Consider the following 109,955-nt stretch of genomic DNA (forward strand, 5'->3'; position numbering starts at 1 on the left):
CAGGTGCGCGTGGTCGTGCCCTTCGCGCCGGCCGGCACCACCGATCTGCTGGGCCGCATCGCCGCGGCGCATCTCCAGGAGGTCTGGGGACAGACCTTTGTGGTCGACAACAAGAGCGGCGCCGGCGGCAACGTGGGTGCGGAGATCGTCGCCAAGGCGCCCGCCGACGGTTACACGCTGCTGCTGGGCACGGTGGGCACGGCCGTCACCAACCAGTTCCTCTACAAGAGCATGCCCTACGACAGCGTGAAGAGCTTCGCGCCGGTCGCGCTGTTCGGCGAAGTCGCCAACGTGCTCGCGGTGCATCCCGACATGCCGGTGAAGACGGCCAAGGAGTATGTCGAGTATTGCAAGAAGCAGGGTCCCAACAAGGTGAGCTTCGGCTCGCCGGCGGTCGGCGGCACCGGCCATCTCGCCATGGAGTATTTCCAGTCGCTAGCCGGCTTCAAGGTCGAGCATGTCGTCTATCGCGGCAGCTCGCTGGTGCTGAAGGATCTGCTCGCGAACCACATTCCCAGCACCATGGACAATCTCCCGCCCTACCTGCCGCACATCCAGTCCGGCGCGCTCAGGGCGCTGGGCGTCAGCTCGGGCAAGCGCTGGTTCTCGCTGCCGGACGTGCCGACGATCGCCGAGCAGGGCTATCCCGGCTTCGACGCGGCGCCGTGGTGGTACGTCGCCGCGCCGGCCGGCACGCCGCCGGAGATCGTGAAGAAGCTCTCTGATGAGCTGGTGAAGGCCTCCAAGTCGCCCGACGTGATCAAGAAGATCCGCGACGCCGGCGCGGCCGAGCTCGGCGGCTCCTCGGAAGACCTCGCCAAGCACATGCAGAGCGAATACGTGAAGTGGAAGAGGGTCGTCGAGGCCGCCAAGCTGGAGCCGCAATGAGCCGGCCTGAACTGAAGGGAAAGATCCAGACCGTTCTCGGGCCGATCGAGCCCGAGAGACTGGGCCGTACGCTGATGCACGAACACGTGCTCTGCGACATCCGCCCGCCCGGCACGCGCTCCGACAACGATCTCGGTCCCGAGATCACCCTGGAGAACGTCTGGCAGATCAACTACGGCCGCGGCATCAAGCGTGCCGGCCGCAAGTACATGCTCGACCTCGAGGATATCGCCACCCGCGAAGTGGCGATGATGAAGCACGAGGGCGGCGACGCCATCGTCGAGCTGTCCTGCGGCGGCCTCTCGCCCGACCCGAACGGGCTACGCCGCATCGCCGCCGGGACGGGCGTGCATCTCGTGATGGGCTGCGGCTACTACGTCAACGACTACCAGGATCCGAGGAACCACGATCGGACGGTGGAGGATTTCGCCGCCGAAATGATCGGCCAGATCCACGACGGGGCGTGGGGCACCGACGTCTGCGCCGGCATGATCGGCGAGATCGGCTGCCAGGCGCCATGGACCGACACCGAAAAGCGCGTGATGCGGGGGGCGTTCATCGCCGCCACCGAGACCGGCGCGTCGATCAACGTCCATCCCGGCCGCGATCCCGACCAGCCGCAGGAGATTGCCGACTTCGCCATGGCCGCCGGCTTCCCGACCGAGCGCATCGTCATCAGCCACATCGACCGCACCATCTTCGACGAGCCGCGCCTGCTGAAGCTGGCCGATTCGGGCGTGACGGTGGAGTTCGACCTGTTCGGCCAGGAATCGAGCTACTACGGCCTCTCCGACATCGACATGCCCAACGACGCGACGCGGCTCCGGCTGATCCGCGCGCTGATCGAGGCCGGCCATCTCGAGCGCGTCGTGATCAGCCACGACATCTGCTACCGCACCCGCCTCGCGAGCTTCGGCGGCCACGGCTATGGCCACATCTTCCGCAACGTCGTGCCGATGATGAAGAAGCGCGGTTACAGCGAGGCCGAGATCGACGCGATCCTGGTGGGCAATCCGCGGCGGTTGCTGACGTTCGTGTGACGTCAGTTGAAGAAGAAAATTCCGTCGTCTCGACCGCAGCGCTGCAGGCGCGTGGTGGAGACGACGCAACCCCCTCCTGGACTAAAACGTCAACGGATACTCGGCCTCGGCCGTGTAGATCGGGCCACTACGGCCGGAGCGACTTGAATAGAGCGTGAAATGCTCGGCCACCCACGGCTCCAGCCGGAAGGTGCCGTGGCTCGCCATGAACTGCGCGAAGTGGTGGCCCGTCTCGGCGCCTACCGGGAAGCGGGCCAGGGTGACGTGCGGCCGGTACTTGCGGCGTTCGACCTCGATGCCGCAGTTGCGCGCGACCGCCGTCACCTTCTGCTGCAGCCAGTCGAGCCGGTCGCTGCGTTCGACCAGAGCGACCAGGGCGCGCGGCTGCTTGCCGCTGCTGAACTGCTCGACGCCGGCGATCGTCACGGAGAAGGGCGGGCCGGCGATGTCGGCCAGTTCCTCCTCGAAGTCGCGCATCGTGCCGCCCTGCACCTCGCCCGCGAAGCACAGAGTCACGTGCAGGTTCTCCTGCGGCACCCAGCGTGCGTCGGGAACGCCGGACTGCAGAGCCGACAATGCGTCGGCGATTTCGTCAGGGACGGGCAGGGCGACGAACAGACGCGGCATCGTCGAGGTTCTTCGTCACGAAGGGCAGGATGCGCTCGACAATGACGTCGACGCCCTTTGCGTTTGGATGAATGCCGTCAGGCTGGTTGAGCGCGGGGTCCTGCGCCACCCCGTCGAGGAAGAAGGGATAGAGCGGCACGCCGTGCTTGTCGGCCAGCGTCTTGAAGAGGCCGTCGAACTGCTTGACGTATTCCGGACCGAAGTTGCGCGGGGCCAGCATGCCGACCAGCCAGACGGTGGCGCCCGCTTCCTTCAGCTTGCCGATGATGGCGTCGAGATTCTTCTCCGTGCTGGCCGGATCGAGGGCGCGCAGCATGTCGTTGCCGCCCAGTTCGACCATCACGATGTCGGGCTTGTCGCCCATCATCCAGTCGATGCGCTCCAGCCCGCCCGCCGTGGTGTCGCCCGAGACGCCGTGATTGATGACGGTGACGTTGCGGCCCTTCTCCTTGAGCGCCGCCTGAAGGCGTGTCGGAAAAGCCTGCGCCGGGGCGAGGCCATAGCCCGCGGCCAGGCTGTCCCCCAGGATCGCGAGTTTCACCGGCTCGGACGCCGTTTGCCCGGATTGTGCATGGGCCGTCGCGATGCCCGTCGCGACCGCCACGCAGAGGACAAGAGCCAGGATGGCCGCGATCCGTGAATTGACCGCCGCCGTAAAACCACCATATCGAGTTTGCAGTTTCATTCCTTGCCTGTCCCAGGAGCCCGCTTGGCCGAGCCGCTTCCCATCGTTCGCTTGACCGACGTGCATCTCGACATGGCGAGTGACGCCGGCACGGTCAATATCCTGCGTGGCATCACCCTCGACATCCCGGCCGGCGAGATTGCGGCGGTGGTGGGGCCTTCGGGTGCCGGCAAGTCCAGCCTGATGATGGTGGCCGGCGGGCTGGAGCGCGCCACTTCCGGCCGGGTCGAGGTCGTGGGCAGGGACATGGGCCCGATGAACGACGACGACCGGGCCCGGCTGCGGCGCGACCATATCGGCATCGTCTTCCAGGGATTCCATCTCATTCCGACCATGACGGCGCACGAGAACGTGGCGCTGCCGCTGGAGTTCGCCGGACGCTCCGACGCGTTCGACCTTGCCGAAGCCGCGCTGAAGCGCGTCGGCCTCGGCCATCGCATCGGTCACTATCCGGCGCAGCTTTCGGGCGGCGAGCAGCAGCGTGTCGCCGTCGCCCGCGCCTTCGTCGGGCGGCCGAAACTCATGCTGGCCGACGAGCCGACCGGCAATCTCGACGGCGCCACCGGCCGGCAGGTGATGGATCTGCTGTTCGAGGTCGCACGCGCCGACAATACGACGCTGATCCTGATCACGCACGACATGGGCCTGGCCGAACGCTGCGACCGCGTGCTGCGCATCGCCGACGGCCTGCTGGTCGCCGACGATCGCCTGCGCGCGCTCGCCGCGCAGTGACGGTCTCGCGATGAACCTTGCCTTCCGCCTCGCCCGGCGCGAGATGCGCAGCGGCCTCGGCGGGTTCCGCCTGTTCATCGCCTGCCTGGCGCTGGGCGTCGGGGCGATCGCGGCGATCCTCTCGTTCAGCCGCGCCGTCGAAGAGGGGTTGCGCGCCGACGCCCGCGAGATCCTGGGCGGCGACGTGGCGATCTCGCTGCTCTATCGCGAGGCGACGCCGGAGCAGATGGCCTTCATGCGCGAGCAGGGCCAGATGGTCCGCTGGCTCGACAGCCGCGCCATGGCGCGGCCCACCAAGGCCGACGGCCGGCCGACGCTGGTCCAGCTCAAGGCGGTCGAACCGGCCTATCCGCTCTACGGCAAGGTCGAGATGGCCGATGGCGGCACGCTCGCCAACGCGATGGGCAGGCGCGACGGCATCTGGGGCGCCGCGGTCGAGGAATCCGCGCTGCGCCGCATGAACATGGCGCCGGGTGACATGCTGCGGATCGGCGACGTGGCCGTCGAGGTGCGCGGCATCATCGCCCGCGAGCCCGACCGTGGCCTCAATGCCTTCGCCAGCCTCGGTCCGCGGCTGATGATCCCGCTGGATGCCGCCGTCGAATCGGGGCTGGTACAGCCCGGTAGCCTGCTCAACTGGGAGTACCGCCTGCGCCTGCCGCCGGGCCGGTCCGACCGCGCCGTCATCGACGCTCTTAAGGCGCGCTTTCCCGACGCCGGCTGGCGGCTGCGCGGCCTCGACGATGCCGGCGGCGGCATCCGTTTCTGGCTCGATCGCCTGACGCAGTTCATCGGCCTGATCGGTCTCGCCTCGCTGCTGGTCGGCGGCGTTGGCGTGGGCAATGCCGTGTCGAGCTTCCTCGCCGCGCGACTGCGGACCATCGCCACCCTGAAATGCATGGGCGCGCCGGAGCGGCTGGTCTTCGCCACCTACTTCATCCAGCTCGCCGCCCTGACGGCGCTGGGCGTCGGGATCGGCCTCGTGATCGGCGCGGTGCTGCCGTTCGTGGCCCAGTCGCTGATCGCAGACGTGCTGCCGGTGCGCGCCCGCGTGGCGCTCTATGCCGGGCCGCTGGCGACGGCGGCGGGATTCGGCCTGCTGGTCTCGCTGCTCTTTGCGCTGGTACCCTTGATGCGCGCCCGCAGCGTGTCGGCTGCGACGCTGATGCGCGGTGCCGTCGTCCATCAGGGCGGACGGCTGGCCTGGCGCGACGCGCTGGTGATCGCCGTCGCGGCCATGGCGCTTGCGGCCTTCACCATCTTCACCGCCGACAGCCGCCGCATCGCGGCCTATTTCGTGCTGGGCTCGGTCGGCGCCTTCATCGCCTTCCCGCTGCTGGCACGGCTGCTGATGCTGGGGGCGGCGTGGGTCGGCAAGCCGAAGTTCGCGGCGCTGCGCCTGGCGCTGGCCAACCTGCATCGGCCGGGGGCGCCGACGCCCATCGTCATGCTCTCGCTGGGGCTCGGTCTCACCGTGCTGGTGGCCACGGCCCTCATCGAAGGCAATCTGCGCGAGCAGCTGACCAAGCGCATTCCGGGCGATGCCCCGGCTTTCTTCTTCGTCGACATCCAGTCGAGCCAGATGCCGGCCTTCGAAAAGGCGATCGCCGCGATTCCGGGAGCCGGGACCCTCGACAAGGTGCCGTCGCTGCGCGGCCGCATCGTCAAGATCGGCGGCAAGCCGGTGAGCGAGATCGCCGTGCCGTCCGACGCGCGCTGGGCGGTCGAGGGCGACCGCGGCGTGACCTATTCGGCGACGCCCCCCGAAGGGTCAAGGATCGTGGAGGGCGAATGGTGGCCGCGGGACTATCGCGGTCCGCAGCTCATCTCGTTCGACGAAAACCTGGCCAAGCAGTTCGGGCTGGGATTGGGCGATACGATCACGGTGAACATCCTCGGTCGCGACATCGAGGCCAAGATCGCCTCGCTGCGGCGCATCGTGTGGACGACGCTGTCCATCAACTTCGTCTTCGTCTATTCGCCCGGCACCCTCGACAAGGCGCCGCATACCTTCCTCGCCACGGTGAAGGCGACGCCGGAGGCCGAGGAGGCGATCTTCAAGGCGGTCACCGACCAGTTCCCCAACGTGACCGTGGTGCGGATCCGCGACGCCATCGAGACGGCCGCCGGGGTTCTGGGCAATATCGGCCTGGCCAGCCGGGTCATCGGCTTCCTCAGTATCCTGGCGGGCGTCCTGGTGCTGGCGGGGGCGATGCTTGCCACCCAGCGCCGGCGCGTTCACGAGGCCGTGGTCATGAAGGTGCTGGGCGCGACCCGGGCGCGCATCGCCGGGACCTTCGCCTGGGAATTCGCCTTTTTGGGCCTCGCCACTGCCGTCGCGGCCCTGGGGGTGGGCACGCTGGCAGCCTACCTGGTGGTCCGCCGCCTGATGAATCTCGAATGGACCTTCCTGCCGACCGTTGCGGTGGCGGTGGCGCTGGGCGCCATGGCACTCACCCTGGCCTTCGGGCTGGCAGGAACTTTGGCGGCATTGAGGCAACGGCCTCTTGCCTTGTTGCGCAACGAGTGAGTTAATCGTTTCCCAACACGGGGCCAAATTGGAATCCCGGCGTGCGTATTGGCTATTGATTCAGTCGCGCTGTAACCCCAGATTATTCGCGAAGGGGCTCGGCAAACAACGAGGCCCCCTTGGAGGCTTGAACCAAAATGGCAAATCCGAACTTCGGCACCTTCAATCGCGCCGGCACAGTCGCCGACCAGGCGTCGTTTGATGTCGGTCTCCGCGCCCACATGGTGCGGGTGTACAACTACATGGCTTCGGGGCTCGCGCTGTCGGGCATCGTGGCATTCGGTCTGTTCAGCTCGCCGGAACTCGCCAGCCTGTTCTTCCAGGTGCAGTCGGGTCGCGTCGTCGGCCTGAACGTGCTGGGCTGGATCGCGATCTTCGCGCCGCTCGGCCTGCTGCTGCTCGTCTCGTTCCGCGCCGCTCAGATGAGCACCGCCGCGGTACAGGCGGTCTACTGGACGGTCACGGCACTGATGGGCGTCAGCCTGTCGCTGCTGCTGTTCCGCTACACCGGTGCCAGCGTCGCGCGCACCTTCTTCGTGACCGCCGCCGCGTTCGGCGCGCTGAGCCTCTACGGCTACACGACGAAGCGTGACCTAACGGCGATGGGCAAGTTCCTGTTCATGGGCGTGATCGGCCTGCTGCTGGCCGGCATCGTCAACATGATCTGGCCGTCGGGCACGATGAGCTTCATCATCTCGGCCGCTGGCGTGCTGATCTTCTCGGGCCTGATCGCCTACGACACCCAGAAGATCAAGGAACAGTATTCCGAGGCCTGGGGCACGGACATGATCGAGAAGGTCGCCGTGTTCGGCGCCCTCAGCCTGTACCTGGACTTCGTGAACCTGTTCCAGTTCCTGATGAGCTTCATGGGCCAGTCGCGCGACTAGCCCGACCGGACCGACCGTTAAGGAACGCCCGGGTCGCAAGACCCGGGCGTTCTGCTTTTGAGGGAGATCGGAAGTGGCAGCTCATCCGCCGACCAATCGCTTCAAGGCCTTCATCGACAGCGAGGCCGCCTCCGCCCTGCCCCTGCTCGCGGCCGCCATCCTGGCCCTGGTGCTCGCCAATTCGCCGCTGCGCGAGGCCGTGCAGGCGCTGCTGGGAACCAAGGTCGGGTACGAGCTTCAGGGGTTCGGCGTCTACAAGCCGCTGCTGCTGTGGATCAACGACGGGCTGATGGCGGTCTTCTTCCTGCTGGTCGGGCTGGAGATCAAGCGCGAGGTCGTGGAGGGCGAACTCTCGCGGCCCTCTCAGGTGGCCCTTCCGATCGCCGGCGCGGTCGGCGGAATGGTCGTGCCGGCGGCGATCTATGCCGCCCTGAACTGGTCCGATCCGGTGGCGCTCCGCGGCTGGGCGATCCCCGCGGCGACCGATATCGCCTTCTCCCTGGGCGTATTGGCGGCGCTCGGCAGCCGGGTGCCGCTGGCCCTCAAGGTGTTCCTGACCACGCTGGCGATCGTCGATGACCTCGGCGCCATCCTGGTGATCGCGGTGTTCTACACCAGCGATCTGTCGATGCTGTCGATCGTGGCGGCCGCCTTCTGCCTGCTCGTTCTGGCGGGGCTCAATCGTCTCGGCATACGCCGGCTCGCGCCCTATATCCTGATCGGTGCCGTGCTGTGGGTCGCCGTCCTGAAGTCCGGCGTGCACGCGACCCTGGCCGGCGTCGCGCTCGCCATGTTCATCCCGCTGAAGTCGGCCGGCGAGGCCGACGGGGCGCGGCCCGCGATCTGGCTCGAGCACGTCCTCAAGCCCTGGTCGGCCTGGTTCATCATGCCGGTTTTCGCCTTCGCCAACGCGGGCCTGCCCCTCGCGGGCCTGTCCTTGTCGGCGCTGGCCGCGCCCATACCGCTCGGCATCCTGGCGGGACTGTTCATCGGCAAGCAGGTCGGCATCGTGCTGGGCGCCGGCCTGCTGATCGCGCTCGGCCTTGCGTCGATGCCGGCGGGCGGATCGTGGCGCTCGCTGTACGGCGTCTCGATCCTCGGCGGCATCGGTTTCACGATGAGCCTGTTCATCGGCACGCTGGCCTTTCCCGATCCCCAGTTCGAATCGCAGGTTCGACTGGGCGTTCTTGCAGGTTCGCTGCTGTCGGCAATCGTGGGCTATCTGATCCTGAGACTCGGCCCGCGTCCCTAGATTGCGCCGCGCGTTCGTCGCCCTATACTTTCGGTCATGCGGCGGACCTCCTACGAACAGATGAACTGCTCGATCGCCTCGGCGCTCGACGTCGTCGGTGAGCCGTGGACGCTGCTGATCGTGCGCGACGCGTTCTACGGCGTGCGCCGCTTCGACGACTTCCAGGAGAATCTCGGCATCGCGCGCAACGTGCTGACCGCGCGGCTGAAGAAGCTGGTGGAGGCCGGCATCTTCCGCAAGACCGCGTATCGCCAGCGTCCGCTGCGCCACGAGTATCGCCTTACCGAGAAGGGTGCGGCGCTGTTCACGGTGATCGTCGGGCTGAAGCAGTGGGGCGACCGCTTCGGCGCCGCCGCGCGCGGCGGCAAGCCGATGGAGCTGGTCGACCGTGCGGACAACCGGCCGCTCGATCCCGTTCTGATCGATGCGGCGAGCGGTCGTCGGCTGGAACTCACCAACGTGCGCGCCGTGGCGGGGCCCGGCGCGGACCAGGGCACGCGCACCTTTTTCGAACGCCTGGCGATCAACCGAACGGCGCGTTGATCGCCGTCCTTCGCTTCGTTCAGGACGACAAGGGAAGCGTAGCAGCAGTCAGTCTTTCTGCTCCGGCTCCAGCCGCTTGCCGTCGAGCGTGCGTACGGTGCGTTCTGCCGTGTCCCTGTCGGCTTCTTTCTGCGCGCGAGTGCGGCCGAAGCGCCGGCGATTGGCGTCGGCTTCCGCTTCGCGTTCGCGCTTCGCCTTGTCCTTGCGGGCGCGTCGCAGGTTCACGATGTCGGCCATGGATCGTTCCTCGATTTCTCTATGCCGCGCGTGGAGCCGATACGCTAGTGTTGAAGGCGAGCCGGACCGGGGAGGCCTGCCATGACACCAACCACACGCAAGCGTCTCCTGATGGGCGGCGGCGGTTTCGTCGCCTTGCTCCTCGCCGGCCTCATCGCCGCGCCCGCTCTGGTAAACGTCAATTCCTACAAGCCGCTGATCGTCCAGCAGGTCAAGGCGGCGACCGGCCGCGACCTCGTGATCGACGGACCCATCTCGCTCTCGCTGCTGCCCACGCCGACCGTTTCCGTGACGGGCGTTAAGTTCTTCAATGCCGCCGGCTCGAAGAACGCCAACATGGTCGAGGTCAAGTCGGTCACGGTGCAGCCCTCGCTGCTTCCTCTGCTCGTCGGCCGGATCGAGGTGGGCGAGGTGACGCTGGTCGAGCCAAAGATCGTTCTGGAGATCAATGCCCAGGGCAAGCCGAACTGGGAGTTCGCGCCATCGGTCGCGGAAGCGAAGCCCGCCGCCGCCAAGCCCAGCTCGGCACGGCCGCTGTCGCTCGGTCGCCTGACCATCGACAACGGCACGCTGATCTTCAGCGATTCGAAGGCCGGCCTCTCCGTGGTCGGCGAAAAGGCGAACTTCTCGGCGTCGGTGGGGTCGATCGACGGACCCTATACGCTGGCCGGCGGCGCCACGGTGAACGGCGCCCCCCTGAAGATCGACCTCGCGGTCGGCGCGCGCGGCGCCGACGGGCACACGGCCGATGTCTCGCTGGAGGCCGGCGGCGGAAAGCTCGGCTTCAAGGGCAAGCTGAGCGAACTCGGGGCGGCGGCGCGAGTCGTCGGCGTCGCCTCCGTGTCCGCCGAATCGCTCACCACGTTCGTCGGCACGCTGGTGAAACTCGCCGGCCAGCCCGAGCCCATCCTGCCGCCGTTGCTCGCCGGCAAGTTCAGCTTCGACGGCGCCGTCGACCTGTCGCAGGCCGCCGTCTCCGCGCGCGACTTCAAGATGGCGCTCGGACAGGACAGCGGATCCGGTTCGATCGCCGTCACGCTGAAGCCGAGGTCCGCGGTCGAGGGCAAGCTGGTGGTACCGAAGCTCGATCTCGACCGTTGGCTGGCGGCACTGCAGGCGCCTCCGTCCTCGACCGCGCCGGCCGCGGCGGCTGCACCGTCCGGGCCGGCCGCGCCCCAGGCCGCGACTCCTTCGACGGGCGCGAGCGCCCCGGGCGGCAGCCTGTTCGGCGACATCAACGCCAAGCTCGCCTTCGAGATCGGCGAACTGATCTACAACCGGCAGCCGGTCCGCAACGTGGCACTGGAACTCGAGGCCAAGGGCGGCGCCGTCGCGGTGCCGAAGCTCGCCGCGACCCTGCCCGGCGACATGGTGCTGCAGGCGCAGTCCACCCTGACCGGCGACGCCGCGCGGCCCGGAGTCACCGGACAGTTCAGCCTGGTCGGGCCCAAGCTGCGCGAGACGCTGGCCTGGCTCGCCGTCGATGTTTCGTCCGTGCCGCCGTCCAAGCTGCAGAAGCTCAGCCTGCGCGGCCGCATGTCCTCCACCGGCGGCAACGTGCAGGTGAGCGACGCGGTCTTCGAACTCGACGACCTGAAGGGCAGCGGCGGCGTGACGGTGACCTTCAGTGTGCCGTTGTCCATCGTGACCAGCATCAATCTCGATACGCTCGACCTCGATTCCTTCCTGGCGAAGTCGCCATCGGCGCCGCAGGGCGCGGCGCCGTCGCCGGCCGCACCGGCCCGGGCGTCGGGGCCCGCCGCCGTCGGGCCGACGGTGGGACTGAAGGCGAAGGTCGCCCGGCTGATCTACAACAAGGAGACGGTCCAGGGCCTGGATGTCGACGTGGCGCTGCAGGGCAGCACGCTGCGCCTCAACGACATCAAGGTCTCGAATCTCGGAGGCGGGCGCCTCGCGGTGCGCGGCACGATCGCCAACTATTCGGCGCCGACGCCGCGGCCCGACGTCGCGTTCAATTTCGAGGCGCCAGACCTCAGCCGGGTGCTGAAGGTCGCGGGCACCACGGCGCCGTCGGACCTCGGCGCGGTGAGCGCCAGCGGCGGCATCGCGGGCAGCCTCGAGCAGCTCACCCTGCGCGACGTCGCGGTGAGCATGGCGGGCCAGAGCGTCAAGGCGACCGGTACCCTGGCGCTGCCGGGCGCGTCCAAGGGCGCGCCGCAATCGGCAAGCTACAAGGGCAACCTCGTGCTCAACGGCCAGTCGCTCGACGGCTCGATCGACGCCAGGCTGACCGGCCGGACGACCGTCAACGCCGACCTGCGCGCCACCATGCTCGACCTCGAGCGGATCGGCGGCAGCGGCGGGGGAAGCGCGGCGCAGCGGCCCGCGGGCCGCGGGCAGGCGGCCGCGGCCAAGCCGATCGACACCGGGCCCCTGCGCAGCATGGACGGTTCGCTGAAGCTGGCCGCCGGCACCTTGATCAGCGGGCCGATGCGCATCGGCAACGCCGAACTCGCTGCCACGCTCAAGGACGGCATCCTCACGGTGCAGCAGTTCAAGGGCTCGCTGTTCGGCGGCTCGCTGGCCATGGCGGGCACCGTGAACGCCACGCAACCCGCGCTCTCCTTCGATTTCCGCGGCGATGCCACCAACATCTTCCTGGGCCAGATGCTGCGCAGCACCTCGGGCACCAACGAGTTCGGCAGCGCCATCAAGGTGACCGTCGACGGCAAGCTGAACGCCACCGGAATCACGGTGCGCGGCGGCGGCACGACGGCGGACCAGATCCGCGCCTCGATGGCCGGCGGCGCCCAGCTCGGCGGTCATATCTTTATCGGCGCCGACAAGGCGCTGCAGATGCTGGGCTCGATGGCGGCGGGCGCCGCCAGCACGGTGATCGACCAGACGCTGGGCAACATGCTGGGCGCGATCGGCCAGCGCGGCATGTCGCCCACCAGCATGCTGAACGCGATCTCGCTGGTGCTGAACCGCTTCGTGAACCACGACAGCCCGATTTCGGGCCATATCGACATCGCGGGCGGGGTGCTGACCGACCGGGGCCTCGCAGTGCAGGGCAATCGCGCGACGGCACGGATTTCCACGCGCACCAATCTCGTCGCCTCGACCACCGATACGACGGTGAATTTCTACATCGCCGAGGATGGGTCCGCGCCCTATCTGATCACGAGCGCGCGCGGCTCAATGTCCTCGCCGTCGCTCAACGTCTCGCGCGGCACTGCCAAGGACCCCCCGGGCATGATCAGCACCCTGCCGGGCGTCCAGCAGCTCGAGCAGGTGCCGCGGTCCATCATCCCCAACATCCCGATCCCCATCCCCAACATCTTCGGTCGCTGAGGAGTAGCCGTGCTCGATCGTCTCAAGTCCGTCCTGAAGGCGCGGTTCGGTTCCGCGCCGGCGCTGAACGAGGCGCCGCGGGGCGTCGAGGTCCTGGCCGAGATGGCCAACCGGCGCGTGGTGCGCCGCTATTCTGACCGGCCGCTCGATCCCGCGCTGCTCGACACGCTCTGCGCGGTGGCGTTGTCGGCGCCCTCCAAGAGTGACCTGCAGCAGGCCGACATCGTGATCGTCACCGACAAGGCCCAGCGGGAAAAGCTCCAGGCCCTCATTCCGGAGAACCCCTGGGCGGCGGCCGGCCCGGCGCTGCTGGTCTTCTGCGCCAACAATCGCCGCCACCGGCTGCTGTTCGAATGGCGTGGCCGTCCGTTCGTGAACGACCATCTCGACCCGTTCTTCAATGCCGCCGTCGATGCCGGCATCGCGCTCGCCACCTTCATCGCCGCCGCCGACCGCGTCGGCCTCGGGACCTGCCCGATCAGCCAGATCCGCAACCAGGCCGCTCAGGTTTCGGACGTGCTGGGCCTGCCGCAGCATGTTTTTCCGGTTGCCGGGCTCGGCGTGGGCTGGCCGTCCTTCGAGGGGGTGATGAGTCCCCGGCTCGGGCTGGACGTGTCGATTCACCGTGACCGCTACGACGAGACCGGGCTGCGGGAGAAGATCGAGGCCTACGACCGGCGGCGCAACGAGACCCAGCCCTACAAATCCCAGCGGTTCGTGGATAAATTCGGCGAAGACCCCGCCTATGGCTGGTCGGAAGACAAGGCGCGGCAATATTCGGTGCCGGAGCGGGCCGATTTCGGCGCATTCGTGCGCACCAAGGGCTTCAGGCTCGACTGATCGTGCGCCGCTTAAGTTCCTCGAGCACGTAGAGCCGCAGCGCGCTCGACAGGTTTCCGCCGGTGCCGGCCCGGGCATGGTCGATCTGGGCGACCAGGGCGTTCAACGGCAGTCCGCGCTCCCCGGACAGGGTCTGAAGCTCGGCCCAGAAGGCATCTTCCAGCGAGATGCTGGTGCGATGGCCATCGATGGTGACCGACCGTTTGCGCATGGCCGGACTGTGACAGCGGCCCATGGCAGCGGCAAGACGCCTCTCTCCCTGCCTTGCCGCCGTCACAGAGCGTGCGTATAAGCGCGCCCAATCCAACCCCCTCCGGACAAATCATCATGGATATCCGCAACGTCGCGATCATCGCGCACGTCGACCATGGCAAGACCACTCTGGTCGATTGCCTGCTGAAGCAGAGCGGCACTTTCCGCGAGAACCAGCAGGTGGCCGAGCGCGCCATGGACTCGAACGACCTCGAGCGCGAGCGGGGTATCACCATCCTCGCCAAGGCGACCTCGGTGGAATGGCGCGGCACGCGCATCAACATCGTCGACACGCCCGGCCACGCCGATTTCGGCGGCGAGGTCGAGCGCATCCTGTCGATGGTCGACGGCGTGGTGCTGCTGGTCGATGCGGCCGAAGGCCCGCTGCCGCAGACCAAGTTCGTGCTGGGCAAGGCGCTGCGCCTCGGCCTGAAGCCGATCGTGCTGATCAACAAGGTCGATCGCTCGGACGCCCGTGCCCATGAAGTCCACGACGAGGTCTTCGACCTGTTCTCGGCGCTCGAAGCGTCCGACGAGCAGCTCGACTTCCCCACGCTCTTCGCGTCGGCCCGCCAGGGCTGGGCCGCGACCTCGCTGGAGGCCGAGCACACGGACATGACGCCACTCTTCGAGCTGCTGGTGAACCATGTACCGGCGCCGAAGATCGACCCGGATCCCGCCTTCCGCATGCTGGTGACGACGCTCGAGGCCGACAACTTTCTCGGCCGCATCCTGACCGGCCGCATCCTGTCGGGCTCGATCAAGCCCAACACGATGGTCAAGGCGCTGGGCCGCGACGGCAAGGAGCTCGAGCAGACCCGCATCACGCGCATCCTGGCATTCCGTGGTCTCGAGCGCGTGGCGCTTGAATCGGCGGAAGCGGGCGATATCGTCGCCATTGCCGGCATGAAGGTCGCGACCGTGGCCGACACGCTGGGCGACCTCACGATCTCCGAGCCGATCACCTCGCAGCCGATCGATCCGCCGACGCTCGCCATGACCTTCATGGTGAACGACTCGCCGCTGGCCGGCCGCGAGGGCGACAAGGTCACGACCCGGATGATCCGCGCGCGCCTGATGCGCGAGGCCGAGGGCAACGTGGCGATCCGCGTCACCGACACCGAGAACGCCGATTCGTACGAAGTCGCGGGTCGCGGCGAACTGCAGCTTGGCGTGCTGATCGAGACGATGCGCCGCGAGGGCTTCGAGCTCGCGGTCGGCCGCCCGAAGGTGCTGTTCAAGACCGATCCGGTCACCGGCCAGCGGCTGGAGCCGATCGAGGAAGTCGTGATCGACGTTGACGACGCCTATACCGGCGCCGTCGTCGAGCAGATTTCGCTGCGCAAGGGTGAGCTGCAGGACATGCGCCCGTCCGGCGCCGGCAAGACCCGCCTGGTGTTCTACGCCCCGTCGCGCGGCCTGATCGGCTATCACGGCGAGTTCCTGACCGACACGCGCGGCACGGGCGTGATGAATCGCCTGTTCCACGAATACGGTCCCTATCGCGGCCCGATCGCCGGCCGCCGCAACGGCGCGCTGATCGCCAACGAAGAGGGCATCTCGGTCGCCTACGCGATGTGGAAGCTCGAGGATCGCGGCCCGATGTTCATCGAGCCCGGCGTGCCCGTATACATGGGCATGATCATCGGCGAGCACAGCCGCGGCACCGATCTCGAGATCAACGTGCTTAAGGGCAAGCAGCTCACCAACATCCGTGCTGCGGGCAAGGACGAGGCGGTCCGCCTCACGCCCCCGCGCAAGATGTCGCTCGAGCAGGCGATCGCGTATATCGAGGACGACGAACTCGTCGAGATCACCCCGAAATCGATCCGGCTCCGCAAGCGGTTCCTCAATCTCGAGGATCGCAAGCGGGCCAAGAAGCAGGCCGCTGCGGCGGCGGAGTAAAGAAAAGGACCATGAGCGGAAGGAACGTGGATTTCGGCGATCGCCTGGCGACCGCCGCGGCGGCCAAGCAGGCCTTGCTCGAGAAGGCAAAGGCCAAGGCTAACGATCCGGAACTCCTCAAGAAGCAGGCCGAGCGCGCTGCCGTCGCGGCGGCTCGCGAAGCCCGCGAGGCCGAGCGCCGGGAAGCCAGGAGGGCCGAGGAGGCGCGGATCGCGGCCGAGCGTGAGGCTGCCCGGATTGCCGCCGAAGAGGCTGCCGCCGCCGCAGCCGCGGAGGCCGCCGCAGCGGCGGCTGCCGCCGAGGCCGAGCGCCTGGCCCGCCGCAAGGCCAAGCCGGTGCTGACCGAGGCCGAGCAGAAGGCCGCTCGCGACGCCCGTTACGCCGCCCGCAAGGCGCGTAGGAACAAGCGTTAGTTCGCTCGTCTCGCTTCAATCGAAGCGATGACCCCTCCGTCTGCGTAAGGCGCCAACCCCTGCCAATCTGAATGGGGAGGTGCCCCGCAGGGGCGACGGGTCAGAGAGTGCCGCCCGTGAGCGACGCGCGCTGGCTGATTTCGATGTGGTTGCCGTCGGGATCGCAGACGAACGCGTAGCGCACCGTGTCGCCCAGTACGCGCGGTTCGCCGCCCGAGGTGCCGCCGCGTTCGAGGATGCCGGCATACTCGGCGAGACAATCCCACACCTGCACCGTCATGTAGCGATAGCCGGGGCCGCGCCACTGGCCGACCGCGCTCTCGACCTTGCCCTTTTCCGCCACCACGACCAGCGAGTCGCCGCAGCGATAGCGGCCCTCGCCGGCGCGCTCGAACTGCATGGCGTGCGTCCAGAACCGGTCATGGGCGGCCGGATCGTTGACCCTGAGCAGGATCGCGATGCCCTCGACGCCGTTCAGGCCCTTCGGCACCAGCGTCACCTTGTTGCCGTCGGGATCGGCCAGCGCCTGCGGTGCGGTCAGCCCCTCTCGCGCGATTTCCAGGCCGACGATGCCCGAGGGCGGCGCGTCGGGGAGCGGCCCGCGCGAATGGTTCATCTTCAGGATCGAGCCGTTCATGTGGTGGCGGTGCTGCTGCATGCCGCCGCCCAGCTTGCCCATGTGGTCGTAGGGCAGGCCGACGGTCTGTTGCCAGAAGGCGAGCTGGTCGTCGCGGTTGGTCGAGAAGAGGCCGATGTCGAGGTGCTGCTTGGCGAGGTCCATGACCGCCAGTGTAGCGCGTGGCCGGGCCGATCGATCCCGAAACCGCAGGCGATGCGAAACAATTCTTACAAAGCGCGCCACGACGTCGCTGCAACCCGGTCCTACAACGGCGACGGGTGAAGGGGTCGTTGGCTGGGGAGCCGTCGGCCGGAAGTGGGAAGGGCTACGATGATCCGCGCCATGATCGGCACGGTCGCCGTGCTTGCGGGGTTCGCGGTCGTCGAGCGTTCCGTCGACGTCAGCACCGGGCAGGGCGATGCATGCACGCCGACCGATTCCTATACATGGCTCCAGCCGGGCGAGTTCGTGCCGCTGCGCGCCGAGCCGGCCATGGGCGCCCCGGTCGTCGGCCGCGTCCAGGCGCGCGTGTCCGGAACCGATGGGGCGCGGACGATCGTGCGTCTTTCCGGCAGCCAGGGCGGCTGGGCGCGGATCTCGACGGCCGACGGCGAGGCCCAGGGCTGGATGCCGGCCGACCTGCTGATGGTCGATGCGCGGGTGAGCGGTCCGGTCGATGTCCGGAGCCGGCCTGGTGTCATGGGGCCGAAGCTCGCGTCACTCGAAGGCGGCGAGGAAACCTTCCGCGTCCTCGGCTGCCGCGGAGCCTGGCTGCACGTCATCAGCGCCCATACCGGTGATGCCTGGATCGACCGCTGGTGCGCGAAGGAAGAAGGCTGCCGCGGCTGATTTCCTCTCCTCCCCCGTCGAACGGGGGGAGGAAAGGCGGGGTTCAGATCTTCAGGTCGCTGAAGAAATCGTTGCCCTTGTCGTCGGTGATGATGAAGGCCGGGAAGTTCTCGACCTGGATGCGCCAGATCGCTTCCATGCCGAGTTCCGGATATTCCAGCACCTCGACCTTTTTGATGACGTTCTGCGCCAGGATGGCGGCAGGGCCGCCGATCGAGCCGAGATAGAAGCCCTTGTGCTTCTTGCAGGCGTCGACGACCTGCTTGCTGCGGTTGCCCTTGGCCAGCATCACCATCGAGCCGCCGTTGGCCTGGAAGAGATCGACGTAGGAGTCCATGCGGCCGGCCGTGGTCGGGCCGAACGAGCCCGAGGCCATGCCGGTCGGCGTCTTGGCCGGGCCGGCGTAATAGACCGGGAACTGTTTGAAGTAGTCGGGCAGGCCCTCGCCGCGGTCGAGCCGCTCCTTGAGCTTGGCGTGCGCGGAATCGCGGGCCACGATCAGCGTGCCCGTGAGGTTCACGCGGGTCTTCACCGGATGCTTCGTCAGCACCGACAGCGTGTGCGCCATGCCCTTGTCGAGGTCGACCGACACGACGTTGCCCGAGAGTTGCTTGGGTTCGACGTCCGGCATGAACTGCGCCGGGTTGGTCTCGAGTTGTTCGAGGAAGACGCCGTCCTTCGTGATCTTGCCGACGGCCTGGCGGTCGGCCGAGCAGGAGACGCCGATGCCGATCGGCACCGATGCGCCATGGCGGGCGATGCGGATCACGCGCACGTCGTGGCAGAAATACTTGCCGCCGAACTGAGCGCCGATGCCCATCTGGCGGGTGAGCTCCAGCACCTTGTGCTCCATCTCGCGATCGCGGATGGCCACGCCCTTGTTGTTACCCTCGCCGGGCAGATCGTCGAGGTAGCGCGTCGAGGCGAGCTTCACCGTCTTGAGGTTCATCTCCGCCGAGGTGCCGCCGACCACGATGGCCAGGTGGTAGGGCGGGCAGGCCGCGGTGCCCAGCGTGCGGATCTGCGTGTCGAGGAACTTGAGCAGCGAGGCCTCGTTCAGCACGGCCGGAGTCTGCTGGTGCAGGTAGGTCTTGTTGGCCGAGCCGCCGCCCTTGGCGACGAACAGGAATTTGTAGGCGTCGCCGTCGGTCGCGTAGATGTCGATCTGCGCCGGCAGGTTGGTGCCGGTCTGCACTTCCTTGAACATCGACAGCGGCGAGACCTGCGAGTAGCGCAGGTTGGTCTCGGTGTAGGTCTTGTAGACGCCGCGGGCGATCGCTTCCTCGTCGCCGCCGCCGGTCCACACCGCCTGGCCCTTCTTGCCCATGACGATCGCGGTGCCGGTGTCCTGGCACATCGGCAGCACGCCGCCGGCCGAGATGTTGGCGTTCTTCAGCAATTCGAGGGCCACGTAGCGGTCGTTGTCGGACGCCTCGCCGTCGTCGAGGATGTTGCGCAGCTGCTGGAGATGGCCCGGGCGCAGCAGATGGGAAATGTCGTGGAAGGCGGCCGCGGTGAGCGTCGTCAGCGCCTCGGGCTCGACGGTCAGCACGTCGCGGCCGTTGAACTTGGCGGTGCCGACGAAGTCCGAAGTGAGCTTGCGGTAGGACGTCGTGTCCTCGTGGCTCGGGAACATTTCCTGGAACTGGAATTCGGGCATGCGTCTTCTCCTGGCGACCCTGTCGGGGCGCCGGTTTCCTGCCGCAGCCGGGGCGCGGCGTCTAGCTACTTCTTTCGGAAGCTGTCGAGCTTGACGACCTTGGAGGCGGCGTCCTCGGGCTTGGCCGCATCGTCGGCGGCGGCTTCGGCGGGCGCCTGACCGTCCTCGCCCTCGGTGGGCGCGGCCGCGGGCCGCTTTTCCGGCACCGGTAGCGGTGTCGGCTCGGAAGCGCCTACGGGAGCGGGCGCGCCATCGAGCTTCTCGCCCGTCTTGTCGCGACGGTCGAACTGCAGGCCGAAGCGCACCGACGGATCGACGAAGGCGGAGAGGGCCGCGAACGGAACCTTGATGCGCTCCTGCTGCTTGTTGAAGCTCACCGTCACTTCGAACGAATCGTCGTGCAGGATGAGATCCCAGTACTGGTGTTGCAGAACGATCGTCATCTCTTCGGGATACTTCGCGCGCAGATACTCCGGCAGTTCCACGCCGGGATCGCCGCTGCGGAAGCTGATGTAGAAATGATGCGAGCCCGGGAGGCCCGATTCCGCGACCTGAGTCAGCACGCGTCGCACGACGCTGCGCAGCGCATCGTCGACGAGAGCGTCGTAGTGAAAGCGATCGTTCATGGCCTGTCGGAAATTTCGTGAAAGCATCGGCCCGCGGTGCGGGAGAGTCAACGATGGCAATAGCGGTCAATCGCCGGGAAGGAAAGCGGAGATGACCGGGGAATGAGTGGGGGGCTTCTGTTGCCCGGTGCCCCCCGGACCGCGCTTACGTCCGCTGTTTAGGCGGCAGCAGCGAGTGTAACGGTGTTATCGTTAGCACTTGTGAATGGCCCGTCACGGCGGAACCATACCGGGCAAAAACCGCGCCTTTACCACGCTCGTCGATCCTGGTTCGCCCCCATCGGTTCCGCCCCACGGGAAGTCCCGGGTGCGGAGAAGAATGGTGGAGGCGCCGGGTACTGCCCCCGGGTCCGAAACGCTTATTTCACGCGGCGTTTATCGCCATAGTCGGTTTCCCGACGCGCTCTATATAGGCGCTCCGCCCGGCTTTTTGAAGGCCATCCCCGGCGCCCAGTCCGCGCCCGGTCGCGTGAAGTTTTCCCATGGCCCACCGTCCGCTGCGCCCATAAAGTCCGGCGCAAACAAGGACCGCGAAACGATGCCCCTCTCCAGCGACCAGCAGGCAGAAATCGACCAGGCCAGGGCCGGCGCCCAGCCGACCTTGCGACCCGTCGCTCCGGCGCTGGAGGAAATCCTCTACCAGGCGCTGCCCGTGCTCGATCACGGCTTCGTCCGGGTCGTCGACTACATGGGCGACGACGCGGCCGTGGTGCAGGCGGCGCGCGTGAGCTACGGCCGCGGCACCAAGAAGGTGAGCGAGGATCGCGGGCTCATCAACTACCTGATGCGGCACCGGCACACGACGCCGTTCGAGATGTGCGAGATCAAGTACCACGTGAAGCTGCCGATCTTCGTGGCGCGCCAGTGGATCCGCCATCGCACCGCCAATGTGAACGAATATTCCGCGCGCTACTCGATCCTCGACAACGAGTTCTACCTGCCCAGGCCCGAGCATCTCGCGGCCCAGAGCGCGAACAACCGGCAGGGCCGCGACCAGGTGCTGACGGGCAAGGAAGCCGAGCGGGTCTTCGGCCTGCTGAAGAAGGACGCCGAGCTGGTCTACGAGCACTATCTCGAGATGCTGAACGAGGGAGAGGGCGGGGCGCCGCTCGACCCCGAGCGCTCGGGCCTCGCGCGCGAACTCGCCCGCATGAACCTGTCGCTGGGCTTCTATACGCAGTGGTACTGGAAGACCAACCTCCACAACCTGATGCATTTCCTCTCGCTGCGCGCCGACGCCCATGCGCAGTACGAGATCCGCGTCTATGCCGAGACCATGCTCGACACGCTGAAGCGCTGGTGCCCGATCAGCCACGACGCCTTCGTCGAGTACCGCATGGGAGGCACGCACCTCTCCAAGACCGGCCTCGCCATCGTCAAGCGCATGCTCGCCGGCGAGAAGGTCGACCAGAAGTCGAGTGGTCTCAGCGCCCGCGAATGGCGCGAGCTGATGGCCGCGCTCGGACAGGAAGCGTGATCCGCGATCCCGGCCGGCTGCGGCTGCTGCGCGAGCGGCCGCGCGACGCCGGGGCGGTCGAGGCGATGAACGAGGCGGCCTTCGGACCCGATCGCCAGCAGAAGACGGTCTACCGGCTGCGTGAGGGCGTGAAGCCGATTCGTGAACTCTGCTTCGTCGCCATCGACCAGAAGGACCGGATGGTGGCGTCGATTCGCAACTGGCCGATCCTGATCAGCGACAAGTGGCCGGCCGTCATGCTGGGCCCGCTCGCCATCTCGCCCGAGCTGCGCGGCATGGGCTACGGCAAGGCACTGATGTGGCACTCGATGGCGCAGTCGCGCATGCTGGGCCACAGCCGCATCATCCTGGTGGGCGATCCCGAGTACTACAACCAGTTCGGCTTCCGCCGTGACCTCGCACTGAACATCCAGCTCCCCGGCTGGGTCGAGGATCGCCGCTTCCTCGCCCTCGAACTCGTCGCCGGCTCGATGATCGGCGTGCACGGCATGATCGGCAAATGGCGCGTGGGCTGGCGGCCGAGCGGGCGCCGCAAGTAACTTTCGAGCGGAATCACTGTGGCGATGCCAGGTCCTTCGCTTCGTTCAGGACGGCAGGCCTTTACTGCACCACGATGTTCGGGGCCTTGCGGGCGCCGCGCTGGTTGGCGCTGAGTTGCTTCCACATCCGGCCGGCGATGTTCTTGTAGACCTGCGCGTGCGGGCTGTCGGGCTTCGACACGACGATGGGATGGCCGCTGTCGGACGTGGTGCGGATGTCGAGATGCAGCGGGACCTCGCCGAGGAACGGCACACCGAGCTTGACGGCTTCCTCGCGGGCGCCGCCATGGCCGAAGATCTCCGAGCGCTCGCCGCACTTGGGGCAGAGGAAATAGCTCATGTTCTCGACGATGCCGAGTACCGGCACGGCGACCTTGCGGAACATGTTCAGGCCCTTGCGCGCGTCGACCAGCGCGATGTCCTGCGGTGTCGAGACGATGACGGCGCCGGCCAGCGCCACGCGCTGCGCCAGCGTGAGCTGGGCGTCACCCGTGCCGGGCGGCATGTCGACCACCAGCACGTCGAGGTCGCCCCAGGTGACGTCGCGCAGCATCTGCTCCAGCGCGCTCGACACCATGGGCCCGCGCCAGATCATCGGCGTGTCCTCGTTCACGATGTAGCCGATCGACATGGTCTTGAGCCCGAAGCGCTCGATCGGCTTCAGCTGCTTGCCGTCCGTCGATTCGGGCTTCTCGGTCACGCCCAGCATGCGCGGCATCGAGGGGCCGTAGATGTCGGCGTCGAGCAGCCCGACCGAGAGGCCGTTTGCGGCGAGGCCGAGCGCCAGGTTGACTGCGGTGGTCGACTTGCCGACGCCGCCCTTGCCCGAGGCCACGGCGACGATGTGCTTCACGCCCGGCACGTCGATGCGGCCGCCGCCGCCCGTGGTCTTTCCGGCGGGGGCGCCGTGGTTGTGCCCATGCGCATGGCCGTGATTGCCTTGCGCTGAGGGTGCGGCCGGGCGGGGCGGGGGCGCCGCCCGCTCGGCGGTCATCACGGCGGTGGCGGAAAGGACGCCTGGCATGGCCCGGATCGCCTGCTCGCAGGCCTGGCGCAGCGGCTCGAGGGCGGTGCCGCGGGCGGGATCGACATCGAGCGTCACCGCGACATGACCGGCGCGCGTGGCGATGCCGCTCACCATGCCCAGCGCTTCGACACTGCGGCCGGTCGCCGGATCGATGACGGTTTCGAGAACCTTCCGGATGGCCGATTCGCTTATTTCCGCCATGTTCTGCTGCTTCCGCCGCGGCGCATTTTCACGTCCGCCGCTTGATTGAAGGTGGGCCTGCCGTCACATATATGCAGCTCGTGTGGAAATCAAAAGCGACAACGCGCGAACGCGCGACAAGCAGGGGCCCTGAGGTGAACGATGGCGTGGAATAACAACGGCGGCGGCCCCTGGGGCGGCGGCGGTGGAGGCGGCGGCTCTGGTGGAGGCGGCGGTCCCTGGGGTGGTGGCGGTGGCAACCGTGGCGGTGGGGGCGGCGGCGGTGGCGGCCCCTTCGGTTCGCGGCGTCCCCCCGACATGGAAGACGTCATCCGCAAGGGCCAGGAGCGGCTCAAGAACCTCATGCCCGGCGGTTTCGGCACCTACAAGGGCATCGCCCTGGTGGTGCTCGGCGCGCTGGTGATCTGGCTGGCGACCGGTTTTTTCCGCGTGCAGCCCAACCAGCAGGCGATCCAACTGGTATTCGGCAAGCCCTACGGTAAGCCGGTCGAGCCCGGCCTGCACTACAATCTGCCCGCGCCGATCGGAAACGTCGTGGTCGTGAACGTGCAGGACCAGCGCCGCACCGTCATCGGCTCGCGCGGCAACCAGGTTTCGACGCCCTATACCCGCGGCCCGCGCCCGACCTCGACCGAGAACCTGATGCTGACCGGCGATGAGAATATCGTCGACATCGAGTTCGCCGTCCTCTGGCAGATCAAGGACGTGTTCAAGTACGCATTCGACGTGCGCAATCCCGAGGAGAACGTGCGCGCGGGCGCCGAGGCCGCGATGCGCGAGATCATCGGCAAGTCGAACCTGCAATATGCCCAGACCGAGGGTCGCAGCCGCATCGAGCAGGACACCAAGGACCTGCTGCAGCGTATCCTCGACGAATACGGGCTGGGCGTGCGCATCTCGCAGATTCAGCTGTTGCGGGTCGACCCGCCGCAGGAGGTCATCGCGGCCTTCCGCGACGTGCAGGCGGCACGCGCCGACAAGGAAAAGCTGATCAACGAGGGCAATACCTACCGTAATCAGCAGCTGCCGCGCGCCAAGGGTGAGGCGGAATCGATCGTCCAGCGCGCCGAGGCCTACAAGGCCGAGATCGTGGCGCGTGCGAGCGGCGATGGCCAACGCTTCGACCAGGTCTACGAACAGTGGGCCAAGGCCAAGGACATCACCACCGAGCGGCTCTATCTCGACACGATGGAAGAGGTCCTGCGCAACGTGAACAAGGTGCTGGTCGACAAGGGCACGACTAACAATGGTGGCGTCCTGCCCTATCTGCCGCTGCCTGAGCTGCGGTCGAGCCAGACGCCGGGGGTGGGGCCGCAACCCCGACCGGCGCCTCAGCCGCTGCCGGGAGCCACGCGATGAGCAACCGTTCGATCTTCGCCCTGATCGCGCTCGCGATCGTGGGCTTTCTCCTGACCCAGACCTTCTACACGGTCGATCCGACCAAGCAGGTCCTCGTCCGCCAGTTCGGCGCGATCGTCGGCGAACCGAAGACCCAGCCGGGTCTCTATGCCAAGATCCCGGTGGTGCAGGACATCCAGCGGATCGACCGCCGGCTGCTCGACTACGAAGCCGAGGAGTTCGAGATCATCGCGGGCGACCAGAAGCGCCTCGTGGTCGATGCCTACGCCCGCTACAAGATCGTGGCGGCCAAGCGCTATGCGCAGACCGTGCCGGGCGGCGAGACCACCCTGCGCGGGCTGCTCGATTCGCTGATCAACTCGGAAATCCGCGGCGTCCTGTCGTCGGTGCCGCTGCATGCGGTGCTGACCGACCAGCGCGCCAACCTGATGGACGAGATCACCAAGCGGGTGAACGGCAAGACCATGGAACTGGGGGTCGAGACGGTCGACGTGCGCATCAAGCGTGCCGACCTGCCCCAGGCCAACTCCCAGTCGGTCTACAACCGCATGAAGACCGACCGCGAGCGCGAGGCCGGCCAGCTTCGCGCCGAGGGCGACGAGGAGAATGCCCGCATCAAGGCGACGGCCGACCGCGAGGTCGCCGTGATCAAGGCGGATGCCGGGCTGAAGGCGCAGGTCCTGAAGGGCGAGGCGGATGCCGCCGCGACCGAGATCTACGCCAAGGCGTTCAGCAAGGATAAGGACTTCTACGCCTTCTACCGGCGCATGGAGGCCTACAAGCAGGCGTTCGGTTCCGGCGGCTCGACCATGCTGCTGAGCCCGGACAACGACTTCTTCCGCTACTTCAACGACCCGTCGGGGCTGGCTGCGCCCAGGAAGTAAAGACCGGCAAGAACCGTACCGGACCGGCGGCTGTGGCACTCCTGCCACGCCGCCGGTTTCTTTTTCGGGACACGCGAAAAACCCAGCAAATACGGGCCTGATAACGACCTCTTTATTTGCGCCACAATCGGGCCGCAGGTAGACAGGAACTCTAACGCGCGGCGCCGGCCGTACCGACCGTTTGGCCTTGAGCGCCGTTGGAGGTCGGTCGTGATTCTAGCTGATTTTCAAGGCTATTTCAGAGGAGCCGCTCTCGCGGCCATCGCGTCGCTCGGCCTTGCGGCGGCGGAGCCGGCCTGGGCTCGCCAGCCTTCGGAAAGCTTCTCGGAGCTGGTCGACAAGCTGATGCCGACCGTCGTCAACATCACGACGACGCAGAACGTGCCCCAGCAGGGTCCGCGCCTGCGCGACATGCCCCAACTCCCGCCCGGCTCGCCGTTCGAGGAGCTCTTCAAGGAGTTCTTCGACAAGCGCGGTGGCGAGGAGCAGCAGAAGCGCCGCGGCACCTCGCTCGGCTCAGGGTTCGTGATCGACGGCGACGGCTACATCGTCACCAACAACCATGTCATCCAGGGCGCCGAGGACATCACCGTCATCTTCCGCGACGACACCCAGCTCAAGGCCAAGCTGATCGGCTCCGACAGCCGCATCGACCTCGCCGTCCTCAAGGTCGAGCCGCCCAACAAGAAGCCGCTGCCGGCGGTGAAATGGGGCGATTCGGACAAGGCACGGGTCGGCGACTGGGTGATCGCCATCGGCAACCCGTTCGGCATGGGCCATTCGGTGACTGCCGGCATCATCTCGGCGCGCGGCCGTTCGCTGAACGATTCGCTCGACGACTACCTGCAGACCGACGCCGCCATCAACAAGGGCAACTCGGGCGGTCCGCTGTTCAACACCGACGGCGAGGTGATCGGCGTCAACACCGCGATCTACTCGCCCTCCGGCACCAATGCGGGTCTTGCCTTCTCGATCCCGTCGAACCTCGTGAAGCAGGTCGCCGATCAGCTGCGCGAGTTCGGCAAGGTCAAGCGCGGCTGGATCGGCGTCAGCTACCAGAGCGTGACCGACGACATCGCCGATTCGTTCGGCCTCGATCGCGCCCGCGGCGTGCTGGTGGCGAACGTCACGGCCGACGGCCCGGCCGCCAAGGCGGGCGTGAAGCGCAACGACATCATCATCTCCTTCGCCGGCCAGGACGTGCTCGACCTGCGCCGCTTCCCGAAGATCGTGGCCAATGCCCGGGTGGGCAACACCGTCGACGTCGTGGTCTGGCGCGGGGGCAAGGAAGTGCCCTTGAAGCTTCGTGTCGGCGAGCAGGAAGAGGCCGAGAAGCAGAACACTTCGGCGCAGGGCGGAAAGAAGCCGGCCGAGCCCGACCAGGCAGTGACCTCGACCATCGAGCAGCTCGGCCTTTCGCTGCAGAAGGTCACCGACCAGCTGCGCGAGCGCTATGGGCTCTCCGACCAGGTGAAGGGCGTGATCATTACCAAGGTGGCGCCGAACAGCCCGGCCGCCGAGAAGCAACTCCAGGCGGGCGACGTCATCCTCGAGGTCGACCAGAAGCCGGTGACGTCGCCACAGGAGGTCACCGATCTCGTGACCAAGCTGCAGCAGCAGAAGAAGCGCTCCGTGCTGCTCTTCGTCGAACGCCAGGGCGACCCCAGGTTCGCAGCGCTGCGGCTGCAGAAGTAGGGTTCACCTCGGACAAACGGAAAGGCCGCGCACTGCGCGGCCTTTTTGCTTATTGGAGCGAGCCCGCCCGTGGCGCTCATGCTTCGCGGGCGGACAACGGAAGAGCGCCACTGGAGTGGCGCGCTCCAAAGCGGCGGTTTCGGCTAACCGATCTTCACCACCAGCTTGCCGAAGTTCTCGCCCTTGAGCAGGCCCATGAAGGCCTCGGGCGCCCTGGCGATGCCGTCGATCACGGTCTCGCGGCTCTTGAGCTTGCCCGACGCCACCAGCCCGCCGACCTCGTTCACGAAGTCGCCCATCAGGGCCACATGGTCGGAGACGATGAAGCCCTGCAGCGTCAGCCGGCGCTGGACGATGGTGAACATCTTCTCCGGGCCCGCGATCGGCGTCGCGTCCTGGTATTCCGAGATGGCGCCGCAGAAGGCGACGCGGCCGAAATTGTTCAGGCGCGCAAACACGGCGTGGAAGATCTTGCCGCCGACATTCTCGAAGTCGGCATCGATGCCCTGCGGGCAGAGCTTGTCGAGCACCGCGCCGACGTCGCGCTCGGTCTTGTGGTTGAAGCAGGCGTCGTAGCCCGCCTCGCGTACCGCCCACTGGCACTTCTGCTCGTCGCCGGCGCAGCCCACGACGCGGGCGCCCGCCAGCTTGGCGAGCTGGCCCGCCACCTGGCCGACCGCGCCGGTCGCGGCGGAAACGAACACCGTTTCGCCGGCCTTGGGCTTGCAGATGTGCTTGATGCCGTACCAGGCGGTGAAGCTCGGCATGCCCAGCACGCCGAGATAGGCCGAAAGCGGCAGGCCGGCGGCGTCGATCTTGCGCAGGCCCTTGCCGTCATGGACCGTATGCGTGGCCCAGTTCAGCATGCCCATGACGATGTCGCCCTTGGCATAGCGCGGGTTCTTCGACTCGACCACTTCGCCGACCGAGCCGCCGGTCAGCGGCTTGTCGAGTTCGAAGGGCGGCGTGTAGGAGCGCAGCTCGGTCATGCGCGGGCGCATGTAGGGATCGAGCGACAGGAAGCGCTGCGCCACCAGGATCTGGCCGTCGGCCAGGGCGGGGAGCGCGACGGTCTCGCTGCGGAAGCAATCGGCGGTGACGTCGCCCTCGGGGCGCCTGGCGAGGACGATCTGCTGGATGTCGGTCATGGGTCTTTCCTCTCTTCGAAGTCGCTGCGGCGATAGCCCTGAAGGTAGAGCAGTGCGGTGAGATCGCCATGGTCGATGCGTGCCTGGACTTCGGCGGCAACAGCCGGCTTGGCGTGGAACGCGACGCCGAGGCCGGCGGCCTTCAGCATCGGCAGGTCGTTGGCGCCGTCCCCGACCGTCACGGCATCGGCGACGCCGAGGCCGCGCTCGCCGGCCAGCCGTTGCAAGGTCGCGAGCTTGGCTTCCTTGCCGAGGATCGGGCGGCCGACCGTGCCGGCCAGCGAGCTGCCGTCATGCTCCAGCACGTTGGCGGCATCGAGATCGAAGCCCAGCGTCTTGCGCACCATTGCGGTGAAGTAGGTGAAGCCGCCCGAAACCAGCGCGCAAAACGCGCCGTGCTTCTTCATGGTGGCGACCAGCGTGGCGCCGCCCGGCATGTAGCGGATGCGCGTCGCGGCCTCGTCGAGGCGTCCGACGGGGAGGCCCTTGAGCAGGCCGACCCGCTCCTCGAGCGCGCCGGCGAAATCGATCTCGCCGTTCATGGCGCGGGCGGTGATGCCGGCAATCTTCTCGCGCAGGCCCAGGAAGTCGGCCAGTTCGTCGAGCATCTCGTTGTGGATCATGGTCGATTCCATGTCCGCGACGAGCAGCTTCTTGCGCCGTCCCTCGGCGGCCAGCACCACCGCATCGACATCGGGCAGGCGGGGCGCGACGGCCGTGCCCTCGAACGGCAGGTCGCAGGCGATGCCTGGCGCCAGCCACTCGGGAGTGCCCACGGCCACGCCGGCGCCCTTCAGGGCTTCTAGGGCGGAGGCCACGGCCGCATCGGTCACGGCGGGGCGAGCGGGATCGGATATCAGGACGAGGACGTTTTTCACGCCCCGGCTCTAGCGGTGGGGTCGCGGATTTGCAAACAGTGCGGCCGCTCATGATTTCGCCGGCCCAAGCTCCCGTCATCGTCGTCACCGGACCGACCGCCAGCGGCAAGTCGGCGCTGGCGCTCGAACTCGCCGAACGGCGGGGCGGAACGGTGATCAATGCCGACGCGATGCAGACCTACAATGCCTTTCCGATCCTGACGGCGCAGCCGACGGCCGAGGAGCAGGCACGGGCGCCGCACGCCCTCTATGGCGTGCTGCCGCTGGCCGAGACCGTCTCGGCGGCGCGCTGGCGCACCATGGCGGGCGCGGAGATCGAGCGGGCGCGGGCCGCCGGGCGCCTGCCCATCCTGTGTGGCGGATCGGGCCTCTACCTGCGCACCCTGATGAAGGGCATCTCGCCGATTCCCGACGCGGCCCCCGAACTGCGGGAGCAGGCCAATGCGGACTGGGTCGCGCTCGGTCCCGACGCCTTCCGGGGGCGCCTCGCCGAGCACGATCCCGTCATCGTCGGCCGCCTGAAGCCGGGAGACCGCCAGCGCCATGTCCGTGCCTGGGAGGTCTGGCAGGCCACGGGCCGCCCCCTGAGTGCCTGGCAGGAAGGCGAGGCCTCGGCCGCACCCTGGCGCTTCCTGACCGTGCTCCTGGTGCCCGACCGGACCTGGCTGCGCGAGCGCATCGAGCGACGGTTCGACATCATGCTTGCCGGCGGCATCGTCGCCGAGGCGCGGGCGGTGTTCGACCGCCGGCCCGATCCGGCCTGGCCGGGGCTCAAGGCGCATGGAGCCCCTGAACTGTTCCGCCACTTCCGGGGCGAGATGTCGCTGGCCGACGTTCGGCGGATCGCCATCGACCATACGCGGCAGTATGCCAAGCGCCAGATGACGTGGTTCAGGCACCAGATGACACCAGATCTGGTATTCGACCCAAGGGCTGATCAAGCTCTGGGCACGATTGAGAAATATTTGGACAATCCAGACGCCTGAAACTTTGCGTTTCGAACTTTTTGGATTGACCGCCTCCGACCCGGCCACTATGTTCCGCCGCGCCGCAAAACCCCCGTTTTGCGGCACATTTGTCAGATGGAGAGCACTGTGACGAAGCCCGAGGAGTCCGCCACGACCGGCGCCGATCTGTTGGTGAAAGCCCTGATCGACGAGGAAGTCGAGGTCGTCTTCGGCTACCCGGGTGGCGCCGTCCTGCCGATCTACGATTCCCTGTTCAAGCAGAACCGGCTGCGCCACATCCTGGTGCGGCACGAGCAGGCGGCGGTGCACGCCGCCGAGGGCTATGCCCGCTCGACCGGCAAGGTGGGCGTGGTGCTGGTGACCTCGGGCCCGGGCGCGACCAATGCCGTGACCGGCCTGACCGACGCCCTGATGGACTCCATTCCGATCGTCTGCCTGACGGGCCAGGTCCCGACCCACCTGATCGGCAACGACGCCTTCCAGGAAGCCGACACGACGGGCATCACGCGCCCCTGTACCAAGCATAACTACCTGGTGAAGTCGGTGAGCGACCTGGCGCGCTCGGTCCACGAGGCGTTCTACGTGGCGCGCTCCGGCCGTCCCGGCCCGGTCGTCATTGACCTGCCCAAGGACGTGCTGATGAACAAGCACGAGTACGTGCCGCCGCCTAAGGTCGCGGTGACGCACAAGAGCTACCGGCCGCAGATCAAGCCCGACCCGAAGAAGATCGAGCAGGCGGTCGAGATGATGGCCGCCGCCAAGCGTCCGGTGTTCTACGCCGGCGGCGGCGTCATCAACTCCGGGCCGAAGGCCTCGAAGCTGCTGACGCAGCTCGTGCACCTGACGGGCTTTCCGGTGACCAACACGCTGATGGGACTGGGCGCCTTCCCGGCGTCGGACAAGCAGTTCCTCGGCATGCTGGGCATGCACGGCACCTACGAAGCCAACCTGGCGATGCACGGCTGCGACGTGATGATCAACATCGGCGCGCGCTTCGACGATCGCATCACCGGCAACCTCTCGAAGTTCTCGCCGGGCTCGAAGAAGATCCACGCCGACATCGATCCCTCGTCGATCAACAAGAACGTGCATGTCGATCTCGCCATCGTGGGCGATGCGACGGCCGTGCTCGAGGAGATGATCAAGCTCTGGAAGGCGCGGCAGCCCAAGGTCGACCAGAAGGCGCTCAAGGCCTGGTGGGCCGAGATCGAAACGTGGCGCGCCCGCAATTGCCTCGCCTACAAGCCGAACAAGCAGGTGATCAAGCCGCAATACGCGCTGGAGCGGCTCTATCACCACATCAAGGACAAGGACCACTACATCACGACCGAAGTGGGCCAGCACCAGATGTGGGCGGCGCAGTTCCTGAAGTTCGAGCAGCCCAACCGCTGGATGACCTCGGGCGGCCTCGGCACCATGGGCTACGGCTTCCCTGCCGCGCTCGGCGTGCAGATCGCCCATCCCGAGGCGCTGGTCATCGACGTCGCCGGCGAGGCCTCGATCCTGATGAACATCCAGGAGCTCTCGACGGCGGCGCAGTATCGCCTGCCGGTGAAGATCTTCGTTCTCAACAACCACTACATGGGCATGGTCCGCCAGTGGCAGGAGCTGCTGCACGGTGGACGCTACTCGGAGAGCTACTCCGAATCGCTGCCCGACTTCGTGAAGGTTGCCGAGGCGTTCGGGGCCAAGGGCCTGCGCTGCGAGGATCCCGCCAAGCTCGACGACACGATCAAGGAGATGATCGATCTGAAGCATCCCGTCATCGTCGACGTCATCGTCGACGAAAAGGAGAACTGCTTCCCGATGATTCCGTCGGGTGCGGCGCATAACGAGATGCTGCTGGGTCCGGAAGACAGGCAGTCCACGACGGTTTCGGAAGAAGGCATGGTGCTGGTGTGAGCAAGGATACGATCGTCGCCCATACCATCTCCGTCCTGGTGGCCAACGAGCCGGGCATCCTCGCGCGCGTGGTCGGTCTTTTTTCGGGCCGCGGCTACAACATCGAGAGCCTGACCGTCGCGGAGACGAACGCGAAGGAAAGCCAGTCGCGGATCACCATCGTGACCAAGGGTACGCCGATGATCATCGAGCAGATCAAGGCGCAGCTCGACCGCCTCGTGCCAGTCTATCGCGTGCGCGATCTCACGGTCGAGGGGCCGCACATCGAGCGCGAGCTGGCGCTGGTCAAGGTCAAGGGCGTCGGGGAGAAGCGCGTCGAGGCGCTGCGTCTGGCCGACGTGTTCCGCGCGAAGGTGATCGACGCCAAGTCCGATTCCTTCGTCTTCGAGGTCACCGGCAACACCGACAAGGTGCAGACCTTCATCGGCCTTATGGAGGCCCTGGGCCTGGTCGACGTCGTCCGCACCGGCATCGTCGCCATGTCGCGCGGCGGCGAGGCGCTTTAGGCTTTTCAAGGGAGCGCGCCACTCCTGCGGCGCGCCCCCTTCAACCATCTCGGTCAGTAGTTCGACAGGCCCTTGATCGAGGCGACGCGGGCCTCGATCTCGGCGAGGTTGGCCGGCGTCTTGTCGATCACGAACAGCGCCTGGGTACGGCCGTTCATCTGCAGGGGATCGCCGCCCTCGCGCTGCTGCATCTCGCCCAGGAAGGTGCCGGCGGGGCGGCAGGTCGGTGTGGCGCTCAGTCCACCGAAGTTGACGCCGGGATAGCGCAGGCAGATCTGGGTGATCTGCTGGCCGCTGGAATCGCTGGTGTTCTCGACCATCCACTGGCCCTGGAAGATGCGGCGCTGGCCGACCATCCAGACGAGGTCGCGCCCGTCCGCCGTGGAATAGTGGATCTGGGCCGGGCCGTTGCCACGGGTCCACAGCCAGGTGTGGTTGCGCATCGCCCGGGCGGCCCCGTGCAGCGTCGAGTTCTCCACGGCGTAGTCGATGCCCGGCATGGCAAGCGCCGGCCCGGTGGGCGCGTCGGAGGGCTGCGAGCAGGCCGCCAGCGCGAGGGCGGCGAGCGGGAGGGCGAGGGCGGAGCGAAGAGACGACATCAGGAAGCTTTCCTCTCGGAGGCTTGGGCGGGAGCGGCACCCCCATACCATATGTAGAACCGGGGTTCGCTGGCGAGGGGCGTCCGGGGTTCGACGCAGGGCGACCATGCAGGGAAGCAGCATTCGAGGCTGGTTTTTACGGGCCGGTTTGTCTACTAACCCCCGTTCTTTGCGAGAAGTCAGCCAGGAGGAATGGCGCCAATGCGTGTCTACTACGATCGTGATGCCGACGTGAACCTGATCAAGGGCAAGAAGGTCCTGATCGTCGGTTACGGCAGCCAGGGCCATGCCCACGCCATGAACCTGCGCGATTCGGGCGTCAAGGACGTGCGCATCGCGCTCAAGGCCGGCTCCGCCACGATCAAGAAGGCCGAGGGCGCGGGCTTCACCGTGATGACTCCCGCCGAAGGCGCCAAGTGGGCCGACATCGTGATGATGCTGACCCCGGACGAATTGCAGTCGGACATCTACAACGCCGACCTCGCCGGCAACATGAAGCAGGGCGCGGCACTCGCTTTCGCGCACGGCCTCAACGTCCACTTCAACCTGCTGACGCCGCGTCCGGACCTCGACGTGTTCATGATCGCGCCGAAGGGCCCGGGCCACACCGTGCGCTCCGAGTATGTCCGCGGCGGCGGCGTGCCCTGCCTCGTGGCGGTGGCGCAGAACTCCTCGGGCAACGCGCTCGAGATCGCGCTCAGCTACTCCTCGGCGGTGGGCGGCGGTCGCGCCGGCACCATCGAGACCTCGTTCAAGGAAGAGTGCGAGACCGACCTGTTCGGCGAGCAGGTCGTCCTGTGCGGCGGCCTCGTCGAGCTGATCAAGGCCGGCTATGAGACGCTGGTCGAGGCGGGCTACGCGCCGGAGATGGCCTACTTCGAGTGCCTGCACGAAGTGAAGCTGATCGTCGACCTCATCTTCGAGGGCGGCATCGCCAACATGAACTACTCGATCTCCAACACCGCCGAGTACGGTGAGTACCGGACCGGCCCGCGCATCGTGACGGCCGAGACCAAGGCCGAGATGAAGCGCGTCCTCGAAGACATCCAGTCGGGCCGCTTCGCCCGCGACTGGATGCTGGAGAACAAGGTCAACCAGGCCTCGTTCAAGGCCACGCGCAAGCGCATGTCGGAGCACCCGATCGAAGAGATCGGCGAGAAGCTCCGCGCGATGATGCCGTGGATCAAGGAGAAGGCCTTGGTGGACAAGGCGCGCAACTAGCGCGCCTTGGACGCCGGCGGGCGGCAGCGCTTGTAACCAAGCGCGAGAGCCCGCACGGTCCAGAAAGAATGAAGGCGCCGAAACCCGGCGCCTTTTTCTTGTCTTTTCTGTACTGAGCGGGCTCCCGCGCCTGTGAAGGCGCTGCCGCCCGCCGGCGCGCAACGAGTTGCGCGCCTAAATGATGTAACCACCACCCGACGCATCGAGCATCGCGCCGGTGATGAAGGACGACTCGTCCGAGAGCAGCCACAGCGCCGCCTCGGCGATCTCCGCCGATGTGCCGACGCGTCCCATGGGAATGGACTTCTCGATGTTGGCCCGAAACGCCGGATCCTTCAGCCGTCCCTCGGTCATCTCTGTCAGCACCATGCCCGGCCGCAGCGAGTTCACGCGGATGCCCTCGGCCGCAACCTCGCGGGCAAAGCCCTTGGTGAACGCATCGACCGCTCCCTTGCTGGCTGCATAGGCCGAGGAGCCCAGCCGCCCGCCGAGCGTCGCGGCCATCGATGACACGTTGACGATCGAGCCGCCCTTGCCGCCGTGCCGGGTCGACATGCGCTTTGCTGCCTCGCGGCAGCACAGCATCAGGCCGGTGACGTTGGTGGCAAAAAGATTGGCCAGCACCGCGGCGTCGTATTCGTCGACCCGCCCGCGCTTGCCGTTGCTGCCGGCACTGTTCACCAGATGGGTGATCGGCCCCAGCGCCTTCTCGGTCTCCTCGAACAGCCGCACGATGTCGGCCTCGCGGGACATGTCGCCGCGCAGGGCGATGGCCTTGCCGTCCTTGGCCTCGATGTCGGCGACCACCTGTTTGGCCTGGGTGTCGCGGGTCCGGTAGTTGATGGCGATGGCGTAGCCGCGCGTGGCCGCACGACGGGCGGTCTCGGCGCCGATGCCCGAAGCGCCGCCGGTGATCAGGAGGGTTTTGCTCATGGCGCGATGATATAGTGTCGGCAACGCTTCGGGAGGAAAAAGCATGAAGGCCGCCGTTCTGTTCAAGCCCAACGAGCCGCTGCAGGTCGTGGAGTGCGAACTCGACCCGCCCAAGGCGCAGGAAGTGCGCGTGAGGATGAAGGCCTCGGGCGTGTGCCAGAGCGACTGGCACATCATGAACGGCGACTGGCCGTCCCCCCTGCCGATCGTGCCGGGCCACGAGGCGGCAGGCGAGATCCTAGAGTGCGGCCCGGGCGTCACGACGGTGAAGCCCGGCGACCATGTGATCTTCTCGTTCCGTCCCCATTGCGGGCGCTGCCGGTACTGCTCGCAGGGCCGCACGGTTCTCTGCATCGGCCGCGCTTCGGTACCGCCGGGTGCGCAGCACGACGGCACGCTGCGGCTGAAGCACAAGGGCCAGGGCGTCAACCAGATGGCCCGCATCGGCACCTTCGCCGAGGAGGTCGTGGTGCCGGAAGAGATGGTGGTGCCGATCCGCAAGGACATGCCGTGGGCGCAGGCCGCGCTCGTCGGCTGCTGCGTGGCGACGGGCGTCGGCGCCGTGACGCGCCACGCCAAGATCGAAGCGGGCTCGACCGTGCTGGTGATCGGCTGTGGCGGCGTCGGCCTCAACGCGGTGCAGGGTGCCATGCTCTCGGGCGCTTCCAAGATCATCGCGGCCGACATCCTCGACAACAAGCTCGAGATGGCGAAGACCTTCGGCGCCACCCACACGATCAACACCGCGACCGACAACGATCCGGTGAAGAAGGTGAAGGAGATCACCGGCGGTCTGGGCGTCGACTACTCCTTCGACGCGGTGTCGATCGACCGGACGCAGGCGCTGGCCTTCGACGCGCTGGCCCCGGGCGGCCACGGCGTCGCGGTCGGCATCTCCGCGGCCACGGTGAAGGCGCAGTATTCGCCCATGATGATGGTGTTCGGCGAGAAGACGATGAGCGGCACCTTCTATGGCTCGGTGCGGCCCGATCTCGATTTCCCGGTGCTGGTCGACCACTACATGAACAAGCGGCTGAACATCGACGGCCTGATCAGCCGCACCTACAGGCTCGAAGAGATCAACGAGGGCTTCAAGCGCATGATGGCGGGCGAGGTCGCGCGCGGCGTCGTGGTGTTCGACTGATCATGTCTCTCTATGAAATCCTCGTCTTCGTGGCTCTCGCCGGCGTCGGCGGCTGGGCTTACTACCTGTACCGCCAGGACACGAAGCCCAAGTGAAATGAGCACCCTCGACGAATTCGGCCTGACCGACGAGCAGGTCCTGATCCGGCGCAACGTCGCCGAGCTGCTGGCCCGCGTACTGCCGCCGGAGGAGATCCGGCGGCTCGACGAGGACTCGGCGTTCCCGAACGCAGCGTTCGATGCGCTGGCGGAAGCGGGCTACATGGCGCTGCCCTACGATCCGGCCTATGGCGGCATGGGCGGCAGCCGCAAGGATCTCGTCGTGCTGGTCGAGGCGCTGGCGCGCCACTACAGCGGCGCGTCCTCGCTCTACCTGCCGACCGTCGTCTATGGCGGCATGCACCTGCAACTCACGGCGGGCGAGCATCTCAGGCGGCGCTACCTGCCGGAGATCTGTGCCGGCAAGCTCAAGTCGGCCTTCGCCTTGTCGGAGCCCGACACCGGCTCGGATGCGTCGGGCATCAAGACGCGCGCGGTGCGCGACGGCAACGGCTACCGGATCACCGGGCAGAAGCTCTACATCAGCGCCGCGCACGTCGCCGACTATCTGATGGTCGTGGCCAAGACCGACAGCGAAGCGCGGCACAAGGGCGTGACACTGTTCTGGGTCGATGCGCGCGCGGCGGGCCTCACCATGAAGCCGTTGCCGACGCTCGGCCGGCGCACGACGCACGCCAACGAGATATTTTTCGACGGTGTGTTCGTGCCGGCCGACCATGTGATCGGCGAGGAGAATCGCGGCTGGTCAGGTCTGATGAAGGGGCTGAACCTCGAACGCCTGTGTCTCGCGGCACAAGCCTGCGGCAACATGCATTTCGCCATCGAGTACGCCAAGCGCTTCGCCCAGGAGCGCATCCAGTTCGGCCAGCCAATCTCGAAGTTCCAGGCGATCCAGCACAAGTTCGCCGACATGCGCATCCTGCTGCGCACGACGCAGGCGCTGACCTATCGCCTCGCCGACATGCTCGATGCCGGCCTCGATCCCGTCGAGGAGACGGCGATCGCCAAGATCCAGGGTACCGACGGCGAGTTCAAGTGCGCCCATCTCGCCATGGAGATCATGGGCGGCGCCGGCTACACGATGGCGCACGACATCCAGCGCCTGTTCCGCGACGTGCGGGTCGGCTCGATCGGCGGCGGCACCAACGACATCCAGCGCAACACCATCGCCAAGATGATGGGCCTCTGAGTGCGCGAGATCGGCACAGGCCTTACCCTGAGGAGGCGCGTAGCGCCGTCTCGAAGGGTGACTTCGGGAACGATGTGCGCGTTGCTCGCCCTTCGAGACGCGCCCCTGCGGGGCGCTCTGGTCGGTCGTTTGCCGGAGGGGCTGTCCTAGTGCGCAAGATCGGCGACGCGTCGTTCTTTCGCATCGTCGATCGCCTGCTCGATCCCGGCACGACACGCGCGCTGAGGACGTCGTGGAGCATCGACGGCGTCGACTGGCAGCGCGAGCGGCACTCTTACGCCGGCGCGAGCCATGGCTTCACCGTCGAGGTGACGACGGGGCGCGCCACCGGTGCTGCGCCGTGGACGATGCTGGTGGTGAAGGAATACTGGCGCTCCGGCCGGGGCGAGGAACTGAAGTCGCACCAATGGGCGCACATCGAGGCCGGCCGCCGGGCCGACGTGGTGGCCTGGCTGGAGCGACAGGAGCGACGTCTCGCGGCCGGTCGAGGGGTGCTCGCATAGGCACTTTCAGTCGTCGGGAATCGCCAGCGAGCACAAACGGTGACCATCGGTGCGGCCGTTTGAATCGCCTTGCGAGCCTTGCCTTGCCGGTCTAAACCCGGTCGCACCTCGGGCGCCGGACCTTGGAATGGCGCTAAAATTTCAAGATTTCGCCGTAATTACAGAGACTTAACTCAATGCTGTCGCGCGTCATCGGGCTATTTTCGGCGGACATGGGCATCGACCTTGGTACGGCCAATACGCTGGTCTACGTGAAGGGTCGGGGCATCGTTCTCAACGAACCGTCCGTCGTGGCCCTCACCACGCAGAGCGGCAAGCGGCAGGTTCTCGCGGTCGGCGAAGAGGCCAAGATGATGCTGGGTCGTACCCCCGGCAACATCCAGGCGATCCGCCCGCTGCGCGACGGCGTCATCGCCGACTTCGAAGTCGCCGAGGCGATGATCAAGCACTTCATCTCGAAGGTGCACAATCGCCGCAGCTTCGCCCATCCGCAGATCGTGGTCTGCGTGCCCTCCGGCTCCACCGCGGTCGAGCGCCGCGCCATCCAGGAATCGGCCGAGAGCGCCGGCGCCCGCAAGGTCTGGCTGATCGAGGAGCCGATGGCGGCGGCGATCGGCGCGGGCCTGCCGGTGACCGAGCCGACCGGCTCGATGGTCGTCGACATCGGCGGCGGCACCACCGAGGTGGCCGTGCTGTCGCTGGGCGGCATCGTCTATCCGCGCTCCGTGCGCGTCGGCGGCGACAAGATGGACGAGGCGATCATCGCCTACATCCGCCGCAACCATAACCTCCTGGTCGGTGAGAGCTCGGCCGAGCGCATCAAGAAGACCATCGCCTCCGCCTGCCCGCCGGACGACGGCGAGGGCCGCACGATGGAGATCAAGGGCCGCGACCTGATGAACGGCGTCCCGAAGGAACTGGTCATCACCGAGCGGCAGATCGCCGAGAGCCTCCAGGAACCGGTGAGCGCCATCGTCGAGGCCGTGAAGGTCGCGCTGGAGAACACCGCGCCGGAACTGGCCGCCGACATCGTCGACAAGGGCATCGTGCTCACGGGCGGCGGTGCGCTGCTCGCGAACATGGACACCGTGCTGCGCCAGGCGACCGGCCTGCCGGTCTCCGTGGCCGAGGATCCGCTGCTCTGCGTGGCGCTTGGCACGGGCCATGCTGTCGAGAACATCGTGCGACTTCGCGGCGTCCTTTCTTCGATGTACTAACAGGCCGCGCCGCCGCCCGCTTGGGTTAGAATGGGCAGGAAATGGCGATTCGGGACGACTTCGAGGTAGTCGCGGGCCAGGTGCGCACGGTGGTGCAGCGCTTCGCTCTCGGTCTGCTCGTGATCGCCGCCTTCGGCATCATGCTGGTCGGCAAGGCCGACACCGTCCTGGTCGAGCATGCCCGCGTGCTGGCGCTCGACGTGGCGAGCCCGGTCCTCGAAGCCATCGCTCGCCCGGCGGCCTACGCCAACCGGGCCATTGCCGATCTCCGCGAATTCGCCTCGCTGCGTGAAGAGAATGCCCGCCTGCGCGAGGAGAATACCCGGCTGCTTGCCTGGCAGACCGCGGCGCGGCGCCTTGAGAACGAGAACGAGGGTCTGCGCAGCCTCGCCAAGTTCCGCGAAGGTCCGGAGGCCTCCTTCATCACCGCTCGACTCGTGGGCGACAACGTCAGCGCCTACATGCGCGGTGCGCTGCTGAATGTCGGTCGCCGGGTCGGCGTGGCGCCGGGGCAGGCGGTCGTGACGGGTGAAGGTCTGGCCGGGCGTATCGCCGAAGTGGGCGAGAACAGTTCGCGGGTCCTGTTCGTGACGGACGTCAACTCGCGCCTGCCGGTCCTGATCGAACGTACGCGCGAGCGGGCCATCCTGGCCGGCGACAATTCCCCCCGGCTCCGCCTCAATCTGGTGCAGGGCGTCGCGGGCGTGCAGACCGGCGATCGGATCGTGACCTCCGGCCATGGCGGCAGCTTTCCGGTCGGCATCCCCGTCGGCGAAGTCGTGGAAACCAGCGAGGGCAGCATCCGCGTTCGGCCCTTCACCGATTTCTCTCGCCTCGAGTTCGTGCGCGTCGTCGATTACGGCGTGACCGGCCTCGTCGGACCCGGCGCCCCGTCTTCGCCACCCGCGCCGCCGGGCGGCACCGCCGTACGGTCTCGCTGACATGCGCACCGACGGCACGCTCGCTCTTCTGGACCGCTGGGGCCGCGCCGCGCTTCCGGGCACGGTGCTGCTGTTCTTCGTGCTGCTGACGCTGGCGCCGCTGCGGGCGCCCTACATTTCGGATGCGCTGCCGCTCCTGCCGGCGCTGGTGGTCTTTCAGTTCAGCCTGGCGACGCCCGAGCGGCTGCCGGGACCGCTGCTGCTGGCCCTGGGCGTGCTGCTGGACCTGCTGCTGGGGGGACCCGGCGCCCCGGTCGGCATCAGCGCGCTGGGCTTCGTGCTGATCCGGGCGGCCGTCGTGGCCAACCGCCGCTACCTGGTGGGCGTTCCGTTCCTGTTCCAGTGGATCGGCTTCTGCATCGTCTGCTGGGGCTTCGTGGCGCTGGTCTGGGCTTTCACCACCCTCTGGACCTGGGCACCCATCGATCCGGTGCCGGCGATGCTGCAGTATGTCGTGGTGATCGTGATCTATCCTCTGCTGGCCCCGCTGCTCGCGCGCGTGCGCGCCCGCGACCCGCTGAACATCCCCGAACTGTCGCGCGGCGGCGCGCGGACGGGGGAGACGACGCCATGAAGAATTTCCGCAAGGGCGACGGCGAGCGCAGCGGGCTGTTCACGCGCCGCGCGCTGGTGCTCGGCGGGGCGCAGGCGGTGCTGATGACCGCGCTCGCCGGCCGTCTGTACCAGCTGCAGGTCGTCGAGACCGACCGTTTCTCCACGATGGCCGAAGAGAACCGCATCAACATGCGGTTGCTGGCACCGTCGCGCGGCCAGATTTTCGATCGGAGCGGCGTGCCGCTCGCCGTCAACCGCAACAATTTCCGCGCCATGGCGACGTCGGATCGCGGCCGCGGCGCCGACCTGCTGGTCGAGCGTCTCGACCAGATCTTCAGCCTCGGCGAGGCGGAGAAGATCCGGCTCCTCCGCGAGCTGCGCCGCAGCCGCAGCGCCCAGCCCATCGTGGTGCGCGAAAATCTCGGCTGGGAGGAGGTGGCCCGGCTCGAGTTCAATGCCCCCGACCTGCCCGGCGTGTTCATCGATCTCGGCCAGTCGCGCGACTATCCCGAAGGCGACCTGATGAGCCACATCGTGGGCTACACCGGCCGCGTTGCCGACGAGGATCTTGCCGGCCGCGACGATCCGGTGCTGCAGCTCGCGACCATGCGGTTCGGCAAGAAGGGCGTCGAGCGGTCGCTCGAGGACGACCTGCGCGGTCGCGCCGGCGCCGTCCAGGTCGAGGTCAACGCCGTCGGCCGCGTCGTGCGCGAGCTCGACCGCACGGAGGGCCAGCCCGGCGCCAACGCGCTGCTGACCATCGACCTCGACATCCAGCGATTCGCCACGGAAAAGATGAAGGAGCACAAGAGCGGCTCCGTCGTCGTGCTCGACGTCGTCACCGGCGACGTGATCGCCATGGTCTCGACGCCCGGCTTCGATCCCTCGACCTTCGCGCGTGGCATCACCCAGACCGAGTGGCGCGACCTTCTCGACAATCCCGAGCGGCCTCTGCACAACAAGGCGATCGCCGGCGTGTATCCGCCGGGTTCGACCTACAAGATGGTGACGGCCCTGGCCGCCCTAGAGGCCAAGGTGATCGACCCGTGGACGCGCCTGCCGTGTGCGGGCTTCCTCGAACTCGGCAACATCAAGTTCCATTGCTGGCTGAAGGGCGGCCACGGCTCGACCAATGTCAGCGAAGCCATCGCCATGTCGTGCGACTGCTTCTTCTACGAGGCCGCGCGACGGGCCGGCATCGACCGGGTGAGCGACATGGCCCAGCGCCTGGGCTTCGGCAAGGTGAGCGAGCTCGGCCTGCCGGGCGAATCCGCCGCCAACCAGCCGACGCGCGCCTGGAAGCAGGAGAAGATCGGCAAGCCGTGGCAGCATGGCGACACGTTCAACCTCGGCATCGGCCAGGGCTACATGACGGCGACGCCCCTGCAGCTCGCCATCATGACGGCGCGCATCGCCAATGGCGGCTACGAGGTCCAGCCGAACCTGCTGCTGGCGAAGGCGACGCCGCGCGAGGAGCTGGTGCCGCCGCCGCCGCGCACCAAGCCGACGGCGCCGTCGCTGCGCCTCAACCCGCAGCACCTGGCGATCGTGCGGCAGGGCATGTCGGACGTGGTCAACAGCAGCCAGGGCACGGCCAATGCTTTGCGCGTCAAGCAGGCCGAGTTCACCTTCGCCGGCAAGACCGGCACTGCCCAGGTCAAGCGCATCACCGAGCGGGAGCGCGAGATGGGCATCACCCAGGCCTCGCTGCCCTGGCACCTGCGCCATCACGCGCTGTTCGTCTGCTACGGCCCGGTCGACAATCCGCGCTATGCCTGCGCCGTCATCGTGGAGCACGGGCAGGCCGGTGGCGCGACCGCAGGTCCGATCGGGCGCGACGTTCTGGTCGAGACCATGAAGCGCGATCCGTCGCGCCGCACCGACCGCTTCAAGAAGATGGCGTCGCGATGACCCTCGCGACGATGGGCAGCAGCCCGGCGCTCGACGCGCCGGCGCCGGTCGGTTTCGCCGAGAAGATCTGGCGCATCAACTGGGGCCTCGTGCTGGTGCTGACCGCGATCGCCGGCGTCGGCGTGCTGGCGCTCTACTCGGCGGCCGGCGGCCGGTTCGAGCCGTGGGCCGCGCGCCATGCCGTGCGCTACGGTTCGGCCTTCGTTCTGATGCTGGTGGTGGCGCTGATCCATCCCAAGGTCTGGTTGTCGCTCGCCTGGCCGATCTACATCGTGTCGGTGCTGATGCTGGTGGCGGTCGACGTCATCGGCAAGATCGGCATGGGCGCCCAGCGCTGGCTGGTGATCGGCCCGATGCAGATCCAGCCGTCCGAGATCGCCAAGGTCGCCGTCATCCTGGTGATCGCGCGCTACTATCACGGGCTGCGGCGCGAGCAGGCCTCGCAGTTCCTCTACACCCTGCCGCCGCTCATGATGATCCTGGTGGTGGTCGGCTTGGTCATGGTCCAGCCGGACCTCGGCACTGCGATGATGGTGCTGATGGGCGGCGGCGCGCTCCTGTTCGTGGCGGGCGTGCGGATCTGGATGTTCCTGGCGGCCGGCATCGGCGCGGTGGCCTGCCTGCCCATCGCCTGGTCGCTGATGCACGACTACCAGAAGAAGCGCGTGCTGACCTTCCTCGATCCCGATCGCGACCCGCTGGGCGCCGGCTACCACATCACCCAGTCGAAGATCGCCATCGGCTCGGGCGGCATGTTCGGCAAGGGGTTCCTGAAGGGCACGCAATCCTCGCTGAACTTCCTGCCCGAGAAGCAGACCGACTTCATCTTCACGACCTTTGTCGAGGAGTGGGGCATGGCGGGCGCCCTCGTGCTGCTCGGCCTGTTCACCCTGGTCGTGATCTGGGGCTTCTCCATCGCCTTCCGCAGCCAGCATCACTTCGGGCGCCTGCTGGCGCTGGGCGTCACGGCAATGCTGTTCCTCTATGTGTTCATCAACACCGCGATGGTGATGGGCATGCTGCCGGTCGTGGGCGTCCCGCTGCCGCTGGTCAGCAACGGCGGCACGGCGCTGCTGTCGGTCATGTTCGCCTGCGGGCTGCTGATCGGGGTCAACGTCTACCGCGATGCGCAACTGCCGCGGACCCGGTAGCCGGCCGCAAAATTCCTTCGAACAGGGCTATCGACAAGGCGGAACAGCCTTGGTATAGCCGCCGCCTTCCGGGCAATGACCCTGCTAGGCAGTGGGGGCGCATAGCTCAGTTGGTAGAGCAGCTGACTCTTAATCAGCTTGTCCCAGGTTCGAGCCCTGGTGCGCCCACCAATGCCCGCGAGTATTCAGCTGATCGATCCACAGGAACATCAACGGTACGCGTCGGGCCACGGCCGCGCGGCCTTCAATTCGCGCGCAGACTGAGCGCCCTCAGAAGAGAGGCAGCGGCTTGGCGGCGACCTGCCGGGCGCGGGCCGGGCGGACGCCGAGGGCGCGCAGGATGGCTGCCGTGACCGCCGTGGCGTGTCCCTTGCGGGCCGCGCCGAGGGCGATGTTGCGCATGCCTTCCATGGTGGTGCCGATCACCAGGTCGAGGGCCGCAGCCTCGCTGTCGACGGTGAACTCGCCCGACTTCACGCCCTTGCGCAGCTCCGTCGCCACGAAGCCCGTGATGGTCTTGCGGAATGCCGGATCGATCGAGGCGACGTCGAGGATGAGGAGCGCCCAACTCGGACTGTCCTTCGCCAGGCCGAGGTAACGGCGGCAGCCGGCGGCCATCTGTTCCGCGGCGGTCTCGAGCTGCGCGCGGCCCGGTGCGCTGCGGCTGCGGATCGTCTCGGCGATGTCGAGGGCGACCGCGCCGACGAGATCGGTCTTGCTGCGAAAGTGATTGTAGACGGTGCCGATGGTCACGTCGGCGGCGGCCGCGATCTGGGGCAGGGAGGTCGCTGCGACGCCGCGTGCCGAGAATACCCGGATCCCCGCAGCGATCAGCTGGCGGCGCGTTCGCTCGCGTTTGGAAAGCCGTGCGCCGGAATCTGCAGGCTGCAGGATGTCGGGAAGACGCTCCATGTCGGCTTTCAATTGCACTTGTCGTTCAATTTTGGATGGATCATACAATTTCTGCGGGGAGAGTTTCCGACACGAGTATTGTCATGACACAGCGTAAAGCATCCAGGCCAGACCCGGCACGGCGGGCCTTCCTCACGACGGCATCCGGCGCCGCGCTCGCCACGTTCCTCGCGCCCTCGCTCGTCCGCACGGCTCGGGCACAGACACCGGCGGCGCCCGCGGTTGTTCCCGCCAGCAACCGGAATGCGCGGCCGAACATCCTGTTCGTCTTCACCGACCAGGAACGCTATCACGCGCAGTGGCCCCGGGGCCTGTCCCTGCCCGGGCATGAGCGCCTGCAAAATCGCGGAGTAGCGTTCACGAACCACCAGTGTCCGGCGACGATGTGCACCTCGTCGCGCTCCGTGATGATGACGGGACTGCAGACTCCCGACAATGGCATGTTCGAGAATCTCGACGTGCCGTGGATGCGGGACCTGCCGCTCGCGCATCCCACGCTCGGGCATCTGCTGCGCAAGGCCGGCTACCACACCGCCTACAAGGGCAAGTGGCATCTCAGCAAGGCGACCGACACGCGCGAGATCGGCTCCTTCATGACGGCCGAGATGGAGAAGTACGGCTTCGCCGACAACTTCTCGCCCGGAGACCTGATCGGGCACACTCTGGGCGGCTACGCCTTCGACCATCTGACCGCCGGCAGCGCCATCAATTGGCTGCGCACGTCGGGGCGGCCGTTGTCGGACGAGGGCAAGCCGTGGTGCATGACGGTGAGCTTCGTCAATCCGCACGACGTCATGTACTTCAACACCGACACGCCGGGTGAGAACGTCCAGGACACCGGCAGGCTGCGCCTGCACGCGGCGCGCGCCCCCGAACATGCGCTGTACAAGTCGTCCTGGGATATCCCCGTGCCGGCGACGCTGCGGCAGCCGTTCGATGCGCCCGGCCGGCCGCCCGCGCATCGCGAGTTCGACCGGATCTGGGACTATATCCTGGGCAACGTGCCGCTCGAGGATGCGCGCTGGAAGCGCTTCAACGACTATTACATCAACTGCATCCGCAACGTGGATCGCTCGATGGAGGCCCTGTTCATCGAGCTGGAATCGCTGGGCCTGGCCGACAACACCATCATCGTCTTCACAGCCGACCACGGCGAGATGGCCGGTGCCCATGGCCTGCGCGGCAAGGGACCCTTCGCCTATCGCGAGACCACCCACCTGCCGTTCCTGGTCGTCCATCCCGACGTGAGGGGCGGACAGCAGTGCCGCTCCCTGTCGAGCCATATCGACATCGTGCCGACGCTGCTGTCGATGGCGGGCGTCAAGAAGGATCAGGCCGGCGAATTCGCCGGGCGCGAACTGCCGGGGCGCGACCTGTCTGCCGTGCTCGCCAATCCCGGCAGTCAGCCGATCGACGCCGCACGATCCGCGACCCTGTTCACCTACAGCGGGCTGGCCAGCAACGACGCCGCCGTGTTTGACTTCGCCGCGAAGGCCTTCCTTGCCGGCAAGGATCCGAAGGAGGAGGCGAAGCGTCAGGGCTTCAAGCCCGATCTGCGCAAGCGCGGCCACGTCCGGTCGACGTTTGACGGCCGCCATCGCTTCACGCGCTACTTCTCGCCGCTCGACCACAACAGTCCCAGGACTCTCGACGAACTGTTCAAGTGGAACGACGTCGAGTTGTTCGACCTGTCGAGCGACCCGATGGAGACCAACAACCTGGCGGTCGATCGCAAGGCCAATGCCGAATTGCTGGTCGCCATGAATGGCAAGCTCGAGGCGATCATCAGGGCCGAGATCGGCAAGGATGACGGGCGCGAGCTGCCCAATCTGCCGGGCGTTGACTGGGGCATCGACAAGATCGACCTCTAGTCGGGCCTTCCGGCGGCGCTTGATCTGGCGCAATGTCGTCGCAACGGCATTGCGTGATCAAGTGCTCATGTCCGCCTGGGGGAGCCTCGTGCATGCGATCGGGACGATGACGAGGATTGCGACGACGCCCTTTCGCCGGCGCGTCGGCCCCTCATGACGTCGGACTTCACAGGCCTCACCGAGCAGGAGGCCGGGCGCCGTCTTGTGGCCGATGGGCCGAACGAGCTTCCGTCCGCGGGTCCGCGTCGCCTCTGGCAGATCGCATTCGAGATACTGCGCGAGCCGATGTTCGGCCTGCTGCTGGCGGGCGGGGCGGTCTATGTCGCCCTCGGCGACCTGGTCAGCGGGGCGGTGCTGATGGCCTTCGCCTCGCTCTCGGTTTCCATCTCGATCGTTCAGGAGATTCGCAGCGAGAAGGTTCTCGATGCCCTGCGGGCGATGACCAGCCCGCGTGCGCTGGTGATCCGGGACGGCCGATCACGGCGCATCCCGGGACGGGAGGTCGTCCGCGGCGATGTCGTGCTGGTCGCCGAAGGCAACCGCATTCCCGCCGATGGCGTGCTGCTGGAGGCGCGCGAGCTGCTGGTCGACGAGTCCATGCTGACGGGCGAATCGGTGGCGGTGGCCAAGCGCGCCCGCGGTTCCGAAGCCGAGGGAGAGGGCCTGCGGCCCGGGGGAGATAACATCCCTGCCGTCTTCTCGGGCTCGCTGGTGGTGCGGGGAACGGGCGTTGTGCTCGTCCTTGCCACGGGCGCGGCGACCGAGATCGGCCGGATCGGCAAGTCGCTCGCCTCGATCGATGCCGCCACGCCGCGCCTGTCGCTGGAGACGCGGCGGCTGGTCAGGCTGTTCGCCATGGGCGGTCTGCTGGCGAGCGTGGCCGTGATCGTGACCTACGGGCTGTTGCGCGGCTCGTGGCTGGACGCGGCGCTGGCCGGCATCGCGGTGGGCATGGCGATGTTGCCCGAGGAGTTTCCGCTCGTGCTCGCGGTCTTCATGACCATGGGCGCCTGGCGGATCTCGCAGGCCCGTGTGTTGACCCGCCGCGCCACCGCCATCGAGACGCTGGGGGCTGCCACGGTCCTCTGCACCGACAAGACCGGCACCCTGACGCGCAACCAGATGACGGTGGCGGCATGCGTTCCCGCGGACGGGTCGGACCGCGTGCAGCTCCTGCGCTGGGCCGAACTCGCCTGCGTGCCGGAAGCCTTCGATCCGATGGACCGCGCCATCGCGCAGGCGGCATCGGTGCAACCGGAGAGCCGCTCGCTGGTCCGCGGCTACGGCCTGTCGGCCGACCTGCTGGCGGTGACCCAGGTCTGGCGGTTGCCCGGCACCGCGCGGCTCGCGGTGGCCGCGAAGGGCGCACCCGAGGCGATCATTGATCTCTGCCGGCTCTTGCCGGAGCAGGCTCGCGCCGTTCGCGACATGGTCGAATCGCTCGGCGCACAGGGCATTCGTGTCCTTGGCGTCGCGCACGGCTGGTCGGACGAGGAGTCCTTGCCGAATTCCCCCCGCGGCTACTCCTTCCAGTGGGCAGGTCTGGTAGGGCTGGCGGATCCGCTGCGCCCCGAAGTGCCGGTGGCCATCGCCGAATGCCTGGCCGCTGGTCTGCGTGTGGTGATGATTACGGGCGACCATCCGACCACCGCGAGGGCCATCGCCCGGGAAGCCGGCCTGTCCGCGGACACGGTGCTCACCGGTCAGGATCTGCTGGGCCTCTCCGACACTGAACTGCGGACCCGGGTCGAGACCGTCGGCGTGTTCGCGCGCATCCTGCCCGAGCAGAAGCTGCGGATCGTCGAAGCCCTGCAGGCCAGAGGCGACGTCGTGGCGATGACCGGCGACGGCGTCAACGATGCGCCGAGCCTCAAGCGCGCCGACATCGGCATCGCGATGGGCGGGCGCGGCACCGACGTGGCACGCGAGGCGTCATCGATCGTCCTGCTCGATGACGATTTCGGCTCGGTCGTGCGAACCGTTCGGCTCGGACGTCGCATCTACGACAATCTGCGCAAGGCCATGGGCTACATCGTGGCCGTCCATGTGCCGATCGCGGGCATCGCGCTGCTGCCGCTTCTGACGGGACTGCCGCTCATCCTGTTGCCGGTGCACATCGCCTTCCTCGAGATGATCATCGATCCGGCCTGCTCGGTCGCCTTCGAGGCCGAGCACGAGGAGCCCGACGTGATGACCCGGCCGCCGCGTGCGCCCGATGCCCGACTGTTCTCGCCGTCGATGCTGGTGGCGAGCGTGCTGCAGGGCGTTGCCGCGCTGCTGGTGACCTCCTTGGTTTACCTTCTTGCCGTGCAGCGTGGTATGCCGGAGGACGATGTCCGCACACTGACCTTCTTTACTCTGGTGCTTTCCAATCTCGGACTGATCGTCGCGAACCGCTCCTTCCGCGGACACCCGTTCGATTTCCTGACCGGGGGCAACCGGGTGCTGCTCGGCATACAGGTGCTCACGATCGCCTTTCTGGCCGCCACCGTGACCATCCCTCCGGTGCGGCGCCTCTTCGGCTTCGGACCGTTGCACCTCCACGACGCGGCAATGGTTGCGCTGGCCTGCAGCCTGCTGGGCATGACGCTCGCTCTCCTGCGCTGGCTCGGACGGCGCTGGAGCCGGACCGGCCCGCTTCAGCGAACGGGCCGGCGCTGAACGCCGGGGACTTTCCCCCGTCGAGGCTTGCTACACTGCGGTGCTTCCGGAGTTCAGTCATGCGCCCTGCCGCCTTCGTCCCCTTCCTCTGCCTCGTGCTGGCGTGCTTCGGCGCGCAGGCGCAGGTTCCCTCCCGCGACTTCTTTGCGTTCGTGCTGCTGGCCGAGGGAAGCGACGGCCTGCCCCTGCCGATCGTCCGCAGCGTGGCCGAGGGCGCCACGGCCTGTCCCGTCCTGCGCACGACGGCGGGCGGTGGATCGACGACGATGACTCTGCGTCGCCGTCCGCCGGGCGGTCACTTCGACGCCGTGATGGTCTGCGAGGCCCGTTATCCGGTCGGCGAGGCGGCCAGCGTCTTCCTGGGCGACCGCCGCATCGACCTGCCGGTCGTCTCGCTCGGCACGCCGCGCCGCGTGGTGCTGATCGGCGACAGCGGTTGTCGCGGCGAGACGCTCGCCAAGCCGCAATATTGCGGCGGCGACGGCTTCGCCAAGGTCTGGCCGTTCGGCATCCTCTCCGAGGAGGAGGCACACAAGCGCCCCGATCTCATCGTGCATGTCGGCGACTACAATTATCGCGGCACCGAGCGGGGCCTCGTGCTTCCCACCAGCCTCACCGGCTACGCCGCGCCGCTCAAGGTGAGCGTGTACGACACCGGCGACCTCGACGACGAGGACGAGGCCAGCCTGCCGATCGGGGCCGCCTACTGGAGCCAGAACATCGAGGGCAGTCCCAATCCCGACAAGTGGAGCAACTGGCGCGACGATTTCTTCCGGCCGGCCGCCCGGCTGCTGGTGGCGGCGCCGTGGCTCTTCAGTCGCGGCAACCACGAACTCTGCAGTCGCGGCGGTCCCGGCTGGTTCTATCTGCTGGATGCCAACTCACCCCTGCTGGGTCCCGGCCGTCACCAGAAGGAGTGTCCGCCGCAATTGCCGGCCGACTGGCGGCCCGGTGCATGGCCCAAGCCGCCCGCGCTGCCCTTCTCCGGCCAGCCCTTCCCGATCACCTCAAACGGGCCGTTCCGGCTGAAGCTCGGCAGGCTGAACATCATCGCCATCGATTCCGCCAACGCCGCCGATGCCGTGCTCTACAATCTCGAGACCTACCTCGCGCAGTATGGCGAGGTGGCGCGGATGCTGGCCGAGGATCCGACGCCGACCTGGCTGGTGACACACCGGCCCGTCTGGGCCGTGGTCAGGCGCGACAAGGGCGGCCCGATCGGGCTCACGCCCTACGGCTTCATCAACGAGACGCAACGAGAAGCGATCCATCGCGTGTTCCGCGGAGGCCTGCCGCGCCACGTCACGGCCGTCATCGCCGGACACATGCATCGGTTCCAGGCGATCGGTTTCGACGGGCCGCATCCGCCTCATCTTGCCGTGGGCACCGGCGGCATGGAGCTGTCGCACGTCCAGCCGCCCCCCTCGCCGGAAAATCCCAAGGCGCCGGTGCGCGTGGACGGGCTGGACAGGGGCCCGGCCTATGTCGTGGGTCTGCGCGATTTCGCGGCGATGATCGTGCAGCCCGTCGAGGACGGGACCTGGAGCAGCGTGCTCTACGGCATCGAAGGCCAGACGCTGGCGATTTGCGATTCGCGCTGGCCGGGGCCGGGCCGGCAGCGCTCGATCTGCGAACTGAAGTGAGGCCTGCGGCCGGCTGCTCGTTCGCTCACGCCCGGCCGGCGATGACCTCGCGCTGATAGAAGAGCAGGTCGAGTTCCGGTGCATCCTGGCCAAGCCCGGTCAGGATCATGTGCGCCTGACCGCGGTGATGGGTCTGATGGTTGAACCAGTGGTTCAGGGCGGGCATGAGCTCCTGAACGAATTCGTCCGGCGTCGAGACACGGCGGTAGCGGATGACGCCGGCGAGCCTCGCCTCGTCGAGACTGTCGATCCAGGCGACGATGCGCTGGTCCTCGGCTTCGCGCGCCGCGCGCAGACCGGTAAAGTCGTCGTGCAGGATCGCGTCCAGGCGCTCCGGTGCATCGCCTTCGCCGGTGAAGCGTTTCATCCAGATGCGATCGGTCGCCAGCAGATGATTGAGGGTGCCATGCATCGACTTGAAGAAGGCGCCGCGGTCGGCTCGATAGTCGGCTTCGCCGAGCCGTGCAGCAGCGGCGTACAGACGGGCATTTGCCCAGGCATTGTATCTCGCGAAGGTGACATAATGTTTCTTCATGCGGTCATCCTGCACTGCCGCGTTGGCGGTTCAAGATTGATTGGCAGCTTCAACCTGTCGGCCCTGGATTGCCCGGAGTGAGCAGATGACGAAACGGATCGGCATCCTGACGAGCGGCGGCGACTGCGCCGGCCTCAACGCTACCATCCGCGCGGTGGCGTTGCGCGCCCATCACGGACACGGATGGACGACGGTCGGCGTGCGGTACGGCACGCTCGGACTGCTGGAGCGACCAGTCGAGGCGGTGCCGCTGGATCCGGACCGGCTGAGTGCGGCCCTGGCGCGCCAGGGCGGTACCTTCCTCGGCAGCACCAATCGTGGCGATCCCTTCGCCTTTCTGATGCCTGACGGGAGCCGGATGGACCGCTCGGGCGAGATGCTCGACGGCCTGAAGCAGCTTCGCCTCGACGGGCTGATCGGCGTCGGCGGCGACGGCAGTCTCGCCATCCTGCGTAAGCTGCTGGCGCCGTCGGGCATTCCCTTCGTCGGCATCCCCAAGACCATCGACAACGATGTCGGCCACACCGAGCGCGCCGTCGGCTACTCCACGGCCGTCGCCATCGCCACCGAGGCACTCGACCGCTTGCAGCCGACCGGCACCAGCCACGAGCGCACGATGGTGCTGGAAGTGATGGGGCGCGATGCCGGTCATATCGCCATCGCCGCGGCGATCGCGGGCGGCGCCGACGTCGTGCTCATCCCCGAAGTGCGCTGGACGCTGGAGAACGTCGTTGCCCACATCGCCCGCCTGCGAGCTGTGGGGCGCACCTCGGCGTTGGTCGTCGTGGCGGAAGCAGCCGGCCATTCGGACGAAGCGGCCGATCCGTCCGCCGACGCACCCGATCACGGCGTCGGCGAATGGCTGGCCAAGCGGCTGGCCCGGGCGACCGGGGCGGAAGCGCGGGCCACGGTACTGGGCCATGTGCAGCGCGGCGCCATGCCGACGGCCGAGGATCGGCTGCTCGCTTCGGCGCTGGGCGTGCGCGCCGTCGATCTCCTGGCCGAAGGCAAGGGCGACCATATGGTGGCCTGGTGGAACCGGCAGGTGATCGACGTGCCGCTGTCGAAGGTCGTCGGCCGGTCGCGGACCGTCGATCCCGACGGCACCCTGATCCGCACGGCGCGGGCGTTGGGGATATGCCTGGGAGATGCGGCTTAGCGGAGCGCTCCAACGATGCCGCTTTGCCGGGGGATCACGCCAGATCGCTTCTCGACAGCCAGAAGACCTCGCCCTCGCTGAGTTCTGTGTCGAGCCACAGAAAGGGGAGCTTGGGGTAGGCGGCTTCCAGCGGGGCGCGGCCGCGGCCGATCTCGCAGACGAGGCCACCGCTTTTTGTCAGGTGCTTCGGCGCATCCACCAGGATGCGATGAACGAGGTCGAGCCCGTCTTCGCCGGCCGCCAGCGCCATCCGCGGCTCATGCCGGAACTCCGGCGGCAGCATCGCCATGCCGCCGGCATCGACATAGGGCGGGTTGCTGATGATCAGGTCGTAGCGCTGGCCCTGCAGCGGCCTGAAGAGGTCGCCGCGATGGAGCGTGATGCGGTCGCCCAGCCGATGCGTCGCCACGTTGCGCCGCGCCAGCGCCAGCGCGCCCGGCGACAGGTCGACGGCATCGACCCTGGCGCGCGGGAAGGCGAGTGCGGCGAGGATTGCGAGGCAGCCCGAGCCGCAGCAGAGGTCGAGGATGCGCCGGGGCTTGGCGATGGGCAGCGCGCCGCCGGCGAGAAGGTCGCCGATGAAGGAACGCGGGATGAGCGCGCGCCGGTCGATGTGGAAGCGCACGCCCTGCATGTAGGCCGCTTCCAGCAGATAGGGCGCGGGCATGCGCAGGGCGACCCGCGCCTCGATCAGGGTCACGAGCCGGGCCTTCTCGGCCGGGGTCGGCACGAGGTCTAGCCACGGGTCGATCCGGTCGATCGGCAGCCGAAGCGCCTCCAGCACCATGAAGGCGGCCTCGTCGACGGCATTGGTCGTGCCGTGGCCGTAGGCCAGCCTCGCGGCGCGAAAACGCGCTACCGCGAACTTGAAGAAATCACCCAGGGTGACGAGAGAGGGTTTGGTCGGGCGCGCCATGCGGGCCTACATTACCGGATATGAATCGCCGCGCGCTTCTTTTCGCGGGTCTTGCCGTCGCAGCGGCGGCAGCCGCGCCGGTCCGGGCCGCCCCGGCGGAGATCAGGGTGATCCTGGTCGGCGGCCCCGATTGCCCGCCTTGCGTGCGCTGGAAGCGCGAGTATCTCGAAGCCTGGGTTGCCTCGCCCGAGTTCCGCCAGGTCATCTGGGAAGAGGTCGAGGCTGCGCGCTTCCGCGACGCCTATCAGGAGCGATACTGGCCGGGCGACCTGGCGCCGATCCTGAAGCAGATCCCGCGCAAGAGCGGGGCGCCGCGCTTCCTGATTGTGCAGGCCGGTCGGCTCGTGTCGAACCATCTCGGCGTCAGCAAGTGGGCGAACACGCTCGACGATCTCCGCAATCTTCTGGGATAGCAACATGGCAGGCGCTCTCGACGGTCTGGTCGTGCTCGACCTAACGACCCATCTCTCCGGCCCGTTCTGCGGCATGCAACTCGCGGACATGGGCGCCGACGTCATCAAGATCGAGAGTCCCCAGGGCGATTCGATGCGCGGTGCGCCGCCCTTTCTCGAGGGCGAGTCGGCGCCGTTCATGCTGTGGAACAGGAACAAGCGCGGCCTGAAGCTCGACCTGAAGAACGAGGAGGATCTCGAGGTTTTCTGGGACCTGGTCGACGGCGCCGATGTCGTGCTGGAGAACTTCCGTCCGGGCGTGATGAAGCGGCTGGGCCTGGGGTGGGAGGCGCTGCACGCCCGCAACAAGCGGCTGGTCCTGGGCTCGATCTCGGGCTTCGGCCAGACCGGCCCATACGCCGGGCGCGGCGGCTTCGACCTCATCATCCAGGCGATGTCGGGACTGATGTCGGTCACCGGCCCGAAGGACGGCCCACCCTATCGCATTCCACTCGCCATCTCCGACGTCGGCGCCGGGCTCTATCTCACCATCGGCGTGCTGAGCGCGCTGCAGGCGCGGCACAGGACGGGCGAGGGCCAGTGGGTCGAGACCTCGCTGCTCGAAGCCACCGTGTCGCTGGGCGTCTACGAGGCGGCCAACTACTTCGCCAACGGCATCCGGCCGGAGAAGCTCGGGCAGGGGCATCGCGGCTCCTCGCCCTACCAGGTGTTCCAGACGGCCGACGGCTGGCTGACCATCGGCGGGGCGCAGCAGAACTTCTTCCGAAAGTTGTGCGCCATGATCGGCAAGCCCGAACTCGCCGACGATCCGCGCTTCAAGGCCAATGCCGACCGGGTGCGGAACAACGAACAGATCGTCGGCATCCTGCAGGCCGAGATCGTGAAGCGCACGACCGACGACTGGATGGCGGCGCTGGAGAAGGAAGGCATTCCGGCCGGACCGGTGCTCCACCACGACGAGGTCTTCGCCGATCCGCAGATCCTGGCACGCGGCATGGTGGCCGAGGTCGAGCATGCAATGGCGGGCCGACAGAAGACGCTGGGCGTGCCGCTCAAGCTCTCGGCGACGCCGGGCGGGGTTCGCCGCCCGGCGCCGACGCTCGGCCAACACGATGCCGAAATCCGCGGCAAGCGCCGTTAGATAGCCGCCTCTCCCGTCGCATGGGAAGGTGTCGCGTCACAAGCGACGGAGGGGCACGCTGGCCCAGTCTTCCTTCGGCATTCCCGGACATCGCGAAGCGATATCGCGAAGTCCGGGAGGCCAGGCCTTGCCTGGCCCGTTACCAACGCGAACGCTGGTACTTGTCGGGAACGCCGTCGCCGTTGCGGTCCCGGTCGTAGCGGTCGGGGATGCCGTCGCGGTCGCTGTCCCTCATGCGCCGGTAGGGCGATGGCTGGGCCACCGGTACCGGCACGTAGCGGGTCTGGGTGACCACCTGCGGCCGCGGCGGCGGCGTGTAGTAGGAGTAGCTCGGCGCCGGCCGGTAGTAGCTCGGCTGGCTGACATAGTTGTTGGAGTAGCCTGAGTAACCGTAGTTCGACGAGCCGTAGCCCGGACTATAGCCGTAGGTGGTCGGATAGCCCGACTGTTCGACACATCCCGCCGTTACCATCACGAGGCCCGCGGCGGCGAGCCAACTGACGCAGCGCATTTCTTTCCCTCCACCGGGAAGCCCGCCGTTCGCGAGCGGGACCTTCCCATGAGAGGAGAGTGGCAAGCGACGATGTCTCCGTGTTGTTGCAATCGGGATTTGTTGAAGGCATCCGTGATCGACTGGTGACCGGCGGCGCCTAGCGGAGCGGACCGAGCGGCGAGCCCAGTGTGCTACTGGCCGGAGGCGGGACGGGCGGCGGACCCAGGATGCTGTTTCTCGGGTCCGGCCCGCTGGAATGGAGGAGGCTGCGCGGCGGCTCGGGCTGTTTGTACTGGTAACGGTCGGGAATGCCATCGCCGTTCCAGTCGCGATCGCGACCGTATTGGACTGGCCTGCGGTTGGGCTCGTCCCGGTGAAGGAGCGGCCGGGAGGAGCTCTCAGAGGCCGCCGGCTGTGGTGACGGCGCCGGGGCCACGGGCGAGTATTCGAGCGGCGCCGGGCGTGACTGCGCCGGCAGACCCGGATTGCTGCCCGTTCGAACGCCGGATGAGGGGGCTTCGTCCTCGATGGCCGGCCTGTAGGTCTTGGGACCGCCCGCGGGCAGCTCGCAACCGGCCGTCACTATCGCAAGGCTCGCGGCGGTGAGCCAGTTCACGCAGCGCATCATCCCTCCTTTGTTCTGGATTCTACCAAAACGAGCATGATGATAAGTAAAACACGCATAGGAGGCAACGCGGAGGCGGGATCTGTCGAAGGCTAATCCAAATGGCTGCGGATGTGAGCGAAGCGGCGGATTCCGGGAAGGTACTCGATACCGGTGCCGAATCGAAACCGGCTCCCGAAGGAGTTCGGGAGCCGGTCGATGGCGATTGGGGAGAGAGCCGGTTAACGCTGGAAGACGTCCGGGATCTGGTCTCCGTTGGCATCGATGTCCCGGCGGTTGGGCACGCCGTCCCGATCGTAGTCGCCGTTCGGACCGCGGCGGCCCTGGTAGGAATAGCGGCTGTTGGTGTTGTAGCCGTTCCGGTAGTAGGCGCTGTTGTTGTTGTAGGCGTAGTAGTTGCCGCTATAGGCCGGCTGGGCCGCATAGTAGCCGTTGTTGTAGACCGGACGCGTATTGTAGCCGTTGTTGTAGGCGTACGAATTGTCGTAGCCGGTCTGGGTACAGGCAGCGGTCGCGGCCAGAAGGCCCGCCGCCATCACGAACTTCAGCTTATTCATCGCTACCTCCGTTTGGGGTCGAACCTTGTCTCGCGACAGGAACGCTCCCTCTAGAACGAGGTACGCGGCCCGAAGTGGCATCGTCCGGGCGAAAAGATGAAGTCCTGTAAAGAAAAACGCCCGGCAACCGCGAAGCGGTGCCGGGCGTTTGCGGCCTCTCTTGCGGCCGGCCCTCTTTATCCCTAGAGGGCGCCCGGTGCGGGGCCCTTCGCCACCTTGGCGTTGAGCTTCGGCGGATGGGTGACGATCGACTTCAGCGCCGGCACCGGCTTGCGCAGCTTGGCGATGTTGGGCAACGGCCGGGCGAGGACCGGGTTGGTCTTGAACGCCTGCTCCATCGCGTGGGCGGCGCCCAGCACCTCGCCGTCGCCGCGGAAGCGTCCGATGACCTGCAGGCCGAACGGCAGCTTCTGGCTGTCGACGCCGCAGGGCAGCGAGACGGCGGGGTTGCTGGTGAGGGTGACGAAGTATTTCGTCGCCATCCAGTGGTAGTAGGTGCCGAGCTTCTTCCCGTCCATCTCCTCGATGTAGAGTTGCTTCCAGGGGAAGGGCGAGAAGCCGACGGTCGGGCCGATGACCAGGTCGTATTCCTTGTAGATCTCCTGGAAGGCCCGGAAGATGCGCGTCTGCTCGCCGTGCGCCCAGGCGAAGTCGGCCAGGGTGAGCTTGGCGCCCAGTTCGTAGTTGGCGATGATGTTCGGGCCCAGCATCTTGCGATTGTTGGTGTAGGCATCCTGGTAGCGCGACAGGAAGCTCACCGCGCGGATCACGTCGAAGCAGCGGTCGGCGCCGCCGTAGTCCACATCGACCTTGTCGAGGCTGCGGAAGAACGGCTTCATCGCCTTGATCTTCTCGCGGAAGGTCTGGCGGATCGACTTGTCGACCGGCGCGCCGCCGAAATCCTCTGTGTAGGCGACGCGGAGGCTGCCGAGATCGACCGGCCACGGTTCGGCATAGGCTTCGGGTTCGAGCGGGAAGCTGAGGGGGTCGCTGTCGTGCTGGCCCACCTGGGTGGCGAACAGCAGGCAGACGTCGGCGACGTTGCGCCCCATCGGTCCCAGCACGGAAATCGGCGTCCAGCCCATGGCGCGCCGCTCGACCGCGACCATGCCGGGCGAGGGGCGGAAGCCCACGATGCCGCAGAACGAGGCGGGGTTGCGCAGGCTGCCGCCGGTGTCCGAGCCGGTGCAGACCGGGAGCATGTCAGTGGCGAGCGCGGCGGCCGAACCGCCCGAGGAGCCACCGGCGTTGAGCATCGGGTTGAAGGGATTGCCGGTGGCGCCCCAGACCGGGTTGCGGCTGTTCGAGCCGGCGCCGAACTCCGGCACGTTGGTCTTGCCGACGACGATGGCGCCGGCGGCGCGCACGCGGCCCACCATGACGTTGTCGTAGCCCGGCACGTAGTCGCGGTAGAGCGGCGAGCCGTAGGTGGTGAGGAGATCCTTGGTCTCCTCGAGGTCCTTGATGCCGGTCGGCAGGCCGTGCAGCAGCGGCAGGTCCTCACCGCGGCGCACCGCGGCCTCGGCGGCCTTGGCTTCCTTGCGCGCGCGATCGACGCACATCGCGGTCACGGCGTTGACGGCGGGGTTCACCTCCTCGATGCGCTCGAGGCAGGCGTCGAGCAACTCGACCGGTGAAATCTCCTTGGTGCCGATGCGGCGGCGCATCTCGACCGACGACAGCGAGACCAGCTCGTTCTTGGACATCATTTCCCCTTTTCAGAAACGCTTCAGATCACTGGATGAAAGTCAGGGCCGGTGCAACTCGACCGGCGTGCGGGTGACGGTGCGGCGGCCGTTCTTGTAGGCGGCCAGCACGGGCGCGATGGTCCGCAGTGCCATGACCGCATCCGGGGCGTCGAGCACCACCAGGTCGGCCGGGCGACCGACGGCGATGCCGTAATCGTCCTTGCGCATCAGCCGGGCGGCCGAGGACGTCGTCATGTCCCACAGCGCCTTCACCTCGTCGTCGTTGGCGCGCTGGGTGACGATGGCGTGCATGTTGACCTGGCGCAGCAGCTGGCCGTCGCCGAACGGCGTGAACGGATTGAGGATGTTGTTCGAGGCGACCGAGCAGGTGACGCCGCGCTCGGTGAGGAAGTTCAGGTCGAGCACGTTGCGCGGCACGTTGTGGTCGGTGTGCCGGCCGCCGAGATAGAGGTCTGTCGCGGTCAGCACAGTCGCGGCGACGCCGGTGTCGGCCATGCGCCTTGCGACCTTGTCGAGGTCTTGGAACGGCATGGTGGAGAGCTTGCCGACGTGACCGACGGCGACCCGGCCGCCCCATTTGTATTTCTCGGCGAGATCGCAGACCAGCAGTGTGTCGAGATGCTCGGCGGTGGGGCCGCTGTCGACATGCATGTCGATGTCGGCATCGAACTCGCGCGCCAGTTCGAAGACGCGATGGATCTGGGCCGCGGGGTCACTGTCGTAGCTGGGTGCCGCGCCGACGACCCGCGCACCATTCTTCAGTGCCTCGACCATCAGCTCGTCGGTGCCGGGATTATTGGTCAGGCCTTCCTGCGGCATGACGCAGAGCTCGATGTCGATCGCCCACTTGTACTTGTCGACCAGGGCCTTCACACCCTCGAAGCCGCGCATCCCGATCTTGGGGTCGACTTCGCAATGGGGGCGCATGCGTGTGGCGCCATGGCCGATGCATTTCTCGATGGTCGCCGACGCACGCTCGATCACGTCCTCGACCGTCATCGTGTGCTTGACCGCCGACACGCGCTCCATGGCGAGGTGCGGCATGCGCCTGGTGTTGTGCTCGCAGCGGCCGAGGATGCAGGCCTTGTCGAGATGGATGTGGGTGTCGACGAAGCCCGAACAGACCAGCCGGCCATGACCCTTGTATTCTTCCCGGGCACTGCCACCGAGCTTGGGGGCGATGGCGGCGATGCGGCCCTGCGTGACGCCGATATCGGTGGTCGGTTGATCGGGAGCGCTGTCGGCGAGCCGCACGTCGCGCAGGACAAGGTCGAAATCCATCATCACTCCAGTCGCCGGCGGCGGCCGGCACGCATGTTGCACCATGCCGTCGGCCAATAACAGCCCGACGGCCCCGGAGGCTCAGCAAGAACCATGCTTTCCCGACGTCATCTCCTGCTCGCCGGCACCGCGGCCGCCGCCGCCCTGCCGAGCCTCGCCGCGGGTCAGACCGCCGCGGCGCCGTGGCCGACCAAGCCGATTCGCTGGATCGTCAACTTTCCGCCCGCGGGGGCGGCCGACATCATGTCGCGCGCGCTTGCGGAGTATTTCGGCACCAGGCTCGGCCAGCCCATCGTGGTCGAGAACAAGCCCGGCGCCGGTGGCATGCTGGGCGCCGACATCGTGGCCAAGGCGCGTGGTGACGCACACATCGTGATGATCTCCAGCGCCGCCTCGCACGGCATCGGGCCCGTCCTCTACAAGGAGGTGCCCTACGATCCGCTGGCCGACTTCACGCATATCCATCTGGTGGGCACGTTCCCGACGGTGCTGGCGGTCAACGGCACGTCGCCGATCGCGTCGGTTAAGGAGCTGATCGACATGGCGCGCGCCAAGCCGGGTGACGTCACCTACGGCTCGGGCGGCAACGGCACGATGAACCATCTGGTCGGGCAGCTGCTGGCGCTGTCGACCAAGTCGCAGCTCACTCACATTCCCTATCGCGGCTCGGCGCCGGCGATGAACGACCTGCTGGGCGGGCAGATCACGGCCTTGATGGAAAGCCTGCCGACGGCGACGGGATACTTCACCTCCAAGCGCATGAAGCCGTTGGCGGTGAGCGAGGATCAGCGCGCGCCGACCCTGCCGGACGTGCCGACCTTTCGCGAAGCGGGATTTCCCGAAGTGGTGGCGACCAACTGGTTCGGCTTTTCCGCGCCGGCCGGCATCCCGCCCGAGGTCGCCAGGCGATGGGAGACGGAGATCGCCGCGGCCCTGCAGAGCGCCGAGATCAAGGAGCGTTTCGACAAGCTCGGCATCCGGCCCGGCACCCTGGGCGTGCAGGGCTATACCGCGCTGATCGCCAAGGAGCTGCCGCGCTGGCGCGAGGTGATCGTCGCGGGAAATATCCGCGCAGACTGATTGCCTGAGGCACCGCTTCCGGCACAATGCGCGCCGGAGGAAATCAAATGGTGCATCCGCTTCGCGACAAGGCGGCGGTGAGCGGCATTGGCGAGACCGCGTATACGCGCGGCACGTCCAAGAGCGGGCTCGCGCTGCAACTGGAGGCCAGTCTCAGGGCGCTCGACGATGCCGGCATCGATCCGCGCGACGTCGACGGCGTCATTCCGTATTTTCCGGGCGGCGCCATCGCCGAGGACTTCATCGCCAATCTCGGCCTGAAGGATCTCACCCTGTCGGCATTCATCCCGATGGGTGGGGCGACCTGCGTGGCCGGCATCCAGATGGCGGCGATGGCGGTGACGACCGGCGTGTGCAAGCACGTGCTGATCTCGGTCGGTCGCACGGGTTACTCCGGGCAGCGTGTCTCGACCCGCCTGCAGCAGTTCCCGGTGTTCGCGCAGGCCGCCGAGTTCGAGGCGCCGATCGGCATGTTCGCGCCGGCCCAGCTCTACGCTCAGGGCGCGCGCCGCCACATGGAACTCTATGGCACGACGGCGCGACAGATGGCGGAAGTGGCGGTCGTCACGCGCCAGCACGCGATCCTCAACGGCAACGTGGTGATGAACAAGCCGCTCACGGTCGAGGATCATCACGCCTCGCGCATGATTGCCGATCCGTTCCGGCTGTTCGACTGCAGCCTGGAAAGCGACGGCGGCGCGGCAGTGGTCATCAGCGCGACCGAGCGGGCAAAGGACCTGAAGAAGCCTCTCGTCACCATCGCCGGCACCGCCGAGGGCCATCCCGATTCGCCGGCCTCGATCGCCCAGCGGCCGGACCTGCTGGAGTTCGGCCTGGTGAAGTCCGCGCCGCGCGCCTTCGCCATGGCGGGTGTGGGGCCGAAGGACATCGACGTGGCCGAGATCTACGACTGCTTCACTTTCACGGTGATTCGCCAGCTCGAGATCCTGGGCTTCTGCAAGACCGGAGAGGGCGGTCCGTTCGTGATGGACGGCCGTATCGCGCTGGGCGGCGAGCTGCCGATCAACACCCATGGCGGTCTGCTCAGTCAGGGCCATGTGGTGGGTCTCAACCACGTGATCGAACTGACGCGCCAGCTGCGCCGCGAGGCCGGCAAGGCGCAGGTGAAGGATGCCGAGCTGGGGCTCGTCACCGGCTATGGCGACATGGGCGACGGCTCGATCGCCATCCTGAGGAGGGCGGCATGAGCCAGGCTCCCGTACCGGCCGCTCCGCCGGCTCCCGAACGTCCGTTGCCGACACCGACGCGCGATAGCCAGCCCTTCTGGGACGGCATGCGTGAGGGCCGCTTCCTGCTGCAGCACTGCTCGTCCTGCGGCAAGGTCCGCCACTATCCGCGGCCGGTGTGCTCGCACTGCTTCTCGATGGAGAGCGAATTCAAGGAGGCCCCGCTCGGCGGCAGCCTCCATGCCTGGACGGCATGCCACCATCCGTTCAACTTCTTCTTCAAGGCATCGACGCCCTACATCGTGGCCCTGGTCGACATGGATGCCGGCGTGCGGGTGAATGCGCAGCTGCACGGCGTGCCCGAGTCGGCGTTGAAGATCGGGCTGCGCGTGAAGCTGGGCTTCGAGCCGGTTAACAAAGAAGTGACGCTGCCCGTCTTCGTCGCCGAATAAAGAAAATCCCGGGAGGAAACAAAATGAAGCGTTCCGTATTCGTGGCGTCGGCCCTCGCCGCGCTGCTGCTGCCCCTGGCCGTCTCGGCGCAGACCGACTGGCCGCAGAAGCCGATCTCGATGGTCGTGCCTTATCCGCCGGGTGGCGTGAACGACGCCGTGGCGCGCGTCTATGCCGAGAAGCTCTCGACCGAGCTCGGCAAGCCGGTGATCGTCGACAACCGGGCCGGCGCGGCGACGACCGTGGCGTCCAACTTCGTCGCCAAGGCGGCGCCCGATGGCTACACGATCTACGCCGCCGGCACCTCGCTGGTCATCAATCCGACGCTGACGGGCCAGGTCCAGTACGATCCCAACAAGAGCTTCGAGCTCGTCTCGCTGATGTCGTTCACGCCGTTCATCCTGCACGTGAACGCCGAGTTTCCCGCCAAGAACATGGCCGAGCTGATCGCCTATGTGAAAGCCAACCCGGGCAAGTTCAACATCGCGAGTTCGGGCATCGGCGCCACCAACCACCTCGCCGCCGAACTCCTGAAGGCGCAGGCCGGGCTCAACATCACCCACGTCCCGTACAAGGGCGGTGCGCAGGCCGGCCAGGACGTCGCCTCGGGCCAGGCGCAGATGATGTTCTCGGCCGCGCTGGAGGCCAAGCCGGTGCTGGCCACGGGCCGCACCCGGGCCATCGCCATCTCGAGCCTCAAGCGTTCGCCCGCCTTCCCCGACATCCCGACCGTGGTCGAGGCGGCTGGCCTGCCCGACTTCGAAGCGGTGTTCTGGCAGGGCATGGTGGTGCCGGCCGGCACGCCCAAGGCGATCGTCGACAAGCTGCAGAAGGCGATCGCCAAGATCGCCGCCGAGCCCGAGATGATCGAGCGCTTCAAGTCGCAGGGCGTCGAGATCCGGTCTTCGACACCGGCCGAGTTCAAGACCTTCCTCGAGAAGGAAGAGAAGCGCTGGACGAAACTCATCAAGGAACAGAACATCAAGCCGGAGTAGTGGCCGGCTGAAGCCGGTAACCTGGCCGAGCGCTTTCTACAGCGCCCGGCGCAGGGTGAGGTTGAAACGGCGGGCCCCGGTCATCGGATGCTCGCCGTTTTTCAGAGTGAGCACGCCGTGATGAAAGAGGCGTGAGGGACCGCCCCATACCACGACATCGCCGTGCTCCAGCGCGACGCGGCGCACCGGATCGCTGCGCTTCGGGCCGCCGAACTGGAAGTTGGCCGGTAGCCCCAGCGACACCGAGACGATGGGATGGGCGTAGTCGGCCTCGTCCTTGTCCTGGTGCAGCGACAGTCTGGTGCCGGGCTCGTAGCGGTTGATCAGGCAGGCGTCGGGCACGAAACCCGGATGACCCGCCGCCGTGGCCGCCTCATCGGCGAGGTCGAGGAAAGTCGCCGGCAGGGCAGGCCAGGGCTTGCCGCTCACCGGATCGGTGGACTGGTAACGATAGCCGGCCCGGTCCGTGACCCAGCCGGCGGTGCCGCAGTTGGTCATGGCCACCGACATCTCGAAGCCGCCCGGCGTCACCATGTGCCGGAACGGTGATCGCGCCTCGATCGCCCGGATCGCCGCCAGCAGCGCGCTCTCACGCTTCGCGGCGAACCCGCGCAATACCGCGGCGCCGGACGCCAGCGCCTCCTTTCCGCCCTCCGGCTCGAACAGGCTTTGCTGCATCCCACCGATATAGTGCATCCTCGCGCGGAAGCATCAGGAGTAGCGTATGAAGAATTGGATCACTGCCGCCGCCGTGATCGTCGCCGGGCTGGCGATCGCGGGTGGCCCGGCCGCCGCGCAATCCGGCGAGGCCTCGAAGGGCCAGCGCGTCTTCAACACCCAGTGCAAGGCCTGCCACACGGTGGAGAAGGACGGCGCGCAGACCACCGGGCCCAATCTCCACGGCCTGTTCGGTCGCAAGGCCGGTTCAAGCGCGGGCTACGACTATTCCGAGGCCATGAAGAATTCCGGAATTGTCTGGGACGATGCCACGCTGGCGGACTACAACCGCGATCCCAAGGGCAAGGTGCCCGGCACCAAGATGGTCTACAACGGCGTGAAGAATGCCGGCCAGCTCGCCGACCTCGTCGCCTACCTGAAGGAAGCGACGAAATAGTCAGCGCGTCATGGCGCCGAGCAGCGTCTGCGTGAAGGTGTCGACCATCGACTGGCTGGTGGCCGAGCCTTCGATCCAGTCGAGGCGCAGCTTCAGGAAGTTGTTTCGATAGCCGGTCAGCATCAGCGCCGAGTAGATCGGCTTCCTGTCGGCGCTGCGGAGTGCCGAGAGGATGATGCATCGGAAGACGATGCTGCCGAGCGTACAGTCGGTCGGGCCCTTCGCCGTCTTGATGTCCTCGTAGCGATTGTATTTCGCGAGCTGGTAGATTTCCTGCAGCGACGTCTGGAACTGCTGCTGGACTACGGGACTCGCCGGGCCGTCGGGGATCGATCTGATGGAGAGGTCATAGACGTAGACCGTCGCGATGAGCTGGTCGCCGATGCGGTAGTTCCAGCCGTAGCCAAGCTCGGGCCTGCCGGCGGTCTTGCCGTAGTCTGTCGAGCCGTACCTGGTGGCGCCCGCGATCTGAGGCGGAAAGCTCAATCCCGTGCCGGCGTGGCGGTCCGGCGCCGGTACGCGTTGCGGTGGAGCAGGCTGCGGCTGGCCCTGCGCGATCGCGCCGCCGGCCAGACCGAGCATTGCAACGACGAGCAGCATGACGCGAAGCATCGATGCGGGCATGGAAGCCTCCGTGTAAGCGGCGACCTTACGCGCGAGCGGTGAAACTGTCGCGCGCCCACACGTAAGCGATCGAACCCAGCGCCAGACCGGCCGCCAGCATTCCGAACACCCACCGGTAGGCGGTGTCGCCGGCACCGAAGGCCTCGACGATGTAACCTGCAAGGGCCGGCAGCACGGCGAGGCCGAGGCACTGCGCCATGTTGACGGTGGTGACGCCGCGGCCGGCGAGGCGATCGGGAAACAGGGCGCGGCCCTGGGCCACGATCACCGTGCCGTAGGCGCAGAAGAAGCAGACGGCGATCAGCAGGGTGACGGCCAGCCAGAGCGGCGGTTCGGCCAGTGCCGCCAGGGTCGCGAGCAGCATCATCGAGATCGCCGCCCCGCCGAAGACCACCCGCTTGCGCGATCGCAGGACCCTATCCATCGGCCCGTAGGCCAGGATTCCCAGGATCTGCGCGACGCCCATGGCCAGCAGCACGTTGCCGCGCGCCACGCCGTCGAGCTTGTGGACGTCGTAGAGATAGGGGCCACCCCACACGCCCAGCACGGTCAGCATGGTCGCGTAGGCAAAGAAGTGCATGGAGAGCACAGGCCCGAGGCCGGGGGTGCGCCACACTTCCCACAGGCCGCGCAGGATCTGGCCCGCCGATTCGCGGGCGGGCACGGGGCCGCGATATTCCGGCGGCCTGTCGCGTACGAAGAGCAGGAAACCCAACGCCACCAGGAGCGTGACGACAGCGAGACCCACGAAGCCGGTGCGCCAGCCGACCGTGGCGGCGATCCAGGCGAGGGGCGTCGCGGCCGCCAGGGTGCCGATGTTCGAGGCCGCGAACACCCAGGAGAGGCGCGTCGCGAGCTTGGCCGGCTCGAACCAGCGCGAACACAGGAAGACCACAGACATGAAGGAGGCGGCACAGCCCACGCCGACGATGGTGCGCCCGGCGATCAGGTCGGCGGCGTCCGTGGCGCGGGCGATCCACAGCGAGCCCAGCATCGCCAGCAGCGAGAGCGCGGCCACGGTGCGGCGCGCGCCGAACCGGTCGAACCACATGCCGACCGGGATCTGCACCGCAAACAGAGCGAAGAAGAAGGCGCTGCCCGCCCAGCCCAGCTGACGCGCGCTGAGATCGAGGTCGCGCACCAGTTCCGGCGCGATCACGCCGTTGGACACGCGGTAGAACTGGCTGAGGCAGGTGACGGCGATCAGCAGGGTGAGGAGGGGCAGTCGCGACGCCATGCTTCCCTGCTAACACGAACGCGGCCGGCGTTCCTTCGGTGTGGACCGAAGGATCCGCCGACCTGCTTGAACGTCGCCCTATTTGACGGTGGCGGCCGCCTTGGCCTGGCGGCAGGCGAGCGCCAGCGCCGCGCCGAGATCGCCGAGAAGCTTGCCCGTCATCTCGTCGGTGAGCTTGCCGTCGGCGAATTTGTTCTGCGCCTGCGCGATCATGACTTCGGGCTTGTTGACCGGGCGGCCGTCGAGAAACACCAGCGTCTGGCGCAGCTGGTACTGCGCGCGCGCCGTGCCGAGCACGCCCATCGAGGCGCCGAACAGCGCGACCGGCTTGGCGGCGAAGGGCTGCGGGGTCATGCGCGACAGCCAGTCGATGGCGTTCTTCAGGACGCCCGAGATGCCGTAATTGTATTCCGGGCTGACCAGCACGATGCCGTCGGCCTCCAGCATGGTCTTCTGCGCCGCCTGCATCTTGTCGGGGAAACCCTTGGCCTGGAGGTCGGCGTCGTAGAGCGGCCAGTCGCCGATCTCGATCGTCTCGCAGGTCGTGCCGGCGGGAAGACGCTCGACGAAGGCCTGCAGGGAAAGGCGGTTGAACGACGCCTTGCGCAGGCTGCCGCAGAAGGCGACGAGTTTCAGGCTCTCGGACATGCGAAGGGTTCCTTTGTCAGCGTGTGATCGCAGCGCTACATAGGTGCCCCCTGGAACATTGGCAAACGCAGGAGCTGGGCGAAAGATGATGCGATCCGTACTCGGGGCCGCCGGTGCCGCCGTCGCCGCATTGGCCTTTTCGCAGGCCGCCGTCGCGCAGGACCAGCCGCCCGACAAGTGGGTGACGTCCTGCACCATGCAGGGCGGCAAGGATTGCGGCGTGCAGGCCACGATCGACGGCAACAGCCTGCTCGGCCAGTTCCTCGTGATGCGTTACTCGGCGGCCTACAACAAGATCTCGGTCGTGGGCGACGGGCAGGGCGTGCGCGCCAGCGTCCAGGTGGACTCCAATCCGTTCATCTCGACCAGCATCTGCGGCCAGGGCATCTGCCAGTTCGACGACTACAAGTCCGGCCAGCTCCTGCAGCAGATGCGGACGGGGCGCCAGATCACCGTGCAGCTCATGCTGCAGGGAACCGAGGCGGGGCCCTTCACCCAGACGCTGAACGGCTTCGACCTGCAGTTGCAGCGCGCGCTCGCGGCCCAGCGCGGCCCCTGACGCGGACGGCACCTGCCAAGGCAAGGCCGTGGCGATCCCAGGACCCAACCCAGCCAACGGAGACGGGCTGACGGAGGACGACGGTTCTCCCGCCTGCCTGATGCATCTCGTCGATCCGACTTCAGGTACCTTGTCCGATGAGGATCTTCGCCAGCAGCAGGATGTGAAGCGCTGGCGCACGGTCGAGCGCGAGCGGCTGGTCGCGCTGCGGCGGGCCATCCCGGCCGCGGAGAGGCGCAGCCTCTCGGATCGGATCGCCCGCGAACTCGACCGGCAGCTGGGCGATCTCTCCGGCAGGATCGTCGCCGCCTACCTGCCATTTCGCGGAGAGCCCGACCTGCGGGCCTGGATCGAGGAGTTGCCGAGGCGCGCCGCGACCGCGGCGCTGCCGGTGGTCGTTGCGCCCCGCTCGCCGCTGGAGTTCCGCACCTGGGGCCGCGGCGAGCCGTTGCGGCCCGGTGTCTGGAACATTCCGGTGCCGGCCGGGGGAACGGCGGTGATACCCGATGTCGTGATCGCGCCTGTCGTCGGCTACGACGCGGCTTGTTACCGGTTGGGCCACGGCGGCGGATACTACGACCGAACGCTGGCCGCTTTGCCGTGCCGTCCGCGCATCGTGGGCGTGGGCTACGAGCGCCTCGCCCTGCACACCATCTTCCCGCAGGCCTACGACGTTCCGATGGACATGATCATCACCGAGGCCGGCGTCTCGGCCCGATAGCCGGTCCTATTGCTGGCGGCGGTACAGGAAGCAGTTGTCGGCCTTGGGCATCCTGATGCCCTCGTAGAAGGTCATGGCCGTCGGCGCCGAGAGCAGCAGCGTCGTGGTGTTCGCTCCACCTGCCTCGGTGCGGGTCATCTCGATCAGGCGCTTGCCGATACCTTGCCCCTGGCAGGCGCTGTCGACCGCGAGGTCGGACAGATAGCAGCAGAAGCAGAAGTCGGTGAGCGAGCGCGCGAAGCCCACCAGCCTTCCGTCCTGGCGCGCGGTCAGGATCAGGTTGGCCTGCTTCAGCATCCGTTCGATGCGCGGCCGGTCTCCGATGGGACGGTTCAGTCCCGACTTGGCGACCACATCGATGTATTCGTCGGCGCCGAGATCGTCCTCGCGGGCGTAGATCGTGTTCATTGCGTCAACCACCTCCTCAGGGCGGCCGAGACCTCGGCCGGCTTCTCCAGCGGCGCCATGTGCCCGCACTCCTCGATCACCACGAGGCGCGCGTTGGCGATGTCGGTGGCGATCTCCTCGGCACGCGCCGGCGGCGTCACGAGATCCTGGCGTCCGACGACCACGAGCGCCGGCACTTCGATCTCGACCAGCAGCGGCCGGCTGTCGGCGCGGCCCAGGATGGCCTGTTGCTCGCGCACGAACCCGTCGCCGCCCACCTCGGTCGCCATGTCGAGCAGCGGCTGCGTGACCGCCGGGTCGGTGGCGCGCGAGGGATGGACGAGCTGGGGCAGCAGGGTCGGATGCACGCCATGGAAGCGGCCGATGCGGGTCTGCTCGATGAAGCCGCGCCGGCGCGCCGCGGTCTCCGGCGAATCGGGGCCGGCCTGGGTGTCCATCAGCGCAATGCGTTCGACACGGTGCGGCGCGCGGCGGACGATCTCGAAGGCGACGTAGCCGCCCATCGAGAAGCCGCAGAGCGCGAAGGTCGGCGGCGCCAAGCTGAGCGTCGCCTCGGCCATGGCCGCCATCGTGTCGTGATGCCAGAGCTCGGGAATCGTGCAGTCGGCGATGTCGGCCAGCGCCTCGACCTGATGATCGTAGACGCGGCGCGTGTTGAGCAGGCCCGGCAGCAGGACGAGCGGGGAACGCGGCATGACGGGGCCTCAGATCTGGATCTGGTTGCCGAGTTCGATAGCGCGGTTGGGCGGGATGCGGAAGAAGGTCTTGGTGGCCGAGGCCGAATGGGAGAGCGAGATGAACCAGTCGCGGCGCCAGCGGCCGAGCTTGGAATGCTGCGACGGCACCAGGGTCTCGCGGCCGAGGAAGAACGAGGTCTCCATCTCGTCGTAGGCGATGCCATGCGGACGGCAGGCGCGCAGCGCCTCGGGAATGTCGGGCTGCTCGGTGAAGCCGTAATGGGCGATCACGGTATGGAAGCCCTTGCCGAGCCGCTCGACCTCGACCCGGTTGGCCTCCGGCACCACGGGCACATCCATCGTGTCGACCTGCAGGATGATGATGCGCTCGTGCAGCACCTTGTTGTGCTTGAGGTTGTGCAGGAAGGCGGCCGGCGTGTGCCCGGCGTCGGCGGTCAGGAAGACGGCGGTGCCGGCGACTCGGTCGGGTGCACGTTCCATGCGCTCGAGGAACTGCTTGAGCGGCAGCGAGCCCTCGCTCAGCTCCGCGGCGACCAGCCGACGGCCGCGTCGCCAGGTCATGATGGTGAAGTAGATCAGAGAGGCCACGATCATCGGCAGCCAGCCGCCGTCGGGAATCTTGAGCGCGTTGGCGATGAAGAAGGCGAGGTCGGGTATCGCCAGGAAGCCGAAGACCGCCGCGGCGAGCGGCCAGGACCAGCGCCAGACCAGGATGGCCACGGCCATGGCGAGCGCGGCGTCGACCAGCATGGCGCCCGTGACGGCCAGGCCGTATGCGCCGGCGAGCGCGCCCGACGAGCCGAAGCCCACCACCAGGGCCACGACGCACGACATCAGCAGCCAGTTCACGCGCGGAATGTAGATTTGGCCGATCGAGGTATCGGACGTGTGGTGAATCTCCATGCGCGGCAGGTAGCCAAGCTGGATGGCCTGGCGGGTCAGCGAGAAGACGCCGGTGATGACCGCCTGCGAGGCGATCACGGCCGCCGCCGTCGAGAGGACGACCAGGACGAGGATGTAGTCCTTGGGAACGAGCTCGAAGAAGACCTGCCGGACGACCTCGGGATTCTCGATGATGAGCGCGCCCTGGCCGAAATAGTTCAGCAGCAGTCCCGGCATCACCAGGCCGACCCATCCGATCCGGATGGGCTTGCGCCCGAAATGGCCCATGTCCGCATACAGCGCTTCCGCGCCGGTCACGGCCAGCACGATGGAGCCGAACGCCCAGAAGATGCCGAAACCCTGGTCGGTGACGAGATAGTAGGCATGTATCGGGTTGATGGCCTCGAGCACCGACGGGTTCTTGGCGACCTGCCATGCCCCCAGAACGCCCAGGACGACGAACCAGACCAGCATGACCGGGCCGAACAACCGGCCGACATCGGCGGTTCCGCGAGCCTGCAGCACGAACAGGGCGATCAGGATGATCAGCGACAGCGGCAGGACGAATGGCGTGAGGGCGGGTTCAGCGGCCGACATTCCCTCGACGGCGCTCATCACCGAGACGGCCGGGGTGATCATGGCGTCGCCGTAGAACAGCGCCAGCCCGATCACGGCGAGCACCAGGATGGCCCGGCGGGTCTTGCGTGCCTTGCCGCTCAGGCCCCTTGTCGCCAGGGTCGCCAGCGCCAGCACGCCGCCCTCGCCCTTGTTGTCGGCGCGCATGATCAGCACGACGTACTTGATGGTGACGGTGAGCGTGACCGCCCAGAACAGCATCGAAAGCACGCCCAGCACATGCTCCGGCGTCGGCGCCATTCCGGAGCCGTGGAGGAACGTCTCGCGCAGCGCGTAGAGCGGGCTGGTGCCGATGTCGCCGAACACGACACCGAGCGCACCGACAACCAGCGCGGCACCGGCCGGGTGAGGGGCGTGCGGGGCGCTGGTGGCGGGTTCGGTGGAGGAGGACTGGCTGGTTTCGGCTGGTGCCATGATATCGAACGCCGCCTGTACGGCGGCGCGGCGAGGGTTTGCGCTTCGCCCTGCGCGCTGTCAACGAGCCAAATAAGGCGCCGTCGTGACGAAAGCGCTTGACTTGGGGCAACCCCGGGGGCGGCCTTGGAGACCGGGAGGACCCATGCAAGAACATGTCGTAGAACATGCCGATGTCAGCCAGCCGCTTCTCTACCGCGAGGACAGCTGGGGCCCGCATTTCGCCCGCCTGAGGCGCGAGGACCCGGTTCATTTTCATCCGGAGAGCCCGTTCGGGCCCTATTGGTCGGTCACCCGCTATGCCGACATCACCAGGGTCGAACTCGACCCGGCGACCTTCTCCTCCGCGTCCGAGCTGGGGGGTATCCAGATCACCGACCAGCCCCAGGGCGAGGAGCTGCCCAACTTCATCCGCATGGATCCGCCGCGCCATACCGCCCAGCGCAAGACGGTGGCGCCGATCGTGGCGCCGTCCAACCTCGCCAACATGGAGGGGCTGATCCGCCAGCGCACCGCCCAGGTGCTGGACGGCCTGCCGCGCGGCGAGACCTTCGACTGGGCCGACCGCGTCTCGACCGAACTCACCGCCATGATGCTGGCGACCCTGTTCGACTTTCCCCAGGAGGAGCGGCGCAAGCTCACCTTCTGGTCCGATGTGGCGATCTGCAACATCGAGGCCGAGGACGCGATCGTGAAGACCAACGAAGCGCGCATGGCCGAACTCAAGGTCATGGCCGAGACCATGGCCGGCCTCTGGCAGGAGCGGGTGGCAAAGCCGCCGACCTTCGACCTGATCTCGATGATGGCGCACAGCGAGGCGACGAAGAACATGCCGACGCGCGAGTTCATCGGGAACTTCGCGCTGCTGATCGTCGGCGGCAACGACACGACGCGCAATTCGATGAGCTCGGGATTGATGGCATTGATCGAGAACCCGGCCGAGGTCGCCAAGGTGCGGGCCGACGCGGGCCTGATGCCCAGTCTCGTCTCCGAGACGATCCGGTGGGCGACGCCGGTGATCCACATGCGCCGCACCGCCCGCAAGGACTGCGAACTCGCCGGCAAGCAGATCCGGGCCGGCGACAAGGTGGTGATGTGGTACGTCTCGGGCAATCGCGACGAGACGGCGATCGACGAGCCCGAGCGCTTCGTCGTCGGCCGGCCGAAGGCGCGCCATCACCTGTCCTTCGGCGCGGGCATCCATCGCTGCGTCGGCGACCGGCTCGCCGAGATGCAGATCCGGATCCTGTGGGAAGAGCTGCTGAAGCGCGATCTCGACATCGAGGTCGTCGCGCCGCCGGTGCGTCTCTACTCCAACTTCATCCGTGGCATCCGCTCGCTGCCGGTGCGGATCAGGAATTAGTCTTCCCAACAACGACCTCACCCTGAGGAGCGGTCCGCAGGACCGCGTCTCGAAGGGTGGGCACGCGCACCGTGTTTGTTGACCATCCTTCGAGACGCGCCGCTGCGCGACGCTCCTCAGGATGAGGTTGTGCTCGTGTCAGGACGACGTATTGCGGATCGTCTCGACACCCGCCGCGAACGCCTGCTGCAGCAGCCAGACGTCGCCGGCGATCGAGACGAAGTCGTAACCGAGCTTCACGAACTGGGCGGCCTGCCTGGCATCGACGGCGAGACGGCCGGCGGACTTTCCGTGCTTCTTCGCGGCCGCGATCGTCGCGCGCTCGGCGGTGAGGAAATCGGGATGGTCGAAGGCGCCGGGCTCGCCCATCGCGACGCTGAGGTCGTTGTGGCCAAGCCACAGCATGTCGACGCCGGGCATCGCGGCGATCTCGTCGGCCGCCGCGGCGCCGCGCGGATCCTCGACCTGGAGGATGATGGCGGTGCGGGCGTTCTGTTCGGCGAAGCGCGGCAGCAACGGTTCGGAACGCATCGCGAAGCGCTCGTGCGCGAGGCCGAGCGCCACGCCGCGCGTGCCGTCGGGCCAGTACTTCGCCGCGTCGAGCACGGCCTTCGCCTGCTCGACCGACGAGACGATGGGCACCATCACGCCGTCGGCGCCGGTGTCGAGCGCGCGCGAGATGTGATGACGCGACTGCGAGGGTACGCGCACGACGAGCGGCAGATTTGCAGCCTGCATGTAGCGCACGACCTGTCGGACGGTGTCGAAGCCGAAACCGGTATGTTCCATGTCGAGCACGGCGAAATCGGCGCCGGCCGCCTTCAGGATCTGGCCGATGCCCGGCGTGGCGAACTCGAACAGGAAGGTGCCGATCTTCGTGGGCTCGCTGCCGACGAGTGCCTTCAGTCCATTATCTACCATTGTCGTTTCCCCCCCCTAGGGTCCCGATGCTAGCGTGGACCGTCCCCACCAATCACCTGCTTTAGGGAGAGAATCATGAAGCTCTATTACATGCCCGGCGCCTGTTCGATCGGCATCCATGTGCTGCTGGAGGAGATCGGCAAGCCCTACGACGTGCACAAGGTCGACGGCGCCAAGCAGGAACAGTACGGTCCGGATTTCGTGGCGCTGAACCCGAAGTCCAAGGTGCCGACGCTGCAGCGCGATGACGGCTCCGTGCTGACCGAGTTCCCCGCGATCGCCGTGTGGCTCGCCCGCAAGAATCCCGAGGCCGGCCTGCTGCCGTCCGATGCCGACGGCGAAGCGCGCGCCCTGGAGGCGATGGATTACGCGGTGTCGACCATGCACATGCAGGGCTTCAGCCGCATGTTCCGGCCGGCCAACTTCGCGCCGACCGAAGCCGACCATGACAAGGTGAAGGCGCGCGGCAAGGAGATCATGGAGAAGGGCCTGGCGCTGATGGACAAGGCGCTCGAAGGCAAGGAGTACCTGGCCGGCAAGTTCTCGGTGGCCGATGCCGCCCTGTTCTACGTCAGCTTCTGGGCGGCCGGCCGCATGAAGATGCCGCTGCCGAAGAACGTCGCCGCCCACTACGAGCGCATGAAGGCCCGCCCGGCTGTGAAGCGCGTGCTGGAGCAGGAAGGCCTTTCGGCCGCGGCCTGACAGGGTCGCGATCGATGGACCGCCACGTTCGCGTGGCGGTCCGACGGCGCACCTTCGGTGCCGCCCCGTGCTGGGCTAAGCTCGCGCCATGTCCCTGCCTGCCTCCCTGCGTGACCGCCTTCGGCTGCCGCTGATCGCGGCGCCGATGTTCCTGGTTTCCGGTCCGGCCCTCGTGACGGCAGCCTGCCGTTCGGGCGTGATCGGCTCGTTCCCAACCGCCAACTGCCGGACCGTCGACGAACTCGATGTCTGGCTGGCCGGCATGGCTGACGACGCCCGGCGCGCCGCCGATGCGGACGGCCGTGCGCCGGCGCCTTGGTGCCCCAACCTGATCGTTCACCGGTCCAACCCGCGCGTGCCCGACGACCTCGCGGCCGTGCTGCGCCACAAGGCGGAGATCGTGATCACCTCGGTGGGCTCGCCGGAGCCGGTGATGAAGCCCCTGAAGGATGCGGGTTGCCTGGTGCTGGCCGACGTCGCCTCGGTCCGCCACGCCGAGAAGGCGGTGGCGGCCGGCGTCGACGGGCTGGTGCTGCTGACGGCCGGCGCCGGCGGCCAGACCGGCTGGGCCAATCCCTTTGCCTTCGTGCGGGCGGTGCGTCAGTTCTGGGACGGCATCGTCGTGATGGCGGGCGGCATGGCCGACGGACATGCAGTGGCCGCTGCCCAGGCATTGGGCTGTGACCTTGCCTATATGGGCACCAAGTTCATCGCCACGCGAGAGAGTCTGTCGAAGGACGCCTACAAGGAGATGCTGGTGGCGAGCCGGCTCGACGACGTGCTGTTGACCCGGGCCTTCACGGGTCTCGAAACCAACATGCTGAGGCCCTCGATCGCCGCGGCGGGCCTCGATCCCGACAACCTGCCAGTTCGCGGCGGCATCGACATTTCCAAGGACATCAATGCCGCCGAGCGCGACCGTCCGGATGCCAGGCGCTGGAAGGACATCTGGAGCGCTGGCCACTCCGTCTCCGGGGTGACCGACGTGCCATCGGTCGCGCAACTGGTCGAGCGCACCGCCGCCGAATACGAGGCGGCGCGCCTTTCAGTGAAGCGCGTATAGACCGCTGGCGAAGCGGAACTCGGCCGGCTTGATCAGCTGCGCATTGGCGACTGTCACCTTGTGAAGCTTGCCGTCGATGTTGCGATCCCAGAATTCGAGGAATTTCGTCAGGGCCGGAAACCGAGGGGCCAGATCGAGGTTCTGCCAGACAAAACTCTGCAGGACGTGCTTGTGATCGGGCATCCAGTAGAGAATTTCGGCGGTCGTGATGCGGTAATCCTTGAGCTGCGCAACAAAACTGCTGTCCATCTAGGCTCTCCTTGACACGGTGCGCCTCCGGGAATAGTCACGCACCCTCTCCGAAAAATCAGCAAAAATCTTGCCAAATCAATGGGTTAGCAGCACTCGGCTCGGATTGCTGCTAGTGCGAAGCGACTTTGGGAACCTTTTGCGCATCGCCTTGACTCACGATGCCGTCGACCCTAAATCCCCTGCGCCATTGGCACTCACCGTTGGAGAGTGCTGACAGCAACACATTCACCGCGGCCGTCCGGTCGCGCAGGGTCAACAGTCCACTGGAGGAAGAACCATGAAGTTCCGTCCGCTTCACGACCGGGTCGTGGTCAAGCGCGTCGAGGAAGAAGGCAAGACCAAGGGCGGGATCATCATTCCCGACACCGCCAAGGAAAAGCCGATGGAAGGCGAGATCGTCGCCGTCGGTCCGGGCGCCCGCGACGAGAAGGGCAACCTCGTTGCTCTCGACGTCAAGAAGGGTGACCGCGTCCTGTTCGGCAAGTGGTCGGGCACCGAGATCAAGATCGACGGCCAGGAACTCCTGATCATGAAGGAGTCCGACATCATGGGCATCATCGACGCCTCCGCCGCGATGAAGAAGGCCGCTTAAGGCGCCGCTTCGCATCGTCCGAACCAAACACAAATTTCGAGAGGAATAGAAAATGGCAGCCAAGGAAGTCCGTTTTAGCGCCGACGCCCGCCAGCGCATGCTGCGCGGCGTCGACATTCTCGCCGACGCGGTGAAGGTCACGCTCGGCCCGAAGGGCCGTAACGTCGTCATCGACAAGTCGTTCGGCGCCCCGCGCATCACCAAGGACGGCGTCACCGTCGCCAAGGAGATCGAGCTCGCCGACAAGTTCGAGAACATGGGCGCCCAGATGGTGCGCGAAGTGGCCTCGAAGACCAACGACATCGCCGGCGACGGCACGACGACGGCGACCGTTCTCGCCCAGGCGATCGTGCGCGAAGGCGTGAAGTCGGTCGCGGCCGGCATGAACCCGATGGACCTGAAGCGCGGCATCGACCTCGCGGTCGAGGCGGCCGTCGAGGACATCAAGGCCCGCGCCAAGAAGATCACCGGCACGGACGAAGTCGCCCAGGTCGGCACCATCTCGGCCAACGGCGACAAGTCGATCGGCAAGATGATCGCCGAAGCGATGAAGAAGGTCGGCAACGAGGGCGTCATCACGGTGGAAGAGGCCAAGAGCCTGGACACCGAGCTGGACGTCGTCGAGGGCATGCAGTTCGACCGCGGCTATCTCTCGCCGTACTTCATCACCAACGCCGACAAGATGATCGCCGAGCTCGACTCGCCGTACATCCTGCTGTTCGAGAAGAAGCTGTCGGGCCTGCAGGCGATGCTGCCGGTGCTCGAGGCGGTCGTGCAGTCGGGCAAGCCGCTGCTGATCATCGCCGAGGACGTCGAGGGCGAGGCCCTGGCGACCCTGGTCGTGAACAAGCTGCGTGGTGGCCTCAAGATCGCCGCCGTGAAGGCGCCGGGCTTCGGTGACCGCCGCAAGGCGATGCTCGAGGACATGGCGATCCTGACCGGCGGTCAGCTGATCTCCGAGGACCTCGGCATCAAGCTCGAGAACGTCACGCTCGACATGCTCGGCCGCGCCAAGAAGGTCATCGTCGAGAAGGAAAACACCACGATCGTCGACGGCTCGGGCAAGAAGGCGGACCTCCAGGCCCGCATCAGCCAGATCCGTGCGCAGATCGAGGAGACCACCTCGGACTACGACCGCGAGAAGCTCCAGGAGCGTCTGGCCAAGCTCGCCGGCGGTGTTGCGATCATCAAGGTCGGCGGCGCCACCGAAGTCGAGGTCAAGGAGAAGAAGGACCGCGTTGACGACGCCATGCACGCCACCAAGGCTGCGGTGGAAGAGGGTGTCGTCGCCGGCGGCGGTTCGGCTCTGCTCTACGCGATCCGCGCGCTCGACAAGATCCGCACCGCCAACGACGACCAGAAGGTCGGCATCGAGATCGTGCGTCGCGCGCTGCAGGCGCCCGTCCGCCAGATCGCCGAGAACGCCGGCTACGACGGCGCCGTCGTCGCGGGCAAGATGCTCGAGCAGAAGGACACTTCGTTCGGCTTCGACGCCCAGAAGGGTGACTACGGCGACATGGTCAAGGCCGGCATCATCGATCCGGTCAAGGTCGTCCGCACGGCCCTTCAGGACGCCGCTTCGGTGGCCGGCCTGCTGGTCACGACGGAGGCGATGATCGCCGAGAAGCCGGAGAAGAAGGCCCCGATGATGCCGCCGGGCGGCGACGGCGGCATGGGCGGCATGGACTTCTAAGTCCAGTCTTCTCAAAGATTGCGGAAAGGCCGGGGAGCGATCCCCGGCCTTTCTCGTTGGAGCGCGCCACTCCAGTGGCGCATCATGAGCGCCACTGGAGTGGCGCGCTCCCATGAATCTGAACTACCCGACATCGATCAAGGGCGTCGTCCTGCATCAGGGCCGCGTGCTGCTGCTCCTGAACGAGCGCGACGAATGGGACCTGCCCGGCGGGCGGCCAGATCCGGGCGAGGATCATCGCGCCGCGCTGGTGCGCGAAGTGCGAGAGGAGACGGGGCTCTCCGTGGCAGTCGGCATGCTCGTCGACGAGCATCTGTTCGAGGTGTTGCCCCAGCGTTTCGTGCGAATCGTTGCCTATGTCTGCACGCTCGGGACCGAGGGCACGATTGCACTCAGTCATGAGCATCACGAGGCGCGCTGGGTCGAGATTGCGACGCTCGGCGAGCGCGTCGCCGGGCGGGTGCTGCCCGCCGGCTATCTCGGTGCGATTCGCCAGGCTGCCTGCCAGCCCTTGTCGCCGTAGCTGCGGCTGGTCTCAACCTTGAGGAAGCGGTCATGGGCGCCGGCCGCGCCCAGCCACAATTCGTTCCATGCGTCGAAGCCGGCCAGCGGGTCGGCAAGCTGCAGCTCGCGGGCGAGCTTCCAGCCTTCCATGCGAACGGTGACGGCACCGTCCTTCTCCTCCGCCGTAACCGCTTCGCCTTCGGCCGTCAGGACCGCGGTCAGCCAGCGTGCGAACAGCCGGGCGCTGTCGAGGTCGCCGGTCTCGACGTCGGTCGGCAGGTCGAGCTCGCGCGCCGTCTCCTCGTGGAACTGCAGCCCGACCAGGCGCGCGACGCGGCCCATCTCCAGTTGCGCGTCCTTCGGGCCGAGCTGGTCCTGCAGCACCGGCAGCATGGTCTGGACGTAGCCCATCGCGTAGGAGCGGAAGGTGCGCAGGCGGCGCTCCTCGGGCCAGCTGGCGGTCTCGAGTTTCGGCTGCGTCTTCCAGTCGATGCGCGGCATCTCCTCGTCATAGGCGAAGCGCACGCGCTCCTCCTCCTTCAGCGGACGGCCATAGTCGCAATAGTAGCCTTCGAGGCCGGGCTTGCCGTCGACCGTCATGCCGGTGCAGACGAAGCCGAGGCCGGGGTTCTTCAAGGAGACGCCGTTGTGGCCGTGCCAGGCATACAGGAAGGCCGCCGAGACTTCGTGCGGCACGGCGGCGATGGCGGTGCCCTTCCACATCCAGCGCGGCGGCGGATAGCGCACCCAGGCCTTGCTGTCGCTCTCGCGCAGATAGCCGGTCTTCACGCCGCCCAGCGCGTTGGAGTGATAGTGGTAGAGCGCGCAGGCCGGCGCGTCCTTCTCGCCCGCGATGCCCAGCTTCTGAAGGCCCGGCAGGAACTTCTCGAGGTGCTGCCGGCGGAAGTGGCGGAAGATGTATTCCCGCGCCGTGTCGCTGCCGCGCCGCGACACGAGGCTGATGACCAGGCCGGTCATCAGCGCATTGTAGAGCGTGCCGACCGCCCGGTAGGCGGCCTCAGCCATTGTGGCCGTCGACCAGGATCGCCTTGGAATGACCGGCCTTGAGGCGCATCGCGAGCACGGGCTTGTACTCCTCGGAGTGATAGAAGCGCTCGGCCTTGGCGCGGTCGGGGAACTCCAGCACCACGACGCGGGCCGGCGTCCAGCCACCTTCCAGGCTCGTGCAGTTGCCGCCGCGCACGATGAACTTGCCGCCGAACTTGGCGACGAGGCCCGGTGTGTGCTTGCGGTACTCGGCCATCAGCGCCTCGTCCTTGGTGTCGATCTCCACGATGATATAGGCCGTCATTTCTTCCTCCCTCGTCAGCCAACTTCCATGGGCAGGGCCGGATCGTTGGCCCATTCCTGCATGGAATTGTCGTACACCGAGACGTTCCTGTGACCCAAGAGGGCGGTGAGCACGAACGCGTCGAGCGTGGCCGCTATGCCGCCGCCGCAGTAGACGAGAACACGCTTGTCAGGTGCGGCGCCGACGCCCTCGAAGGCCGCGCGCAGCTCGGCGATGGGCTTGAGGGCCTTGTCCGGTCCGAAGAGGCTTGCGGCCGGCACGCAGGATGAGCCGGCGATGCGGCCGGGACGGCCGTAGACCACGCCGCCCGCGCCATTGTGCTGGTCGTGGCTGAGCGCGTTAAGCGTCAGCATCGAGGCATCGCCGATCGCGCCCTTGATCGCATCCTTGTCGACGAAGATCTCCGGCCGGCCACGCAGCGAGAGCGTGGCGGGCGGGTGGGTCACGGGCTCGGTCGAGAGCGGGCGTCCCTCCGCCTTCCACTTGTCGAGGCCGCCGTCGAGGATCGCCACCTCGTCGAAGCCGACGGCGCGCAGCATCCACCAGATGCGGCTCGCCCAGACGGGCGACGCGTGGCTGTAGAGGACCACGAAGGTGCCGTGTCCCACGCCCTTGGCTGCGAAGGCCTTGGTGAGATCCTCGAGCGAGGGCAGCGTGAAGCGCAGCTTCGAGTTCTTGTCGGAGAGATCGGCCTGGAGGTCGAGATAGGCCGCGCCTGGAATGTGGCCCTTGTCGTAGTTGGCGCGCCCGCTTTCGGCGATGTAGCGCCCGTCGGGCCCGGGCTTGAGATAGGTGGTGCAGTCGAACACGCGTAGCGCGGGGGCGCCGAGCTGGCGTGCGAGGTCGTCGGTCGTGATCAGGTTGGCCGAATGGGCCATGTCGCTCTCCCGGGGTTGGGGAGAGCGGAGACTAGCGCGGTTCTCGGGAGAGGCGCGTTAAATCGTCTTCGACGGCAGCGGCGGAACGCTGACCGGGCCGGAGGAAGGCGCGGCGGCGGTCGGCGCGCTCGTCGGGGCATTGAGCTGGCCGACGTCGGGTGACTTCGGCGCCGCGGGCGTGGCCGACGGCTTCTTGGTCTTCTTCGCCGGCTGCGCCTTGGCGACCTGGACCTTCTTCAGGCAGGCGCTGCGCTGCGAGCTGCTCTTGATCTTGTTGCAAGACGCGGCGGACGGGCCGGCCTTGGGCTTCGCCGTCGGGGCGGGCATCGTCTCGTCCTGTGCGAAGGACGGAGCGGCAAAGGCGACCGCAGCCAGGGCGGCCATGCTGGCGATCAAAAGACGCATGATTATCTCCCGGGCCGCTTGCGAAGGAGGGGGGACGAGTGCGGCCTCGCTTTACCCTTAAAATGCTATGTGATTTGTGCCGTTTATGTCAAATTCTTAATAGGTTAGTGCAGCTGCAAACGGACAGCCCTTGCAGGCCATTCTCAACGTCGCCTTCCCGATCTTCGGCGTCATCCTGGCGGGCTTCCTGGCTGGCCGATGGCGCATCCTGGGGCCAGAGGCGACCACGGCACTGAACGCCTTCGTGAGCTATTTCGCCCTGCCGGTGCTGTTCTTCGGCACCTTGGCGCGCACGCCGGTCGCCGCCGTGCTCGACCCTGCCCTGATGACCGGGTTCACGATTGCCGTGGTCGCAACCTTCGTCGTGGGCATGGTGACGACGCGGCTGGTTTCGCGCGGCGGACTTGCCGCGATGAGCCTGCAGGGCATCGCAGCTTCCTGGGGCAATGTCGGCTACATGGGCGTGCCGCTCTGCCTGGCGGCCTTCGGCGAGCAGGGGCTGCCCCCGGCCATGCTGACCGTGATCGTGACGGCCGTCGTCTCGATGGTGTTCGGGGTCATGCTCATCGAACTTGAGGTCGCCGCCGGCCACGGCCCGGTTCGCACCTTCCTGCGGGCGGCCTTCAACGTGGCACGCAATCCCCTGCCGGTTTCCATCGGCCTGGGCATCCTGGCCTCCTGGATCGGCCTGCCGATCCCGCTGCCGGTCGAGAAGTGGCTCGACCTCATGGGCGCCGCCGCCGCGCCCTGCGCGCTGTTCGCCATCGGGCTCTTTCTGTCCGACAAGTCGATCAAGAGCGGGCTGGCCGAAGCAGGGCTCGCCACGCTGATCAAGCTGCTGCTGCAGCCGCTGGCGGCGCTGCTGATCCTGCCGTTCTTCGTGCCGATCGATTCGATCGCGGGCAAAGTGGCGCTGCTGATGGCGTCGCTGCCGACGGCGGCCAACGCCTTCGTGCTGGCCAAGCAGTTCGACATCTCGGTCGAACAGAACACGGCATCCGTGCTGCTGACGACGGCCTTCTCGGTCGTCACGGTTTCTGCTTTGCTGGTATGGCTGCGCGTCACCTGACGACGACAAGGGGGAGAAAGTCGATGCTGCAGGAATTCAAGAAGTTCGCGATGCGCGGAAACGTCGTGGATCTCGCCATCGGCGTGATCATCGGCGCGGCCTTCAGCAAGATCATCGACTCGCTGGTCGGCGACATCATCATGCCGATCATCGGCCGCATCGCCGGCGGGCTCGACTTCACCAACTACTTCATCGGCCTGACGCCGGCCGCCAGCCAGGCCGCCACCTACGACGCCGCCAAGAAGGCCGGCGCGACCCTGGGCTACGGCACCTTCCTGACGGTGACGGTCAACTTCCTGATCATCGCCTGGGTCCTGTTCCTCGTGATCAAGGGCATGAACCGCGTGGTCAAGCAGGAGGAGGCCGCGCCTGCGCCGCCCGCGCCGCCGACCAAGGAGCAGGAGCTGCTGACGGAGATCCGCGACCTGCTGAAGGCGCGCGGCTAGGCCGCCGCCTTCTTCTCGGCGAAGACGGCATCGAGCCGGCGGGCGAGTCCGTCGGAGATCTTCGTGAGCGGCAGCCGGCATTCCGGCGATGCGATCAGACCCTGCCGCCACAGGAGATGCTTGATCGGCATGGGATTGGCTTCGGCGAACAGCATCGGCACGAAGCGGCTGAGCGGGGCCCAGGCCTTACGCGCACCCGATAGATCCTCCGCGCGGAAGCAGCGCTCGACCTCGACGAAGCCTTCGCTCATCACGTGGCTTGCCGCCAGGATGCCGCCCTCGGCGCCGTTGGCACGCATGGTGAAGAACAGCGCGTCCTCGCCGGTCAGTACGGCGAAGTCCGCCGGCTTGCGGCGCAGCAGCTCGAGCGACTGCTCGACGCTGCCTGAACTGTCCTTCACCCCCACGATGTTCGGTACCTCGGCCAGTTCGAGCAGTGAATCGTTGGAGAGGTTCACCGCGGTCCGGTAGGGGATGTTGTAGATCACGACATTGCTGTCGGTGGCATCGGCGATGCGCCGGAAATGCGCAACCAGCCCGTCCTGGCTCGGACGGTTGTAGTAGGGGCACACCGACAGGATGCCGGCAATCGGCAGGTGACGCAGCCGCTTCAGTTCCTTTTCGACCTTGGCGGTGGCGTTGCCGCCTACACCCGCGAACACCGGCACGCGGCCGTCGGCGACGGCCAGGGTGCGCTCGATGACGGCGGCGATCTCGTCCTCGTCGAGCGCCGGCGCTTCGCCCGTCGTGCCGAGCGGCAGCAGCCCGTCGACGCCTTTGGCGATGTAGTGGTTCACCAGCCGGTCGTAGCTTTCGAAGTCGATGGCGCCGTCCTTGAACGGCGTGACGAGGGGGAGCCAGAGGCCCGAGATCTTCGCGGTCATGACGGTACGCTAGGGCTAGCCGAGGAATAACAAAAACGAATGTTTTTGATGGGATCGTTCGGAAATGATTATATGTTCGAATGCGAAGGGATCTCGACATGGCGCTGGTGCGCGCCTTCCTCACCGTCGTTGAAGCCGGCGGGGTCACGCGCGCGGCTACCGCGCTCGGCATGAGCCAGGCCGCCGCCAGCCAGCAGATCAAGCGTCTGGAGGAGGCGCTCGACTGCCGGCTGTTCATGCGCCAGGGGCGAGGGCTTGCGCTGGCGCCGGCCGGCGAGCGGCTGCTCGAACAGGCGCGCCGCCTGGTGGCGATGAACGACGAGGTCTGGTCGTCGATGCGCGCGCCGCAGTTCGAGGGCGAGGTCCGCTTCGGCGTTCCCTACGACATCATCGGCAGCTTCGTGCCGGCGATCCTGCGGCGCTTCGCCAAGGCGCAGCCAAGGGTGCGCGTGAGCCTCGTCTGCGAGGATTCGCGCGTGATCCGCGAGGAGCTGAAGTCGGGCGGCGTCGATCTGGCCATGACGACGGAGACCGACTGCGGCCGGCACGGCGAGACCCTGCGCACCGACCGGCTGGTCTGGGTCGGCGCGGCCGATGGTGACGCCCACCTCAAGGATCCGCTTCCGGTGTCGCTCGGCGCGCCGACCTGCGTCTTCCGTCCCGTCGCGGTCGAGGCACTGGGCAAGGCACGACGCGACTGGCGCGCCGTGTGCGAGGTGAGCCGGCTGGAGCCGGTCTATGCCGTGCTGGAGGCGGGACTGGCGGTGGCGCCGCTGCTGCGCTCCTCCGTCCCCGAGCGCTTCGTCATCCTGGGCCGCGAGGCGAAGCTGCCGACGCTGCCGGAATTCCGCATCAACCTCTATGCGCCGCCGGGACTGGGGCCGGCCGCCCGCGATCTGGCCGATCACGTGCGGGCGAGCTTTTCCGGCCGGCCCCGCACCGCCGTGTAACGTCTCCGTCAACAATTGATACCAAGCGACCCCTGTGCGGGAACCGCATCCGCCCGTATCTTCGCGGGCATGGAGCGACGCGGTTCGAGAGATCGCCGCGGCGCCAGCGAGTTTAGAGGGGGCGTCTGGGGGCCTGGAGAGTGCAAACTCTCCGGGCCCTCTTTTTTTGCCGACATGAAACGGTCATGGAGGCGTGTTTGATCCCGGCGTCTCACAGGAGGATCGGATGATGGCAGCAGCAGGCGAGTCCGCGCTCGACAGGCCGCAGGGCAGCCTGGTGGTACGTCCCTCGACGGAAAACGACGTGGCGGCCATGATCGCGATCTACACGCATCACATCACGCGCGGCCTCGGGGAAGTCGACATCGAGCCGACGCAGGCCGACGACATCAAGCGCCGGCGCAAGAACATGCTGCGGCGCCGGCTGCCGCATCTCGCAGCTGAGCGAGACGGCGCGATCGTGGGCTATGCCTACGCGGTGCCGTTCCGCAAGCGTCCTGCCTATCGCTACGCGGTCAAGCATTCGATCTACGTCCATCCCCGGCACGTCGGAACCGGGATCGGCCGCCAGCTCCTGCCGGCGCTGATCGAGGCCTGCGCCAGTGTCGGCTATCGCCAGATGTTCGCCTATATCGACGCCGACAACGTCGCATCGCTCAGCCTGCACGAGGCGCACGGTTTTCGCCGCGCCGGCCTGCTTCAAGGTGTGGGCTTCAAGTACGGCAAATGGGCCGACAGCGTCCTGATGCAGCGCGCCATCGGCGCGGGCACCACGACGCCGCCGGTCGAGATCGCCTACTCGCGCACCACGTAGGTGTAGAAGCGCACGACGCCGTTCTTGTCGATCTCGCGATAGATGCCCTGGATCTCGACGTCGAAGCCGGGGAAGAGATTGGCGCTCTTCTCGAACATGCGCAGATAGTCGAGCATCGGCTTGGCCCGTTCGTCGAGACGTTCGCCCGGCACGATACTGGCGATGCCGGGCGGATAGACCACGAACATGGTGGTGGCGATGCGCCCGGCCGCCTGGTCGATCGGCACGTAGTCGACGTTGTTGCGCACGAGCTGGCGCACCGCCTCGTGCGGCGGCATCGCCGGATCAGGCAGGTGCTGCGGTGCGAACTGCGCGCGCTGCAGGAAGCTCACGTTGGCTTCGCGGAAGAAGGCGTGCATTTCCGCGCAGAGATCGCGCAGCCGCAGCCCGGCGTAGCGGCCGGGACGGCGCCGCACGAACTCGCTGATCACGTCCTCAAGGCGCGCATTCTCGTCATGCAACCGCTTGAAGATCACCATGGCGCTGAGCAGGGTGCCGGCCTTGCTCGACTCGACGCCCGGCGTCATCAGGAACAGCAGCGAGTTGAGGTCGTTCTTTTCCGGCACGATCTGGTTCTCGCGCAGATACTGCGCGACGACCGGGGCCGGAATGCCGTGACTGGCATACCGACCCGTCTCGCGGTCGAAGCCCGGCGTCAGCACGATCAGCTTGTTGGGATCGGTGATCGCATAGCCCGGGGCTACATGGGTGAAGCCGTGCCAGCCGGCCCCGGGCGAGAGTTCCCAGTAGCGGGCATCGACGGCGAGGTCGTCGGTCGCGACTTCCTCCCAGGCCTGCTCGCGTCCGCCGACGGTGACGCGGTTGGGCACGAAGGGCTCGAAGAACCAGCGCCGGGCGAGGTCGCGCTCCTTGTCCTCGAACTCGCGGCGGATGGCACGCATCTTCTTGCGGATCTCGATGCCGAGGCGAATCGTGTCGTCCCACAGCACCTCGCCCGAACGCCCCTTCATCATCTGCGCGCCGACGTCGAGCGACGCGAAGATCGGATAGAACGGCGACGTCGAGGCGTGCAGCATGAAGAACTCGTTGAAGCGGCGATGCTCGATGCGCCGCCGCTGGCCCTTGATGTGGCGGTCGCGGACATGGATCTGCGAGGCCTGGCTGAAGCTCGCGAGCTGCTTGTGCGCCGACTGGGTGGCGATGATGCCGGGACTGTCCGGGCCGAGATTGGTCAGTCCCATGGCGAAGCGGCCGGCATAGAGCGGGTGGAACTTCATGAAGCCCGCCCAGGCCTCGTCGAACAGGATGTAGTCGCAGAGATGGCCGATCTTCTCGACGATCAGGCGGGCGTCGTTGATGGTGCCGTCGTAGGTGCACTGCTCGATGACGGCGACCCGGAACGGCCGCTCGCGCTTCCACGCCTCCTTGTCCTTGACCAGCGGGTTGGTGCGGATCTTCTCGCGGATGGCCGCCTCGTCGAGCGCCTCGTGGAAGATCGGGCCGATCAGCCCGTGGGCGTTGCGGTCGGTCTCGAGATAGATCGGGATGCCGTTGCCGAGGAACAGCGCGCCGTGATGGGCCGCCTTGTGGTTGTTGCGGTCGAACAGCACCAGGTCGCCCTCGGCGATGAGGGCCTGCAGCACGATCTTGTTGGACGACGAGGTGCCGTTCAGGACGAAGTAGGTCTTTTCCGCGCCGAAGATGGCGGCGGCTTCCTTCTGGGCCTTCAGAGCCGGACCCTCGTGGACCAGCAGGTCGCCGAGATCGAGCACGGAATTGTCGAGATCGTCGCGGAACACCGCTTCCCCCAGATGCTCGACGAAGATCCGGCCGATCGGGCTCCTGTTGTAGAAGATGCCGCCATTGTGGCCGGGGCAGGTCCAGAGCTGGTTGCCTTCCTCGGCATAGTCGACCAGCTCGCCGAAGAACGGAGTCTTCAGCGTCTCGGCATACTGCTTGAGGCGGCTCACGAGGTTCTTGGCGATGAACTCCGGTGTCTCCTCGGATAGGAAGATGTAGCCGTCGATGTAGTCCATCACCTCGACGGGGATGTCCTGCAGCCGCTTGCGGCGCACCAGGATGACGATCGGCATCTCCAGTCCGCGGCGCCGCATCATGTTGATCATCGCAGCGGCCTTGCCGTCGAGACCCTTCTTGCCCCAGTCGACGACCATGCAGCCGATGGCGGCGTCGGTCTGGACCACCATCTCGGCATCCTCGATGCGGCGAGCCCGCACGACCTGGAAGCCCATCTTCTCGATGGAGACGGTGATTTCGCCGAGCCGAAGCCCTTCGAGGTCGTCTGCGTCGAAGGCCGGAGCGCAGACGAGGAAGGTGAAGCGCCTGAAGAAATCCATCAGTAGACCGCCGGGACATAGAGTTCGGGAGCGACCGGCGTTCGGGCGTAGTCGGGCTTGTGCTCGCGCTTCGGCAGGACGATCGGCTGCTGTTCAACGTCCTTATACGGCACTTGTTGCAAAAGGTGGTGGATGCAATTCAGCCGGGCGCGGCGCTTGTTGTTGCCCTCGACCACCCACCAGCGCGCCTCCGGGATGTGGGTCCGCGCCAGCATCTCCTCCTTGGCCTTGGTGTATTCCTCCCAGCGCCGCCGCGACTCCAGGTCCATCGGCGACAGCTTCCACTGCTTCATCGGATCGTGGATGCGCATGAGGAAGCGCAGGTTCTGTTCCTCGTCGGTGATCGAGAACCAGTACTTGAGCAGGATGATGCCCGAGCGCACCAGCATGCGCTCGAACTCGGGCACCGTCTGGAAGAAGTCCTGGACATCGCTTTCGCTGCAGAACCCCATCACGCGCTCGACGCCGGCGCGATTGTACCAGCTGCGATCGAACAGCACGATTTCACCGGCCGCCGGCAGATGGGTGACATAGCGCTGGAAGTACCACTGGGTGCGCTCGCGCTCCGAGGGAGCGGAGAGGGCCACCGTCCGGCAGATGCGCGGGTTCAGCCGCTGCGCGACGCGCTTGATCACGCCGCCCTTGCCGGCCGCGTCTCGGCCCTCGAACAGGACGACGAGCTTGAGCTTCTGGTCGACCACCCAGGACTGCAGCTTGATCAGCTCGCGCTGCAGCCGCAGGAGCTCGGTGAAGTAGAGCTTCCGGTCGATTCCGTCCTGCGGCGACGAGGGCCGCCCCGGCTCGCTCATCCGCGCCAGCATCTCGTCGCCCAGCTCGAGCTCCAGCTCCTCGTCGATGCCGTCCGCCAGCTCGCGACGGATTCGCTCCTCCAGCGTCTCGCGGTCCAGATCGCTCTTCATGCAGGCCTCCAAGCCGTCCCAATGGCCGGGGAAGGTGCGGGGCCCGTATGACAATTTGACGACAGCCGTCCTGCGAGCGGCCGCCGCGGTTCAGGGACGCGGCAGCAGCCTTTTCGCCTGCATCGCGGCAAAGCACTTCCGGAACATCGCCTCGGTGTCCATCACCTCGGTGAAGCCGGCCTGCATCAGCTTGATGGTCGAGACGATGGCCGGCGGCCCGGGCTCGGTGCGGCCGAAGCCCATCGTGTAGTCGGCATATTCGAAAGACAGGCCGACGAAGTCCCGGAGCGTGCCCGATGCAAGCCCATGGGCGCGGCGAATCTCGGCCCATTCCGCTTCACGGGGGCGGATCTCGCGGTCGAGCGCCAGTGGCACATGGGCGCCCGGCTCGAAGCCCAGCGCGTCGGCGATGGCGGGCCAGACGTTGGGCCAGACGAAGACGTCGCCGTTGGTGACGTTGAATATCTCGTTGCGGGCGGTGGCCGCCTCGCCCGACCAGGCGATCGCCCGCGCCAGCAGGTCGGCATCGACGGCCTGCGCCACGCGCCCGACGCCACCTGGATACTCCAGCACCTTCTTGCCGGCCTTGCGCATGAAGGCGGCGTAGACGCCGAGCGCGGGAATGACGTTCATGGCGCTGCCCACCGAATCGCCGACGATCAGCACGGGCCGCAGGATCGACCAGCTCCAGCCCTTCCCCGGCTGGCGCTCGCGCAGGAAGCGCTCCTGGTTCCAGTAGAAATTCGGCTGCTCGTGCATCTCCGAGCGGTTCTCACGCGCCGGCACGGTGAGCGGCCGCACGTGCACACCGTAGGCCTTGGTGCCCTGCAGCAGCGCGACATGCCTCAATCCGGGAGCGGCACGCTCGAGCGGTGCCATGAGGTTGCGCAGCATCAGGTCGTTGGTGCGGATCTGCTCCTCTTCCTGCCAGCCCGCGACCAGCCCGGGCCGCTCGTAGAGCGCGGCATAGGCGAGGTGCGTGACGCCCGCAAACTCAGGCGCCAGCGCCTCGCAGGCGGCCGGATCGGTGAGATCGAGCGGCAGCCAGCGTGCGCCGTATGTCTCGTCGGGCCGGCGGCGCGACACGGCGATCACTTCGCAGCCTTCGACAGCTGCGAAGTGCTTCATGGCGGCATAGCCGACGAGGCCGGTGGCACCGGCGACCAGGACTTTCTTCGATGGCATCGTCACCCTCGGAAGGACTGCTCAGGGCGACGAAGCTACTCCACCTTCGCTCCCGACGCCTTGATGACCGGCGCGAGTTTCTTTTCCTCGGCGGCCCGGAAGGCCATCGTGTCGCTGGGCGTCATCCAGATCTGCGCGGCGCCCTGCTGGTCGAAGGCGGCCTTGACGCTGGGCTTCTGCAGCGCCTGCTTGGTGAGGGCCGAGAGCTTCTCGACCATGGCCGGCGGCACGCCGGCCGGCGCGCAGACCCCGCCCCACGAGGTGATCTCGAAGCCCGGCAGGAACTCCGCGAAGGTCGGCTTGTCGGGAACCGCGGGATGGCGCTCCTTCGACGTCACCGCGAAGCCCTTCACCTTGCCGCCCTTCATCAGGCCGAGCGGGCCGGGAATGTTGTCGAACATCATGTCGACCTGGCCCGCGAGGATGTCCTGATGCGCTGGCGCGCTGCCCTTGTAGGGAACGTGCAGCAGGTTGACGCCGGCCATCTGCTTGAACATCTCGCCGGTGAGGTGAGGACTGGTGCCGGCGCCCGACGAGGCGAACGAGTACTTGCCCGGATTGGCCTTCGCCAGTGCGATCAGTTCGGGGATGGTGTTGGCCGGAAAATCGAGCCGGGTCATCAGCATGTTGGGCACCGCCCACAGCATCGCGATGCCCGTGAAATCCTTGCCGGCATCGAACGGCAGCTTGGTATAGAGCGTGGGCGCGATGGCGTGCGCGGCGATCGTGTAGAGGCCGATCGTGTAGCCGTCCGGCGGAGACTTGGCGATCACGTCGGCGCCGATGTTGCCGCCGGAGCCGGCGCGGTTCTCGATGATGAACTGCTGCCCCGTGAGCTCGGAGAGTTCCTGGCAGACGATGCGGGAAAGGGTGTCGGTCGGGCCGCCGGCCGGAAACACCACGATGTACTTCACCGGCCGGTTGGGCCAGTCGCTTTGCGCCCGGGCAATGCCCGATGCGATCATGGGAGCGGCAAGGGCGCCGCCCGTGAGCAGCAGCGCACGCCGGCGTGGAATCGCAATCCTGGTCATTTGAACGTAGCCTCCTGTGCTTTCTTTATTGGGAGGCAGTCTAGCGGACTCGTTTCGCTGTTCAACACGAGACCCTCGCGCTGCGCGTGTCGACGGGCTCAGTAAGTGAGGATGATCGTGAAGGTGATGGGGGCTCCGTCGGGCACGACGATGTCGACGTGCATGCCATGCGCTGTGGGCTTGGTGCGATGGTTCTGCGGCGTAGCGGTCTTTGTTGCGAGGGGGATCAGGGCCACGCCCCACGAGCCGCTGCGCCTGATGAGCGCCGCGGGAAGTTTGCTTCCGGCCTCGACACTGTAGGGTCCGGGCCGCATCTCCTTGATGAGGATGGAGCCGCGGTCGTCGGTTACCGTCTGGATCACGATCCGGCCGTCTGATTTGCTGCGGACGAGGATGTCGACGCCGGACACGGGTTCGCCGGCAAGTACCGGTGCAGCCAGAATCAGGTGCAGAAGCACCGGCGCCATGAGCGCCCAAACCGTCCGCACCTCGATCGCGCTCCCCGTTCGCCGCTTCCGGGCGATTCTCGCCATGATGCAGGGGCAGGCGCGCGTTCTCCATGAAAATTTTCGTCACTCCAACGTGAGCGGGAAAACCGCTTGTCGTTCCGGACACCGGGACGCCCGGCTTGATTTGGGATACCGCGACCGCCACCGTGACCCCCGTTGCATGACGTCACGGTGCAGTACCTGCGCCGAGTCGGAGGGAGAGGAAGCGATGAAGCTGGATTTCACGGGCAAGAAGGCAATCGTGTGCGGCGGCAGCCGGGGCATCGGCAAGGCCATCGCAATGGGCTTCGCCGCCTGCGGGGGCGACGTGTCGATCTGCGCGCGTGACGCCACGACGCTCGAGGAAACCCGCGCCGAACTCGCCAAGCACGGGCACAAGACCCATGCCGCCAGCGCCGACCTTTCCAAGGGCGACGCCGTGCGCGGCTATGTGCGTGAGGCGATCGGAGCGCTGGGGGGTGTCGACTTCCTGGTGAACAACGCATCGGCCTTCGGCTCGTCCGACGACGACAAGGGTTGGACCGCCAGCCTCGCGGTGGACATGCTCTCGATCGTGCATGCCACGCAGGAGGCGCTGCCGGAGCTGAAGAAGTCGCAAGGCAACGTCGTCAACATCTCGTCGATCTCCGCGCTTCATCCGGCGGCGCGCCAGCCACCCTACGGGGCCATCAAGGCGGCGGTGATCCACTACACGGTCACGCAGGCGGCGATGTACGCGAAGGATCGCATCCGCGTGAACTGCATCGCCCCCGGCTCGATCGAGTTTCCCGGCGGCGTCTGGGACAGGCGCAAGACCGACAATCCCGCGCTCTACAACGGCACGCTGGCCTCGATCCCGTTCGGCCGCATGGGACACGCCGAGGAGGTCGCCAACGTGGCGCTGTTCCTCGCCTCGCCGTTTGCCTCCTGGGTCACCGGCCAGACCATCGCGGTCGCCGGCGGGCAGGGGCTCTAGGACCGATGTCTGCCACCAATCGCGCCCACGTCCTGCTCTGGACGGACGCCGCGACGGCCTATCTCGACGCCATCCAGGCGGCGGGACTGGCCGACCGCGTCGCGGTCGACACGCTGCCGCGCAAGGAGAAGCCCTCGCCCGAACAACTCGCCCGCACCGAGGTGCTGATGGCGGGAGCGGTGCCGCCCGGCCTGCTGCCGGCCATGCCGAGGCTGCGCTGGGCGCAGGCGATGAGTGCCGGGGTCGACAACTGGCTGGCGCTGCCCGACCTGCCGCCGGCACTGACGCTCACCTGCGCGCGCGGTACGCACACCGAATCGATGCCGGAGAACATCATCGGTGCGCTTTTCCATGTCGCCAAGCCCTATGCGCGGGTCGCCGAGTACCAGAAGCAAAGCAAGTGGGTTCATACGGTGGCGCAGCCGCTGACCGGCAAGACGCTCGGCATTCTGGGCCTCGGCGCCATCGGCCAGGAGGTGGCGCGCATCGCGGTCGCCCTCGGCATGCACGTCATTGGCACCAAGCGGCGGCCGACCCGTATTCCCAACGTTGCGGAAGTGCTCGCGCCGTCGCAGACCGACGAGGTCCTTGCGCAGTCGGACTTCGTACTCCTGCTGCTGCCGGCCACGCCGGAGACCGAGAACTTCATCGATGCGAAGCGGCTGGCCCGGATGAAGCCGACGGCCTGGCTGCTGAACTTCGGCCGCGGCCAGATCGTCGACGACGGCGATCTGATGGCCGCGACGAAGGACGGGAAGATCGCCGGCGCGCTGCTCGATGTGTTCCGGCAGGAGCCGCTGCCGTCGGAGCATCCCTTTTGGACGGCACCGGGCATCGTCGTGCTGCCGCACATCGGCGGCCCGCACCCGCAGCGGGACCGCTTCGTCTCGCGGCTCTTCGTCGAGAACCTGAAGCGATTTCTCGACGGCGAACCGTTGAAGGAGGTGGTCGACCGTACGGCCGGCTACTGACCTGACCTTACTTGATGCCGTAGACCGCGAACTGGTCGGCGACCTCGGGGTCGAGGGTTAAGGCGGCCGCCTTGTCGCCCTCGCCTTCGCGAGTCTCGCCGTTCATGATGCGGGCGATGCCGCGGCCATAGAGGGCGAGGGGCCGGTTGGGATCGACGTCGAGAGCCGCATCGTAGGCCCGGATGGCCAGTTGCGGATCGCGTAGCTTGAGATAGATGAAGCCGCGTGTGATCCGGACGTCCAGGTTCAGCGGCATCAGCTTCTGCGCGGTGTCGCAATCCTGCAGGCCGGCGGCGAGGTCCTTGCCGGTGATGGCGCGGACCAGGCAGCGGTTGTTGTAGGCCAAGCCCATCGACGGATCGAGCTTGATGGCGTTGTCGTAGTCGGCCAGCGCCTTGTCATATTCGTGCTTGGCGAAATGGACGTAGCCGCGATTGTAGTAGGCGACGGGATTGTCGGCATCGGCTGCGATGGATTGGTCCAGGTCGGCCAGCGCCTGGTTGTAGTTGCCCTCGGCCGAAAGCAGCGCGGCGCGGTTGGCGAGCGCCTGCGGATAACGCGGCGCCTTCTGCAGGGCCGTATTGTAGTCCTGCATCGCCAGCTGCGGCTCACCGCGGCGATTGTTGGCGAGACCTCGAATGACATAGGCCTGCGGATCGTCCGGCGCGAGAATGATCGCGCGATCGAGGTCGGCCAGCGCGCGCCCGTTGTCGCCGAGCTGACTGTAGGCGTTGCCGCGGGCGATCAGAGCATCGACGTTGTCGGGCTCCAGCACGAGCACCTTGTCGAAGTCCTCGATGGCACGATTGAAAGCACGCTTGCGCGTGGCCAGCAGGACACCGCGGCCGAGATAGCCGAGCGAATTGTTGGGATCGACGCGGATGGCGTCGCTGTAGTCTGAGAGGGCACGATCGGTTTCCCCTACCGCGTGCAGCGAGGTCGCGCGCCGGTAGAGGTTCAGCGCGTCCGGATTCCTCGGATCGACCACGCCGTCATAGTGCTTCAATGCCTCCGAATAGTCCTCGGCGGCCAGGACCTTGTCGCCAAGCATGGTCCGCGCGACGCCGCGCGTGAGGCGGGCCAGCGCGATTTCCGGCGGCTTCAGCTGGCGGGTCTGAAGTGCCTTGGAGCAGGCGACGTTCCGGGCCTCCGCATCCTTGGTGGTGGGCCAGGCGCCGCGCACGCAATCGTCGAAGAGCTGGGCCACCGTGGGACCCGACGGCGTGGCGACCGCGGGCGGCGAGGCCGGGCGGGCGGGCGTGGCCGCCGGGCGCATGGTGGGAGGCGGATAGAGATAATAGGCGAAGGCGTAGATGCCGGCGCCGCCGACAACGAAGGCCGCGGCCGTGAGGAGGAGCTTGGTCGAAAGGCGCATGTCTTCCCGGGCTGGGCTGAAAAGCCGCTTCAAGTCAGGTCCTTGTACCAGAAGCGATCCCGGCCACGCCATTGCACCGGGAGGAGGCAGGCCCGACCCGGCGACCCTCACGAGACAAGGACGTACCAGCCTTCCACCGAGGGGGTGGCACCGCCGGTGCCGGCTTTCACACGGATCTTCTTGGCGCGCATGTCGGTCGAGGTGCCCGGTGCCACCTGGATCTTCTGCTTCGCGCCATCGACTTCGACGAGCATCGCATTGCCCGGATCGACACGACTGCGCGGCGGCGCATTGTAGAGGCGATAGATCGCCGGGTTCGATCCCGCGTCGAGGACGGTCTGCCAATGCAGTCGCCGGGCGAAGATCCGACCGACGGGCACCTGGATCCCGACGATTTCCGCGGCTTCATGGAGGGTCGGTCGAACGCCGGCTGCCCTGCTTTTCGATCTCGCCATCATTCACCGCTCCCCGAGCGGATTATGAGCGGCGATGAGGCCCTTCGCCAAGGGCGCAAACGGCAGACGGCCCGCTCCATGGGAGCGGGCCGTCGCTGGAAGTGGTACTCGTCAGCGCGTGGTGCCGGTCGCACCGCCCGACGCGCCGCCGGATCCCGACGGGGCAGGCGCCATACCCTGGTTCACCGAGCTGCCGCCCGGGGCGGGTGCGGTACCGCTTCCGGTCGCGCCGATACCCGCTCCCCCCGAGGCGCCACCCGGGCCGGGTTTCACCGCTGCGCCGGCACCCGGTGCCGTCGTCGTCGCGCCGCCTCCCACCGAGGCGCCGCCGCCCGTACCGGCGCTCCCGCCGGCCGATCCGCCCGCGCTGCCGCCGAACTGGGCCATGGCGGAGCCGCCGATGAGCAGGGTAGCGGCGGTGATCGCAACAAGCTTGTTCATGAGTTCCTCCGTGATTGGTCGATACCGGAGAAACTGCCCCTCGCGATGATCGTTGCCGCGGGCTCAACTTTCCAGGAATCGCCGCGTTTCTGACACGGCATCGGCAAGGCCCAACCGCTCGACGATCACACCGGGCGGAAAGGCGCTGAGCAAACGGCTGGGCAGACGCGAGTCCAGCATCACGAACACGCCGCGATCGTCGCTGCGCCGAACGAGCCGGCCATAAGCCTGCTTCAGGCGCAACCGCGCCAGCATGTCGTCATAACCGTTGGCGCCTGCGCCGGCCGCCTTCCAGTGCGCCTTGCGCGCGCGATGGAGGATGTCGGGGCGCGGCCAGGGTACGCGGTCGAACACGATGAGGCGCAGCGAGCGACCGGGCACGTCGACGCCATCGCGCACCGCATCGGTGCCCAGCAGGCACGAATGCTCCTCGGCCCGGAAGATGTCGACAAGGGTCGCGGCATCCATGCCGCCGACATGCTGGGCATAGAGCGGAAGGCCCGCTTCCTCGAGCGCGGGCGCGATGCGCTGGTGCACGGCGCGCAGGCGGCCGATCGCGGTGAAGAGGCCCAGCGCGCCACCGCCTGCCGCGAGGAACAGCTCGCGATAGGCCGCGGCCACCTGATCCGGATCATCGCGCTTCACGTCCTTGACCACGAGGACCTTGGTCGCGTTGGGATAGTCGAACGGCGAGGCCATCGCGGCGCGCATCGCCGGCGCTGCGAGATGACGCGTGCCGGTGCGCGCCTCCGCCACCGTCCAGTCGGCGAGTCGCGAGACGTCCTCGTCATTGGCGGCGCTGGGTACGCCCAGCGAATCGCGCAGCGTGGCGGAAGTGATCACCGCGCCATGTGCGGGGCGGATCACCGCATTCACGAACGGCTCGGCCGGATCGAGATAGTGGCGGTACATGCCGACGTCGTATTCACGGCCCTGCACGCGCTCGACGCCGAACCAGTCGACGAAGGCCGGATCCGCGTCATTGTGCAGGCCGCGCAGCATGGCGCGCCAGGATTCGAGCGTGAGCTCGCAGCGGTTGGCGAGCGAGCGCGCCACGCCTTCGATGCGCGAGCGCTGGCTGGAGTCGAGCTTGTCGGCCTCGCCTTCGAGCCTGGCGCGCAGCGCCTGGCGCAGCCGTCGCACCGGCTGCAGCATCTTCTCCAGCGCCTCCGCAAGCTGGTCCGCCGCTGCGATCAGCCCGGGATTGAGCGGTCGCACGTCGCATTCCTGGCCGAAGCCCTGGTCGTCGCCGGCCGAACGTGCGCGCACCTGCTGGCGCACCAGCGCCAGGAATTCCTCGGCGGGGCCGAGCACGGTGCCATCGGCCAGCCGGGTCTGCCAGTTCGGCGAGGGGAGTTGCTGGGCCAGATCGAGGAGGCGGCGCAGGGCGTTCTGGGCTTCGACGTCCTCGCCCAGAAGATCGCTGAGGCGGCGCTCCAATCCCCGCGCGCGGCTGCCGCGGCGTCCCTCCGCGCCCAGCAGCCAGCGGCGCAGGTCCGATGCCTCGACGCCGCTCAGATGCGCGCCGAACGCGCCGTCGGCGGCGTCGAACAGGTGATGGCCCTCGTCGAACACGTATCGCAGCGGCCGCGTGCCGTCGTCGAGGCCGCCCATTGCCGCCTGGATCATCACCAGCGCGTGGTTGGCGATCACGATGTCGGCCTGGCGCGCGCGCCGGATCGTGCGTTCGACGAAGCATTTCCGGTAATGCTCGCAGGCCGAGTAGATGCATTCGCCACGGCGGTCGGCGAGCCGCTGGATGCGGCTGCGGCCCACCAGATCCAGCAGCCACGCCGGCAGGTCGCCGCCGATCATGTCGCCGTCGCGGCTGGCCAGTGCCCATCGCGCCAGCAGGCCGAGCCCGACCGCGTTCTCCGGCACGAGACCCGTGCGCATCACCGCTTCCTGGAAGTTCAACAGGCAGAGATAGTTTTCGCGGCCCTTGCGGATGACGACCCGCCGCCGCTTCTCCGCCGAGTCGCGATGCAGGCGGTCGAGTTCGGTATCGATCTGGCGCTGCAGGTTGCGGGTGTAGGTCGAAATCCAGACCGGCGCGCCGTTCTTCTCGGCCCACAGGCTGGCCGGCGCGACATAGCCCAGCGTCTTGCCGACGCCGGTGCCGGCCTCCACCAGCACGACGTGCGGCTTGTCCTCTTCCGTGCGCGGCGCGAACGCCTCGCTGGCGGCGGAGGCATAGTCGCTCTGGGTCGGCCGCGCCTCCGCCATGTTGGCGCCGGCGGAGATGAGCTGCGCCAGCCGCAGCCGCGCCTCGCGCGGTTCGACCGGCTGGCTGCCCGGTGGCGGCGCGGGCGGCGGTTCCTCCCAGACCGGCAGGCTCTTCCACACGTCGAGGCCGGCGCCCGGCCGCTGCTTCCTGCCACCCGCATCGATGCCGAGCGCCGCCAGCACCGCGTCGCCCCAACTCCATTGGCCGCGAGCCATGGCGAGCGCCGTGTCCTTCATCTCGGACGAGGCGAGCGCCGCCATGTCGTCGAGTTCGTCGATCAGCGCGCGTGCGATCTGCGGCAACGCCGACACTTCTTCCTCCGGCGTCGACGGCACGGCGAGGTCGAGGGCTTCGCAGAGACCGCGCACGGTCGGCAGGCAGAAGCGCGCCGGGCGGACGAAGGCGAAGAGTTCGAGCAGGTCGTGTGCCGGAAGATCTTCCAGTCCGAGCCGCGCCGCGACGGCGGGCGCGTGACAGACGAGTGGCAGGTGCCCGGCTGCCCTCAGGCTCGCATCGCCGCCCGACAGGCGCTCCACCGTCCCGTCGGGCGCGCGCCACAGCGCGCCGCGCGAAGTCGCGACCAGGGCGGGCCAGGAGGAGGTCGCGGGGATTGTCACCGGGCGGTGAATAGCACAGGGCAATTGTCCGGTGCAGCGACCGTCGGTTGCCACTAGAATCGCAGGGCATGAAAGCACCGCCCGTCGTCAAGAAGACCACCGCCGTGTTTCACCAGTCCGGCCCCTTGCCGGTCGGCAAGGGCAAGATCACCGGGATCATCGCGCTCACCCTCGGCGGCCTCGCCGTGCTGGCGGTGCTGGCCTTTCATTTTCCCGAGTATCTGACGACGCCGGACCTGCGCAAGAAGTACGACGTGGGCCTGCTGCGGCAGGTGCTGCTGGTCGGCATGGTGATCGCGGGCGGCATGGCGATCGCCAATCTGGTCCAGCGGCGCAATCGCTGGCTGAACGGCACGGCGCTGGCCCTGATCGCGCTCGCTGCGGCGATGGGCGGGCATCGCGTCCCGGTAGCGGATTTTCCCGACAACACCCCCTACATCGGTCTCGACTGGTTCATCCTCGACCTGTTGGGCTCGAGCATGATCTTCATCCTGATCGAGAAACTGGTGCCGCTGCATCGCGACCAGCCGGTGTTCCGGCCGGGCTGGCAGACCGACTTCACGCATTTCATCGTGAACCACCTGCTGGTGGGTCTGGCGCTGCTGATCGTGAACTTCGCGATCCACAGCCTGTTCGGCTGGCTGGTGTGGGCGCCGTTGCAGAAGTGGGTGGGCGGCCTGCCGTTTTTCGCGGCCCTGTTTCTGGTGCTGCTGGTCGCCGATCTCGTCCAGTACTGGACGCATCGCGCCTATCACGAGATCCCGTTCCTGTGGCGTTTCCACGCCGTGCACCACAGCGCCGAATACATGGACTGGATGGCGGGCTCGCGTCTGCATCTGTTCGAACTGCTGACCACGCGGGTGTCGATCCTGGGCGTGCTCTACGTGCTGGGCTTCAGCCAGGCCGTGACAGACGTCTATATCGTGATCGTGGGCTTCCAGGCGGTGTTCAACCACGCCAACGTCCGGGTGCCGGCCGTCTTCGCGAAGGCGCCGCTGAAGTGGCTGATCGTGACGCCCGACTTCCATCACTGGCATCACAGTTCGGAGCGCGAGGCGATCGATCGCAACTACGCCGCCCACTTCGCCTTCATCGACTACATCTTCGGCACGGCGGTGAAGTCCGAGCGGCGTTTCCCCGGAAAGTACGGCGTGCTGGGCGACTACATGCCGAACGGCTTCGTGCGCCAGCAGCTTTTCCCCTTTACGTGGAAGGGCTGACGGCGCGGCGCCTCGCGTCGGCCAGCAATGCGAGGAGGGCGGCGAGCAGCAGCGCGGCGACGGCGGCCAGCAGCGGCGTGGCGAGGCTGCCCGTCGCCTCGTAGACATATCCGGCGAAGGCCGGTCCCACGATCTGGCCGATGCTGAAAGAGACCGTCATCAGGGCGATGCGGCCGCGCGGGTCGCCGCCGCCCGAACGGGTGGCGACGAGACCGAGCGCCGTCAGGCTGACGAAGGTGCCGCCGACCAACACCGCCGAGACGAGGATGCTCGCCGGATGCAGCCACAGCGCACTGGCGGCAACGCCCGACGCCTCGACCACGCAGGCCACGGCATAGATGCGCAGGATGCCCCAGCGCCGGCCCAGTGCCGTCCACAGCACCACCGACGGCGCGGCGCAGAGACCGAACAGGATCCAGATGTACGGTTCGAGATGGGCGAGCGAGGGCGTCCCGCGCACCATGTCGACGATGAAAGTGGCGGTGATGACGTAGCCGAAGCCGAACAGGCCGTAGGCCGCGAGCAGTGCCGCGAAGTCTAGATCGAGCCGCGTACCGTCGGGCCTCTGCACGGTTTGCCCCGTCGGTTGGTCGCGCGGCACCAGCCAGAGGACGGCGAGACTTGCGGCCGCGGCCATCGCCGCGCTCGCGAACCAGAGCGTCGTCCACTCGGCACCCGCTTGCAGTAGCAGTGCCACGACGGCCGCGGAGGCGGCGATACCGACGCCGACGCCCGCGAAATGCACCGCCGAGAGCGCACCGTTCCCGGTCGCTGCCAGCCGATCGATCACCAGCGCGGAACTGAAGATCAAGGCAAAGGCACTGGCGGCGCCCGCCAGGAAGCGCAGGGCCAGGAAAACCGGCATCGTCGACGCGAAGCCCATGTCGAGGAGACAAATCGCAGTTGCCGCGAGCGAAGACAGCAGCCAGAGCCGCCGGCTGCCGGGTAGTCGCATCGATGCCAGCACCGCGCCCGCGAGGTAGCCCACGAAATTCGCCGAGGCGATCAAGCCGGCCTGCGACTTGGTGAGGGGAATGGCCTCGACCATCGGCGGGAGGATCGGGGTGTAGACGAAGCGGCCGACGCCCATCGCCGCGGCCATTGCCAGAAGGCCGCCGAGACTGAGCAGGAAAGGGCTTCTGTGCATGGCAGGCGCGGCACTTTGGGCCGCTGCTGCAATTGACGCAATTGGCCCTCGCACTTAGTTTCGCCGATCCATGTCCCAAATCGATCGCTCCCTTGCCGAGGCCGCGCGCGCGTGGCCGTTTGAAGAAGCCCGCAAGCTCGTCGCCCGCATCGGCGGCAAAGCGCCGGCGAAGGGCTATGTGCTGTTCGAGACCGGCTACGGCCCGTCGGGCCTGCCCCATATCGGCACGTTCGGCGAGGTCGTGCGCACGACGATGGTGCGGCAGGCGTTCCGGCGCCTGTCCGACGTGCCGGCGCGGCTGTTCTGCTTTTCCGACGACATGGACGGCCTGCGCAAGGTGCCGGACAACGTGCCGAACAAGGAGATGCTGGCGGCTCATCTCGGCAAGCCGCTGACCGTGGTGCCCGATCCGTTCAGCAACGAGCATCCGAGTTTCGGCGCGGCAAACAACGCGCGTCTGCGTGCCTTCCTCGATTCCTTCGGTTTCGAGTACGAGTTCCAGTCGGCGACCGACTGGTACAAGTCCGGTCGCTTCGACACGATGCTGCTCGCCATGCTGCGCCACTACGACGAGGTGCAGGCGGTGATGCTGCCGACGCTCGGCGAGGAGCGCCGCGCGACCTACTCGATCTTTCTGCCGATCTCGCAGAAGACCGGGCGCGTTCTGCAGGTCCCGGTGATCAAGACCGACGCCGATGCCGGCACGATCGTCTATCGCGACGAGGACGGCTCGATGGTCGAGACGCCGGTCACCGGCGGCAACGTCAAGCTGCAGTGGAAGGCCGACTGGGCCGGCCGCTGGTTCGCGCTCGACGTCGACTACGAGATGTACGGCAAGGACCTGATCCCTTCGGCCGAACTCTCGGCGAAGATCGTGCGCATCCTGGGCGGCAGGCCGCCGGAGGGCTTCAACTACGAGCTCTTCCTCGACGAGGAAGGCAAGAAGATCTCCAAGTCGAAGGGCAACGGTCTCTCGGTCGAGGAATGGCTGCGCTACGCCTCGCCCGAATCGCTGGCGCTCTACATGCACCAGCAGCCGCGGCGTGCGAAGCGGCTGCATTTCGACGTGATCCCGCGTGCCATCGACGACTATCTGTCGCTGGTCGAGAAGTTGCCGAAGGAGGAGCCGGCGCGCGCGCTGGAGAATCCGGCCTGGCACATCCACGACGGCACGGCGCCCGCCAACTCCGCGGCCGGCGTCACCTTCGGCATGCTGCTGAATCTCGCGGGCGTCGCCAACACCGAGGACAAGGACGTCCTCTGGCAATACCTGCGGCGCTACGTGCCCGGTGCGACGCCCGAGAATGCGCCCTATCTCGACCGGCTACTGGCCGGCGCGGTTGCCTACTACCAGGACTTCGTGAAGTCCTCGAAGAAGTTCCGCCTGCCCACGGATCGCGAACGCCCGGCGCTGGAAGACCTGCTCGAGACGCTGCGCAGGTGTCCCGAGGACGCGACGGCCGAAGTCATCCAGGACGAGGTCTACGAGGCCGGCAAGCGGCACTTCGCCAAGGAAGAACTGCGCCAGTGGTTCAAGACACTCTACGAGGTGCTGCTCGGCAGCGAGCAGGGGCCGCGCATGGGCGCCTTCATCAAGCTCTACGGCCGCGACAACGTCGTGAGGCTGATCGAGCGTGCGCTGGCCGGCGAGGATCTGGGCAAGGCAGCGTAGGATTGCGACATGAGTGACGGCGTCGTCTTCGACTACCTCAATCCCGATATCCCGCCCGGACTGCGGCTGCTCGACGTTCCGCTGATCCGCGCCAACCGCGACACGATCAAGGGATACGGCGAGGTCGTGCGCGACCCGAAGAAGCAGAAGATCGAGATCGTGCCCTGGCCGCTCAACGGCTCGCGCAAGCTCGATGCCGGCACCGGCATCGAAGGCGGCACGACCGAGGGCATCTTCACCTGCGAATGGCGCGGCAACGAGCTAATCGGCCGCAACGAGGCGGTCGGCGGCCACTATGTCATCGGCTTCCGCGATCTTCCCGAGAAGGCCCAGCCCGGCGTGAAGCTGAGCCGGGGCCGCGTACTCCTCTGGCATTGCAACTATCATCCGGACGGAGGCCAGCTGTTCTGGCCGCTCGACGGCAAGCCGTTCGTCGTGCCGGTGGCGCTGCCGGGCGACGATCTCAAGCCAGAGACCTTCAAGGCCTTCTGGTCGGACGGCAGCGTCGGCATCTACATCCACCCCGGCATCTGGCACGAGGGGGTGTTCCCGGTAAATGAGACCGGCCGCTTCTTCGACAAGCAGGGCAAGGTTCATGCGCGCGTGAGCTGCGACCTCGCGCGCGAGTTCGGCGTTCTGCTCAACGTCCCCCTGCCGCTGGGCTGACGCCCGCCGCGGCCCGGAACACCCGGGACAGGGCGGTGATTGCTTCCGGTCTTCCGATCGCGGCCTCGTCCTGGGCCATCATCTCCCAGACGGCGCCTTCGACGGCGGCGAGCGCCACGGCAAGCTGCATCGGGTCGGCGATCCTCGCGCCGGCGGCCTCGAGCTTGGCCTGGAGGGCGGGGACGAACCTGCGTGCTTCCTCGATGATCGCCTGGCGTCCCTGCACTTCGGGCAAGGCGTCGCGAAGGGCGAACGAGACGTCGAGGCCCTTGCGCTTCTCGACGACGAAGGCCGCGATGGCGGCGTCGATCGTCTCCTCCGGCGTTCCGGCGTCTGACAGGTCGGCGTCGATGACAGCGGCCAGATAGGCCCGGGTGCGCTGGCGGACGATCTCGACGGCGATGGCATTGCGGTTGGGGAAGTACTGGTAGAGCGAACCGACCGAGACGCCGGCCAGCGCCGCGATCCGCGTGGTCGTGCATCCGGCCCATCCGTCCTGTCGCAGAATGCGAATAGTCGCCTCGACGATGGCGTCCACCGTCACGGTCGAGCGCGTTTGAGTGGGCTTCTTGCGCGGTTTCAGGGCAGCCGGCACGGCATGGCTCCGATGCGAATGGACGGTCGGCGGGCGGGTTTCCATTTTCAATGGACGTCAGCCGGAGTCAAAGACATGACCGCCATCCATCTCGTCACCGGAGGCACCTCGGGGATCGGCCTCGAACTGGTGCGCTTTCTACTCGACGACCCGGAAAGCCAGGTCGTCGTCGGCGCGCGCCGGCCGGCGGAGGCGACCGCGCTTCGCGGGCTCGCCCGAGGAGAGCGCCTCGAGATCCTGCCGCTCGACCTCGCCTCGCTGGCCTCGACGGTCGCCTTCGCCGACGCGGTCATGACCCGTCTCGCCGGCGGCCGCCTGGCCTCGCTGGCGGCCAATGCCGGGGTCCAGATCCCGGGAGGCCGGCGCCTGACGGTCGACGGCTACGAAGAGACCCTGCAGGCGAACTGGCTGGGGCATGCGGTGCTGGTCGAACGGCTGCTGCCCGCTCTCGCGCCCGGTGCGCCGGTCGTCTTCACCGCAAGCGGGACGCACGATCCGGCCAGCGGGACCGCCCGACTGTTCGGATTCCGGGGCGGGCTCTATCGCGGGATCGACCGGGTGGCGCGCGGGGATCTCGATGCCAACGCGTCGGAGAAGCAGCAGGGGATGGATCGCTATGCCACGTCCAAGCTGGTCGCCATCCTGCATGTCTATGCCCGCGCCCGCAGTACGGTGCCGGGCGGCCCGCGCTGGTTCGCCTACGATCCCGGCCTGATGCCGGGCACGGGGCTCGCGCGCGACCGCTCCGCCCTCGAACGCTGGGCCTGGTCGACGATCCTGCCGGTCGTGGCGCGGGCGATCCCCGGCTCCAGTACGCCGCGCCGCTCGGCCGCGACCTATGCACGACTGCTGACGGGTCGCCTGTTTCCGCAGGAGAGCGGGGTCCATCTCGACTTCTCCGGGAGGCGGACGGCGAGCTCGGCCGATTCGCAGCGCCAGGAATGGCAGGACGAGGTCGCCGAATATGCGCGCATGGCGGCTCGGGACCGGCGAACGGACGCTGCGGAGCCGGCGGCCCGGATCCCATAGAGAAATATGCTCAGGAATGCTTTTGGCTTGCCATAAACATTCACGGGAATATAAATACATTCCTCAGAATGTTATGGAGGGTGCAATGGCCATCTCGCGAAAGACGTTTCTCCGTATCCTGGGGGGCGGCCTCGTGTTCGCTGCAGGGGCTGCCGTCGCAGTACCGCGGCTCGACGCGATGCCGGCGGCGGCCATCGAAGGATGGCGCGGCCCCGGCCCCGAGGAGGACGATCCGCGCCGGCGGGCGCTCGCCTGGGCGCTGCTGGCGCCCAATCCTCACAATCTGCAGTCCTGGACCGTCGATCTCTCTCGTCCCGGCACGATCCTGCTCCATGTCGATGCCGCGCGGCTCCTGCCCGAAACCGATCCGTTCTCGCGCCAGATCCTGATTGGCCATGGCTGCTTTCTCGAGATCCTGGCGATGGCCGCTGCGGCCGAGGGATATCGTGCCGAGGTCGAGCTTTTTCCCGACGGGAGCTGGACGCTGGCCAGGCCGGTCGCGCGGGTCGTGTTCACGAGGCAGCCGGACGCGGCGATCGATCCGCTGTTCGCCGAAGTGCCCCGGCGACGCACCGTCAAGGGCCGGTTCGAGGCCCGCGCGCTCGATCCTGCCCACAAGGCGGCGCTGCTCGCTGGCTATCGCGCGGCGGTGTTGCCCCTCTCGATCGCGGATGAAGCAGGCAAGGTCGACCGGCTGCGCGCACTGGCCATCGCGGGCTCGGAACTGGAAATGAACACGGCGCGGACCCACAAGGAAAGTATCGCCGTGGCGCGAATCGGCGCCGCCGAGATCGCCGCCCACCGCGACGGCATCTCCCTCAAGGGGCCCATGATCTGGGCGCTGCGCAATGCCGGGCAGATGACGCCGGAGAAGGCCATGACGCCGGGAACGATGGCCTGGAACGGCGGCCGCGACTATGCCCTGTCCGGCTACGCCAGCGCCCGCGCCTTTGGCTGGATCGCCAGCAGCGACAACACGCGCGCCACCCAGATCGCGGTCGGTCGCGCCTATGTCCGCCTGCAGTTGGCGGCCACCGCGCTTGGCGTCGCGATGCAACCGCACAGCCAGACGCTCCAAGAATATCCCGAAATGAATGAACTGCGGGCGGCCATTCAGAGGGAAACCGGAATCCCAACGGGCGCGACGCTGCAGATGTTCTTCCGTTTGGGCTATGCTGGTGACCCTGGCCCGTCACCCCGTCGGGCACTGAAGAGTTTCGTGACGGTGTGACCGAACCGCCGCTTCCTTTCCGCATCATCAACTGGATCGCCATCATCGATCAGTTGACCACCACCGAGGGCAACCGATTGCTGAAGCCGCTCGGGCTGCCGCTGCCGCTGTTCGTGCTGCTCAACCATTTCAGCCGCCGGCCCGAGGAGGCCAGGACGGTGACCGGCATCGCCCGCGCTCTGCAGCAACCGCAGCCGGGCGTGACCAAGAATGTGCAGAAACTGGTGGCCAAGGGTTGGCTGCGCGAGCGCGTCCACGCCGGCGACGGCCGGTCCAAGCTGCTCGTCCTTACGCCGGCGGGCCTCGCCAAGCATCGCGCCGCCGTGGCCGTCCTGACGCCGGGGCTGGCGCGCGCCTTCGGCGACTGGTCCGAGAAGGATCAGCAGGTCCTGTTCGCCTTACTCGACCGGCTCAAGCTATGGTTCGACGCTGATCGGGATCGGCCCTGATCGCGTCGAGATAGGCGACGATCAATCGTACGATCTCGTCCTCGAAGTCGCGGCTGGCGAGGAACGGCTGCTCCTCGAGCACCGCGGCGCGAACGACGCCCATCAGGGATCGCGAGACCACGAAAACCTGCTCGCGGGTGAGGGGGCCCAGCAGCGAGTTGGGGAACCGCCCAACCGTTTCACCGGTGCGGGCGATGAAGGACGCGACAGGCGCCATCAGCGAGATCCCGCCGTCCTGGGACAGGATCGCCTGGATCACGGCCTTGCGTGCCCGTTGCCGGCCGCGAAACGCGTGGACGATGGTCCGCACCATCGCGCGGATGCGGCCCTCGACGGAGGGATCGACCTCGCCCTGTAGCGCCCGGGCGACGTCGGCGAGAGCGGCCTCCATCTCCCGGCGTGCCAAAGCCATCACGAGCGCGTTCTTGTCACCGAAGTACTGGTAGAGCGTGCCGATGCTGACACCCGCCCGTTCGGCCACCGCGTTGGTGGTGAACGCGGCCAGGCCGCCCTTCTCAAGAATCTGAGCCGCCGCCTCGACGATGGAGGCCACGGTCTGCGTGGCGCGGGCCTGGCGCGGCATTCTTCGTTTGGATTCAGGGGGTTGGCGACGGACGACCATGGCGGGACCGGGCTTGGGAAGGCGAGTAAGGAAACATGAGCATCGCTCATATATTAGACGACAGCAAACACGGAGGCTGTCGTGCAGTCACTCGCCACTCTCTATCTCGTCATCCTGCCGCTGGTGCTGGCCGCGGCGCTGGTCGAAGGCATCTGGCAGTCGCGGACCCGCGCCGAAGCCTATGACTGGAAATCCTGGGCCTGCTCGATCGCCGATCTCGCCGGTCGGCGTCTGCTCGCATTCATTCCCTATACGCTGGCCGCGCCCTGGCTCGACTGGCTGTATGAGCACCGGCTGTTCACCCAGTCGCTCGACAGCATCTGGTCGGTGCTGCTGCTCTTCGTCGGGCTGGAATTCTTCTATTACTGGTTCCATCGCGCCAGCCACACGGTGCGCTGGTTCTGGTCCTCGCATTCGGTGCACCACTCGCCGAACCAGTTCAACTTCGCCGCCGCCTACCGGCTGGGCTGGATCGGCCGCTTCACCGGCACCTCGCTCTTCTTCGCACCATTGGTGCTGCTGGGCTTCACGCCGCAGACGGTCCTGACGGCCCTGTTCCTCAATCTCCTCTATCAGTTCTGGATCCACGCCGACTGGATCCCGAAGCTCGGCTGGCTGGAGTACGTGCTGAACACGCCCTCGGCCCATCGCGTTCACCACGCGCGAAATCCGGAGTATCTCGACGCCAACTTCGGCGGCGTGCTGATCGTGTTCGATCGCCTGTTCGGGACCTATGTGGCCGAACGCGAGGCGGTGAAGTGCGACTTCGGCCTGGTGTCGCCTTCCGTGTCCTCGCACAACCCGCTGGTGCTGAACTTCGGCCCGTGGATCGGCCTTGCGAAGGATCTCGCCGCGGCGAAGTCGATGCGCGAGGCCTGGATGTTCCTGTTCGGGCCGCCGGGGTGGCGTCCCGATGGCGCGGGCCTCACCACCGCCGAACTGCGCCGCGCCCATGCCATGCCGGCGGAATGATCTCCGGCTCAGGGGAGCATGACTTAATCTCCCTTGAGCCCGCCGTCGGTGGCCGACAGATTGCGGGGACAAGGGAGATGGGCGATGGCGAAGGAAAAGGTCTGCGTCGTGATCGGTGCGGGCGATGCGACGGGTGGTGCGATCGCCCGCCGCTTCGCGCGTGAGGGCTACACCGCCGTCGTGACGCGCCGCAGCGCCGACAAGCTGCAGTCGCTTGTGGCACGTATCGTGGAGGAGGGCGGCAAGGTCCATCCGTTCGGCTCCGACGCCCGCGACGAGGCGCAGGTCGAGGCCCTGTTCCGGCAGATCGAGACCCAGATCGGCGAGATCGAGGTCTTCGTCTTCAACATCGGCGGCAACGTCCGCTTCGACATCCGCGACACGACCCCGCGCGTCTATCGCAAGGTCTGGGAGATGACGGCCTTCGCTGGTTTCCTGACGGCGCGCGAGGCCGCCAAGGCGATGGTGCCACGCGAACGCGGCACCATGATCTTCACCGGCGCCACCGCCTCGATCCGTGGCGGCCGCGGCTTCTCGGCCTTCGCCGGAGGCAAGCATGCGGTGCGGGCGCTGGCGCAGTCGATGGCGCGCGAATTGGGGCCGCAGAATATCCATGTGGCGCACGTCATCGTCGATGGCGCCATCGACACCGAATGGATCAAGACCAACTTCCCCGACCGCTACAATGCCGGGCCCGACGCGATCCTCAATCCCGACGACATCGCCGAGACCTACTGGCAGCTCCATTGCCAGAAGCGCAGCGCGTGGACGTTCGAGATGGATATCAGGCCGTGGAAGGAAAGCTGGTAGCCACGGAGCGCGCCACGGGCGAGGCGCACTGCTACGAAGAGGCTCGTAGTTTCAGCAGCGACAGCATCATGTCGATGGTGGGCGTCGTCACGCCGGCGAGCTCGCCGAGGTCGGCGATCGAATCGGCCAGCGCGTCGATCTCGAGCGGCTTGCCGGCCTGGAGGTCGGTCAGCATCGACATCTTGTGATCGCCCAGGCCGATGGTGAACTCGATGCGCTTCTCCATCGGCGTCGCCATGGTCGCGCCGAACTTCGCGGCCACCGCCTCGGCCTCCGTCATCATGCGGCGGGCGATGTCGACGGCGCCGGGGCTGCGGCCGATGCTGCCATTGTCGGCGAGCGTCAGGACCGCGATGGGGTTCCACGTCAGGCTATTGATCATCTTGCTCCAGATCTCCGCGCGGATGTCGGACTTCACCGGTGCCTTGAGGCCGGCTTCCGTCATCGCCGCGCTGAGCGCCGTGACGCGCGCTGATGTCGATCCGTCCGGCTCGCCGAGCGGCAGGTAGCAGACCTCGTTTTCGAGATGCGCCACGCCCGGCTCGGGCACGACGCCGCCGGCCCAATAGGCGCAGCCCAAGGCCCGCTCCGGCCCGAATGTCGACCATTGCCGGCCACCGGGGTCCATGCGCTTCAGCCGGCTGCCCTCGAAGGGGCCGGCCAGTTTGTGGAAGAACCAGTAAGGCGCGCCGGTCGTGGGAGGGATCAGTGTCGTCACCGGCCCCAGCAGCGGCGTCACCTTGTCGAGCACGGCGAGGTACTGGTGCGTCTTCAGGGTGATGAACACGACGTCCTGCGGCCCGAGCTGTGCCGGATCGTCGGTCGCGTTCACCCTCACGGTGAAGTCCTCGTGCGGCGAGATCAGCCGCAGCCCGTTCCGGCGGATCGCGTCGAGATGGGCGCCGCGTGCGATCAGGCTCACCTCGACGCCCTTCACCCGGGCGAGGTGCGCTCCAATGATTCCGCCGATCGAGCCGGCGCCGTAGAGGCAGATTTTCATGCCGAAAGCCTAGAGCCTTCATGGCCCGTGCGGAACTGCCATCCGGCTAGGTCGTTGTGTCCCGAACACGAGGCAAGGAGTGACCCCCATGACCGCGCAGACCGTCGATACCAGCAACCTGTGGGACATGATCGAGGACATCCGCTTCGGCATGTTGACCGTGCGCGGCGCCGACGGACGGCTCTATGCGCGGCCGATGACGACCCAGAACG

The 109,955-nt window shown here is 67.3% G+C and carries 109 protein-coding genes, 1 tRNA gene and 1 other RNA gene (2 of these 111 only partly in view); 64 read left to right on the forward strand and 47 right to left on the reverse strand.

What is annotated here, in order from left to right; translation table 11 throughout:
* Positions 1-888, forward strand: the 3' portion of a protein-coding gene (locus LJ725_RS21305; RefSeq protein WP_230552871.1) for a Bug family tripartite tricarboxylate transporter substrate binding protein. Its footprint begins 135 nt before the window's first position; the window shows 888 of its 1,023 coding nt (coding positions 136-1,023); the start codon falls outside the window, past its left edge; it ends in the stop codon at positions 886-888.
* Complete coding sequence (locus LJ725_RS21310) at positions 885-1,928, forward strand: phosphotriesterase family protein (protein ID WP_230552873.1); 1,044 nt, start codon at positions 885-887, stop codon at positions 1,926-1,928. Before LJ725_RS21305 ends, LJ725_RS21310 begins: the two co-directional genes overlap by 4 nt.
* Before the next feature lie 81 nt (positions 1,929-2,009).
* Here LJ725_RS21310 and thpR read toward each other — a convergent pair whose 3' ends face one another.
* Together thpR and LJ725_RS21320 are read right to left on the reverse strand one after the other, a co-directional pair.
* A complete protein-coding gene (gene thpR, locus LJ725_RS21315) occupies positions 2,010-2,555 on the reverse strand; it encodes an RNA 2',3'-cyclic phosphodiesterase (RefSeq protein ID WP_230552875.1) in 546 nt (181 codons plus the stop codon).
* The gene (locus LJ725_RS21320; RefSeq protein WP_230552877.1) at positions 2,521-3,240 is read right to left on the reverse strand and encodes an arylesterase; all 720 of its coding nucleotides are present in this window, start codon (positions 3,238-3,240) and stop codon (positions 2,521-2,523) included. The genes thpR and LJ725_RS21320 overlap by 35 nt, the downstream gene beginning before the upstream one ends.
* A gap of 72 nt (positions 3,241-3,312) precedes the next feature.
* Here LJ725_RS21320 and LJ725_RS21325 point away from each other — a divergent pair, with 72 nt between their 5' ends.
* The 5 genes from LJ725_RS21325 to LJ725_RS21345 all read left to right on the forward strand — a co-directional run bounded on the left by LJ725_RS21325 (position 3,313) and on the right by LJ725_RS21345 (position 9,184).
* Positions 3,313-3,972 carry an ABC transporter ATP-binding protein gene (locus LJ725_RS21325; protein WP_230553107.1) on the forward strand — a complete coding sequence of 220 codons (660 nt, stop codon included), beginning with the start codon at positions 3,313-3,315 and terminating at the stop codon, positions 3,970-3,972.
* A gap of 10 nt (positions 3,973-3,982) precedes the next feature.
* Positions 3,983-6,502, forward strand: coding sequence for an ABC transporter permease (locus LJ725_RS21330; RefSeq protein ID WP_230552879.1), 2,520 nt, complete (start codon positions 3,983-3,985; stop codon positions 6,500-6,502).
* A gap of 137 nt (positions 6,503-6,639) precedes the next feature.
* Positions 6,640-7,389, forward strand: coding sequence for a Bax inhibitor-1/YccA family protein (locus LJ725_RS21335; protein WP_230552881.1), 750 nt, complete (start codon positions 6,640-6,642; stop codon positions 7,387-7,389).
* A gap of 73 nt (positions 7,390-7,462) precedes the next feature.
* Positions 7,463-8,641, forward strand: coding sequence for a Na+/H+ antiporter NhaA (nhaA, locus tag LJ725_RS21340; protein ID WP_230552882.1), 1,179 nt, complete (start codon positions 7,463-7,465; stop codon positions 8,639-8,641).
* Positions 8,642-8,677: 36 nt separating this feature from the next.
* Complete coding sequence (locus tag LJ725_RS21345) at positions 8,678-9,184, forward strand: winged helix-turn-helix transcriptional regulator (RefSeq protein ID WP_230552883.1); 507 nt, start codon at positions 8,678-8,680, stop codon at positions 9,182-9,184.
* A 48-nt stretch (positions 9,185-9,232) separates the two neighbouring features.
* Here LJ725_RS21345 and LJ725_RS21350 read toward each other — a convergent pair whose 3' ends face one another.
* Positions 9,233-9,421 carry a DUF4169 family protein gene (locus LJ725_RS21350; protein WP_230552884.1) on the reverse strand — a complete coding sequence of 63 codons (189 nt, stop codon included), beginning with the start codon at positions 9,419-9,421 and terminating at the stop codon, positions 9,233-9,235.
* An 81-nt stretch (positions 9,422-9,502) separates the two neighbouring features.
* On the opposite strand from LJ725_RS21350, the gene LJ725_RS21355 reads away from it, so the two are divergent.
* Together LJ725_RS21355 and LJ725_RS21360 are read left to right on the forward strand one after the other, a co-directional pair.
* Positions 9,503-12,736 (forward strand): AsmA family protein, encoded by a 3,234-nt coding sequence (locus LJ725_RS21355; RefSeq protein WP_230552885.1) that lies wholly within the window; start codon positions 9,503-9,505, stop codon positions 12,734-12,736.
* Positions 12,737-12,745: 9 nt separating this feature from the next.
* Positions 12,746-13,576 carry a nitroreductase family protein gene (locus LJ725_RS21360; protein WP_230552886.1) on the forward strand — a complete coding sequence of 277 codons (831 nt, stop codon included), beginning with the start codon at positions 12,746-12,748 and terminating at the stop codon, positions 13,574-13,576.
* Here the strand turns inward: LJ725_RS21360 and LJ725_RS21365 are convergent.
* Positions 13,563-13,787 (reverse strand): ribbon-helix-helix domain-containing protein, encoded by a 225-nt coding sequence (locus LJ725_RS21365; RefSeq protein WP_230552887.1) that lies wholly within the window; start codon positions 13,785-13,787, stop codon positions 13,563-13,565. The genes LJ725_RS21360 and LJ725_RS21365 overlap by 14 nt on opposite strands.
* Positions 13,788-13,903: 116 nt before the next feature.
* Between LJ725_RS21365 and typA the strand changes: the two genes are divergently transcribed.
* Both typA and LJ725_RS21375 read left to right on the forward strand, forming a co-directional pair.
* Complete coding sequence (gene typA / locus LJ725_RS21370; protein ID WP_230552889.1) at positions 13,904-15,733, forward strand: translational GTPase TypA; 1,830 nt, start codon at positions 13,904-13,906, stop codon at positions 15,731-15,733.
* A gap of 11 nt (positions 15,734-15,744) precedes the next feature.
* The gene (locus LJ725_RS21375; RefSeq protein ID WP_230552891.1) at positions 15,745-16,146 is read left to right on the forward strand and encodes a DUF6481 family protein; all 402 of its coding nucleotides are present in this window, start codon (positions 15,745-15,747) and stop codon (positions 16,144-16,146) included.
* 100 nt (positions 16,147-16,246) lie between these two features.
* Here LJ725_RS21375 and LJ725_RS21380 read toward each other — a convergent pair whose 3' ends face one another.
* The gene (locus tag LJ725_RS21380) at positions 16,247-16,927 is read right to left on the reverse strand and encodes a VOC family protein (protein WP_230552893.1); all 681 of its coding nucleotides are present in this window, start codon (positions 16,925-16,927) and stop codon (positions 16,247-16,249) included.
* A 168-nt stretch (positions 16,928-17,095) separates the two neighbouring features.
* Here LJ725_RS21380 and LJ725_RS21385 point away from each other — a divergent pair, with 168 nt between their 5' ends.
* Positions 17,096-17,614, forward strand: coding sequence for an SH3 domain-containing protein (locus tag LJ725_RS21385; protein ID WP_230552895.1), 519 nt, complete (start codon positions 17,096-17,098; stop codon positions 17,612-17,614).
* A 43-nt stretch (positions 17,615-17,657) separates the two neighbouring features.
* Here the strand turns inward: LJ725_RS21385 and LJ725_RS21390 are convergent, their stop codons facing one another.
* From LJ725_RS21390 to ssrA, 3 genes are all read right to left on the reverse strand, one after another.
* A complete protein-coding gene (locus tag LJ725_RS21390) occupies positions 17,658-19,274 on the reverse strand; it encodes a fumarate hydratase (RefSeq protein WP_230552897.1) in 1,617 nt (538 codons plus the stop codon).
* 65 nt (positions 19,275-19,339) lie between these two features.
* A complete protein-coding gene (locus tag LJ725_RS21395; RefSeq protein ID WP_230552899.1) occupies positions 19,340-19,900 on the reverse strand; it encodes an SspB family protein in 561 nt (186 codons plus the stop codon).
* Between the two features lie 105 nt (positions 19,901-20,005).
* Positions 20,006-20,339: a transfer-messenger RNA gene (gene ssrA / locus LJ725_RS21400) on the reverse strand.
* A 99-nt stretch (positions 20,340-20,438) separates the two neighbouring features.
* On the opposite strand from ssrA, the gene thyX reads away from it, so the two are divergent.
* Both thyX and LJ725_RS21410 read left to right on the forward strand, forming a co-directional pair.
* Positions 20,439-21,377, forward strand: coding sequence for an FAD-dependent thymidylate synthase (gene thyX, locus LJ725_RS21405; RefSeq protein ID WP_230552901.1), 939 nt, complete (start codon positions 20,439-20,441; stop codon positions 21,375-21,377).
* The gene (locus tag LJ725_RS21410) at positions 21,374-21,916 is read left to right on the forward strand and encodes a GNAT family N-acetyltransferase (protein ID WP_230552903.1); all 543 of its coding nucleotides are present in this window, start codon (positions 21,374-21,376) and stop codon (positions 21,914-21,916) included. The genes thyX and LJ725_RS21410 overlap by 4 nt, the downstream gene beginning before the upstream one ends.
* Positions 21,917-21,977: 61 nt before the next feature.
* On the opposite strand, the gene apbC is transcribed toward LJ725_RS21410, so the two are convergent.
* Positions 21,978-23,144: an iron-sulfur cluster carrier protein ApbC gene (gene apbC, locus LJ725_RS21415; RefSeq protein WP_230552904.1), complete on the reverse strand. Its 1,167-nt coding sequence runs from the start codon at positions 23,142-23,144 to the stop codon at positions 21,978-21,980.
* A gap of 141 nt (positions 23,145-23,285) precedes the next feature.
* Between apbC and hflK the strand changes: the two genes are divergently transcribed.
* The 3 genes from hflK (at position 23,286) to LJ725_RS21430 (ending at position 27,082) form a co-directional block, all read left to right on the forward strand.
* Positions 23,286-24,503, forward strand: a complete 1,218-nt coding sequence (hflK, locus tag LJ725_RS21420; protein WP_230552906.1) for an FtsH protease activity modulator HflK — start codon at positions 23,286-23,288, stop codon at positions 24,501-24,503.
* Positions 24,500-25,387: a protease modulator HflC gene (gene hflC, locus LJ725_RS21425; protein ID WP_230552908.1), complete on the forward strand. Its 888-nt coding sequence runs from the start codon at positions 24,500-24,502 to the stop codon at positions 25,385-25,387. Before hflK ends, hflC begins: the two co-directional genes overlap by 4 nt.
* A 210-nt stretch (positions 25,388-25,597) precedes the next feature.
* Positions 25,598-27,082 (forward strand): DegQ family serine endoprotease, encoded by a 1,485-nt coding sequence (locus LJ725_RS21430; protein ID WP_230552910.1) that lies wholly within the window; start codon positions 25,598-25,600, stop codon positions 27,080-27,082.
* Between the two features lie 143 nt (positions 27,083-27,225).
* Here the strand turns inward: LJ725_RS21430 and LJ725_RS21435 are convergent, their stop codons facing one another.
* Together LJ725_RS21435 and serB are read right to left on the reverse strand one after the other, a co-directional pair.
* Complete coding sequence (locus LJ725_RS21435) at positions 27,226-28,230, reverse strand: NADP-dependent oxidoreductase (RefSeq protein WP_230552912.1); 1,005 nt, start codon at positions 28,228-28,230, stop codon at positions 27,226-27,228.
* Positions 28,227-29,108 carry a phosphoserine phosphatase SerB gene (gene serB, locus LJ725_RS21440; RefSeq protein ID WP_408015764.1) on the reverse strand — a complete coding sequence of 294 codons (882 nt, stop codon included), beginning with the start codon at positions 29,106-29,108 and terminating at the stop codon, positions 28,227-28,229. The genes LJ725_RS21435 and serB overlap by 4 nt, the downstream gene beginning before the upstream one ends.
* A gap of 50 nt (positions 29,109-29,158) precedes the next feature.
* On the opposite strand from serB, the gene miaA reads away from it, so the two are divergent.
* From miaA to ilvN, 3 genes are all read left to right on the forward strand, one after another.
* Positions 29,159-30,094 (forward strand): tRNA (adenosine(37)-N6)-dimethylallyltransferase MiaA, encoded by a 936-nt coding sequence (gene miaA / locus LJ725_RS21445; RefSeq protein ID WP_230552914.1) that lies wholly within the window; start codon positions 29,159-29,161, stop codon positions 30,092-30,094.
* 96 nt (positions 30,095-30,190) lie between these two features.
* A complete protein-coding gene (locus LJ725_RS21450) occupies positions 30,191-31,978 on the forward strand; it encodes an acetolactate synthase 3 large subunit (RefSeq protein ID WP_408015765.1) in 1,788 nt (595 codons plus the stop codon).
* Complete coding sequence (gene ilvN, locus LJ725_RS21455; protein ID WP_230552917.1) at positions 31,975-32,484, forward strand: acetolactate synthase small subunit; 510 nt, start codon at positions 31,975-31,977, stop codon at positions 32,482-32,484. Before LJ725_RS21450 ends, ilvN begins: the two co-directional genes overlap by 4 nt.
* 53 nt (positions 32,485-32,537) lie before the next feature.
* On the opposite strand, the gene LJ725_RS21460 is transcribed toward ilvN, so the two are convergent.
* Positions 32,538-33,083 carry a hypothetical protein gene (locus LJ725_RS21460; protein WP_230552919.1) on the reverse strand — a complete coding sequence of 182 codons (546 nt, stop codon included), beginning with the start codon at positions 33,081-33,083 and terminating at the stop codon, positions 32,538-32,540.
* A 201-nt stretch (positions 33,084-33,284) separates the two neighbouring features.
* Between LJ725_RS21460 and ilvC the strand changes: the two genes are divergently transcribed.
* On the forward strand, positions 33,285-34,304 hold the full coding sequence (gene ilvC, locus LJ725_RS21465; protein WP_230552921.1) for a ketol-acid reductoisomerase: 1,020 nt from the start codon (positions 33,285-33,287) through the stop codon (positions 34,302-34,304).
* 174 nt (positions 34,305-34,478) lie between these two features.
* Here the strand turns inward: ilvC and LJ725_RS21470 are convergent, their stop codons facing one another.
* Positions 34,479-35,237, reverse strand: a complete 759-nt coding sequence (locus LJ725_RS21470; RefSeq protein ID WP_230552922.1) for an SDR family oxidoreductase — start codon at positions 35,235-35,237, stop codon at positions 34,479-34,481.
* Between the two features lie 43 nt (positions 35,238-35,280).
* Between LJ725_RS21470 and LJ725_RS21475 the strand changes: the two genes are divergently transcribed.
* The 9 genes from LJ725_RS21475 (at position 35,281) to LJ725_RS21515 (ending at position 44,078) form a co-directional block, all read left to right on the forward strand.
* A complete protein-coding gene (locus LJ725_RS21475) occupies positions 35,281-36,381 on the forward strand; it encodes a Zn-dependent alcohol dehydrogenase (protein WP_230552923.1) in 1,101 nt (366 codons plus the stop codon).
* A 96-nt stretch (positions 36,382-36,477) separates the two neighbouring features.
* Positions 36,478-37,629: an acyl-CoA dehydrogenase family protein gene (locus LJ725_RS21480; protein ID WP_230552924.1), complete on the forward strand. Its 1,152-nt coding sequence runs from the start codon at positions 36,478-36,480 to the stop codon at positions 37,627-37,629.
* A gap of 149 nt (positions 37,630-37,778) precedes the next feature.
* A complete protein-coding gene (locus LJ725_RS21485; RefSeq protein ID WP_230552925.1) occupies positions 37,779-38,132 on the forward strand; it encodes a hypothetical protein in 354 nt (117 codons plus the stop codon).
* A gap of 176 nt (positions 38,133-38,308) precedes the next feature.
* Positions 38,309-39,349, forward strand: coding sequence for a rod shape-determining protein (locus LJ725_RS21490; RefSeq protein ID WP_068189726.1), 1,041 nt, complete (start codon positions 38,309-38,311; stop codon positions 39,347-39,349).
* Between the two features lie 41 nt (positions 39,350-39,390).
* A complete protein-coding gene (mreC, locus tag LJ725_RS21495) occupies positions 39,391-40,290 on the forward strand; it encodes a rod shape-determining protein MreC (RefSeq protein ID WP_230552926.1) in 900 nt (299 codons plus the stop codon).
* Between the two features lies 1 nt (position 40,291).
* Positions 40,292-40,864: a hypothetical protein gene (locus LJ725_RS21500; protein ID WP_230552927.1), complete on the forward strand. Its 573-nt coding sequence runs from the start codon at positions 40,292-40,294 to the stop codon at positions 40,862-40,864.
* The gene (gene mrdA / locus LJ725_RS21505; protein WP_230552928.1) at positions 40,861-42,756 is read left to right on the forward strand and encodes a penicillin-binding protein 2; all 1,896 of its coding nucleotides are present in this window, start codon (positions 40,861-40,863) and stop codon (positions 42,754-42,756) included. Before LJ725_RS21500 ends, mrdA begins: the two co-directional genes overlap by 4 nt.
* Positions 42,753-43,907 (forward strand): rod shape-determining protein RodA, encoded by a 1,155-nt coding sequence (gene rodA, locus LJ725_RS21510; RefSeq protein ID WP_230552929.1) that lies wholly within the window; start codon positions 42,753-42,755, stop codon positions 43,905-43,907. Before mrdA ends, rodA begins: the two co-directional genes overlap by 4 nt.
* Before the next feature lie 95 nt (positions 43,908-44,002).
* Positions 44,003-44,078 (forward strand) — tRNA-Lys (locus tag LJ725_RS21515).
* A 99-nt stretch (positions 44,079-44,177) separates the two neighbouring features.
* On the opposite strand, the gene LJ725_RS21520 is transcribed toward LJ725_RS21515, so the two are convergent.
* Entirely contained in the window at positions 44,178-44,819 is a 642-nt protein-coding gene (locus tag LJ725_RS21520; RefSeq protein WP_230552930.1) for a TetR/AcrR family transcriptional regulator, read from the reverse strand.
* 83 nt (positions 44,820-44,902) lie between these two features.
* On the opposite strand from LJ725_RS21520, the gene LJ725_RS21525 reads away from it, so the two are divergent.
* The 3 genes from LJ725_RS21525 (at position 44,903) to LJ725_RS21535 (ending at position 50,994) form a co-directional block, all read left to right on the forward strand.
* Positions 44,903-46,690: a sulfatase-like hydrolase/transferase gene (locus LJ725_RS21525; RefSeq protein WP_230552931.1), complete on the forward strand. Its 1,788-nt coding sequence runs from the start codon at positions 44,903-44,905 to the stop codon at positions 46,688-46,690.
* A gap of 153 nt (positions 46,691-46,843) precedes the next feature.
* On the forward strand, positions 46,844-49,351 hold the full coding sequence (locus LJ725_RS21530) for a cation-translocating P-type ATPase (protein ID WP_230552932.1): 2,508 nt from the start codon (positions 46,844-46,846) through the stop codon (positions 49,349-49,351).
* 59 nt (positions 49,352-49,410) lie between these two features.
* On the forward strand, positions 49,411-50,994 hold the full coding sequence (locus LJ725_RS21535) for a metallophosphoesterase (protein WP_230552933.1): 1,584 nt from the start codon (positions 49,411-49,413) through the stop codon (positions 50,992-50,994).
* 25 nt (positions 50,995-51,019) lie between these two features.
* Here LJ725_RS21535 and LJ725_RS21540 read toward each other — a convergent pair whose 3' ends face one another.
* A complete protein-coding gene (locus LJ725_RS21540) occupies positions 51,020-51,529 on the reverse strand; it encodes a DinB family protein (protein ID WP_230552934.1) in 510 nt (169 codons plus the stop codon).
* 85 nt (positions 51,530-51,614) lie between these two features.
* On the opposite strand from LJ725_RS21540, the gene LJ725_RS21545 reads away from it, so the two are divergent.
* Positions 51,615-52,688 (forward strand): ATP-dependent 6-phosphofructokinase, encoded by a 1,074-nt coding sequence (locus LJ725_RS21545; protein ID WP_230552936.1) that lies wholly within the window; start codon positions 51,615-51,617, stop codon positions 52,686-52,688.
* A gap of 34 nt (positions 52,689-52,722) precedes the next feature.
* Here the strand turns inward: LJ725_RS21545 and prmB are convergent, their stop codons facing one another.
* Positions 52,723-53,604, reverse strand: a complete 882-nt coding sequence (gene prmB, locus LJ725_RS21550) for a 50S ribosomal protein L3 N(5)-glutamine methyltransferase (protein ID WP_230552938.1) — start codon at positions 53,602-53,604, stop codon at positions 52,723-52,725.
* 20 nt (positions 53,605-53,624) lie between these two features.
* Here prmB and LJ725_RS21555 point away from each other — a divergent pair, with 20 nt between their 5' ends.
* On the forward strand, positions 53,625-54,017 hold the full coding sequence (locus LJ725_RS21555; RefSeq protein ID WP_230552940.1) for a hypothetical protein: 393 nt from the start codon (positions 53,625-53,627) through the stop codon (positions 54,015-54,017).
* 4 nt (positions 54,018-54,021) lie between these two features.
* Complete coding sequence (locus LJ725_RS21560; RefSeq protein WP_230552942.1) at positions 54,022-55,158, forward strand: CaiB/BaiF CoA transferase family protein; 1,137 nt, start codon at positions 54,022-54,024, stop codon at positions 55,156-55,158.
* A 139-nt stretch (positions 55,159-55,297) separates the two neighbouring features.
* Here LJ725_RS21560 and LJ725_RS21565 read toward each other — a convergent pair whose 3' ends face one another.
* The 4 genes from LJ725_RS21565 to LJ725_RS21580 form a co-directional block, all read right to left on the reverse strand.
* Positions 55,298-55,669, reverse strand: coding sequence for a thrombospondin type 3 repeat-containing protein (locus tag LJ725_RS21565; RefSeq protein ID WP_230552944.1), 372 nt, complete (start codon positions 55,667-55,669; stop codon positions 55,298-55,300).
* A gap of 828 nt (positions 55,670-56,497) precedes the next feature.
* Positions 56,498-56,833 (reverse strand): hypothetical protein, encoded by a 336-nt coding sequence (locus tag LJ725_RS21570; protein ID WP_230552946.1) that lies wholly within the window; start codon positions 56,831-56,833, stop codon positions 56,498-56,500.
* Positions 56,834-57,015: 182 nt separating this feature from the next.
* Complete coding sequence (locus tag LJ725_RS21575; RefSeq protein WP_230552947.1) at positions 57,016-58,539, reverse strand: amidase; 1,524 nt, start codon at positions 58,537-58,539, stop codon at positions 57,016-57,018.
* A gap of 42 nt (positions 58,540-58,581) precedes the next feature.
* Positions 58,582-59,823, reverse strand: a complete 1,242-nt coding sequence (locus LJ725_RS21580) for an amidohydrolase family protein (RefSeq protein ID WP_230552949.1) — start codon at positions 59,821-59,823, stop codon at positions 58,582-58,584.
* Positions 59,824-59,916: 93 nt separating this feature from the next.
* Between LJ725_RS21580 and LJ725_RS21585 the strand changes: the two genes are divergently transcribed.
* From LJ725_RS21585 to LJ725_RS21600, 4 genes are read left to right on the forward strand one after another with little or no spacing between them, the layout of a single operon-like run.
* Positions 59,917-60,903 (forward strand): Bug family tripartite tricarboxylate transporter substrate binding protein, encoded by a 987-nt coding sequence (locus LJ725_RS21585; protein ID WP_230552951.1) that lies wholly within the window; start codon positions 59,917-59,919, stop codon positions 60,901-60,903.
* 47 nt (positions 60,904-60,950) lie between these two features.
* A complete protein-coding gene (locus LJ725_RS21590; RefSeq protein WP_230552953.1) occupies positions 60,951-62,111 on the forward strand; it encodes a thiolase family protein in 1,161 nt (386 codons plus the stop codon).
* The gene (locus LJ725_RS21595) at positions 62,108-62,542 is read left to right on the forward strand and encodes a Zn-ribbon domain-containing OB-fold protein (protein WP_230552954.1); all 435 of its coding nucleotides are present in this window, start codon (positions 62,108-62,110) and stop codon (positions 62,540-62,542) included. Before LJ725_RS21590 ends, LJ725_RS21595 begins: the two co-directional genes overlap by 4 nt.
* A 23-nt stretch (positions 62,543-62,565) precedes the next feature.
* A complete protein-coding gene (locus LJ725_RS21600) occupies positions 62,566-63,537 on the forward strand; it encodes a Bug family tripartite tricarboxylate transporter substrate binding protein (protein WP_230552956.1) in 972 nt (323 codons plus the stop codon).
* Between the two features lie 36 nt (positions 63,538-63,573).
* Here the strand turns inward: LJ725_RS21600 and alkB are convergent, their stop codons facing one another.
* Entirely contained in the window at positions 63,574-64,215 is a 642-nt protein-coding gene (gene alkB / locus LJ725_RS21605; RefSeq protein WP_230552958.1) for a DNA oxidative demethylase AlkB, read from the reverse strand.
* A 46-nt stretch (positions 64,216-64,261) separates the two neighbouring features.
* Between alkB and LJ725_RS21610 the strand changes: the two genes are divergently transcribed.
* Positions 64,262-64,651, forward strand: coding sequence for a c-type cytochrome (locus tag LJ725_RS21610; protein WP_230552960.1), 390 nt, complete (start codon positions 64,262-64,264; stop codon positions 64,649-64,651).
* Here the strand turns inward: LJ725_RS21610 and LJ725_RS21615 are convergent, their stop codons facing one another.
* The 3 genes from LJ725_RS21615 to LJ725_RS21625 all read right to left on the reverse strand — a co-directional run bounded on the left by LJ725_RS21615 (position 64,652) and on the right by LJ725_RS21625 (position 67,160).
* Positions 64,652-65,275 carry a hypothetical protein gene (locus LJ725_RS21615; RefSeq protein ID WP_230552963.1) on the reverse strand — a complete coding sequence of 208 codons (624 nt, stop codon included), beginning with the start codon at positions 65,273-65,275 and terminating at the stop codon, positions 64,652-64,654.
* A 25-nt stretch (positions 65,276-65,300) separates the two neighbouring features.
* Positions 65,301-66,512 carry an MFS transporter gene (locus LJ725_RS21620; RefSeq protein WP_230552964.1) on the reverse strand — a complete coding sequence of 404 codons (1,212 nt, stop codon included), beginning with the start codon at positions 66,510-66,512 and terminating at the stop codon, positions 65,301-65,303.
* 78 nt (positions 66,513-66,590) lie between these two features.
* The gene (locus LJ725_RS21625; protein ID WP_230552966.1) at positions 66,591-67,160 is read right to left on the reverse strand and encodes an NADPH-dependent FMN reductase; all 570 of its coding nucleotides are present in this window, start codon (positions 67,158-67,160) and stop codon (positions 66,591-66,593) included.
* Positions 67,161-67,245: 85 nt separating this feature from the next.
* Here LJ725_RS21625 and LJ725_RS21630 point away from each other — a divergent pair, with 85 nt between their 5' ends.
* Together LJ725_RS21630 and LJ725_RS21635 are read left to right on the forward strand one after the other, a co-directional pair.
* The gene (locus LJ725_RS21630) at positions 67,246-67,719 is read left to right on the forward strand and encodes a hypothetical protein (RefSeq protein ID WP_230552968.1); all 474 of its coding nucleotides are present in this window, start codon (positions 67,246-67,248) and stop codon (positions 67,717-67,719) included.
* 28 nt (positions 67,720-67,747) lie between these two features.
* Positions 67,748-68,440, forward strand: a complete 693-nt coding sequence (locus LJ725_RS21635) for a 5-formyltetrahydrofolate cyclo-ligase (protein ID WP_230552969.1) — start codon at positions 67,748-67,750, stop codon at positions 68,438-68,440.
* 6 nt (positions 68,441-68,446) lie between these two features.
* On the opposite strand, the gene LJ725_RS21640 is transcribed toward LJ725_RS21635, so the two are convergent.
* Genes LJ725_RS21640 through LJ725_RS21650 form a run of 3 tightly spaced genes read right to left on the reverse strand, consistent with a single transcriptional unit; the run spans position 68,447 to position 71,478 of the window.
* Positions 68,447-68,848 carry a GNAT family N-acetyltransferase gene (locus tag LJ725_RS21640; RefSeq protein ID WP_230552970.1) on the reverse strand — a complete coding sequence of 134 codons (402 nt, stop codon included), beginning with the start codon at positions 68,846-68,848 and terminating at the stop codon, positions 68,447-68,449.
* Positions 68,845-69,543: an alpha/beta fold hydrolase gene (locus LJ725_RS21645; RefSeq protein ID WP_230552971.1), complete on the reverse strand. Its 699-nt coding sequence runs from the start codon at positions 69,541-69,543 to the stop codon at positions 68,845-68,847. Before LJ725_RS21645 ends, LJ725_RS21640 begins: the two co-directional genes overlap by 4 nt.
* Before the next feature lie 9 nt (positions 69,544-69,552).
* Positions 69,553-71,478, reverse strand: a complete 1,926-nt coding sequence (locus tag LJ725_RS21650) for a potassium transporter Kup (protein WP_230552972.1) — start codon at positions 71,476-71,478, stop codon at positions 69,553-69,555.
* A 145-nt stretch (positions 71,479-71,623) separates the two neighbouring features.
* Between LJ725_RS21650 and LJ725_RS21655 the strand changes: the two genes are divergently transcribed.
* Positions 71,624-72,841: a cytochrome P450 gene (locus LJ725_RS21655; RefSeq protein ID WP_230552973.1), complete on the forward strand. Its 1,218-nt coding sequence runs from the start codon at positions 71,624-71,626 to the stop codon at positions 72,839-72,841.
* A gap of 138 nt (positions 72,842-72,979) precedes the next feature.
* On the opposite strand, the gene LJ725_RS21660 is transcribed toward LJ725_RS21655, so the two are convergent.
* Positions 72,980-73,762, reverse strand: coding sequence for an HpcH/HpaI aldolase family protein (locus LJ725_RS21660; protein WP_230552974.1), 783 nt, complete (start codon positions 73,760-73,762; stop codon positions 72,980-72,982).
* A 75-nt stretch (positions 73,763-73,837) separates the two neighbouring features.
* Here LJ725_RS21660 and LJ725_RS21665 point away from each other — a divergent pair, with 75 nt between their 5' ends.
* Both LJ725_RS21665 and LJ725_RS21670 read left to right on the forward strand, forming a co-directional pair.
* Positions 73,838-74,464, forward strand: a complete 627-nt coding sequence (locus tag LJ725_RS21665) for a glutathione S-transferase family protein (RefSeq protein ID WP_230552976.1) — start codon at positions 73,838-73,840, stop codon at positions 74,462-74,464.
* 88 nt (positions 74,465-74,552) lie between these two features.
* Entirely contained in the window at positions 74,553-75,527 is a 975-nt protein-coding gene (locus LJ725_RS21670) for an NAD(P)H-dependent flavin oxidoreductase (protein WP_230552978.1), read from the forward strand.
* On the opposite strand, the gene LJ725_RS21675 is transcribed toward LJ725_RS21670, so the two are convergent.
* Positions 75,510-75,776 carry an usg protein gene (locus LJ725_RS21675; protein WP_230552980.1) on the reverse strand — a complete coding sequence of 89 codons (267 nt, stop codon included), beginning with the start codon at positions 75,774-75,776 and terminating at the stop codon, positions 75,510-75,512. The genes LJ725_RS21670 and LJ725_RS21675 overlap by 18 nt on opposite strands.
* Before the next feature lie 280 nt (positions 75,777-76,056).
* Here LJ725_RS21675 and groES point away from each other — a divergent pair, with 280 nt between their 5' ends.
* The 3 genes from groES (at position 76,057) to LJ725_RS21690 (ending at position 78,587) form a co-directional block, all read left to right on the forward strand.
* Positions 76,057-76,371, forward strand: coding sequence for a co-chaperone GroES (groES, locus tag LJ725_RS21680; RefSeq protein ID WP_230552982.1), 315 nt, complete (start codon positions 76,057-76,059; stop codon positions 76,369-76,371).
* A gap of 52 nt (positions 76,372-76,423) precedes the next feature.
* The gene (groL, locus tag LJ725_RS21685; protein WP_230552984.1) at positions 76,424-78,064 is read left to right on the forward strand and encodes a chaperonin GroEL; all 1,641 of its coding nucleotides are present in this window, start codon (positions 76,424-76,426) and stop codon (positions 78,062-78,064) included.
* A 112-nt stretch (positions 78,065-78,176) separates the two neighbouring features.
* A complete protein-coding gene (locus LJ725_RS21690) occupies positions 78,177-78,587 on the forward strand; it encodes an NUDIX hydrolase (protein WP_230552986.1) in 411 nt (136 codons plus the stop codon).
* Here LJ725_RS21690 and LJ725_RS21695 read toward each other — a convergent pair.
* The 4 genes from LJ725_RS21695 to LJ725_RS21710 are packed head-to-tail and all read right to left on the reverse strand — an operon-like array spanning position 78,539 to position 81,163.
* Entirely contained in the window at positions 78,539-79,594 is a 1,056-nt protein-coding gene (locus tag LJ725_RS21695; protein WP_230552988.1) for a hypothetical protein, read from the reverse strand. The two genes, LJ725_RS21690 and LJ725_RS21695, sit on opposite strands and share 49 nt — an antisense overlap.
* Positions 79,587-79,880, reverse strand: a complete 294-nt coding sequence (locus tag LJ725_RS21700) for a DUF1330 domain-containing protein (RefSeq protein ID WP_230552990.1) — start codon at positions 79,878-79,880, stop codon at positions 79,587-79,589. Before LJ725_RS21700 ends, LJ725_RS21695 begins: the two co-directional genes overlap by 8 nt.
* 14 nt (positions 79,881-79,894) lie before the next feature.
* Positions 79,895-80,758, reverse strand: coding sequence for a sulfurtransferase (locus LJ725_RS21705; protein ID WP_230552992.1), 864 nt, complete (start codon positions 80,756-80,758; stop codon positions 79,895-79,897).
* Between the two features lie 57 nt (positions 80,759-80,815).
* Positions 80,816-81,163 carry a hypothetical protein gene (locus LJ725_RS21710; RefSeq protein WP_230552994.1) on the reverse strand — a complete coding sequence of 116 codons (348 nt, stop codon included), beginning with the start codon at positions 81,161-81,163 and terminating at the stop codon, positions 80,816-80,818.
* Positions 81,164-81,293: 130 nt separating this feature from the next.
* On the opposite strand from LJ725_RS21710, the gene LJ725_RS21715 reads away from it, so the two are divergent.
* Together LJ725_RS21715 and mscL are read left to right on the forward strand one after the other, a co-directional pair.
* Complete coding sequence (locus tag LJ725_RS21715; protein ID WP_230552995.1) at positions 81,294-82,232, forward strand: AEC family transporter; 939 nt, start codon at positions 81,294-81,296, stop codon at positions 82,230-82,232.
* A gap of 23 nt (positions 82,233-82,255) precedes the next feature.
* Positions 82,256-82,678, forward strand: coding sequence for a large conductance mechanosensitive channel protein MscL (gene mscL / locus LJ725_RS21720; protein WP_230552997.1), 423 nt, complete (start codon positions 82,256-82,258; stop codon positions 82,676-82,678).
* Here mscL and dapA read toward each other — a convergent pair.
* Complete coding sequence (gene dapA, locus LJ725_RS21725; RefSeq protein ID WP_230552999.1) at positions 82,675-83,562, reverse strand: 4-hydroxy-tetrahydrodipicolinate synthase; 888 nt, start codon at positions 83,560-83,562, stop codon at positions 82,675-82,677. The two genes, mscL and dapA, sit on opposite strands and share 4 nt — an antisense overlap.
* Before the next feature lie 80 nt (positions 83,563-83,642).
* Between dapA and LJ725_RS21730 the strand changes: the two genes are divergently transcribed.
* The gene (locus tag LJ725_RS21730) at positions 83,643-84,512 is read left to right on the forward strand and encodes a LysR family transcriptional regulator (RefSeq protein ID WP_230553001.1); all 870 of its coding nucleotides are present in this window, start codon (positions 83,643-83,645) and stop codon (positions 84,510-84,512) included.
* A gap of 226 nt (positions 84,513-84,738) precedes the next feature.
* Positions 84,739-85,326, forward strand: a complete 588-nt coding sequence (locus LJ725_RS21735; protein ID WP_230553003.1) for a GNAT family N-acetyltransferase — start codon at positions 84,739-84,741, stop codon at positions 85,324-85,326.
* Here the strand turns inward: LJ725_RS21735 and LJ725_RS21740 are convergent.
* The 5 genes from LJ725_RS21740 to LJ725_RS21760 all read right to left on the reverse strand — a co-directional run bounded on the left by LJ725_RS21740 (position 85,308) and on the right by LJ725_RS21760 (position 91,247).
* Positions 85,308-87,644, reverse strand: coding sequence for an Orn/Lys/Arg family decarboxylase (locus tag LJ725_RS21740; protein WP_230553005.1), 2,337 nt, complete (start codon positions 87,642-87,644; stop codon positions 85,308-85,310). The two genes, LJ725_RS21735 and LJ725_RS21740, sit on opposite strands and share 19 nt — an antisense overlap.
* Positions 87,644-88,564, reverse strand: a complete 921-nt coding sequence (ppk2, locus tag LJ725_RS21745) for a polyphosphate kinase 2 (RefSeq protein WP_230553006.1) — start codon at positions 88,562-88,564, stop codon at positions 87,644-87,646. Before ppk2 ends, LJ725_RS21740 begins: the two co-directional genes overlap by 1 nt.
* Before the next feature lie 90 nt (positions 88,565-88,654).
* Positions 88,655-89,749, reverse strand: coding sequence for an NAD-dependent epimerase/dehydratase family protein (locus tag LJ725_RS21750; protein ID WP_230553007.1), 1,095 nt, complete (start codon positions 89,747-89,749; stop codon positions 88,655-88,657).
* 35 nt (positions 89,750-89,784) lie between these two features.
* Complete coding sequence (locus tag LJ725_RS21755; protein ID WP_230553008.1) at positions 89,785-90,780, reverse strand: Bug family tripartite tricarboxylate transporter substrate binding protein; 996 nt, start codon at positions 90,778-90,780, stop codon at positions 89,785-89,787.
* Between the two features lie 98 nt (positions 90,781-90,878).
* Entirely contained in the window at positions 90,879-91,247 is a 369-nt protein-coding gene (locus LJ725_RS21760; RefSeq protein ID WP_230553009.1) for a carboxypeptidase-like regulatory domain-containing protein, read from the reverse strand.
* Between the two features lie 250 nt (positions 91,248-91,497).
* Here LJ725_RS21760 and LJ725_RS21765 point away from each other — a divergent pair, with 250 nt between their 5' ends.
* Together LJ725_RS21765 and LJ725_RS21770 are read left to right on the forward strand one after the other, a co-directional pair.
* Positions 91,498-92,244, forward strand: coding sequence for an SDR family NAD(P)-dependent oxidoreductase (locus LJ725_RS21765; protein ID WP_230553010.1), 747 nt, complete (start codon positions 91,498-91,500; stop codon positions 92,242-92,244).
* Positions 92,245-92,249: 5 nt separating this feature from the next.
* Positions 92,250-93,215, forward strand: coding sequence for a D-2-hydroxyacid dehydrogenase (locus LJ725_RS21770; protein WP_230553011.1), 966 nt, complete (start codon positions 92,250-92,252; stop codon positions 93,213-93,215).
* 7 nt (positions 93,216-93,222) lie between these two features.
* Here LJ725_RS21770 and LJ725_RS21775 read toward each other — a convergent pair whose 3' ends face one another.
* The 4 genes from LJ725_RS21775 to LJ725_RS29230 all read right to left on the reverse strand — a co-directional run bounded on the left by LJ725_RS21775 (position 93,223) and on the right by LJ725_RS29230 (position 98,330).
* Positions 93,223-94,590, reverse strand: coding sequence for a tetratricopeptide repeat protein (locus LJ725_RS21775; protein ID WP_230553012.1), 1,368 nt, complete (start codon positions 94,588-94,590; stop codon positions 93,223-93,225).
* A gap of 107 nt (positions 94,591-94,697) precedes the next feature.
* Positions 94,698-95,045: a hypothetical protein gene (locus LJ725_RS21780; protein ID WP_230553013.1), complete on the reverse strand. Its 348-nt coding sequence runs from the start codon at positions 95,043-95,045 to the stop codon at positions 94,698-94,700.
* Between the two features lie 111 nt (positions 95,046-95,156).
* On the reverse strand, positions 95,157-95,486 hold the full coding sequence (locus tag LJ725_RS21785) for a hypothetical protein (RefSeq protein WP_230553014.1): 330 nt from the start codon (positions 95,484-95,486) through the stop codon (positions 95,157-95,159).
* Between the two features lie 63 nt (positions 95,487-95,549).
* Positions 95,550-98,330, reverse strand: coding sequence for an ATP-dependent DNA helicase (locus tag LJ725_RS29230; protein ID WP_230553016.1), 2,781 nt, complete (start codon positions 98,328-98,330; stop codon positions 95,550-95,552).
* A 68-nt stretch (positions 98,331-98,398) separates the two neighbouring features.
* Here LJ725_RS29230 and LJ725_RS21795 point away from each other — a divergent pair, with 68 nt between their 5' ends.
* Positions 98,399-99,550 (forward strand): sterol desaturase family protein, encoded by a 1,152-nt coding sequence (locus LJ725_RS21795; protein WP_230553018.1) that lies wholly within the window; start codon positions 98,399-98,401, stop codon positions 99,548-99,550.
* Here LJ725_RS21795 and LJ725_RS21800 read toward each other — a convergent pair.
* Entirely contained in the window at positions 99,534-100,697 is a 1,164-nt protein-coding gene (locus LJ725_RS21800) for a YbfB/YjiJ family MFS transporter (RefSeq protein WP_230553020.1), read from the reverse strand. The genes LJ725_RS21795 and LJ725_RS21800 overlap by 17 nt on opposite strands.
* Positions 100,698-100,767: 70 nt before the next feature.
* Here LJ725_RS21800 and LJ725_RS21805 point away from each other — a divergent pair, with 70 nt between their 5' ends.
* Together LJ725_RS21805 and LJ725_RS21810 are read left to right on the forward strand one after the other, a co-directional pair.
* Positions 100,768-102,369: a lysine--tRNA ligase gene (locus tag LJ725_RS21805; protein WP_230553022.1), complete on the forward strand. Its 1,602-nt coding sequence runs from the start codon at positions 100,768-100,770 to the stop codon at positions 102,367-102,369.
* Positions 102,370-102,378: 9 nt separating this feature from the next.
* Entirely contained in the window at positions 102,379-103,035 is a 657-nt protein-coding gene (locus LJ725_RS21810; RefSeq protein ID WP_230553024.1) for an ureidoglycolate lyase, read from the forward strand.
* Here LJ725_RS21810 and LJ725_RS21815 read toward each other — a convergent pair.
* Complete coding sequence (locus LJ725_RS21815; protein WP_230553026.1) at positions 103,010-103,630, reverse strand: TetR/AcrR family transcriptional regulator; 621 nt, start codon at positions 103,628-103,630, stop codon at positions 103,010-103,012. The two genes, LJ725_RS21810 and LJ725_RS21815, sit on opposite strands and share 26 nt — an antisense overlap.
* A 75-nt stretch (positions 103,631-103,705) precedes the next feature.
* On the opposite strand from LJ725_RS21815, the gene LJ725_RS21820 reads away from it, so the two are divergent.
* From LJ725_RS21820 to LJ725_RS21830, 3 genes are all read left to right on the forward strand, one after another.
* Positions 103,706-104,659 (forward strand): SDR family NAD(P)-dependent oxidoreductase, encoded by a 954-nt coding sequence (locus LJ725_RS21820; RefSeq protein ID WP_230553028.1) that lies wholly within the window; start codon positions 103,706-103,708, stop codon positions 104,657-104,659.
* Between the two features lie 85 nt (positions 104,660-104,744).
* On the forward strand, positions 104,745-105,890 hold the full coding sequence (locus tag LJ725_RS21825; protein WP_230553030.1) for an Acg family FMN-binding oxidoreductase: 1,146 nt from the start codon (positions 104,745-104,747) through the stop codon (positions 105,888-105,890).
* Entirely contained in the window at positions 105,887-106,339 is a 453-nt protein-coding gene (locus tag LJ725_RS21830) for a MarR family winged helix-turn-helix transcriptional regulator (RefSeq protein ID WP_230553032.1), read from the forward strand. The genes LJ725_RS21825 and LJ725_RS21830 overlap by 4 nt, the downstream gene beginning before the upstream one ends.
* Here the strand turns inward: LJ725_RS21830 and LJ725_RS21835 are convergent.
* A complete protein-coding gene (locus LJ725_RS21835) occupies positions 106,302-106,922 on the reverse strand; it encodes a TetR/AcrR family transcriptional regulator (RefSeq protein WP_230553033.1) in 621 nt (206 codons plus the stop codon). The genes LJ725_RS21830 and LJ725_RS21835 overlap by 38 nt on opposite strands.
* A 120-nt stretch (positions 106,923-107,042) precedes the next feature.
* Here LJ725_RS21835 and LJ725_RS21840 point away from each other — a divergent pair, with 120 nt between their 5' ends.
* A complete protein-coding gene (locus LJ725_RS21840; protein ID WP_230553034.1) occupies positions 107,043-107,933 on the forward strand; it encodes a sterol desaturase family protein in 891 nt (296 codons plus the stop codon).
* Positions 107,934-108,017: 84 nt separating this feature from the next.
* Entirely contained in the window at positions 108,018-108,743 is a 726-nt protein-coding gene (locus LJ725_RS21845) for an SDR family oxidoreductase (RefSeq protein WP_230553035.1), read from the forward strand.
* Positions 108,744-108,774: 31 nt separating this feature from the next.
* Here the strand turns inward: LJ725_RS21845 and LJ725_RS21850 are convergent, their stop codons facing one another.
* The gene (locus LJ725_RS21850; RefSeq protein ID WP_230553036.1) at positions 108,775-109,743 is read right to left on the reverse strand and encodes a ketopantoate reductase family protein; all 969 of its coding nucleotides are present in this window, start codon (positions 109,741-109,743) and stop codon (positions 108,775-108,777) included.
* Positions 109,744-109,831: 88 nt separating this feature from the next.
* Here LJ725_RS21850 and LJ725_RS21855 point away from each other — a divergent pair, with 88 nt between their 5' ends.
* A protein-coding gene (locus LJ725_RS21855; RefSeq protein ID WP_230553037.1) for a pyridoxamine 5'-phosphate oxidase family protein crosses the window boundary here: on the forward strand, positions 109,832-109,955 show its 5' portion. Its footprint extends 380 nt past the window's final position; only the first 124 of its 504 coding nucleotides appear in the window; the start codon lies at positions 109,832-109,834; the stop codon falls past the right edge of the window.

Origin of the sequence: Reyranella aquatilis, from assembly GCF_020880995.1 — a bacterium.
Classification (GTDB): Bacteria; Pseudomonadota; Alphaproteobacteria; order Reyranellales; family Reyranellaceae; genus Reyranella; species Reyranella aquatilis.

Excerpts from the sequence above, each read along its gene's own strand:
- LJ725_RS21640 (WP_230552970.1), bottom strand. The coding sequence starts at position 68,848 with ATGAACACGATCTACGCCCGCGAGGACGATCTCGGCGCCGACGAATAC.
- LJ725_RS21490 (WP_068189726.1), top strand. The coding sequence starts at position 38,309 with ATGCTGTCGCGCGTCATCGGGCTATTTTCGGCGGACATGGGCATCGAC.
- LJ725_RS21785 (WP_230553014.1), bottom strand. The coding sequence starts at position 95,486 with ATGAACAAGCTTGTTGCGATCACCGCCGCTACCCTGCTCATCGGCGGC.
- apbC (WP_230552904.1), bottom strand. The coding sequence starts at position 23,144 with ATGGCGGAAATAAGCGAATCGGCCATCCGGAAGGTTCTCGAAACCGTC.
- LJ725_RS21320 (WP_230552877.1), bottom strand. The coding sequence starts at position 3,240 with ATGAAACTGCAAACTCGATATGGTGGTTTTACGGCGGCGGTCAATTCA.
- LJ725_RS21500 (WP_230552927.1), top strand. The coding sequence starts at position 40,292 with ATGCGCACCGACGGCACGCTCGCTCTTCTGGACCGCTGGGGCCGCGCC.
- LJ725_RS21570 (WP_230552946.1), bottom strand. The coding sequence starts at position 56,833 with ATGAATAAGCTGAAGTTCGTGATGGCGGCGGGCCTTCTGGCCGCGACC.
- LJ725_RS21600 (WP_230552956.1), top strand. The coding sequence starts at position 62,566 with ATGAAGCGTTCCGTATTCGTGGCGTCGGCCCTCGCCGCGCTGCTGCTG.
- LJ725_RS21380 (WP_230552893.1), bottom strand. The coding sequence starts at position 16,927 with ATGGACCTCGCCAAGCAGCACCTCGACATCGGCCTCTTCTCGACCAAC.
- LJ725_RS21560 (WP_230552942.1), top strand. The coding sequence starts at position 54,022 with ATGGCAGGCGCTCTCGACGGTCTGGTCGTGCTCGACCTAACGACCCAT.
- LJ725_RS21700 (WP_230552990.1), bottom strand. The coding sequence starts at position 79,880 with ATGACGGCCTATATCATCGTGGAGATCGACACCAAGGACGAGGCGCTG.
- hflC (WP_230552908.1), top strand. The coding sequence starts at position 24,500 with ATGAGCAACCGTTCGATCTTCGCCCTGATCGCGCTCGCGATCGTGGGC.
- LJ725_RS21670 (WP_230552978.1), top strand. The coding sequence starts at position 74,553 with ATGTCCCTGCCTGCCTCCCTGCGTGACCGCCTTCGGCTGCCGCTGATC.
- mscL (WP_230552997.1), top strand. The coding sequence starts at position 82,256 with ATGCTGCAGGAATTCAAGAAGTTCGCGATGCGCGGAAACGTCGTGGAT.
- LJ725_RS21385 (WP_230552895.1), top strand. The coding sequence starts at position 17,096 with ATGATCCGCGCCATGATCGGCACGGTCGCCGTGCTTGCGGGGTTCGCG.
- LJ725_RS21825 (WP_230553030.1), top strand. The coding sequence starts at position 104,745 with ATGGCCATCTCGCGAAAGACGTTTCTCCGTATCCTGGGGGGCGGCCTC.
- prmB (WP_230552938.1), bottom strand. The coding sequence starts at position 53,604 with ATGGCGCGCCCGACCAAACCCTCTCTCGTCACCCTGGGTGATTTCTTC.
- LJ725_RS21795 (WP_230553018.1), top strand. The coding sequence starts at position 98,399 with ATGAAAGCACCGCCCGTCGTCAAGAAGACCACCGCCGTGTTTCACCAG.
- LJ725_RS21580 (WP_230552949.1), bottom strand. The coding sequence starts at position 59,823 with ATGGATTTCGACCTTGTCCTGCGCGACGTGCGGCTCGCCGACAGCGCT.
- ppk2 (WP_230553006.1), bottom strand. The coding sequence starts at position 88,564 with ATGAAGAGCGATCTGGACCGCGAGACGCTGGAGGAGCGAATCCGTCGC.
- LJ725_RS21470 (WP_230552922.1), bottom strand. The coding sequence starts at position 35,237 with ATGAGCAAAACCCTCCTGATCACCGGCGGCGCTTCGGGCATCGGCGCC.
- LJ725_RS21820 (WP_230553028.1), top strand. The coding sequence starts at position 103,706 with ATGACCGCCATCCATCTCGTCACCGGAGGCACCTCGGGGATCGGCCTC.
- LJ725_RS21615 (WP_230552963.1), bottom strand. The coding sequence starts at position 65,275 with ATGCCCGCATCGATGCTTCGCGTCATGCTGCTCGTCGTTGCAATGCTC.
- LJ725_RS21460 (WP_230552919.1), bottom strand. The coding sequence starts at position 33,083 with ATGTCGTCTCTTCGCTCCGCCCTCGCCCTCCCGCTCGCCGCCCTCGCG.
- LJ725_RS21365 (WP_230552887.1), bottom strand. The coding sequence starts at position 13,787 with ATGCGCAAACGGTCGGTCACCATCGATGGCCATCGCACCAGCATCTCG.
- LJ725_RS21770 (WP_230553011.1), top strand. The coding sequence starts at position 92,250 with ATGTCTGCCACCAATCGCGCCCACGTCCTGCTCTGGACGGACGCCGCG.
- LJ725_RS21645 (WP_230552971.1), bottom strand. The coding sequence starts at position 69,543 with ATGCCGCGTTCCCCGCTCGTCCTGCTGCCGGGCCTGCTCAACACGCGC.
- LJ725_RS21310 (WP_230552873.1), top strand. The coding sequence starts at position 885 with ATGAGCCGGCCTGAACTGAAGGGAAAGATCCAGACCGTTCTCGGGCCG.
- LJ725_RS21665 (WP_230552976.1), top strand. The coding sequence starts at position 73,838 with ATGAAGCTCTATTACATGCCCGGCGCCTGTTCGATCGGCATCCATGTG.
- LJ725_RS21760 (WP_230553009.1), bottom strand. The coding sequence starts at position 91,247 with ATGGCGCCGGTGCTTCTGCACCTGATTCTGGCTGCACCGGTACTTGCC.
- dapA (WP_230552999.1), bottom strand. The coding sequence starts at position 83,562 with ATGACCGCGAAGATCTCGGGCCTCTGGCTCCCCCTCGTCACGCCGTTC.
- LJ725_RS21625 (WP_230552966.1), bottom strand. The coding sequence starts at position 67,160 with ATGTCCGAGAGCCTGAAACTCGTCGCCTTCTGCGGCAGCCTGCGCAAG.
- LJ725_RS21530 (WP_230552932.1), top strand. The coding sequence starts at position 46,844 with ATGACGTCGGACTTCACAGGCCTCACCGAGCAGGAGGCCGGGCGCCGT.
- LJ725_RS21730 (WP_230553001.1), top strand. The coding sequence starts at position 83,643 with ATGCGAAGGGATCTCGACATGGCGCTGGTGCGCGCCTTCCTCACCGTC.
- rodA (WP_230552929.1), top strand. The coding sequence starts at position 42,753 with ATGACCCTCGCGACGATGGGCAGCAGCCCGGCGCTCGACGCGCCGGCG.
- LJ725_RS21660 (WP_230552974.1), bottom strand. The coding sequence starts at position 73,762 with ATGGTAGATAATGGACTGAAGGCACTCGTCGGCAGCGAGCCCACGAAG.
- LJ725_RS21695 (WP_230552988.1), bottom strand. The coding sequence starts at position 79,594 with ATGGCTGAGGCCGCCTACCGGGCGGTCGGCACGCTCTACAATGCGCTG.
- groL (WP_230552984.1), top strand. The coding sequence starts at position 76,424 with ATGGCAGCCAAGGAAGTCCGTTTTAGCGCCGACGCCCGCCAGCGCATG.
- alkB (WP_230552958.1), bottom strand. The coding sequence starts at position 64,215 with ATGCAGCAAAGCCTGTTCGAGCCGGAGGGCGGAAAGGAGGCGCTGGCG.
- LJ725_RS21435 (WP_230552912.1), bottom strand. The coding sequence starts at position 28,230 with ATGACCGACATCCAGCAGATCGTCCTCGCCAGGCGCCCCGAGGGCGAC.
- ilvC (WP_230552921.1), top strand. The coding sequence starts at position 33,285 with ATGCGTGTCTACTACGATCGTGATGCCGACGTGAACCTGATCAAGGGC.
- mreC (WP_230552926.1), top strand. The coding sequence starts at position 39,391 with ATGGCGATTCGGGACGACTTCGAGGTAGTCGCGGGCCAGGTGCGCACG.
- LJ725_RS21335 (WP_230552881.1), top strand. The coding sequence starts at position 6,640 with ATGGCAAATCCGAACTTCGGCACCTTCAATCGCGCCGGCACAGTCGCC.
- LJ725_RS21540 (WP_230552934.1), bottom strand. The coding sequence starts at position 51,529 with ATGAAGAAACATTATGTCACCTTCGCGAGATACAATGCCTGGGCAAAT.
- LJ725_RS21845 (WP_230553035.1), top strand. The coding sequence starts at position 108,018 with ATGGCGAAGGAAAAGGTCTGCGTCGTGATCGGTGCGGGCGATGCGACG.
- LJ725_RS21610 (WP_230552960.1), top strand. The coding sequence starts at position 64,262 with ATGAAGAATTGGATCACTGCCGCCGCCGTGATCGTCGCCGGGCTGGCG.
- LJ725_RS21330 (WP_230552879.1), top strand. The coding sequence starts at position 3,983 with ATGAACCTTGCCTTCCGCCTCGCCCGGCGCGAGATGCGCAGCGGCCTC.
- LJ725_RS21345 (WP_230552883.1), top strand. The coding sequence starts at position 8,678 with ATGCGGCGGACCTCCTACGAACAGATGAACTGCTCGATCGCCTCGGCG.
- LJ725_RS21750 (WP_230553007.1), bottom strand. The coding sequence starts at position 89,749 with ATGCCATCGAAGAAAGTCCTGGTCGCCGGTGCCACCGGCCTCGTCGGC.
- LJ725_RS21835 (WP_230553033.1), bottom strand. The coding sequence starts at position 106,922 with ATGCCGCGCCAGGCCCGCGCCACGCAGACCGTGGCCTCCATCGTCGAG.
- LJ725_RS21350 (WP_230552884.1), bottom strand. The coding sequence starts at position 9,421 with ATGGCCGACATCGTGAACCTGCGACGCGCCCGCAAGGACAAGGCGAAG.
- LJ725_RS21805 (WP_230553022.1), top strand. The coding sequence starts at position 100,768 with ATGTCCCAAATCGATCGCTCCCTTGCCGAGGCCGCGCGCGCGTGGCCG.
- LJ725_RS21710 (WP_230552994.1), bottom strand. The coding sequence starts at position 81,163 with ATGCGTCTTTTGATCGCCAGCATGGCCGCCCTGGCTGCGGTCGCCTTT.
- LJ725_RS21740 (WP_230553005.1), bottom strand. The coding sequence starts at position 87,644 with ATGGATTTCTTCAGGCGCTTCACCTTCCTCGTCTGCGCTCCGGCCTTC.
- typA (WP_230552889.1), top strand. The coding sequence starts at position 13,904 with ATGGATATCCGCAACGTCGCGATCATCGCGCACGTCGACCATGGCAAG.
- LJ725_RS21575 (WP_230552947.1), bottom strand. The coding sequence starts at position 58,539 with ATGTCCAAGAACGAGCTGGTCTCGCTGTCGTCGGTCGAGATGCGCCGC.
- LJ725_RS21390 (WP_230552897.1), bottom strand. The coding sequence starts at position 19,274 with ATGCCCGAATTCCAGTTCCAGGAAATGTTCCCGAGCCACGAGGACACG.
- groES (WP_230552982.1), top strand. The coding sequence starts at position 76,057 with ATGAAGTTCCGTCCGCTTCACGACCGGGTCGTGGTCAAGCGCGTCGAG.
- thyX (WP_230552901.1), top strand. The coding sequence starts at position 20,439 with ATGCCCCTCTCCAGCGACCAGCAGGCAGAAATCGACCAGGCCAGGGCC.
- LJ725_RS21630 (WP_230552968.1), top strand. The coding sequence starts at position 67,246 with ATGATGCGATCCGTACTCGGGGCCGCCGGTGCCGCCGTCGCCGCATTG.
- LJ725_RS21595 (WP_230552954.1), top strand. The coding sequence starts at position 62,108 with ATGAGCCAGGCTCCCGTACCGGCCGCTCCGCCGGCTCCCGAACGTCCG.
- LJ725_RS21555 (WP_230552940.1), top strand. The coding sequence starts at position 53,625 with ATGAATCGCCGCGCGCTTCTTTTCGCGGGTCTTGCCGTCGCAGCGGCG.
- LJ725_RS21525 (WP_230552931.1), top strand. The coding sequence starts at position 44,903 with ATGACACAGCGTAAAGCATCCAGGCCAGACCCGGCACGGCGGGCCTTC.
- LJ725_RS21690 (WP_230552986.1), top strand. The coding sequence starts at position 78,177 with ATGAATCTGAACTACCCGACATCGATCAAGGGCGTCGTCCTGCATCAG.
- LJ725_RS21650 (WP_230552972.1), bottom strand. The coding sequence starts at position 71,478 with ATGGCACCAGCCGAAACCAGCCAGTCCTCCTCCACCGAACCCGCCACC.
- LJ725_RS21355 (WP_230552885.1), top strand. The coding sequence starts at position 9,503 with ATGACACCAACCACACGCAAGCGTCTCCTGATGGGCGGCGGCGGTTTC.
- LJ725_RS21590 (WP_230552953.1), top strand. The coding sequence starts at position 60,951 with ATGGTGCATCCGCTTCGCGACAAGGCGGCGGTGAGCGGCATTGGCGAG.
- LJ725_RS21520 (WP_230552930.1), bottom strand. The coding sequence starts at position 44,819 with ATGGAGCGTCTTCCCGACATCCTGCAGCCTGCAGATTCCGGCGCACGG.
- LJ725_RS21620 (WP_230552964.1), bottom strand. The coding sequence starts at position 66,512 with ATGGCGTCGCGACTGCCCCTCCTCACCCTGCTGATCGCCGTCACCTGC.
- LJ725_RS21755 (WP_230553008.1), bottom strand. The coding sequence starts at position 90,780 with ATGACCAGGATTGCGATTCCACGCCGGCGTGCGCTGCTGCTCACGGGC.
- LJ725_RS21450 (WP_408015765.1), top strand. The coding sequence starts at position 30,191 with ATGGAGAGCACTGTGACGAAGCCCGAGGAGTCCGCCACGACCGGCGCC.
- LJ725_RS21395 (WP_230552899.1), bottom strand. The coding sequence starts at position 19,900 with ATGAACGATCGCTTTCACTACGACGCTCTCGTCGACGATGCGCTGCGC.
- LJ725_RS21775 (WP_230553012.1), bottom strand. The coding sequence starts at position 94,590 with ATGCGCCTTTCGACCAAGCTCCTCCTCACGGCCGCGGCCTTCGTTGTC.
- LJ725_RS21585 (WP_230552951.1), top strand. The coding sequence starts at position 59,917 with ATGCTTTCCCGACGTCATCTCCTGCTCGCCGGCACCGCGGCCGCCGCC.
- LJ725_RS21765 (WP_230553010.1), top strand. The coding sequence starts at position 91,498 with ATGAAGCTGGATTTCACGGGCAAGAAGGCAATCGTGTGCGGCGGCAGC.
- LJ725_RS21325 (WP_230553107.1), top strand. The coding sequence starts at position 3,313 with ATGGCGAGTGACGCCGGCACGGTCAATATCCTGCGTGGCATCACCCTC.
- thpR (WP_230552875.1), bottom strand. The coding sequence starts at position 2,555 with ATGCCGCGTCTGTTCGTCGCCCTGCCCGTCCCTGACGAAATCGCCGAC.
- LJ725_RS21800 (WP_230553020.1), bottom strand. The coding sequence starts at position 100,697 with ATGCACAGAAGCCCTTTCCTGCTCAGTCTCGGCGGCCTTCTGGCAATG.
- hflK (WP_230552906.1), top strand. The coding sequence starts at position 23,286 with ATGGCGTGGAATAACAACGGCGGCGGCCCCTGGGGCGGCGGCGGTGGA.
- mrdA (WP_230552928.1), top strand. The coding sequence starts at position 40,861 with ATGAAGAATTTCCGCAAGGGCGACGGCGAGCGCAGCGGGCTGTTCACG.
- LJ725_RS21375 (WP_230552891.1), top strand. The coding sequence starts at position 15,745 with ATGAGCGGAAGGAACGTGGATTTCGGCGATCGCCTGGCGACCGCCGCG.
- LJ725_RS21480 (WP_230552924.1), top strand. The coding sequence starts at position 36,478 with ATGAGCACCCTCGACGAATTCGGCCTGACCGACGAGCAGGTCCTGATC.
- LJ725_RS21705 (WP_230552992.1), bottom strand. The coding sequence starts at position 80,758 with ATGGCCCATTCGGCCAACCTGATCACGACCGACGACCTCGCACGCCAG.
- LJ725_RS21850 (WP_230553036.1), bottom strand. The coding sequence starts at position 109,743 with ATGAAAATCTGCCTCTACGGCGCCGGCTCGATCGGCGGAATCATTGGA.
- LJ725_RS21810 (WP_230553024.1), top strand. The coding sequence starts at position 102,379 with ATGAGTGACGGCGTCGTCTTCGACTACCTCAATCCCGATATCCCGCCC.
- LJ725_RS21780 (WP_230553013.1), bottom strand. The coding sequence starts at position 95,045 with ATGGCGAGATCGAAAAGCAGGGCAGCCGGCGTTCGACCGACCCTCCAT.
- LJ725_RS21735 (WP_230553003.1), top strand. The coding sequence starts at position 84,739 with ATGATGGCAGCAGCAGGCGAGTCCGCGCTCGACAGGCCGCAGGGCAGC.
- LJ725_RS21545 (WP_230552936.1), top strand. The coding sequence starts at position 51,615 with ATGACGAAACGGATCGGCATCCTGACGAGCGGCGGCGACTGCGCCGGC.
- miaA (WP_230552914.1), top strand. The coding sequence starts at position 29,159 with ATGATTTCGCCGGCCCAAGCTCCCGTCATCGTCGTCACCGGACCGACC.
- LJ725_RS21565 (WP_230552944.1), bottom strand. The coding sequence starts at position 55,669 with ATGCGCTGCGTCAGTTGGCTCGCCGCCGCGGGCCTCGTGATGGTAACG.
- LJ725_RS21655 (WP_230552973.1), top strand. The coding sequence starts at position 71,624 with ATGCAAGAACATGTCGTAGAACATGCCGATGTCAGCCAGCCGCTTCTC.
- LJ725_RS21475 (WP_230552923.1), top strand. The coding sequence starts at position 35,281 with ATGAAGGCCGCCGTTCTGTTCAAGCCCAACGAGCCGCTGCAGGTCGTG.
- LJ725_RS21675 (WP_230552980.1), bottom strand. The coding sequence starts at position 75,776 with ATGGACAGCAGTTTTGTTGCGCAGCTCAAGGATTACCGCATCACGACC.
- LJ725_RS21535 (WP_230552933.1), top strand. The coding sequence starts at position 49,411 with ATGCGCCCTGCCGCCTTCGTCCCCTTCCTCTGCCTCGTGCTGGCGTGC.